Origin of the sequence: Streptosporangium sp. NBC_01755 (genome assembly GCF_035917995.1) — a bacterium.
Classification (GTDB): Bacteria; Actinomycetota; Actinomycetes; order Streptosporangiales; family Streptosporangiaceae; genus Streptosporangium.
In genome coordinates this window covers 5,229,745-5,345,087 of record NZ_CP109131.1, presented here as the reverse complement: position 1 = coordinate 5,345,087, position 115,343 = coordinate 5,229,745, and the positions used below count along the sequence as shown (strand labels likewise).

Sequence of the window (115,343 nt, the reverse complement as noted above, 5' to 3'; positions counted from 1 at the left end):
GGTGATCAACGTGCCGTACCCGGTGTCGGCGGTCATGAAGGCGAGTACCCCGAAGCCGGACGCCATCACGGCGAGGCCGACGGCGACCAGCACCCGGTTGCTGACCTTCTGTCCCAGCCCGGCGCCGACCCCGTTGAACAGCGCGGCGGCCACGGCGTACGGCAGCAGCGCGAGACCGGCCTGCATGGGACCGTAGCCCAGCACGAACTGCAGGTACTGGGTGAGCATCAGCAGCAGCGCGCCCGTGCCGAACGACATCAGCACGATCGAGAACGAGGCGCCGCTGAAGTTCCGGTCGCGAAACAGCTCCAGCGGGAGCATCGGGTGGTCCGACCTGAGCTCCCAGATCACGAACGCCCCCAGCGCGACCACCGCCACACCCGCGGCGGCCAGCGACTCCGCCGAACTCCAGCCCGCCGTCGGCGCGGAGATGACCACGTAGACCAGTGCGCTCATGCCGACCGTGGACAGCACCACGCCGACCGGGTCGAGCCGCCTGGCCGGACCGCGTGACTCGGGCATCAGCAGCACCGCCGCGATGACGGCGACGATCGCGACGGGCACGTTGAGCAGGAAGATCGATCCCCACCAGTAGTGTTCCAGCAGGAAACCGCCCAACGTGGGACCGGCGATCACACCGACCATGGCCACCGCGCTCCACGCGGCGATCGCCTTACGGCGCTCCTCCTCGTCGAAGACGGTGATCAGGATCGACAGGGTGCTCGGCATCAGGATGGAGCCGCCGACGCCCATCAGCGCGCGGGCGCCGATCAGGTGCCAGGGTTCGGTGACCAGCACGGCGACCAGCGAGGCGCCGCCGAACAGCACCAGGCCGATGATCAGGAAACGCTTACGGCCGTAACGGTCCGACAGGCTGCCCGAGGTGAGCAGTAGCCCGGCGAAGACCAGGACGTAGGCGTCGATGATCCACTGAATGTCCGCGGGAGTGGCTCCCAGGTCGACCATCAGGGCCGGGATGGCCAGGTTCAGGACCGTGTTGTCCACCACCAGGACCAGCAGGCTCAGACAGAGCACTCCGAGGATCCACCAGCGCCTCGGATCGCGTTCGACTCGTACAGCGTTCGATTTCACTCGCACACTGTACGACAAGCTCGTACGGCGTACTACCAGATTTATGCTTGAAGCGTGAAACAGCACTTCAGCTCCGTCTGGACACGCGAGCCGCGCACCACCAAGAGCCCGGGGCTCGGCCGCGCCCAGATCGTGCGAGAGGCGATGGCACTGCTCGACAGCGAAGGGCTGGACGCGCTGAGCATGCGCCGCCTGGGCGCCAGGCTCGGCTCGGGGGCCACCAGCATCTACTGGCACGTGGCCAACAAGGACGAACTGCTGGAACTGGTCCTCGACGAGGTCTACGGCGAGCTCACGGTCCTGGACGTCCAGGAGACCACCTGGCGCAACTCCGCGGCCTCCTTCGCCTACAGCATGCGCCAGATACTCTTCACGCACCCCTGGGTGATCAACCTCATCGGGACCGTCCCCGGCATCGGCCCCAACGCGATACTGCTGATGACCCGGCTGGTCGCCACCTTCGACCACGCCGGCTTCCGCGGCCTCGACCAGGACTACGCGGCCTCGACGCTCATGGCCTACGTGGCCGGGGTCACCACGCCCGAGCTCTCCTGGCGGACCATGATGGAACGGACGGGCCTCGACTCCAACGAGCTGAACTCGGCACTCCAGCCGGCGGTGGAGAAGGCCGCGGCCGGCCACCCCGATCTGGCCGCCCGCTACATCGAGTTCAGGAACATCGACGTCGACACCACCAGGGCACTCAACTTCGAGTTCGGCCTTACCTGCCTCCTCGACGGCCTGGAGGCCCGGCTGAACCGCGCGGCCCAGGCTCCGGCGCCGACCCGCGAAGACGGTGTCGCGGGCCCGTTGTCGTAAGGACACGGACGGGAGGTAAGCAGCATGTAAATGGGGGGCCATACGTACTTACAATCTGATCAGATACTCTCTGTGGGTGCTCCCTACTGTCGCCGACGTCCTCGCCCTGGACACCGTCCGCCGGGGCAATCCACAGGTCGTAGCGGGGGCCGACCGGTTGGACAGCCGGGTGCGCTGGGTGCACGTGGGCGAGGTCACCGATATCGCCCACCTGCTACGCGGGGGCGAACTCGTGCTCACCACCGGTATAGCCCTCCCTGACGACCCCGGCAAGCTCGCCAACTATGTCGCCGAACTGGCCGCCGTGGGCGCGTCAGGGCTGATCGTGGAGCTGGGCCGCAAGTTCATCGGGGAGTTACCCCATGCCGTGATCAACGCCGCCGAGGTGCACGGCCTGCCCCTGGTGACCCTGGCCATGGAGACGCCGTTCGTGCAGATCACCGAGTCGGTGCACGCCCGGATCATCGACATCCAGCTGGAGGAGCTCCGCGCCTCCGAGCAACTGCACGAGGTCTTCACCGAGCTGTCGGTCGAGGGCGCCTCCCCCGCCAGGGTGCTCGGCCAGGTCACCCGGCTGTCCGGGCGCCCCGCGATGCTGGAGAACCTTGCCCATCAGGTCCTGGCATGCGACACCGCCGGGCACGACACCGGCACGCTACTGGCCGGCTGGGAGACCCGCTCCCGCGCGGTGGCACCCCAGCCGCGCACCGCCTACGACGCGACCTCCGGCTGGCTGGTCACCGTGGTCGGCGCCCGGGGGCAGGACTGGGGCCGTCTGATCCTGCTCTGCGACACCGAGCCCAGCCCGCGCGACATCGTGCTCGCCGAACGCGCCGCGACCACCCTCGCCCTGGGCCGCCTGCTGGAACGCCACCAGGAGTCACTGGAACGTCAGGCACACGGCACGATCATCACCGGAATCCTGACCCACGCGTACGCGGACCCGGAGGAGGCGGCGGCCCGCGCCCGCGCGGTCGGCGTGCCGCTCACCGGTCGCAGGCTCATGAGCGTGGTGCTGCGTCTGACCGAGGCGGCGGAGAAGCCGCTGGACGGCCAGGAGCAGCTCGCCCAGCTCGCCGAGCTGGGCGACACGGCCGCCGCCGCCTGCCGCGAGGCCCGCCTTCCCGCCCTGATCGGCGCCCTGGACCAGAATCGGGTCGGTGTCCTACTCCCCCTGCCACCGCGTGTCCTCCCCGAGTCCGCGCTGACCTTGCTCGCCGACCACCTGCGCGGGGCCTTCACGACCCCCTTCGTCCTCGCCGCCGGCTCCGTGGTCGAGTCGGTCCGCGACGTGCGGCGGAGTTTCCTGGAGGCCGAGCAGGTCGCCGACGTGGCCGTCAGGCAACCTGACGGCCGCGCTTTCTACCGGCTTCCCGACCTCCGGCTGAGGGGCCTGCTCCACCTCCTGCGTGACGACGCCCGGCTGCAGACCTTCGCCGAGCGCGAGCTTGGCCCGCTGCTCGCCCACGACGCCCAGCGCGGCGGCGATCTCACCAGGATCCTCCGGGTCTACCTCAACGCGGGCCGTAACAAGGCCCTCGCCGCGCAGAGAGCGCATCTGTCACGCCCCGCCTTCTACGACCGTCTCCACAGGTTGGAACGCGTCCTCGACACCGATCTGGACGATGTCGAGTCCTGTCTCTCCCTCCATGTCGCCCTTCTGGCGCTGGAATCCTTTCGGAGAGACAATCCCCGCCCCTGAAAGGTCCCCATGCCCGAGATTCTCGTCCCCGAGCCCGCCGACCTGACCCGAATGATCACCGCTGCCGGGGCGTTCTCCGTCCCCACCGGTGACGTACAACTCTCACCCGACGAGCTGGAACCCGACCAGATCCTGGCGGGCTCCCCGCGCGTTTCGTCCATCGAGCTGTGGTCCTCGCCGGACGGCAAGCAGAGCCGGGGCATCTGGGAGATCACGCCGGGGACCGTGGGCGATGTGGAACGTGACGAGATGTTCGTGGTTCTGTCCGGCCGCGCCACGCTGGAGGTCGACGGGGGTGCCGCCCTCGAACTCGTCCCCGGCTCGGTCTGCCTGCTCGCCGAGGGGGCCAAGACCGTCTGGATCGTCCACGAGACCCTGCGCAAGGTGTATCACAGCATGGGCTGACAGGATCACGGTCGTGGGTCGTACGGAACCTTGGTTCCGTACGACCCACGGCTGTCCGCCCGTTCACCGCGGTCACCGCTTTCCGCGGCGACCGTGTGCGGTGATCTGTCTTTTCCGGGCCTACTGAACCGACTTCGTACTTGAACCAACTGTGTCTGCACTAACCGTGTCTGTCGGATGCGATGTCCATCTGAACGGGGTCATCTGCGCAGATGTGGAGATCCCAGCGGCGCGGACGCGTCAGGATCGCCCCAAGGATGACACCGAGGATCACGCTTGCGATGATCACGATGAGAATGCTCAGCCCCATGACGGCTGCCTCTCGGAAAGATGTGCCGCTTGATCTGAGGAAATGCGGCCTACTGCACCGTAGCGTCGCATTCTCGCTGTCGCAACGAAACGGCCAGGGACTAATCCTTATTGACCAGGACCGTTGACCCGGTCGGGACCGTCACGGGCAGGTGAATTCTCCTGCAGGCAACACGATCTTGCGTGAGTAGCGACACTTTCTTGGGATGTTTCGCGTGTTTCGCTCCCCTTGCCCCGTAGATCTCGGCACGATGGTGCACGAACTCTGAGACCAACGGGGAGAGATATACATGTCGCGACGTCTTGTCGCCGGATTCACGGCCCTGGCACTCACCGCCACAGCGATTCCCGCTGAGGCCGAACAGGCGAGTTCGGGGTTTCCCTCCTCCGCGTTCCCACTGGGTGTGAGCATGGCCACGGTGAAAAACCAGCAGCGTGTGGCACCGGGCATTGATCTTTTCAGCGTGAAGCACGGCAAGTCCACCCAGGGCTGGACAGTCTCCGCCCTCATGCCCAACAGCCACGACAACGGCCGCCTGGACACCGCTCAGACGGTCGCCGAGGCCGTGGAGGCGGCGGGGTTCACTCCCAGCATCCTGCGGATCATGCAGCCCGCCGCAGCGGACGCCCCGGCCGTGGAGCGATACATGGTCAGGATCGGCCTGTGGTCATTCGGCAAGCGAGCCGAGGCCGACAAGGTCGTGAAGGAACTCAAGGAGCAGGGCATCCGGGCCAAGACCGACTATCTCGGCGACGACGGCACCGAGACCACCGGCCCATGGGACATGCGCGTGCTGATGATCGACTCGAAGGTGTTCAAGGGATCCTTCAAGACAAGCGTCGGCAAGAGCGTGGCCAAGCGCGAGAGCACCGGCTCGATGTCGAAACTGACCGGCGCCATCGCCGGGGTCAACGGCGGCTTCTTCAACATCCACACCGCCAAGGCCCTTCAGGGCGACCCGGTCGGTGTCTCCGTGGTGGGCGGCAGGCTGCTCAGTGAGGCCGTGCCCGGACGCAGCGGCCTCGTCATCACCCAGGGCCGCAAGGCCCGGATCACCGAGCTGCGGACCCAGGTCACCGCGATCTCCTCAGACGGTACGAAGGCCGAGGTCAACGGCATCAACCGGGCCGCCGGAACCGACGAGCTCGTCCTCTACACCGAGGAGTTCGGCAGCAAGACGGCCACCGACGGCGGCATCGAGGTCGTCATCGACGCCCAGGGCCAGGTCGTCAAGGTCCGCCAGGCCGGCGGCATCGTCGCCCGGGGCACCTCCGTGCTCCACGGCACCGGCCTGGCGGCCGTCTGGCTCCAGGAACACGCACAGGGGACATGGATGAAGCTGGACACCAAGGTCATCGACCTGCGGACGCAGCGGGCGATACCGCTCACCCCGGATACCTACATCATGGGCGGCGGGGTCGGGCTGGTCCGGAACGGCCGGGTGCGCATCACCGCGGCGGCCGACGGACATGCCTCGATCAACATGATGCTCCGGCGCCACCCACGCACGATGGTAGGTGTCAACAAGTCGGGCGGGCTGATCCTGGCCACAGTCGACGGACGCAACCCGGGTATCTCCGTGGGGGCCTCGATGGTGGAGGCTGCCCAGCTGATGCGGTGGCTGGGCGCCAAGCAGGCCATCAACTTCGATGGCGGCGGCTCCAGCGTGATGGTCGTCGGCCACAAGCCCGTCAACCGGCCCTCGGACGGCGCGGAGCGGACCGTGGGCGACGCTCTCTTCATCACGCCCTGACAGCCAATGGTTCAACGGAGAAGCCCCGGTCCTTGTCGGCCGGGGCTTCTCTCACTTCTCGGTTCTTGATTCTCAAGCGAGCCCCTCCTTTTCGGGGCTTCCCCTGGAAAACATGAAGGCCCCCACCACGAATGGTGGGGGCCCTCACATGAAAAATTGTCCGGCGGCGACCTACTCTCCCACACCGTCCCCGGTGCAGTACCATCGGCGCTGAAGAGCTTAACTTCCGGGTTCGGAATGTAACCGGGTGTTTCCCCTTCGCCATAACCGCCGTAACTCTATGAAACACACAAACACTGTTTGCTGTTTCAGAATTGCATAGTGGACGCGGGCAAGACCTTGATCTGGCGCTGCTCCGGACCCGGCGAAGGGACAGAGCGCTGCACAGATCAAGCATGTTGCTTTGTGGTCAAGTCCTCGGCCTATTAGTACTGGTCAGCTCCACACATTACTGCGCTTCCACTTCCAGCCTATCAACCCGGTCGTCTACCGGGAGCCTTACCCCCTCACAGGGTGGGAGACCTCATCTCAAGGCGAGCTTCCCGCTTAGATGCTTTCAGCGGTTATCCCTTCCGAACGTAGCCAACCAGCCGTGCTCCTGGCGGAACAACTGGCACACCAGAGGTTCGTCCGTCCCGGTCCTCTCGTACTAGGGACAGCTCCTTTCAAGTCTCCTGCGCGCGCAGCGGATAGGGACCGAACTGTCTCGCGACGTTCTAAACCCAGCTCGCGTGCCGCTTTAATGGGCGAACAGCCCAACCCTTGGGACCTACTCCAGCCCCAGGATGCGACGAGCCGACATCGAGGTGCCAAACCATCCCGTCGATATGGACTCTTGGGGAAGATCAGCCTGTTATCCCCGGGGTACCTTTTAGCCGTTGAGCGACGGCGCTTCCACATGCCACCGCCGGATCACTAGTCCCAGCTTTCGCTCCTGCTCGACCCGTCGGTCTCACAGTCAAGCTCCCTTGTGCACTTACACTCGACACCTGATTGCCAACCAGGCTGAGGGAACCTTTGGGCGCCTCCGTTACTCTTTAGGAGGCAACCGCCCCAGTTAAACTACCCACCAGACACTGTCCCTGATCCGGATCACGGACCGAAGTTAGACGTTCAAAACGACCAGAGTGGTATTTCACCAATGACTCCACCACCACTAGCGTGATAGCTTCACCGTCTCCCACCTATCCTACACAAGACGTTCCAAACGCCAATGTCAAGCTATAGTGAAGGTCCCGGGGTCTTTCCGTCCTGCTGCGCGTAACGAGCATCTTTACTCGTAGTGCAATTTCGCCGGGTCTGCGGTTGAGACAGCGGGGAAGTCGTTACGCCATTCGTGCAGGTCGGAACTTACCCGACAAGGAATTTCGCTACCTTAGGATGGTTATAGTTACCACCGCCGTTTACTGGCGCTTAAGTTCTCAGCTTCGCCACACACGTGCGACTAACCGGTCCCCTTAACGTTCCAGCACCGGGCAGGCGTCAGTCCGTATACATCGTCTTACGACTTCGCACGGACCTGTGTTTTTAGTAAACAGTCGCTTCCCCCTGGCCTCTGCGACCCCCACCAGCTCAGAGTGCAAGACTCATCACCAGCGAAGGCCCCCCTTCTCCCGAAGTTACGGGGGCAATTTGCCGAGTTCCTTAACCACAGTTCACCCGATCGCCTTAGTATTCTCTACCTGACCACCTGAGTCGGTTTAGGGTACGGGCCGCCACGACACTCACTAGAGGCTTTTCTCGGCAGCATAGGATCACCCACTTCGCCACAATCGGCTCGGCATCACATCTCAGGATACATGGACCGCGGATTTACCTACGATCCTCCCTACATGCTTACCCCAGGACTACCATCGCCTGGGCTGGGCTACCTTCCTGCGTCACCCCATCGCTTACCTACTACCAATTCAGGCCAGGCGTTCACCCTCACCCCAAACCCGAAGGCTCGGAGGGGTTAAGGACCCTTAGTATCACTGGATTCAGTATTGGCGCATCGTAGCGGGTACGGGAATATCAACCCGTTGTCCATCGACTACGCCTGTCGGCCTCGCCTTAGGTCCCGACTTACCCTGGGCGGATTAGCCTGCCCCAGGAACCCTTGGTCATCCGGCGCAGAAGTTTCTCACTTCTGATTCGCTACTCATGCCTGCATTCTCACTCGCACAGCCTCCACAGCTGGATCACTCCGCTGCTTCACCGGCCGCACGACGCTCCCCTACCCATCCACACACCTAAACCACAAAGGCTCGGATACATGTGTGAATGCCACGACTTCGGCGGTGTACTTGAGCCCCGCTACATTGTCGGCGCAGAATCACTTGACCAGTGAGCTATTACGCACTCTTTCAAGGATGGCTGCTTCTAAGCCAACCTCCTGGTTGTCACTGCGACTCCACATCCTTTCCCACTTAGCACACGCTTAGGGGCCTTAGTCGGTGGTCTGGGCTGTTTCCCTCTCGACTACGGAGCTTATCCCCCGCAGTCTCACTGCTGCGCTCTCACTTACCGGCATTCGGAGTTTGGCTGACGTCAGTAACCTTGTCGGGCCCATTAGCCATCCAGTGCTCTACCTCCGGCAAGAAACACGCAACGCTGCACCTAAATGCATTTCGGGGAGAACCAGCTATCACGGAGTTTGATTGGCCTTTCACCCCTAAACACAGGTCATCCCCCAGGTTTTCAACCCTGGTGGGTTCGGTCCTCCACGCGGTCTTACCCGCGCTTCAACCTGCCCATGCCTAGATCACTCCGCTTCGGGTCTACAGCATGCGACTCAAACGCCCTATTCAGACTCGCTTTCGCTACGGCTCCCCCACACGGGTTAACCTCGCCACACACCATAACTCGCAGGCTCATTCTTCAAAAGGCACGCAGTCACATCACAAACACTCCGAAGAATGTTTACGCTCCTACGGCTTGTAGGCACACGGTTTCAGGTACTATTTCACGACCCCTCACCGGGGCGCTTTTCACCTTTCCCTCACGGTACTTGTTCACTATCGGTCATCAGGGAGTATTTAGGCTTACCAGGTGGTCCTGGCAGATTCACACAGGATTTCTCGGGCCCCGTGCTACTTGGGATCCCCTCCAACAGTCCAACCGATTTCGCCTACCCGACTCTCACGGTCTACGGCGCCACTTCCCAGAAGCTTCGGCTATCGAAAGGATTTCTTACTGTCCGGAGGAACGGCAGCCCCTCCCAGAGGGTCCCACAACCCCGTAAACGCAACGCCTGCCGGCTATCACACGCCTACGGTTTAGCCTGATCCGCTTTCGCTCACCACTACTCACGGAATCACTATTTGTTTTCTCTTCCTACGGGTACTGAGATGTTTCACTTCCCCGCGTTACCACCAACCGCCCTATACATTCAGGCGGAGGCAACACCACATGACTGGTGCTAGGTTTCCCCATTCGGACATCCCCGGATCAAAGTCTGGTTGGCGACTCCCCGGGGCTTAACGCAGCCTCCCACGTCCTTCATCGGCTCCTGATGCCAAGGCATCCACCGTGTGCCCTAAAAAACTTGGCCACAAAGATGCTCGCGTCCACTATGCAAATCTCAAACAACAAACAGCGACCAGACCAGACCCGCCACCAACACCCACCGGGTCGCACCCACGGTGCGCCACGAACGAGCCGGTATGACAGATGATCGGTCCCGCATGAGGCCCAAACAGACAGCAAGCCCGCCGCAAGCGGGCCCACCTCAAAGTCCGTTTCCTCAGGACCCAACAGTGTGTTCACCCCAGCGAAACCCCGCAACCGCCGTTCCCACTCCCCGGCTCCGAAGAACCAAGGCGGTACTAACCGATCAGCGATCCCGCCGAACCGAATAGCCAGCGCTCCACTAATGAGCGCGCCGTGTGCAGAACGTACGCCTGCAGACACGACCTGAACCACGACCACCCGAAGACGACCGCAGCCGATGCTCCTTAGAAAGGAGGTGATCCAGCCGCACCTTCCGGTACGGCTACCTTGTTACGACTTCGTCCCAATCGCCAGCCCCACCTTCGACCGCTCCCCCCAGACAAGCTGGTTGGGCCACGGGCTTCGGGTGTTGCCGACTTTCGTGACGTGACGGGCGGTGTGTACAAGGCCCGGGAACGTATTCACCGCAGCGTTGCTGATCTGCGATTACTAGCGACTCCGACTTCATGGGGTCGAGTTGCAGACCCCAATCCGAACTGAGACCGGCTTTTAGGGATTCGCTCCACCTCACGGTATCGCAACCCTCTGTACCGGCCATTGTAGCATGTTTGCAGCCCAAGACATAAGGGGCATGATGACTTGACGTCATCCCCACCTTCCTCCGAGTTGACCCCGGCAGTCTCCAATGAGTCCCCACCACCCCCGAAGGAGCGTGCTGGCAACATTGAACAAGGGTTGCGCTCGTTGCGGGACTTAACCCAACATCTCACGACACGAGCTGACGACAGCCATGCACCACCTGTCACCCAGTCCGAAGAGGCACCCATCTCTGAGTGTTTCCGGGCGATGTCAAGCCTTGGTAAGGTTCTTCGCGTTGCGTCGAATTAAGCAACATGCTCCGCCGCTTGTGCGGGCCCCCGTCAATTCCTTTGAGTTTTAGCCTTGCGGCCGTACTCCCCAGGCGGGGCGCTTAATGCGTTAGCTACGGCGCGGAAACCGTGGAAGGTCCCCACACCTAGCGCCCAACGTTTACAGCGTGGACTACCAGGGTATCTAATCCTGTTCGCTCCCCACGCTTTCGCTCCTCAGCGTCAGGTAAGGCCCAGAGAACCGCCTTCGCCACCGGTGTTCCTCCTGATATCTGCGCATTTCACCGCTACACCAGGAATTCCGTTCTCCCCTACCTACCTCTAGCCAGCCCGTATCGAATGCAGACCTGGAGTTAAGCCCCAAGCTTTCACACCCGACGTGACAAGCCACCTACGAGCTCTTTACGCCCAATAATTCCGGACAACGCTTGCGCCCTACGTATTACCGCGGCTGCTGGCACGTAGTTAGCCGGCGCTTCTTCTGCAGGTACACGTCAACTTCGTCCCTGCTGAAAGAGGTTTACAACCCGAAGGCCGTCATCCCCCACGCGGCGTCGCTGCGTCAGGCTTTCGCCCATTGCGCAATATTCCCCACTGCTGCCTCCCGTAGGAGTCTGGGCCGTGTCTCAGTCCCAGTGTGGCCGGTCGCCCTCTCAGGCCGGCTACCCGTCGTCGCCTTGGTAGGCCGTTACCCCACCAACAAGCTGATAGGCCGCGAGTCCATCCCCAACCGAAAAACTTTCCACACCCACCCGATGCCGGGAGGTGTCGTATCCGGTATTAGACCCAGTTTCCCGGGCTTATCCCAGAGTCAGGGGCAGGTTACTCACGTGTTACTCACCCGTTCGCCGCTCGAGTACCCCGAAGGGCCTTTCCGCTCGACTTGCATGTGTTAAGCACGCCGCCAGCGTTCGTCCTGAGCCAGGATCAAACTCTCCAAACAATGTCTGAACAGTTGCTCCCGGCTGAAAGCACCCATCTCACATGATGGATGTTCAACCAAAGGAATCCGTCCTCCCACCCCAAAGGGCAGGTCGGACAGGGTTGTGCTTCATGCACTGGCTTTTAACACACTGTTGAGTTCTCAAGAAACGGACGCGTACACCGTCGTCCGCGGACCCGCCTTCGCGGTGTCCCAGACTTCAGGGCGTTCCATTCCGTGTCACCATCTTATCGGATCTGCCGGGCTTGTGTCAAATTGCCGGTTTTCCGACCATCGACCCCAACCCGCCGAATCCGCTAGGATTGCGACCACCCTGTTTCCAGGGCAACCCCTCTAACTTACTCCAACATCCGCTTGTTGTCCAATCGGATGCCGTCGTGACGCACGCGTCCCAACGAAGGGAGATGATCAGAAGGAGGGTCCCGAGGCTCTGGCGATCTCCGCCAACCCCCTCGGGCCTGTGAACTCTATGTACGCCACCGGGTCCCGTCAAATCGAAGCGTGCCCTATGCGGACGTGTTTTCCGCCCGTTGGGTAGAGACTCGATATGACGGACCAGAGAGTGTTGCCCAGGGCACTCGTCGTGCTTCTCTGCACCGCAGGTGCCGTGGTCACCCTCGCGGGCATCAAGGAAATCGACTCGATCGTCGGACCGACGCTGCTGGCCCTGGTCCTGGTGCTGGCGGTCTCCCCGGTCAGAACCCGGCTCCACAAGCACGGTGCTCCTGGGTGGGTACTAGTCGCCGTCCCCCTGGTGATCGTGCTGCTGGTACTCCTGGGCATGGTGGCGATCCTGACCGTGGCGATCGCACAGACGGCGGTCCTCGTGCCCACCTACGACAAACAGTTCAACCAGCTCGTTCACGAGGCCCAGCAGCTGGCGGCCAGGCTCGGCATCGGCACACAGCAGATAAACGAGGCGATCAGTTCCTTCTACCCCGGAAAGATCATCGCGTTTGCACAGGAAGTCCTCAGCGGGCTGGTGGGGGCGTTCTCCAGCTTCGTTCTGATCGTCGTCCTGCTCCTGGCCATGTGCCTGGACGCGCAGGCGTTCTCCCGGATTCTCGCCATGGGGGCGGCGCACAGGCCCCTACTCGTCAATGCGCTTCATCACTTCAGCCGTGAGGTCCGCCGTTATCTTCTGGTCTCGACGGGGTTCGGGCTGATCTGTTCCGTGCTGGACGTGGCCGCGCTCTGGATTCTCGACGTACCGCTCCCCCTCCTCTGGGGCGTGCTGGCACTGATCACCAACTACGTTCCCAACATCGGCTTCGTGCTGGGACTGCTGCCGCCCGCCCTGCTCGGCCTCCTGTCAGGCGGGCTCGAAACCATGATCTTCGTGATCATCGCCTACATATTGATCAACTTCGTGGTGCAGTCGCTGATACAGCCCAAGTACCTCGGCGACGCCGTCGGCCTGTCCACGACTCTGACCTTCATCTCGCTCATCCTGTGGACGTTCCTGCTCGGCCCGCTGGGCGCGCTGCTGGCCATCCCGCTCAGCCTGCTGGCCCGCGCGCTGCTGATCGACAGCGATCCCGACGGCGAGTGGGCCGCCGCTCTCATCTCCGGGAACGTCCCCGAGGACGAGCAGCCGGCGGTAGGGCAGGACCAGGAAAAGCCCTCAGACCAGCGGGATCAGGAAAAACCCTCGGACAAGCAGGATCAGGGAAAGCCCTCGGACAAGGACGGGAGAGGATCTCCTCCGCCGTAGCCTGAGGCCATGTATCGCGAGTGGGCCCCGGACTCCCGCATCGCCGCGCGGGTGGCCTGCGTGTGGATCAATGAGGCGACCACCGTCATGGCCACGGGCACGACCCAGCTGGTCGTACCCGACGGCTGTGTGGATCTGATCTGGGGTCCGGGGGGAGCACAGGTCGCGGGTCCCGACACCGGCCCGAAAACCGTCCGGATGTCGCCAGGCGACCGCTACATCGGGATCCGGTTCAGGCCGGGCGCGGCGGGCGGGGTGTTCGGCGTGCCGCTCGACAGCCTGCGTGACCTGCGGGTACCGCTGTCCGAGCTGGAACCGCTCAGGGAACTGTCCGAGCTGGCCCCTTGCACGGGGCGTCCGTCGGAGCCGGTCGCCGCCGTCGTACAACGGGCTCTGGCCGTACGACTGCGCGCGGCGTCCAGACCCGATCCCGCCGCGTCGGCGATCGCCGCGGCACTGCTGGCGGGGCGGAGTGTCAGGGAGGTGGCCTGGGATCTGGGGCTCGGTGAGCGGCAGCTTCTGCGCCGGTCCCTGCGGGCTTTCGGGTACGGCCCGAAGACGCTGCAGCGGGTGGTCAGGTTCCAGCGGGCACTGCGGCTGGCCAGGCGCGGCGTCGCGGCGGCCGAGGTCGCCGTGGCCAGCGGGTACGCCGACCAGGCCCATATGGCGAACGAGGTGCGGCGGCTGGCTGGGATGCCCTTGGGCCGGCTGATCGGACGGTCGGACGACGGGTACTAGGGGGATTCAGACGATCTCCATCGCCACCGCTCCGCCACTCACCCGGCTCCGGCCGTCAGCCGAGGCGATCGAGACCTTCAGTGTGCTGGGCCGCCCCATGGCCACTCCCTGGATGACCGTGAACTCCGAGGAGCCGGAGCCGATGGTGCGCAGGTAGCCACCGAAGGCGGCGGCCGCGGCCCCGGTGGCCGGGTCCTCCACGACGCCCCCGACAGGGAACGGGTTGCGGGTGTGGAACCGCTCGTCGTTCTCCTGCCAGAACAGGTTCACCGTCGTCCAGTCCTCGCGGATCATCAACGCCTTCAGCCGCTCGTAGTATCCGACCTCGGCGGCGACGGCGAGCATCTCCTGGTCGGAGAGCCCGGCCGCGTCGAGGACGATCCCGGCGGGGTTTCCCCCCTCGGGATCATGAGTGAAGGCCGTGTAGCGCAGGATTTCCACAGTGTTCGTCACACCTACCTACCCTAACCGCCTAACCCATCACAGTGGTGACAGGTTAGGCGGAGGCCGGAACGGGCTTCAGGGATGGTGGTTCCTCGGGAGCGTCAGGCGCTTTGAAGACGCGGCGCGCCCATGGCAGCGCGAGCACCAGGATCGGCAGGAGCACGATGGAGCCCTGGGACCAGAAGACATGCAGGCTCCGCCAGGTGGCGGAGTCGAACTGGGTCATGTAGAGGTAACCGAACGCCGCCCAGAAGGACACCCCGATGATGGCCGGCCAGGCAAAACGGGTCGGACGGGCGACCAGGAACGGCATGAACCACAGGAGGTACTGCGCGCCGAGCCTGGGAGTGGCGACCATGAAGGCGATCAGCAGCGCCGTGGTGAGGTCGACCGGGTCGGCGCGGCGCCACAGGAAGGCGGTCACCAGCAGGGTGACGTAGACCAGACGGGTGCCGAAGGTGGCGATCGCCTGGTTCAGATCGTTGACGCCGTGCATGAGGATGGCGCTGTAACCCCACTGGCCGACGATCGGGCGAACGTCCTGGATCACCCGAATGACCTCGGGGATCTGGCTCAGCGAGGTGCCGGCGAAGATCGGCAGGGTGACCAGGAAGAAGATCGGCGCGATGCCGGTGGCCACGAACGCCACGACGCGGGCGCGGAAGGTGGGCAGCAGCAGGAGCATGCCGGGGATGAGCCAGATCGGCCAGCTCTTGGCGCAGAGCGCCAGGCCCATCAGCAGCCCCGCGAACAGGGCACGACGCAGGGACTGCCGGTCGCCGGGGCGCGGGGTGAGCGCCCTCCGGACCACGCCGGTGGAACCGGTGGCGTGCCGTACGGCACCGGGCAGGCCGCGGAACGCGACGCTGCCCCGCACCAGCGCGACCACGTCGGTCCGGATACCGGGCCGGTCGGGGTCGCCGGGCCCCCGGGCGACGACGAAGGCGGCGACGCCGAAGACCAGGGCGACCGGCTCGACCTGGCCGTGCACAGAGGCGACCAGGATGGCCAGCGGGTTGCAGGCGTACTGGAAGGCGCGCAACGACGCCTTGGAGCCTCCGGCGAGCTTGCCGACCAGCGGGATCAGCGCGATGTCGGCGACCACGGTGACCAGGCGCCCGCCGATCTCCCAGGGGATGCCCAGCCAGAGCAGGAAGCCATAGACGTAGGGGATGGTCGGCAAGAAGTGCCAGCCGCCGTTGCTCCCCAGGACGGGATCCTCACGGTTCAGGACCGCCTCGCCGGCGGGTTTGAAGCTGTTCACGAAGTCGACCGGCTGCCAGGTGTCCATCGCCGAGGTGGTCATGATGAGCACCCTGAAGACGATTCCGACCCCCAGCACGGCCAGCAGTGAGGGCCGCCAGCCCTTCCACTGTGCGACCAGGGCGAGCACGACACCTGTGACGAGGATGAACCCCGTGAGAATTGCGTAGTCCATGACGGCCCCTAGCCTGCCGGACCCCACCCCCAACCAGCCACCCAGTCCCCAAAACGAGACCTCTCTGCCAGTTTTGGCGACCCTGGGGATCCAGGCCGTCACGACGAGCGACCACCGCGCGTCGCGAACCACTCCAGGCTTGAGAGGGTGTACCCGCCCCGTGAGACCGGACCCCCTGAGACCGACCCATGAGACCGGACCCCCCGAGACCGACCCATGAGACCGCCCCGTGAGACCTGCGGACGCGGAGGGGGAAACCTCGCCGGTGAACGAGGTGGACAGCTGGGTGTAGGACGACGGCGAGGACCCCCAGGTGCTGGGGTCGGTCCCGCCGGTTCCGGTCGCGCCGAGGAAGACGTAGCCGCCCCTGACCCAGGCCGACAGGGTGTAGGCCGAGGACGGTCTGACGCTGACCGTCTGCTGGCATCGGGCGGTGTCGTTCCCTGCCGGGGTGGCCTGTAGCGCTTTGGTCCCGCCGTGTACGGGCGAGGAGACGGTCGTCACGCCCGAGGAGGACGAGCAGGTCCAGCCGCTCAGCCCGTCCTCGAAGCCCGGGTTCGTCGCGATGTTGGCCGCGTGGGCCGGTGTCGTGGCGAGCATCGTCCCGCCGAGCGCCGGCACGGCGGCCACGGCGAGTTTCCTGAGGTGCATCCGATTACCCCGCAAGGATTTCCAGGAGGGTGTCGTGGGGGGTACGACCCGCGCCCCGGGTGGGGTACGGGCCGTACGGATCGCACGGCTTAGAAGCCGGCGGTGACGCGGGTGAAGTCCCAGTCGGACTGAGCGATGCCGCTGCAGTTGGAGACCACGCCGCCACCGGGCAGGGTCGGTCGCGGTTGACCGCCCAGTAGGCGAGGCGGGTCAGGCCCTTGGACTTGGCCCAGTCTCGGATCTGGGTCCAGGCCGCCACCGTGGTCAGCTCCTGCTGGTCGGACAGACCGTTCATGCCGGAGATGCCCATCCGGGCGTACGCCTGCGCGTCGGTCCAGCCGTTGGCCGCCTTCAGCGCGTTCTTCAGGCCCTCGGAGGCGTTGACGGTGTCGGTGTAGATGTTGGAGGCGCCGAAGTCGAACGGACAGGGAGATCGAGGAGTTGGTGGTGCCGGTGACCGACGGGGTACCGGGCGCGCCCGGGGTGCCGGGGTTGGTGCCGCCGCCGCAGGCCGCGCCGTTGAGCGTGCAGTTGGACGGGGTGGCGCCGCCGGGGCTGCCGTTGAAGCCGAAGCTCGCGGTTGCGCCGGGCGCCAGGGTGCCGTTCCAGCCGACGTTGGTGAAGGTGAAGCGCTGCCCGCTCCGGCTCATCGACGCGTCCCAGAAGGAACCGATGTTGGCCCCGGCGGGCAGGTCGAAGGCGACCGACCAGCCGTTGATCGTGGTGGTGCCACCATTGGTGATCGTGTACTTGCCCTCGAAACCGGCCCCCCAGTCGGAGACCTTGGTGAAGACAGCGGTGGGGGATGCGGCCTGGGCGGGTAGTGCGACCGTCATCGCCAGGACGCGGGCCGCCAGGGCGACGAGAGAACGAGCGATGGCGCGTAATTTCACGTTAACCTCATGCGTTCTGTGGGGGGGTGTGACCGTACGGCCCGCGCCACGCGGGGAGGTGCGCGGGCGCGAACGTGGGTGCGTGCCGTACGGCGAGATGGGCGCGGTCCCGCCGTGCTGAGGCCGTTCCGTTGATCAGCGTGGGACGCCGGGGAGCGCCGGGCTCACCGAGTCGTGGGTGCCACTGCCGTCGCACGCGCCGGGCATCGCCGACCGGCGGATGGGACCACGGCGACGGCGGCGCCGAGAGCGGTCGGGGCGGGAGCGCCAAGCATGGCCGGGACGGGAGCACCGGGCATGGCCGGGACGAGAACGCCAAGCATGGCCGGGACGGGAGCACCGGGCGCGGGCAGGGCGCGGCGGGGGTTTGCAACCGCAGTCAGGACGAGGAGGGGAAAGGTGCGCCGCATGATCGCTCCCATGGACGTGGAACCTGGGGGGCGAGGCGTCCGGACGGTCGGACCTTCGGTTGCGACGGCTCACGCCGCCGAGTTTTCGCAGCTCATGATCTGGTCACAGGGGGCGCACGAGCCAAGGGCACCCCCATTCGACACTTCTTTTAGGAAAGTTTCCTAAGAGTTGTCGTGATCGTAGCCTTGACATGGTCCTGCCACAAGACCCAAAAACATCGGCCGCCGCCCTATCGGGCAGGAACGGTCCAAAGCGCGCACAGGGCACGCGACGGAACACTCGGCGATCACCCCGGCAGCCGTTCCCCGGCACGGCTTCGGCGTCCGGCACGGCTTCGGCGTCCGGTACGGCGAGATGACCCCATCCGCTGACCATCGGACCTGCGGAATGGTAAGGAATCTCCTGGCGGTACGGTAGCGATGCATCCCATAACGCCCCCTGGAGCACCACCATGTTCTTCGGCATCACCGACATCTGGACCTATGTGGTCGGCGCCTTCTTCATCATCCTGCTGCCCGGCCCGAACTCGCTGTACGTACTCACCACCGCCGCCCAGCGTGGGATACGCCAGGGGTACCGAGGGGTCATGGGGGTGTTCCTCGGCGACACCGTCCTGATGGTGCTCGCCGCGGCGGGGGTCGCGTCGTTGCTGAAGTCGACGCCGATCCTGTTCAACGTCGTCAAGTACGCCGGGGCGGGTTACCTGGCGTGGATCGGGTTCCAGATGCTGCGGGGGGCCTGGCGTTCACGGCGCTCCCCCGAGAGCGCGCGGGCGATGCCCCCGGAATCGGAGCGGACCGCGGAGAGCCCCTTCCGCAAGGCCCTGGTGATCAGCCTGATGAACCCGAAGGCGATCCTGTTCTTCGTCTCGTTCTTCATCCAGTTCGTGGACCCCGCCTACGGCACCCCCGCGCTGTCGTTCCTGATCCTGGGCGGGATCTGCCAGCTGTTCAGCGTGCTCTACCTGTCTGCACTGATCTTCGGCGGGACGTTCCTGGCCGGCCAGTTCCGGTCCCGCCGCGGCATGTCGACGGCACTGCGGACGGGCGTGGGCGCGCTCTTCATCGGCTTCGGCGTGAGGCTGGCTACCGCGACCCTTGGTTGACCTTGATCGCGACGCTGACGAGTGAGAGGAACAGCTCGGCGTCGGCCCGGCCCTCGATGGTCATGGCCACCCACCCGGCGTCGGCGCCGGGGGTGACCCGGTGGCAGTCGGTGAGCACCCGGGCCCACCGGTCGATCACGTCGGTGGTGAGGAGCAACTCCGCGGTGTGATCGCCGGACATCCTGACGATCTCCCTGCCTCCGGACCGGAATCCCAGCCCCCTGCGGGTGCGTTTCAGCGCCAGGTCGGGCCAGCCGATGAGCTGGGCCGCCACATTCGCAACGCCCTCGGTGGAACGGCGGGACGCGCGCGTGCTGAGCACTGCCATGCTCTCATCGTCGCGGACCGGAGCCGATCGGGAAAGCTTCCGTTTCTCAACCGTTACCGGAAAAGTGATCCTCTTCATTAATTGTAATAATTCACACTTCCTTCATACCCGATTGAGCTGGTAAAAGGCGGTTTTCACGAGAAGGTGGGCCTCGCTCAGATACGGTGAGCAGCCGGTGAACAGCCGGAGACGGCAATCTCCGCGATCGCCCTCGACATTCCCGGCATGCGTACGTCGTGCCGGGGTAGGCGCGAACGTCCAGCGCCCACCACCGCACCAGCCGTGGAGCGTCATGAGCCATCAGCCCATCGTCCTCCCCCGCCTCGCCGCTCTGGCCAGACAGGCGGCGCCGAGGCTGCTGGAGGGCGTCGTCGCCCCCCTGGCCGTCTTCTACGCCGCGCTGGCCGTCCTCGGCCTGCGGGGTGCGCTGGTCGCCGCGGTCACCTGGGTGTACGCGGGAGTGGGGTGGCGGCTGGTCCGGCGGATTCCCGTGCCCGGGACGATGATCCTCGCCGTCATCGCGATCACCGTCCGGGCGCTGCTCGGGTTCTGGACCGGGAGCGCGGTGCTCTACTTCCTCCAGCCCGAACTGGGGACGATCTGCATCAGCATGGTCTTCCTCGCCTCGGTCCGGCTCAACCGCCCACTGGTGCAGCGGCTGACCCTCGACTACATCCACCTGCCGTCGGCTGTGCTGAAACACGAGCGGGTCCGCCGGTTCTTCGCCCGCATCACTTTGCTGTGGGCCTTCGTGCTGCTGGCCAACTCCGCGGTGAGCATCTGGCTCCTGCTCCACGAGCTCCACGAGTCGATCGGCACCTACCTGCTGGTCCGTACCTCGGCCGTGGCCGTGATCAGCGGCCTGGCCGTGGCCTTCTCGCTGTACGCCTTCCGCCGGGTGCTACGCCGCCTGCACTACGATCCCCTCGCCGTCCCGCCCGCCTAGGAACGCGCCGTCCCGGCAGCGGTCCCCCGACGAAAGTCGGAGATGAGGGGGGCCATTCGGATGATGTGACCGGCTCCGCCCGGTTCCTAGGGTCGATGTGACGGATTTCGTGGTGATCTCAGGGACATGACCGGAGACCTCGGGGGTTCTCCCGGATACCCGGGGATCACCGGGGTGTCAGCGTTCCGTGCGAGACATCCCCGCCCCCGACTGGAGCCCGGCGTGACACAGGCAATCCTTGACACTCTGCACGATGCGATGGCATCTCCCTGGATCTATCTGGCACTGTTCGCGCTGGCGTTACTCGACGGGTTCTTCCCCGTGGTGCCGGCGGAGACATCCGTGATCACCGCCGGGGTGTTCGCCGCCGCCACCGGCGCGCCCGACCTGCCGCTGGTCATCGCGGTGGCCGCGCTGGGCGCGTTCGCGGGCGACCACATCTCGTACGCCATCGGGCGCGGCGCCGGCAACCGGCTGCGCAACGGCAGGCGCAGCCGCAAGACGTTCGCCTGGGCGGAGCGGGCACTGGCGGAGCGGGGCGGCCTGATCCTCGTGGTGGCCCGCTACATTCCGGGTGGCCGGACCGCCTGCACCCTCACCATGGGCGCGGTCGCCTACCCTCGGCGCTCGTTCGCCCTCTTCGACGCGGTGGCCGCGCTGTCCTGGGCGCTCTACTCGGGACTGATCGGCTACGTGGGCGGCGTGGCCTTCGAGAACGACCCGTTCAAGGGCCTGCTGCTCGGTCTGGGAATCGCCGTGACGATCACCGCCGTGGTCGAGGCCGTCCGCTACCTGCGCCGGCATCGAGTCCCGGCGGAGCCGCAGGCGAGCCTGGTCACCTCCGGTGACTGACGGCGGACCGGGACGGCGAGGCTCGACCGGCGCGCGATGGTCACGCTCATGCGGCCGTCGGGGGTGTAGCAGAGCAGCCCCACCGCGTCGGTGCCGATGGGGTGCGAAACCCTGCCCACGGCGCTGACGATCCGCCACTCGACCAGGCGCCAGGCACCCACGAGATCCATGCCCGCGAAACTACGAAAAGAGAATCCGGCTAGGGGCGTCTCCGAACCTTGACCGGGCTTTTCCGGGCCGGAACGTCTGTTCCCCGCTGCGGGTTTCCCGGTCAACGTTCGGTATGGGGCCACTAGCAACAGCCCCGATGCGAATCCCGGGGAATTCCCTGCGAAGTCAGGGTAAACCCCGATGGCTCCGGTGTCTCCTTCCACGGGACGCTTCCAGTGTTCATCGCGAGACCCTAACCGGACGCCTCCCAGAGGCGATCCGGTCATCTCGCCGTGGCTTCATCTGGTTGGGAGGAGTGCGCATGACTGTGCTGGCGGCCGGCCTGGCGTTGCTGGGGTCACTGTTCTTCGCACTCGGCGCCGCGCTGCAGCAGTTCGAGGCGGCGAGCACGTCCCGTGCCGTGCTGAGGCAGCTTGTCCGACGCCCCAGATGGCTGCTCGGCGGCCTGGCCATCGCGGCGGGCACGGCCCTGCACGTCGTCGCGCTGAAGTACGGCCCGCTCACCGTGGTCCAGCCGATGGGCGTGGCCAGCCTCCTGTTCGCCCTGCCCTGTGCCGCCGCCCTGCAACGTCGCAGACCCCGGCCGGGCGAGCTGGCCTCCGCGGCGGTGATCGCGATCGGGCTGATCGGCCTGGTGCTGGTCGTGCCCGACCACGGCGGCGACCCACACCTTGGCAGCGGGGCGGCGGCGGCCCTGCTCGCGGGGGCGGCCGCCGCCGCCCTGGCGCTGTGGGCCGCGTCCAGATACGCCTCACCCGCCGCGAGAGCCTGCCTGCTCGCCATGGGCGCGGGCGTGCTGTACGGCGCGACCGCCACGCTCACCCGTGTCCTGGTCGACGGCGACGGGGAGTTCTGGTTCCTGCTCGCCGTCCCGATACCCGCCCTGATCGCACTGGCCCTGCTCCAGCGCGCCTACGCCGTCGGCCACTTCGGCGTCGCCTTCGCCGCCCTCCAGGTGTCCGACCCCCTCACCGCCGTCGTCTTCGGCGCCCTCCTGCTCGGTGAACCACTGCCGACCGGCGTGGCGGCGGTGCTCACCGCACTGGCGGCGGCGGCGCTCACCGCCGCCGGAACCGTCTCACTGGCCCGTACCACCCCGATGTCCCCATCGCACGACGCGATAGCACGATGAACGGAGTCTTGATGGCCATGCCGTCCGCCACCGCCCTGCCGATCCCCGCGCGGGCCCCCGCCATCCTTCCCACCCGGCCTCGCCGGGTGCTGATCGCCACCGACACCTACCCACCGGACGTGAACGGCGCCGCCTACTTCACCCACCGGCTGGCCCGGGGCCTGGCCGAGCGGGACAACGAGGTCCACGTGGTGTGCGCCTCGGATTTCGGGCCGGCCAGGACCGAGCAGGTGGAGGGGGTGACCGTGCACCGGCTGCGCTCGGCGCCGACGCTGGTCCACCCGACCATGCGGCTCGCGGTGCCGACCCGGCTGGACCGGCTCATCAGCGAGATCTCCCCTGACGTGGTCCACACGCAGGGGCACTTCATCGTCGGCCGCGCGGCGATCTCCGCCTCCCGGCGTGCCGGCATCCCCGTCGTGGCGACCAACCATTTCATGCCGGACAATCTCTTCCAGTTCGCGCACATCCCCGAACGGCTCCGCACCAAAGCGGGCGCGCTGGCCTGGAAGGACTTCAACCGGGTCTTCTCCCGGGCGGACCATGTCACCACGCCCACCGGCATCGCGGCGGGACTGCTCACCGCGAAGGGCTTCGGCCCGCCGGTGGAGCCCGTCTCCTGCGGCATCGACCTGGCGAGGTTCCAGCCGCGTGCCGAGCCGAAGGCGTGGGCGCGCGGGGCTTTCGGCCTGCCCGATCGGGACACGATCCTGTTCGTCGGCCGGTTGGACGAGGAGAAGCGGCTGGACGAGCTCATCCGCGCCCTGCCGCACGTGCTCAACGGCGCCGACGCGCAGATCGCACTGGTCGGTACCGGTGGGCAGCAGGCCTCGCTCGCCAGGCTGGCCGACCGGATCGGGGTCGGCGACCGGGTGACCTTCCTCGGGTTCGTACCGGACGAGGCTCTGCCCCAGGCGTACGCCGCCGCCGACGTCTTCGCCATGCCGGGCGTCGCGGAGCTGCAGAGCATCGCCACGCTGGAGGCCATGGCCACCGGCCTGCCGGTCGTCGCCGCCGATGCGATGGCCCTGCCGCACCTGGTACGGCCCGGCGAGAACGGCGGCCTGTTCTCACCGGGCGATGTCCAGGAGCTGGCACGGCACCTGACCACGCTGCTCGCCTCCCCCGGACTGCGCGCCTCGATGGGCGCCGCGAGCCGTGCCATCGCGCTGACCCACGACCACCATGCCTCCCTGGCCAGGTTCGAGGCGATCTACCGGGAGGCGGCGCGGTGACCCCTCGAAACGAACTCCGGGGCGGGGCGCCGGGAGCCTGGGCGACGAACTCCGCGGTGATCTACCAGGACATGGCGCGGTGAACTCCGGGGCTGAGCACCGGAGGCGATCCAATGAACTCCGAGACGATTTATCGGGAGGCGGGGCGATGAACTCCACAGCGACTCACCGTGAGGCGGCGCGATGAACGAGAACCCGTCGTCCCGGCTGCCGGGCGTGGCCGGTCCGTTGCTCGCCCTGGCCGCGATGGGCTACGCGCACATGGTCTCGGCAGGCGCGGTGAACCCGACGAAGAGCCTGGTCAGCGAGTACGCACTGCGCGGCGACAGCGCCTGGGTGATGGCCGGCGGCACGATCGCCCTGGCCATGGGCTGCCTCTGGGTCGCCTACCTGCTGGCCCGGGTGGACCCGGTGCGCGGCGCCGCGGCGCGCGCACTGTTCGTCGCCTCGGCACTGGGACTCCTGCTCACCGCCACGTTCCCCACCGACGCGGCGCCCGGTGTCACCTCGATCGGCGGGGAGATCCACCGCTGGTCGGCTGCCGTGGTCTTCACCGCGCTCCCCTGCGCGGGGTGGATGCTCGGCCGCCGGTCCGGGAGCCGGGCACTGGCGGGGGCCGCTGTCGCCTCCGTGGTGCTGCTGGCCTGGTTCCTGGCCGCCCACCCGGGCTCGCTGATCTCGGATCTGATCGGCGGCCCCGACCACTACGGCCTGGCGCAGCGCCTGCTGCTGCTCGCCGAGATGACGCTGGTCTTCCTCGCCGCCCTGCGATCAGGACACCGGGAGGGCGACGGCGTGACCGGTCGCCTCGACCACCGGAAGCCGGGGAACGACCGGGGTGTGACGGTTCCCATCCAGCCCGGCCCGGACGATGCCAGGCGCCCTCACCAGCCGATAGGCCTCGGCTGACGACAAATCCCCTCCCTCCGATCGCTCACGAGCGAGCAAATGAGACGTGTCGCACGTACCCGGCAAGGTCTTACCTACGCTAACGTAGGTTACGGTTGCGTAGTCTTTGAGGGAGAGGCCTGATGCGAAAGTTCAGTGAGACCGAGCTGCTGCTCGAGCTTGAGCCCGTCGTCGCGGGGGAGCTGGACCGGCACCACAAGGTGGCCAAGGAGTGGTTCCCGCACGAGTACGTGCCCTGGTCGGAAGGCCGGAACTACGACGGCCTCTTCGACGGGGACGCCTGGGACGAGTCAGACACCAAGATCCCCGAAGAGGCTCGCGTCTCCCTCATCGTCAACCTGCTGACCGAGGACAACCTCCCCAGCTACCACCATGAGATCGCCACGACCCTGGGCCGCGACGCGGCATGGGGCACCTGGGTCCACCGCTGGACCGCCGAGGAGGGCCGCCACGGCACCGCCATCCGCGACTACCTGACGGTCACCCGCGCGGTCGACCCGGTCGCGCTGGAGCGGGCCCGGATGGTGCACATGAGCGAGGGCTTCAGCAACTCCTACGAGGGCGTGCTCGCCTCGGTCGCCTACGTCTCCTTCCAGGAACTGGCCACCCGCATCTCGCACCGCAACACCGGCAAGGCCTCCGAGGACCCGAACTGCGAGCGCCTGCTCGCCAGGATCGCCGCCGACGAGAACCTGCACATGCTCTTCTACCGGAACCTGCTCAACGCGGCCTTCCAGCTCGCCCCGGACCAGACCATGCGCGCCGTGACCGACGTCGTCACCACCTTCCAGATGCCCGGCACCGGCATCGATGGCTTCACCCGCAAGGCCATGACCATCGCCAACGCCGGAATCTACGACCTGCGCCTGCACATGGACGACGTCCTGCAGCCGGTCCTGCGCCAGTGGGACGTCTTCAACATGAAGGAGTTCGGCCCCGAGGGTGAGAAGGCCCGCGAGGAGCTCTCCGAATTCCTCGACCGCCTGGAGACCACCGCCTCCCGCTTCGTCGAGCGCCGCGAGGCCCGCCGCGCCCGCCAGGCCGCCGGCCTCTGACACCGTCCCGCCCAGAGGGACCGCCACGCGGCGGTCCCTCTCCCCCACTGTGCTCCGCGTCAGAGTCGCAGCCGCCAGAGCGCACTGACCGGCAACGCCTTCAACCTGGGACCGAAACTCAGGGACTGATCGCCGGTGTAGAGGACGACCCCCGCCGCGAACGCGTCGCCCGTCTGGCGTTCCAGCAGACGAAGGCCGCGAAAATCGCCACTCCTGACCGTGGCGCTCGCCTTGACCTCGACACCGGCGACGCGTCCGTCGGCTGTCTCAAGCACAGCGTCGACCTCCACCTGGTCCTTGGTGCGGTAATGAAAGAGCCGGACTTCTTCTTCCGCCCAACTGAGCTGCCGCGCCAACTCCATCAGGACGAAGCCCTCCAGGAGCGGTCCGAAGAGATCCCCCCCGGATGCCAGCCTGTTCTCGTCCAGCCCGAGAAGATACGTGGCGATCCCCGAGTCGGCACACGCGACTTTCGGAGTCCCGATCGTTCTGGTCGCCAGGCTGCTCGACCACGCGGGAACCCGCTTGATGAGGAAGATCTCTTCACAGAGATCCAAATATCGTTGTGCCGTTTTGGCCGAGACACTCAGGTCTGAAGCCAGATTCGCTGTTACCAGCAACTGCCCTGTCCGGGCCGCCACGAGCTGGAGCAGCCGACGTAGATCGACAGGATTTGAGATATCGGACAGATCCCGGATGTCTCGCTCGATCAACGTATTGACGTATGAAGCGAGAAAACGGCGTCTGCGCCGGGGGTCGGGGCGAGCGACCGCCTCAGGAAACCCGCCTCTAGCGATGCGCAGGGCCAAGGCGCGCCGGCTTTCACCGGGCAGGCGCGGAAGCGGGCCGTCCGCCAGATGAAAGACAGAATCCACGAAATCGTCTGCTCCGCCATCGATCTCTCCCTGTGAGAAGGGCCAGAGTTCGATCGTCTCCATCTGCCCGGGCAGTGCGTCGGGGAGAGATTTCAAACCGAGCACCCTCGCCGACCCGGTCAGCAGGAACCGGCCCGGGCGGGAGTCGGTATCCACCTGATACTTGATGGAGCTCAGAAGTTCCGGCGCGTGCTGCATCTCGTCGATGACGAGCAGACCTGAATGCTCTACGAATGTGTTCGGATCTTCCTGCGCGGCGGTGAGGTTCTCCGGGCGGTCCAGGCTCCGAGTGAACGAACTCTCCCTAGAGCCCGCGATGAGAGCGGCCAGCGTGCTCTTTCCCGACTGCCGCGCTCCGTTGATCAGCACTACTCGGGTGTCGGCGAGCGCCTCACGAACCAGGCGCTCGGCATTACGACTGACCACCCTTCCGAGTGGCGTGACCAGCTCAGACATGCTCCAATCGTGCCACCATGATGACTGATCAGACGAGCATTTCATGTCCGATCAGCCGCATGATCCGCGTCCCATTGAACACACAAGTCACATCCGATCAGCCACACAACCAACGCCCCACCAAACGCACAAGTCACATCCGATCAGCCACACAACTCACATTCCATTGAACACACAAGTCACATCCGATCAGCCACACAATCCACGTCCTGCTGAACGCACAAGTCGTGTCCATTTGGACGTGTTTTCCCTAGCGTGAGGACAGGGGCGATCGCCGTCCATCCCAGACCCTCGCAGCAGGTGGAGAGCCCATGCCGTAGCAGCTTGGGTTTGCCCTGTTTCGTGGTGACACGCCGATTAAGGTCCTACCTTGGCCGGCGCGATCGCTTCAGACTCTGCGGGTGGCTGAACGGGTTCACGTACGTGAGATCGATGACGATGAAGGCAACCGGCTGCTGCGGATCGTACGGTGGGCCGGCCGGGCGGCGACTGGAGATGGTGATCGCGCCGGCCTGGCAGGCGGCGTCGGCGGTGTCGGGTGGGGTGCTGCCGGCGCCGGGCCAGCCTTAGCGTACTGATGATCAAAGGTCAACGTTACGCAGAACGCGCCTGTCACTGCAGGTCATAGGCATGATCGCGTGTCACGTCGAGCTTTCAGGTTCAGCAATCCTCTGCCAACAACCCCTAAAAGATCTTGGCTCACAGGCCTTGACTACAGCCCCGTAGCGGACAAACACTCTTCCCAAGAGTTTCAGATCTGCCGATGTGCCGGATTCGGGCAACCGAAATAACGGCCAGGAGGTCTTGGCATGGGTACGAGTCACACCAATGACTACTTACGGGTTCCCGGCTCGTCCGAGACGGTGCTGCTCTCCCCCCAGTGAGCAGCAAATCATTTTCACTCTCGTTTCTCACGAAGATTAGATTCGCCTGCGCTTTTAAATGCAGCGCAGCGCGTGTTGCGATGGTCGCCCCCTGGCTTTTTCCCCGCTGCCCATAGGAGCCGACGTCCAACAACAACACCCCTCACCACAGGAGATGCGCAAAGATGAGCTCTCAGAGCGAGTTGAACTCAAATGACGCCCTACTCAACAGCGGAGCAGTCCGCCGCCGCCTCCTGACCGGCGTCGGCGCTGCGGGAGTAGCCGCTGTCGCCAGCCAACTCGTCACCCCCGACGCGTCGGCAGCCGCGGCGTCGTCGTCCAGACGCACCGATCTCTTCTACTACTGGAAGTCCCAGCAACGTTCCCTCGGCTACTCCCAGGGCGTCCAGGTGGACAACACTCTGTGGCTATCGGGTACGGCGGCCCTCGACACGGATTTCAACCCTGTATCCCCCGGCGACCTGGCCGCTCAGATGCAATTCATCTACCAGCGCATCAAGGAGAGCCTGGCCAAATACTCCCTCGATTTTCGCCATGTCGTGCGCGAGAACATGTACGTAACCGATACATCCGCCTTGATCAACGCCTTGCCGTATCGCAAGAGCATCTACGCTAACGGGCCGTTCCCGACCTCGACGACAATCCAGGTGAGCCAGCTACTTCTTCCCGGACTCATGATTGAGATCGAGGTGACCGCTTGCCGGGCACTGCCTTGAAGCCCGGCACGAACCCGAACTACTGAGCCGATCATAAGTTCTGGGACTTTTGAGAAGATCGGAAGGCGCGTCGGCCCTGCTGGAGTGGCAGGCGGACCACCTGGACCTCCGGAAAATCTCAATATTTGTAGGGTCGGGGGCTGGCGCGGTGGCTTCTCCTGGCGGGAGGGCCTGGGGCCTTCCTTCCGTCGGTTTCCCGGACGGGTGTGCCACCCCAGTGGCCGTGACCAGGTTCTTCGCTCCGTTTCCAACCCCCGCCACCTCGATCCGTGCATGCGGTTCTCCCGCACACGGCTCACCGACGTCGTTCACCGCCGGCATTCGGCCTTTCCCGCCAGGGCTTGCCCGCCCTGGGCGCGACGACGATTCCATACAGGCTGATCAAGCCGAGATCGCTGAGCGAGCGTTTCAGCACGCCCCGGCCGTAGCTCCGGCTGCGCCGGTGTTTTCGGCTGAGGAACAGCGCCAGGCGCATCCAGGCGAACTCTCTGATCTTGCTAAAGCGCCGGGCAGAATGCCCGTACCGGAAATAGCCAGCCCATCCCCGCAGGAACAGGTTGACCTCCTTGGTGATCGCTTCGGTGCGAAGCAGCAGCCTGCGGCCGTCCGTGAGGTCACGGATCCGGTCGCGGGCGTGTTGCATCGCCCTGTCTGAGGGCCAGCGAGCGAGGAAAACGAACGGCCGTTTCCCGTTGAACCCGCGTGAGCGCACCAGCCGGTGGTGAAAGCCCAGGAAGTCCAGGCCTTCCCCACCGACCTCCAGGTGCACGATGCGGGTCTTGGCGGCCTTCGGCTCCAAACCGAGTGCCGCCAGCAGCTCCGTCAGGCGGGCCAGGGCCCGCTCGGCTTGACCGCGGGACCAGCACATCACGATCGCGTCGTCGGCATAGCGGGCCAGCACGCCGTCCGCCTCGTCCCACGCCCGATCCAATCGGTGCAGGTAGACGTTACAGAGGACGGGTGAAACCACGCCGCCTTGTGGCGTGCCGGTGACCTCTCGCCGGATCTGTCCGTCCTCCATCACCCCGGCGCGCAGAATCACCCGCAGGAGCTTCAGGAGCGACTGATCGCAGACGCGTTCCTCGATCGCACGCATCAACTCATCGTGCGGAATCGCCGAAAAGCAGTTGGCGATGTCCGTCTCGACCACCCACCGGCGGCCCCGCGCCTGCTCCTCAATGAGCACTTGCAGAGCATCGTGTGCTGAGCGCTTCGGGCGAAACCCGAATGAGCAATCAGCCATGTCCGCCTCGAAGACCGGTTCGAACACGATCTTCACAGCGGCCTGCACGATCCGATCCCGAACAGCGGGAATCGACAACGGCCGGTACTCGTCCTTCAGCCCAGGCTTGGGGATCATCACCCGGCGCGCGGGCAATGGCCGATACCGGCCCTGCCGAAGTTCCGCGGCCAACTCCTCAAGAAGCCGGACGATCCCGTACTCCTCGATGTCGGCCAGCGTGGTCGCGTCGATGCCCGGTGCGCCGTTGTTGCTGCGCACCATGACCCACCCGCGCTCCAGAACGTCTCTGCGATAGACCTTGTCCATGAGCGCGTGGAACCGACGTCCGGGATCGGCCTTGGCCGCCCGGTAGAGCACATGCTGCAAGGCGCGGACCGGATCACGCGGAACACGCGGCCCCACGGCGGCGGGAATAGCCAAAACGGCACTCACCGAGCCCCTCCTCCACCTCAATATGCATCGACGAAGTAGCGGCCCTTCCCTCACCGCCGGTTATGTTGTCCGGTCGGCTCAAGCAGTACTACGGCCGCCTCCGACGCCCACCCGGCCAGCAATCCACTTCCCGGCGTTGACCGGTTATAGGACGCCACGCTCCGGTAACACCTTCCGCAGGTCACCGGGCCGGGGAGGGCCTCCCCAGTTCCCGCCGTCACTATCGATACGTTCCGCGCCCCATACGCCGGGGAGTTCTTCGCGGCTGCAATTTCCAGGCTCTTCGCCGCTTCCATGGCCTTCACCCCGATCACGAGGGGCTCGGCTCTCCCTTGTCCCGTCCGAAGACGGCTGAGTAACGACGCCGCAGGCTTCGCGTCATGCTACGGACCGCATCGTCGCTCCCCCTTAAGGGCTTTTGACGCTGGGCTTCGACCCCGCCCGTTTCCAGACGAAGCCGCCAGCCTGCTACCGGGCCTCCTGGCAGCTACCCGGACCGGACTTTCACCGGCAAGCGACGACGAGCTTACGAACATGCAGATCAGCCGCTATGTCACGGCTTCACCTCCAGTTCTACTGGGCGCACATGATCGCCTCAGTAGGCATGCCTCAGGCGGCTGGAGCCAGTTCGCGAGGCTGTGAGCGTTGGGTGGCGGGCCTCAGGGTTCGGAGGAAGATCAGGATGAGCACGGCCGCCAGGCCGGTGGTGATCGGCGGGACCAGGAAGGCCAGGGCCTCGCCGAAGCGGTCCACGAGCTGACCGGCCACGGCGGCGCCGGTCGCGATGCCCAGTCCGATCGCACCGGTGAGCCAGGTGAACGCCTCGGTCCTGACCTCGCTGGGCACCAGGGCCTCGACCAGCGTGTAGCCGGTGATCACGGCGGGGGCGATGACGAACCCGGCCAGAGCGGCTCCGCCATACAGCATGGGGATGGAAGTGGCGAGCGTCAGGACGGCCGTGGCTGCGGAGAGCAGTCCGACGCCCGCCACGAGACGGATCGGGGCAACCGCCCGCCAGCGGACGACGCCGTAGAGGATGCCGCCGACGAAGCTGGCCCCCGAGAAGGTCGCGTAGATCGGCCCTGCCGCTCCGGCCTGGCCGAGTGCGGCGGTGTAGGAGGTGACGCCGACCTGGAGACTACCGAAGACGGTGCCGATGGCGATGAAGGCACCCGCGAGCACGGCCACCCCCCGCAGCCGGAGCACTCCGCGCTGGGCACGGACCCGGACCGGCATCGGCTCGGGAGCGCCCTTGCCGACCAGGGCGAACAGCAACGTCCCGGTCACGATCATGACCAGCGCCAGCAGCAACGCCCAGACCGGTGAGAACCCGGTCGAGATGGCCACCAGCAGCACCGGGGCGAGGGTGAAGGTCAGCTCATCGGTGATGGACTCCAGGGCGAAGGCCGCATCGAGCCTGCCGGAGCCGCCGAGCATGTGCGCCCAGCGGGCCCGGACCATCGAACCGATCTGCGGCACCGAGGCACCGACCAGTGCCGCGACGACCACCAGCGCCAGGGCCGGAGCATGGGTGGAGGCGAGCAGGAGCAGCGTGCCCAGCGCGGCGGCATGCAGGCCGACCTGCGGGAACAGCACCTTCGCCTGACCGTACCTGTCGGCCAGCCGCCCGGTCTGCGGACCGGCCAGCGCCGCCGCCACTGCGGCGGCGGCAGCGGCGACACCCGCCACGCCGTACGAGCCGGTGGACCACTGCACGAGCAGCAGGATGCCGAGCTGGAGCATCGCGTACGGCAGGCGCGCGAGGAACGCGGGAACGAGGAAGCGCCACGCTCCGGGGGAGCCGAGCACGGCAAGGTACGACTTCAACAGATCTCCGTCCAACATCCAGACGGAAACCCCGCCCGGCTCGGGAGCCCACCGGGGGTGGTGGGCTTCGACCGGGGTGATACCGCTTTCGCGGCCGCCGAGCGGTCATTGCATGCGTCCTGTGGAACGCAACAATCACCTAGCCTATGCCACGGACCGGCCCTCCTCCTGCGCACCCCGGCCAGATGAGCGCGGACATCGAGCGCACCAGCGACATGCGGAGACTCCTCGCGCTCCTCGCGGCGCAGACCGGAGGGCTACTCAACCTCAGTCGGCTCGGGTCCGAACTGAGCATCTCCACACCTACTGTCCGCAACTACGTGGAGATCGGGGTAAGGAGCCGTTTCAACCGGGGTGCCAGCGGACGTTCGACCGCGATGTTGATGGCGTAGGCCGCCAGACACATCAGCACCAGCATCCCGACCAGCAGCACATGCCGCTGCACGATGTCACCGAGCCGGTCGAAGATAATGAAGCCGACGTGCGCGTGGATCAGGTACAGCGGGTAGGTCAGGGCTCCGGCGATGGCGAACCAGGGGCGGCCGAGCCGCTGGGTGACGCGGAGCGAGACGAGGAACATCACGATGAAGATCGCGACGATGACGGCCACCACGACGGCACTCTCGATCTCGGTGTGGTAGCGGGTGCCCACCTTGCCGGCGAACTCGATGCCCCGGTAGACGGCGTTGCCGAAGGAGATCAGGACGATCGCGCTGAGCTGCCAGGACGGGCCGAACCGGTAGACCATGCACAAGGCCATACCCGCGATGAAGTAGTGCGAGAACTGCGACTGCACCACCAGGTCGGCCAGTGAGTGGACCGAGGCGGGAAGCAACCCGCTCTGCAGCAGGAAGGTCAGCGCCAGCCAGCCCCACAGCACCCCGATGACCCGGCCTCGGGTGATGCCGATCCAGGCGAGCACGAAGATGAGCGCGTAGAACCTGATCTCGGCCCACAGCGTCCAGTAGACGACGTCGACGTTGGGGATGTCGGGCAACGAGTTGAACATCGTCAGGTTGGCGAGGTACTGCACGAGCGTGACGGGGTACTTGCCCATACCCAGCGTGACCGAGACCAGCGCGGTGATCGTGACCGCGACCCAGAAGGCCGGATAGAGCCGGACGATCCGCGAGACCAGGAAGGCTCCCGGCCGACGATCCCAGGCACTGAGCAGCACGACAAAACCGCTGATCATGAAGAACATGTCCACGCCCAGGTAACCGAACCTGGCGATCTCACCCGCGACGGGGAATTCGACCTTGCTCATGCCACCCGCGTACGCGGAGAAGACGTAGTGGTACACCACCACCGAGACGGCCGCGGTGATACGGAGTGCGTCGATTTCGTAGAGCCGGTCACGCCGCGGGGTGCGCTGCCGCCCGGTCTCCGAAACCGGTCCGGAGGAACTGTCACTCTCCACAGCCGCGCTTCGAAAGGGGGAATGATCCACTTTACCTCGGTCGCTAAACGTTAACTCCCCGTACAGGTAATCGAAGGGCAATCCCGGACCCGACACCGCCTGGACAGTTCCCCCACGCCTACCGATATCAATGAAACACTTTGCCATATCCGCCAGGGATGCGCCGACAATCGGCAGGTTTCAAGGATTTAGTCACCATTAATGGCAATTATCGGGTAGGCACAAAACTCGGAACCAGATCATTGTTCGAGGGCGCTACGATCCCTGCCCCGCATGCCGGTTGATCATTCTCAATATTCGGATATCCGTTATATGTAGGTGGAAGGACCGAAACAAACCGAAAGGTTATGGTCCATCCGGTGAACCGGCCGGGCCTCGATGCCCTCCCGCACAAGCCTGCTGTTCGACTTCATGGCCACCGACATCACAGGTGGGTCCGATTCTGTCGGTCCCGCCTGCCACTCTTTCGCCAATCGATTTCTCGCCGTCAGGCAACACAAGGAGGTGTTCGCGGTGAGCACGAGTCTTTCGGCACGTCTTCTGGACGCGCTCGGCGATGACAGGAAGCACACGGCGCTGGTGGTGCAGGCCAGGTATCAGCCGGTCGGCGGTGCGGGCAACATCGTGATGCCCCCCACCTTCCCCGTCGACAAAAACGAGAAGGACCAGACGAAGAAGTACATTGTCGCCGATCGCCTCCTCGACGGTGAGCAGGTGGGCACCGTGACGATCGACCAGGAGCAGTCCCAGTCCAACCGGCTGGAAGAGGCCATGCGCGATGCCCGCGACGCGGGCCGGCTCACCCTGCCGATGTTCGAGCTGCGGACGAAGACGTCCCGGGGCGAGATACGGCTGACCTCGCTCGACTTCCCGCACCGCTACGCCGACGCCTACCTGCGCGACAGCACGATCGGGGGGATCCGCTTCGACCAGAGCCCGGTCGGCGAGCGGCTTCGCGCCGTCAGCGTGACCGACGTCCGGCCACTTTACGAGCGGGAGCCCCTGTCTCTGGTGCTCGGCGCGTGGGACTCCCACCGCAAGGGCCGGTGGCCCAAGTTCGCCCGGCTGTACACCGCGACCATGTACGGCGTAGCCCCTCACTTCGGCGCGCGACGCGGCGGACGGCTCGACCCACAGAACCTCACCGGCTCGGTCGACGACAAGACCAAGGCGGAGAACCAGTGGAAGTTCGTCGCCGACGGCCAGAAGGCCAAGGGCGGCAAGCTGAGCGAGATCGGGCACGGCAACATCGCACCCAACCCCGTTCCCGGTGGAGCCACCGTCAGGGAGATCCGCCGGATGGCGAGCATCTCCTTCGCGGGCCTTGAACGCCTCCGCTTCGGAGACGCCCCGGCCGAAGCCGCCACGGCCAGCCGCGCGACGCTCGCCGCCCTCGCCCTCGTCGGCGACCGGCTGGCGTTCGGGCGCCCCTCCGCCTGGCTGCGCTCAGGCTGCGACCTGGCGAAGGCGTCCGAGACGGTCGGCCTGGAGCTGCCCGGCGGTAGCTTGGACGAGATCGAAGTGTCGGTACGAGAGGCGTTGGACGCCTACCACGAGCTACGCGAAGAGGCCGCCCGGCTGGGTGTGCCGATGGCCGACGACATCATCGAGGTCACCCCGATCCCCTCGCTCCAGCAGGCGATCGAGTTCGCTTTCGCCCACTCCGTCGACGAGGAGTAGGCAGCGGTGGCACTCACTCTCACGGTGCGGCTGCGCCACGGCCGCTACGACGCAGGGGACACCCAGCCCAGCCGGGCCGAATGGCCCCCTCATCCCGCCCGGCTGTTCTGCGCCCTGGCCGCCTCGGCGGTGGAGGCGGGCGACTGGCACGCCCTGCGCTGGTTGGAACGTGCCGGAGCCCCGGTGGTGCGCGCGGCCATGCACAACGTACGGCCGGGCAGGACCGACTCCTACGTGGTGACGAACCAGAGGGAGCAGAAACCCGGCAGCCAGTCCTGGCCTGGCCGCACGAACGGGGCTCGCAGCCGCGCCTTCGTCACCCCGGCCTGCGACCGGTTCGCCGTGATCTGGCCAGGCGCCGACCCCGATCCCGGAGTGCTGGCCACGCTCAGCGCGCTGGCCCGGCGGGTGCCGTACGTCGGCCGCTCGACCAGCCAGGCCGAGGTGAGCGTGACCGGCTCCCTGCCCGAGGACGAACCGGCGTGGTCGGAGCTGGCTCCGGTCACGCTCGGCACCCCCGGCGCGATCGAGCTGCGTGTGCCCTACGCCGGATACACGGACGCGCTCCAGAACGCCTACGACCGTGGCGGGAGGGCGTGGGAGGCCGCGCGGGCGCTGCCGTACTCACCGGTCGTGGCGACGCCGGAACCTGTCCCGACACACCTGTCCCCATGGGACGACCTCATCATCTGGGGATTCGAACGACCCAGCGCCCGCATCAACGGCGACCAGGTCGCCCGGCTCACGCTCGCCCTGCGCAAAGCCGTCATCTCCCGGGTCACCGACCCGGTTCCCGCCCAGGTGAGCGGGCACGGGGCGGACGACAGGACGCACGTCGCCTTCCTCGCGCTTCCCGACGTCGACCAACAGCACTCCGACGGCCACCTGCTGGGAGTGGCACTGGCGCTGCCCCGCCACATGCCCGCCGAGGACTGGACCCAACTGGCCAAGGCCGTCATGGCCGATCCGCTGACCAGACTCACTCCCTGGTCCGGCGAACCGGTACGGCTCAGCCAGGGCCAGAACCTGCGCACCCTGCGTCGCGGCCGATGGACCGGCCGCCAGGCGGGGACCCGCACCTGGGTCACGGCCACCCCGATGATGACCGACAGCTTCGCCCGCCCCGGCCGCTCGTACGAGCAGATGGTCGCCAAGTCGCTGCGCCGGGCCGGTTTCCCCGATGTCACCGAGGTCGAGATCTCGACGGCCCCGCTGACCGGCGGCGCGATCTGGCGGCCTCGCCCCGGCTCTCTCCCACCCAACCGGCCGAAGAAACCCATCGTGCACGCCCGGGTCACCTTCGACCGGCCGGTCGTGGGGCCGGTGATCGCAGGTTCCATGCGCTACCTCGGACTCGGCCTCTTTGTCCCCGAGGAGGGCTCTGGATGAGCGACCTCACCAACCGGCCGGTCGCGAAACCGGAGATCGCAGGCTCCATGCGCCACCTCGGACTTTTCCTCCCCAAGGAGGGCTCAGCATGAGTGAGCTCACCGTCACGGACTTTCCCGCCTTCTACCAAGAGGTTCACGGGTACGAGCCCTTCCCTTGGCAGACCGCGCTGCTCGACCGGGTGGTCCAGGAAGGGTGGCCAGAGCTGATCGACGTCCCCACCGGCCTGGGGAAGACCTCCGTGATCGACGTCGCCGTCTTCGCGGCGGCCCTCGGCAGGGCTGAGGCGCGAGCCGGAGTCGCCAGGCGGATCTTCCTCGTGGTCGACCGCCGGCTGATCGTCGACGAGGCGTACCGGCACGCCGAGAAGATCGCCGAAGCCCTACGCACCCCCGAAGACGACAGCCGCGCGGCCGAGGTCGCCACCGCCCTCCGGGTGGACGGCGACACCGCCGACAGACCGGTGGAGGTCACCCGGATGCGCGGCGGGGTCAACTGGTCATGGCGATGGATCGAGCGGCCTGACCGGCACGCCATCGTCGTCGGAACCGTCGACCAGGTGGGCAGCCGGTTCTTCTTCCGCGGCTACGGCGTCGGAAAGCACCTGCGCCCGATCGACGCGGCCCTGGCGGGTACCGACAGCCTGATCGTGGTGGACGAGGCCCACCTCTCCGAGGCGTTCCTGGCCAGTGTGCGCAGGGCCACGGCCTGCGACGAGACACCGGCCCCGATCCGTCCGACCGTGGTGAGCATGTCCGCCAGCCCTGAGTCCGGCACCGCCGACGTGCACCGCATCACCGACGTGGACGAGAACCACCGTGAGGCGTCCAGGAGGCTGAGGGCGGCCAAAGAGCTCCACCTGGTGGACGTACCGACCACCAAGGCCAACACGGCGAAGGCGATGTCTGGCGCCCTCGCCCACTGGGCGCGGGAGCTCCAGCGAGAGCATCCGGTCGTCGGGGTCGTCGTCAACACTGTGGCGCGGGCACGGGCCGTGTTCGAGCTTCTCCGCACTGACTCCGCGAGCCGCTGCGTGCTGTTGACCGGCAAGATCCGCCCGACAGACCGCGACTACCTGCTGGCCGAACACTACGAGCGGATCAGGGCGGGCCGGGATCGCACGTCCGCCGAGCCGATGTTCGTGGTGGCGACCCAGACAATCGAGGTCGGCGCGAACATCGACCTGGACGCGCTGGTGACCGAGTCCGCCTCGCTACCCGCGCTCATCCAGCGCCTCGGCCGGCTGAACCGCCTCGGCGACCAGCGGACCGTGGCCCCGGCGGTCGTGCTGCACGGCTCGGCGGACTCGGACGGCGTCTACGACACGGCACGCCCGGCGACCTGGGCCTGGCTGCGCGAACGCATCCCTCCGCTCCCCCACTCGCCGAAGGTTCGGCTCCCGGCGGAGCCGGGCATGGACGCCTCCCCCTCGGCGCTGCGCACACTGGTCCGCGCCCTGCCCCCCGGCCAGTGGGCCACACTCCGCGAACCCCGCCCCTACGTTCCCTCCCTGAGCCGAGCCCACCTGGACGTCTGGACACGCACCTCACCGATCCCGCTGAACGACATCCCCCTGCCTCCCTACCTGCACGGCCTCAACCGGGGAACGCCACAGGTGACGGTCCTCTGGCGCGACCTCCCCGACGACGACACGCTGTGGCCCGACCTCGTCGGCCTGATGCCACCGACCTCCACCGAGAGCATCGAACTGCCCCTTCGCGCCGTCCAACGCTGGCTCAACGGCGAGGCAGGCGGCGACGACATCAGCGATCTGGAGGCCGAGCACCTCCCAGACATCCCCGTACCGCCCGGCGGCAGGACCGTGCTCCGCTACCGCTCACGGGACAACTCCGAGGTGATCGCGGCCGACCGGATCCATCCTTCCGACACCATCGTCGTTCCCGCCTCCCACGGAGGCTGCGACCGCTACGGCTGGCACCCCGGCAGCCGCGAGCCCACCATCGACATCGCCGACCTCGCGCAATCCGCCGTCCGGAGAGGGGCGACGATCCGCGTCGGCCCGACCCTGGTCCGCGCCCTGGAGACCTACGCCCCCGACCTCGTCTCCGAGGTCGCGGCCTGGGTCGAGCGCCTGAACGCCGACTACCGTGATAATCCCTCTCTGGGGCAGGTCAGGTCGCTCCGCTCCGCGCTGGGCGACCCCGTACCGGGCCGCGACGAGCTGCCGCATCTGGCGGTGCTCAGACGGCTCACCGGCGGTTCCCGTGCCCGGCTGATCGAGCACCTCGACACCGGCACCCTGCTGCTCTCCTCCGGCACCGCCGCCTTCCGCGAGGACAGCACCGCTGCGGGCTCCTCCGTCTCCACCGGGAAGCTCTCCCTGGCCGTCCACCAGCGGGAGGTGGCGGAGAAGGCCGAGGAGTTCGCCCGCAACCTAGGCATGGAGCCGGAGACGATCCGGGCCGTCGGACTGGCCGCCCTCTGGCACGACGAGGGCAAACGCGACCCGCGCTTCCAGGTCATGTTGTGCGGCGGCGACCGCTGGGCGGCTGCGGCCAACGACGAGCCGCTCGCCAAGTCGGGCATGAACCCCGGCGACCGCGCCGCCTTCCGGCAGGCCCGCCGCCGAGCGTCCTACCCGGCGGACATGCGGCACGAGGCGCTCTCCACCCAAATCGCGACGGTCCTCCTGACCGAGGTGCCCGACGTTGACCACGACCTGGTCCTGCACCTCATCGCCAGCCACCATGGACGGAGCCGCCCGCTACTCCCCCCAGTCATCGACCCCGACCCGACCACCAAAATCGAGCGGAACGGTCAGCCGATCGAGGTCGACACCTCCCAATCGGTCGACTGGGCATCACCCGCCCGGTTCGAACGACTCAACCGATGCTACGGCCGCTGGGGACTCGCCCGCCTGGAAGCCGTCGTCCGGCTCGCCGACATCTGGTGCTCGGCCCGGAGCGAGGAGCGCACATGACAGCTCTCAGCACTGAGCCAATGGTCCGGTTCTCCGACGTCTCGCGCTCAACCCAAAACGAGGAGCGCACATGACCACCTTCAGTATCGAACTACCGGCCCTTGATGGACGGACCCCCCTCGGTTTCCTCGCCGCCCTCGGCTTGCTCCGCGTCTGCGCCGACGTCTGCCGCATGCCGACGGCGCTCTCCTTCTCCGACTCCACCGCCTGCGCGATCCTGCACAGCCCGTGCGAGACGGCCGAGGAGATAGCGGAGGCCCTGCGCGGCGTCATCGAGTCGATCCCCGAGTCCGCCATCCTCCCCGACGGCGGAGCCGGTTTTCCTCCGCCGTCGGGGGTGGGAAAGGACCCACTGCGTCGCTCCCGCGAGGAGTTCCACCAGCTGGCGACGAATCACCCCGAGGCAGCGGAGACCTGGTTGCCGTCCCTGGTCACTGACCTGGCCTTGGACAAACAGGAACGCTGCGCCATCACACTGTTCACCGCTCCCAGCGGTAAGCAGACGTTACAGACCTTCTTCGCGAAACCCCTGGAGGCGGTCCGGGGCAGGCCGGAGCGGCTCCTGGAGGCCCTGGTCGGCTGGCGACGGGTCGAGGGGGTCACCGGCGAATACCTCGACCACCGGGTGCTGCGCAGCAACAGCGACGACCCCGAAGGCCGCGCAGGCCGGGAGAGCGGTGTCCCCGGAGCCACCTGGCTGGCCACCATGGCACTTCCCCTCCTCCGCATCACCGGCGACGGCCAGCGCGTCCGCACCACCCTCTGGCACCGGAGACGCTCCGGCCCCGTCATGCTGTGGCCCCTCTGGCGCCCCGCCCTCAACACCCTCGCCGTGAGGTGCCTCCTAGAACATCCCGTCTTCGCCCCCGTTGACCACGTCCCCACCGTAAGCTCCACCCATTGGCCGGCCCTCGGGGTCATCAACGTTTACGGCGCGGAGAGGCAACGCATCCCCGGCCGCACCTTCGACGGCGTCCTGTCCCCTCTCCCCGTGAAGCTCCTCTAGTCCTTGGCCATCCACACAATCCGCCACTTGAAAAACACAACAGCGCGTGCCCTCTCCCTGCCGGAGCGCCTTACCCCCGCCCGTCCACCCCGGGTCGCGGTTAGGAACCCCAAGCATGCCCACTTTCCCCGGGGGGTTCCGAAGTCCAAGCGAGCACTCCAGACCCTAAAGCAGACATTTCTTCAATCCGCTTCAGTCACTATTTGTGATAGTCCCAGCTCAGAAACCGCTCCACCCCGGTCTCCAGGACCGGTCTCATTGCGGCCGTCCCCGGCCGGGCTCGACCTCGCCGCGAGGATGGCTCCACCCCGGTCTCCAGGACCGGTCTCATTGCGGCGCAAGACTCCCGCCGACCCCCAGGAGGACCGTTGAACGCTCCACCCCGGTCTCCAGGACCGGTCTCATTGCGGCCTGACCTTCTGGAACAACTCCACGGGCAACACCAAGCTCCACCCCGGTCTCCAGGACCGGTCTCATTGCGGCCGATGGCCCCCGCGATCCAGGCCGTCCGCGACACCGGCTCCACCCCGGTCTCCAGGACCGGTCTCATTGCGGCGTCGTCTCGGTCCTCATCGATCATCTGGAATCGCCGCCGCTCCACCCCGGTCTCCAGGACCGGTCTCATTGCGGCTCCGGAGATGAGCCAGTAGCCCGCCCTGGTGGGGTCGCTCCACCCCGGTCTCCAGGACCGGTCTCATTGCGGCATGGGGCGCCAGGCGCGTACTCACGTGCTGGCGATCGCTCCACCCCGGTCTCCAGGACCGGTCTCATTGCGGCTATGGATGTACCGGGCGATCAGACCGACACCGAAGCTCCACCCCGGTCTCCAGGACCGGTCTCATTGCGGCTGCTGGGACATCGTCATTCGGGAAACCTGATCCGTGCTCCACCCCGGTCTCCAGGACCGGTCTCATTGCGGCAACCACCTCGTGCGGCTCGACCTCCAGGTCGATACCGCGCTCCACCCCGGTCTCCAGGACCGGTCTCATTGCGGCTCCTTCAGAACGGGTGGAGGACGCACGCCATCATCGAGCTCCACCCCGGTCTCCAGGACCGGTCTCATTGCGGCATGCAGTCCTGGCGCATCTCCTCTTCAGTCATCTTGTCGCTCCACCCCGGTCTCCAGGACCGGTCTCATTGCGGCGTTTATGGGCGGCCGGTGCTCGACCGGCCGCCCCGGGCTCCACCCCGGTCTCCAGGACCGGTCTCATTGCGGCATGTCCTGCCGGTAGAGCCACGTCAGGAACGGCTCGAGCTCCACCCCGGTCTCCAGGACCGGTCTCATTGCGGCACCTACCCCGGCTGGGGGATCGCCTGCCTGGCGTCAAAGCTCCACCCCGGTCTCCAGGACCGGTCTCATTGCGGCGATGTTGACGGTGACGCCCGCAGGCCCGGCCGCGGGGCTCCACCCCGGTCTCCAGGACCGGTCTCATTGCGGCACGAAGCACGGCGGTGCGTCCGCCAAGGAGTACCAGCCGCTCCACCCCGGTCTCCAGGACCGGTCTCATTGCGGCGTTGCAGTCGGCGCAGCGCAGGTACAGATAGCCGTCGCGCTCCACCCCGGTCTCCAGGACCGGTCTCATTGCGGCGAGGAGATTCAGCGGTACTGGAGAGAACGACGACGGCTCCACCCCGGTCTCCAGGACCGGTCTCATTGCGGCACGGTGGGCACCGGGAAGGATCATGCGGGTCTCGCCGGCTCCACCCCGGTCTCCAGGACCGGTCTCATTGCGGCAGGAACCAGGACCGGCCAGCGTCCCAGTGCCCCGCCAGCTCCACCCCGGTCTCCAGGACCGGTCTCATTGCGGCCGTAGCCCGCGAGAACGGTGGTGATAAGCCAGACGGGCTCCACCCCGGTCTCCAGGACCGGTCTCATTGCGGCAACTCCCAGGCCAACTTCATCAGGTAAGCGAGCTGCGTTCCACTCCGGTCTCAGGACCGGTCCCATTGTGGGGTACCCCGTCGGCCTGAGACAACGGCGCCGCCATGTTCCACATCAGTCTCGCTGTGTGTAGACAACTCCGAATCGTCAGAGCAAGTCTGTAAGGGCGCCGCTCTTGATGTTTGCGACGAAGGCGTCCCATGCGGAGGGGGTAAGCGTCAGCACTGGGCCGTCGGGATCCTTGGAGTCACGGATCAAGAGGAGATGCTCAGCACCTGTCGCGTGCTCGGAGGTTGCCCGGGTACCTTCGGCGAGCCCGACTTCTACGCAGTTCTGACCAGCACCGCTGAGAGAACTTTTCTGCCATGTGACGTGGGATAGGTCCAGCTCAGACATTCCGCATACCTTCCGTAACGATCAGCTAGGTCGAACAGCCGCCTTTGCGATGAAATCTCGGGAGTCATCGGGGTCCAACGCTTTGGCACGCAGGTGGTCGAATGCCACCGTATAACGATAAACATCCGCCTCACGTTCTACATAGAGGCTGTCTGTCAGATTCTCCAGAAACACCACGTCTGGATCCGCAGGTTCAGGAAATTCGAGAATCTCGAATGCGCCGCTCGTGCCCGAGTGCGCTCCGGCCGTGAACGGCAGCACCTGGATCGTGACGTTGGGCAGCTCTGCCAGCTCAAGAAGGCGTTTGAGCTGCGCTCGCATCACCGTAGATCCGCCAATCGTGCGACAGACGGCGGCTTCGTCGAGGATGGTCCAGAGTCGAAGAGGATTCGTTTGGGTGAGAAGTGACTGCCTGGCCATACGGACTTCAATGCGCCGTTCGACTTCACCAGGGGGCGCGAGGATCAAACCGGCGCGGATGACGGCCCTGGCGTAGTCCTCGGTCTGGACAAGGCCAGGAAGAAGCACAGTGCCGAAGCTGCGCATCGAAGTTGTCTCGGCTTCGAGGCTGATGTAGGAGGTGTAGTCGCTGGATAGATCGCTGTATGCCTGCCACCACCCCCGCTTACGCGCGTCGCGGGCGAGCTTGAGCAGCTCTTCACGCCTGGAGCCGTCTACCCGATAGAGATCAAGGAGGCTCCCGACGTCCTTGGGCACGACGCCTACTCGGGAGGTCTCGATCCGTGAGATCTTGGTAGCAGACCAGCCAATTTGCTCGCCGACCTCCTCCATGGTCAGTTGAGCGCGTTCGCGTAGACGACGCAGTTCTGCGGCCAAGCGACGCCTGCGCACGGTGGGACTCCCTGTTTGCCGCATGTTCAGCCTCCCTTGAGCTGAGCCCACAGTAGCGACTCACTGACACAGAGTTCCGGCGCTTCCAAGAAAGCGAATTTGCTCATTTGGCAGCGCGCTCATCGTCATCGATGCATGCTCCATGTGTGCGAGACGTGACGCTCCGCACATGACAGTGGCTTCGGTAAGTGCTCAGCAGATGTGAAGTCCACGAAGGGCAGACGATCAGATGAAGGTGCATGATCCTCAAGGGTGGGGTGGGCGGCTTGTGGAGCTGGCCTGGGAGCTGAGTGAGCTGGGGGTCGACTCCGTGGTCCGGCTCTCGCCCGACCGGCCGCCGAGCATGGAGATCCTCCTAGCGCCGGGGCAACGCGGGTCCACGGCCGGGCGGCAGCGGGGCCGCGCTCCGGTCTTCGCCTGTAGCCGGACCCGAGATCGGAAGCGATACCGCAGCCGGAGTCGGGGCCGGAATCGGAACGGGAGTCGGGACGCCCGGACCGGGGCGCAGGCTCGGGAGCGTCTCGGGCGGATCGCACGGAGGCCACGATGAGCACGCCTGGGCTGCTCGGGCAGGTTGAGCTTCCCGCGCAGGTCGCCGCCGTCCCGCAGGCTCGCCGCTACGTCCGCGACCTGCTCGACGGTGTGGGCCACCCGCACGCCGACGACGCGCTGCTCCTGCTCACCGAGCTGGTCACCAACTCGGTGCGTCACTCCGACTCAGGCCGTACCCCCGACGGCCGGATCACCGTCGCCATAGCTCATCACAATGGAACGCTCCATATCGACGTCATCGACGCCGGATCCACCACCGGACAGCGACCCCGAGTCTGCCCGGACACCGACCTCGACAGCGGCGGCGGACGCGATGTGGATCGCGCTGCTGTATGGACTCCTGCGATAGCGACGGGAGGTGGTCTGCGCGCCACCTCACCCACGATGCCCGCCGAGGATGATCTTCCGCATCCCGATCTCATTCAGGTAGCCCCATCCCGGTCTTCAGGACCGGTCTCATTGCGGCGGAGCAGGGCGCAGGCTCGGGAGCGTCTCGGGCGGATTCACTCCACTCCGGTCTTCAGGACCGGTCTCATTGCGGCCGTGCCGAAGAACTCGTCGGCCTCTTGGCGCATGAGTTCATGGTTCACGCGCGGGAGCCGACGGTGGCGGGCGACCAACTCCTCCGCGGTCAGGCGCCGTCGGCGAGGCAGTGGCCGGAGCTCGGCGGCCTCGGTGTCGTCGCGAGTGATCGTGTCCCGGGGGCCTGGGTCGACACCCCCGTACGGCGCGGGACGGGACGGTATCTCGGCATCCCCGCCGTCAGGTCCCCCGGAACGCCCCTGTCGGGTCACGTACGCGCCGTGCGGATCCGGGAGTACGCGGGCGGCTGCCGGGGCACCGCGTCCAGGTCGTGCCGGGCGAACGGCAGAGCCCAGCGGCCGAAGACGACCTTCCCCCTGGCCGGTGACCGGTAGTGGCCCCACTCGTCGGTGCAGACGCCGACGAGCAGCAGGCCCCGGCCGCTCTCATCGTCCTCTCCGGCCTCGGCGAGCCGGGGTTCGCCGTCGCAACTGTCCCAGACCTCCGCGAACAGGCCCACGGTGGTGAGGCGGAGGCGCAGCACGATCGGGTACGGTTCGTCGGCCTGCGAGCAGGCGCAGGCGGCCAGGGGATGCGGGCAGGCGTAGCCGTCCGGGGCATGCGGGACGGCGGTGGCCTTGATGGCGTTGGTGGTCATCTCCGAGACGACCAGGACGCAGACATCGGAAAGCTCCCGCAGACCCCACCTGCGCAGCTGCGTGCGGGTGAAGTCGCGGGCCTGGGAGGCCGCGGCCGGCTGCGCCGCCAGTCGCAGCTCGGCCGCGTCCAGGGACAGGTCATCGGGGGCGCCCAGATCAGGGTGAAACGGTGAGTACATCGGTCCCGGCCGTTCGACGGGGAGCACGGTCATGAGATGGCTCCAGAGAGGTTCAACGGAGATTCGGTCACGCGTCCCCGGCGCAGATAGGGACGCCCCGCCCGAGCTGTGAGATCACGCGAATCCAACGGCTCCGGCGTTGTCTCAACCCTCCTGCGCGGAGCGTGCCGGAAACAGGCGACGAGACCACGTCTGTTCGTCACTGTCGGAGCTCAAGTCACTCCGTACAGCGAGGGCGTTGCAAGGATCGGCGATCTGGCCGCTGATTTCTGCACTCTGCCGTCACCGAACGTGATCGACCAGTAACGTTCGGCCCGAAGAATCGCCACCGGAGGACCCGCCGGGAGGGGCCGAGCCGATGCCACGTGCACCGCGCAGCGTCAAGCAGCAGATGGACATCTTCAGCGCTGAGCTCCGTGAGCGTGGTTGCACGTGGGCCGAGGTCGCAGCTGAATTCCAGCGGCGTTGGCACCTGAACTCCCGCCAGGGCTTCCGGGAGGCGCATCGACTCACACAAGCCAAGGTCTGCCATCTATGGAACGAGTACTGGCCGAACGAGCCACTGACGACCCGCAAGCTCGGGTCGTGGGAGGCCTGGCCCGGCCCCACCGGCAACGAGCCGCCGATCGCCGGTCTGAACCGGCTGGCCCGTATCTATCAATGCCGCACCGCCGACCTGGTCGACGGTGAAGACCACCGCGATGCCGACGAGCACAACGCCCCGGCCACCCGACTCCGGGGGCGGGAACTGGTGGCCGCGGGAGCCGCGGGCAGCCTCTGCCGCGAGGATATCCAGGGGGTGCTGGCGGCCCTGCCCGCCGGACCCGCGCCCGCCGGACCCGCGCCGGTCGGGACGAGCCGCGAGGAGGAGTACGACGCCCTCGTACGGGCTCTCGCCCAGTGGGCGGCGTCCATGAATCGGCGCGACGTGCTGGCCCTGGTCAGGGCCGCGGCGGCCGCGGCGGCGGCCTCTCCGCTGCTGGACCGGCTGAACGACGACGAGCTCGACCGGCTCGCCCTGATCGCCGCCGAGCCGTCCCGGGTGGACGAGGCGACGGTCGACCACATCGACGCGGTGTTGCACCACTGCATGCGCCAGGAGGACCGCCTCGGCCCCCAGTCGGTGCTGGGGACCGTGCTGGCCCAGCAGCACCTGGTGCGGTCGCTGATCCCGGCCGCGTCGACGGACGAGGTGCGCGAGCGGTTGCTGTACCTGCTGGCCAACATCTGCCGGTTCACCGCCTGGGTACTGTTCAATCTCAACGACTTCAACGGGGCGAACTACTACTACGAGCAGGCCAAGTCTGCCGCGCACCGGGCCGACAACGACGCGATGAACAGCTTCGTCCTGGCCAACTGGTCGCAGCTGGCCACCTGGCAGGGCGATCCCCGCCAGGGTGTCGAGCACGCTCTGGGCGCGCTGGCCTGGGGGCAGCGGGCCGGTAGCAAACTGCTGGTGTCGTACGCGTGTGACGTGGGTGCTCGCGCCTACTCGGCGGTGTTGCGCCGCTCGGCCAAGACCGATCGTCACAAGGACCACGCCCGGTGCATGAGGAGCCTGGACCAGGCCCTTCGCGAGCTCGGCCACGCGGGTGAGGGGGATGTGGGGAGCAAGCTGCTCTACTTCTACGGCGACGGGCAGCATCTGTCGACCAAGACCAAGTGTCTGCTGGACATGGGCGATGCCCAGACCGCGGTCGAGATGGCCGCCCGGTCCCTGACCCAGATCGACCCGGCGTTCGTCCGTAACCTGGCGTTCAGCCGCCTGGACCTGGCGCGCGGGTACCTGCGGCTGCGCGCCATCGACGAGGCGTGCGAACAGATCGGCGAGGCCGCCCGCCTCACCTGCCGGAACACCTCGCCGCGGCTGGCTCGCTCGGTGGTGGAGGTCCGCGAGACGCTGAATCCGTGGGCGAGGACCCGCCAGGTCGCCGCCCTGGACGAGAAGCTGCACGCCCTCCAGCTCATCGCCTGACGAATCGCCCGACGAATCGGCTGTCCAATCGGCCGACGAGTCGCCTGTCCAATCAGCTGCCGAATCGGCTGACGAGTTGGCTGACGAGTCGCCTGACGAACCGGCTCACCGGCGGCGTGCCGTGGGTACCTTCTCCAGCACCAGGATGTCGAAGACCGGGGCGGGGATCGGCGGGTCCAGCAGTTTGTGGGACACCTTCCGCCATCCCCACCGCCGGTAGATCGCCTGGGTCCGTGCGGCCCTGGGCTGTACCGACAGTGTCGCCCGCTCGGCACCGGATCCGGCGATCAGCTCGTCGTGGATCCGGTGCCCGATCCCGATGCCGCGCCAGCCGGGCAGCACGCCGTAGTCGATGACGGCGAACGTCCTGGTCCCGGTCTCGGTCGTGAACTCCTCGTCGACCGGTTCGGCCAGCCCGGTCCACCAGCGGGCGTCGGCGGGCAGCAGGTATCCGTACCCGAACCCGACGAACTCGGGGCCGGATCGCGCGGTGGTCAGCCGGAATCCGGGCCGGCCGACCAGCTCGGGAAAGTAGCAACGCTGGTTGGCGAACTCCGCGTCGTTCCCGCTGAAGGGCGGCAGTGAGAACACCGCCTGATAGAGGTCGCAGATCGTCCCGGACAGCGCGAGCGACTCCCTGCGGCCGCGCGTCTCTATGATCATGTTTTCGGTGGGGGCCATGCCCGCCTCCTCGCCTCCTTCGAACCGCCTTCCCTTGGGGCGGTTTCTTACCCGTGGACGGGCGGGGCAGCCGCCCCGGTTCCCGTGCCGAGGGCGAGGCGTCGGGTCAGCCTTTCGTGACGTCGGTCAGCGATACGGAGAGGTCGGCGAGCCGGTCGGGGCTGACTGTCGCACCGCTGCGGATCAGATCCTGTGCCGGTGCGATGCCCTCGTCCCACTGGTTGACGTGCATGCCCGCCACGACGCGCCCCTCGGCGAGCCAGAAGGCGTGGAAGGCCCCCGCCTCCAGGTCCCCGCGGATGACCACGGAGTCGTATCCGCCGGGCGCGAGCCAGCCGGAGAACTCCATGCCGACGTCGTACTGGTCGGTAAAGAAGTAGGGCGGCCGGTCGTGGACGACCTGCCGGCCGAGCATGGCCTTACCCGCGGTCAGCCCCCCGTTCAGCGCGTTGGCCCAGTGCTCGACGCGGATGCGGGTGCCGTACAGGGGGTTGAACGCGTTCGCCACGTCACCGGCGGCGTAGACGTCGGGGTCGTCGGTGCGGAGGGACTCGTCGACGACGATCCCGTTCTCCACCGTCAGGCCGGCCCGCTCGGCGAGTTCGGTGTTGGGGCTCACGCCGACACCGACGATCACCACGTCGGCCGCGACCTCCTCCCCGTCGTCGGTGGCGACCGCGTGGACGCGTCCGGAGCCCAGCAGCCCGGTCACCTCGCGGCCGAGCCGCAGGTCGACGCCGTGCCGCCGGTGCACGTCGGCGAAGAAGGCCCCCAGTTCGGGGCCGAGTGCGGCGTGCAACGGCACCGCCCTCGGCTCGACGATCGTCACCTCGCAGCCGTACTCCCTGGCGGCCGCGGCGGTCTCCAGCCCGATCCAGCCCGCGCCCACGACGGCCACCCTGCCTCCACCGCGGATCGCCTCACGCAACCGTTCCGAGTCGTCGAGGCTGCGGAGGTAGTGCACGCCGTCCAGGTCGGCGCCGGGCACGGTGAGGCGGCGCGGTGAGGCGCCGGGAGCGAGGAGCAGCCGGTCGTACCGGATACGCCGCCCGTCGTGGAGTTCCACCTGGTGCGCGGCCCGGTCGAGGTCCGTCACGCGGCGTCCGAGCAGCGGTTCCACCGAGTTGTCGGCGTACCAGCCCTCGTCGTGGACGTAGACCTTGGCCTTCTCCTCCTTGCCGAGCAGGTAGCCCTTCGAGAGTGGGGGGCGCTCGTACGGCAGCTCGGTCTCGGCTCCGATCAGCGTGATCCGGCCCGAGAAGCCCTCCTGGCGCAGGGACTCCGCCGCCTTGGCCCCGGCCAGACCTGCTCCGACGATGACGAACGTCTGCTCGGTAGTCATGTTCCCCTTCCTATCCGATTCCCGCGCCGGTTCCAACGATCGCGAGAAGCCCGGTTCCCGTGCGTCGGGACGGAGGGGCGGGGGTCGACGGCCGACCGGCCTCGGGCGGGGCATCGGAATGGCGGGCGCCGGGGGGACCCTCCGGGGAAACGCACAACCGGTTCCCGGCCCTGGTACGGGATTGAGCACGCTTGTCGGAACACGTCCCCAAAACGGACGGTAAATCAGCGAAAGAAGCGCGGCCGGGACACGATCCACTTACTCTCGGGAATTCACAAGAAAGGCACGCGAGCTGACTGCCGGAAAAACACGCCGGTCCTCCATAATCCCTTTCGTGCATGTCACACTGGGTTCCCTTGTGACCGGGCCAGGTATGCGGAATCACAGGCGGCGAGGTCGCGCAAGGCTTCCAGTCGATTACCCGAGGAAATTTTCGTTTACCCTGCCGGAAACCAGATTCCGCACTCCAGGAAAGGGAGGCCTATATATTTCCTACGCCATCAAGCTCGCACCGTGGACGGGAATGCCTATGCCCCGGCCCGCGGCGCGCCGTTTTGATAAGGAGCATGCCGCATGCCATTGAAGCGACGATTCGCCCGAGCCACGGTCAGCTGCGCGTTCGCGGCGGCCGCCGTCCTGAGCCTCGGAGCCTTCTCACCCGTCCCGCCGACCTCCCCGGGCGTCCCGCCGGCCTCCCCTGGCGGCTCGCCGACCTCCCCGGGCGTCCCGCCGACCGCTCTGGGCGGCTCGCCGACCTCCATGATCCAGCGGGTCGACCCGCCCCCCAGGCCCACGGCACGCGCCCTGACCACCGACGAGATTCGTAGGAGGGGGCTGGACAAGTACATCGACATGTCCCGCCAACAGGAAACCCCTCCCCGGATCGTCGACACCAACCAGGGCAAGTTCGCCAGCGGCATCCTGTCGCCCGCCAGGCAGTTCTCCAACACCTCCAGTAATTTCACGTCGGGCTGCTGGTATCTGACCACCACGTACGGGGCCCCCGGTCGCAACGGGGCCGCTTATCACACGTGGTGCGGCAACGGCGCCCAGGTCACGTACACCTCGGCGAGCTGCACGGGGAGCACCAACCTTCCCAGCTACATGTACGAGGGCTGCCAGAACATCCAGGCGTACGGGGTCGGCTGGAACGTCTGGGACGTCACGGACGGATGGCGTTTCTGCACCTCCTACAATCCCTACACGGGCGTGTGCTCCTCCCGGGCATACCCGTGGCAGAAGAACCGCTACGGGGCGAACGGCCAGGTCTGGCTCCTCGGATGGGGCGGCTAGGGACCGACTCCCGAACTCGCGTTTCGCGGCGGCGCCGGCCTCACCAGGCCGGCGCCGCCGCCGTGTCATCTCCCGGCTTCCCCCGCATCCCCGGCATCCCCGGCATCCCCGGTTTCCCGGCATCCCCGGCGTGCCGGTGACGGACCCGGCGCGCGAACCCCGAGCTCCTTGAGCGTCGGCGGGACGGGCATGACGAGTCCTGGCCTGGCGGACGCGACAGATAATTCATCACTTGTTGATTTATTGGCCTCTCCGGCCTAATGTTGCAGCACGCATCAGACGCAGCGACGCAGGGAGCGGCCCGATGGACGGCATGGAGCGTGACCGGCCAGCCGACGACATCCCACCCACGACGCCTCCGGCACGGCCCCCGCTGCCTCGGGGAGACGTGCCCCCACCCCTCATCCTGAAATTTGAGGACATCGGGGCGGAGATGTTGCCGCTGGTCGGTGGCAAGGCGGCCAATCTCGGCGTGCTGACCAGCGCCGGGCTCCCCGTTCCCCCGGGCCTGTGCGTCACCACCGAGGCCTACCGCAGGGTCACCGAACGGACCGCCCTGAAGGACGTGCTCGCCGCGCTCGCCACCACGCCCGCCGGGGACATCCCCGCCCTGAACGCATTGGCCGCGAAGGCCCGCGGGATCGTGCTCGCCGCGCCGGTCCCCGACGACATCGCGGACACGGTGAGGGGCGGCGCGAACGGCCCCGTCGCGGTCCGCTCCTCCGCGACCGCCGAGGACCTGCCGCACGCCAGCTTCGCCGGACAGCAGGACACCTACCTCAACATGATCGGCGCCGACGCCGTGCTGGACGCGGTCCGGCGGTGCTGGGCCTCGCTCTGGACCGACCGGGCCGTCGCCTACCGGGCCGCGAACGGTATCGGCCACGGTGCGGTGCGCCTGGCGGTGGTCATCCAGAAGATGGTCCAGTCCGAGACGGCCGGGGTGATGTTCACCGCCAACCCGGTCACCGGGCGGCGGCACGAGGCGGTGATCGACGCCAGTCCCGGTCTCGGCGAGGCGGTGGTCTCCGGCGCGGTCAACCCCGACCACTTCGTGGTCGACACCGCCACCGGCCGGATCACCGAGCGCCGCCTGGGAGACAAGCTGGTGGCCGTACGGTCACTGGCGGGCGGCGGCGTCGAGCACGTCGAGACCCCCGCGGACCCCGTGGAGAGCGCCTGCATCACCGACGCGCAACTGGGGGCGTTGGCCGAGCTCGGCGACCGGGTCGAACGGCACTACCGGACACCTCAGGACATCGAGTGGGCGATCGACGCCGCCGGAGTCCTCTGGCTGACCCAGGCGCGCCCCATAACCACCCTCTACCCGATCCCCCACCACGCGGAGTCGTCCGGAGGTCCCGTGCCCGGCGACACCCGGATCTACTTCTGTTTCAGCCTGGCCCAGGGGCTGTACCGGCCGATCACCCCCATGGGCATGTCGGCCTTCAGGCTGCTGTCGTCATCGGTGTTCGAGATGCTGGGGACGCCGGTGGCCGACCGGCTGGCCGGCGCCCCGCCCGTCACCGAGGCGGGCGGTCGGCTGTTCTTCGACGTCACCGGCCTCATCCGCAGCCGGGTGGGCCGGGTGGCCTTCCCGAAGGTGCTCGACGTGATGGAGGCCAGGTCCGCGAAGGTGCTGCGCGGACTGTTCGACGACCCCCGGTTCGGCGTCATCCAGCCCTCGCTCCGGCCGCCCCTGCGCCGGGCGGTCAGGATCGCGGCCCGCTTCCACATCCCGCGGCGCGCCGTGCGGGCCCTGCGCGCCCCCGCCTCGGCGCACCGGGACGTGGAGCTGCTCCGGGAGCGTCTGCGGGGGCGGCTCCCGGCACCGCGGGGCGCCACCCCGGCCGAGCGTCTCGACCATGTCGAGCGGATGCTGGGCGGCCAGATCTTCCCGCTGCTGCCGACCATCGCCCCGGCCGCCGCCGCCGGGTTCGCGATGCTCGGCCTGGCCGCCCTGGTGCTGGGCGACCGGGTCAGGCCCGATGAGCTGGAGACGGTGCTGCGCGGGCTCCCGCACAACGTGACCACCGAGATGGACCTGGCACTGTGGCGGCTGGCCACCCGCGTCCGCGAGGACGGCGAGGCCGCCTCCCTGCTGCTGGGCGCCCCCGCCACCGAGCTGGCCGAGCGCTTCCACGCGGGAACACTGCCCGGCGTGCTGGGAAGTGGTCTGGCGGACTTCCTCTCCGTCTACGGCGTCAGGGCGGTCGCCGAGATCGACCTCGGGCTGCCACGCTGGTCAGAGGATCCGACCCACATCATCGGCGTCCTCGCCAACTACCTGCGGCTGGAGGATCCCGCCCTGGCCCCCGACGCGCTGTTCGCCAGGGGTGCCGCCGAGGCCACGCTCATGATCAAGACCTTGGGCGGGCGCGCCGGAGGACTGCGTGGGCGCCTCGTCCGATTCGCGCTCGGCCGGACCCGCGCGCTGGCGGGCCTACGCGAGATGCCCAAGTACGTCATGGTGACCGCCCTGGCCGCGATGCGGGCCGAGCTGCTGGCCGTCGGTGCCGAGCTGGCCTCCCGGGGCCTGCTGTCCCGCGCCGACGACGTCTTCTTCCTGACCTTCCGCGAGGCCAGGGCGGCCCTCACCGCCCCCTCCTCACGGGAGGCCGGCGCGCCCACGGCCGACGGTGACAGGCCGACGCCCGCCCCCGCCCCGGCGGAGGCCGGCGCGCACCCGTCCGAGGTGGCCGTACGACCCGCACTGGGAGATCTCGTGGCGCGGCGACGTGCGGAGGCCGCCCGCGAGCTGCGCCGCAGGCACGTCCCCCGCGTCCTGCTGTCGGACGGCACCGAACCGGAGGCCATCGCCGTACGGGCACCGGTGGACGGCGCGCTGACCGGCACCCCGGCTTCGGCGGGCACCGTCACCGGCCGCGCCAGGGTCGTCCTCGACCCGGTCGGCGCGCACCTGGAACCCGGGGAGATCCTGGTCTGCCCCTCCACCGACCCCGGCTGGACCCCGCTGTTCCTAACCGCCGGCGGCCTGGTGATGGAGATGGGCGGCGCCAATTCCCACGGCGCCGTGGTGGCCCGCGAGTACGGCATCCCGGCCGTCGTGGGCGTGAGCGGGGCGGCCGAGCACATCGTCACCGGCCAGGAGATCACCGTCGACGGCGCCTCCGGCGTCGTCACCACCTGACCGGCGGCTCAGGGCCCCTGCCGGATGAGAGGGGGAGCCGGGCCTGGATTCCGCGCCACCAGATGGAATGATCGTGAGAAGCCGTGGCATTCTCGCGGCCGGCGGGGACGAAGAAGATCACATGTGGTGCACGACGTCACCGACACCGATCTGGTGCTTCAGCGACTGCACGGGCCGACGATGCTTGAGGCGTTGCGGCGGCGGCCCCGGCGGACGACGGCGTACGGCCGGCTGCTCGGCGAGCTTCACCACACGTTGCACGCGGTCACCGCGCCCGACTGGCTCCCGCGCCGGTTCGCCGGCGAATCGGATCACCGGGTGTTGCACCTGGATCTCCACCCGGCCAACGTCATCCTCACCGACCGCGGACCGAGTGTCATCGACTGGTGCAACGCCGCCGCCGGGGATCCCGCGGCGGATGTGGCTCAGACCCTGGTGCTGGTGGGGAGCAGTGACGTGCCGGGGTTCGTCGCCCGGCTTCGCAGGCGTGCCCTCCTGCGGGCGTTCCGGCGTGAATGCCGTATCGATCCGGCATCGCGCACCGCCGAGGTCATCACGGCGCGCCTGGCGGACCCGAACATCACCGCGACCGAGGCGGCGCGACTACACGACCTGTGCCACAGCACCTCGGCCGTCAAGCGGGGTACGGCGTGGCGGTGACGCCCTCGCGGCCGGGCCGGCGGCGCCGCGGCACCCGACCGATCGTCCGGTCGCTCGAATCCCGTACGACCAACTCCGGTTCGAAGACAACCTGGCGGTGCTGGTGGCTGCTGTCCTCGGTCACCTCCTCGATGAGCAGCTCCGCCGCGGTCCGGCCGAGTAACTGCCGGGGCCGGCGGACCGAGGTGAGCGGCACCGCGGCGGCGGCCGCGAAGTCGATGTCGTCGTAGCCGACGATCGCGAACTCCTTCGGAATCCGCACCCCCGGCGGGTCCTGGTCCTCAACGAGCCGACCCGTGGCGTCGACATCGGCGCCAAGGCCGAGATCCACGCGCTCGTCAACGAACTCACCGCTGCCGGTGCGGCGGTCCTCATGGTGAGCAGTGACCTGCCGGAGCTGCTCGGCGCGAGCGATCGGATCGTCGCGACGCCGACTGATCCACCCCCTGAGGAGCAATCATGAAACGCACCACCATATCCACATTGGCCATCGCAGGCGTGCTCACCCTCGGCCTGAGCGCGTGTTCGGACTCCACCACAGCCGAGGGCGGCAAGCCGTGGCCGGCAGGCTTCGGCAACGATCACGCCGCCGACCGGGCCGCCGACCGGGCCGACGCCCTGGTGAGCCGCGAGGAGCGATCGTGAGGGCGAGATCCGCCGCTTCGGCAACCGTTACCACCTCTACGGCACCAGCTACGGCTGCGGCTACGAGTGGCAGCGTCCCGGCGCGCCGTTCTGCGGTTTCCGGTCCTACAGCTCCACGGACCTGGTGCACTGGAACGACGAGGGTGTGGGGCATCACTGGGCGCTCGGGGCCGGGAACCGGGTAGCCGAGCTGAAGGCGGTCGCGGAGCTGCTCGACATCGAGTTCCGCGAGCTGCGGGTATGAGACCGGAGGGGGGCCTCGACCGGGCGCCTGCGGGGGGAGCATGATGGCCTGATGTCGTACGCTGACGCGTTTGCCCGCAGTATCACCGACCCGGAGGACTTCTGGGCGGAGGCCGCCGAGGCGGTCGCCTGGAGCAGGCCCCCGCGCGAGGTGCTGGACGCCGGGGCTCCGCCCTTCTACCGGTGGTTCCCCGACGGGGAGCTGAACACCTGCCACAACGCGCTGGACCGGCACGTCGAGGCGGGCCACGGCGACCGTCTCGCGCTGATCCACGACAGCCCGGTGACCGGTACCGGCAGGCGCTACACGTACGCCGAGCTGCGTGACGAGGTCGCCAGGTTCGCCGGGGTGCTGCGCCACCTCGGGGTGGAGCAGGGCGACCGGGTGGTGGTCTACATGCCGATGGTGCCGGAGGCGGTGATCGCCATGCTGGCCTGCGCGCGGCTGGGGGCCGTGCACTCGGTGGTGTTCGGCGGATTCGCGCCCAAGGAGCTGGCGGTCAGGATCGACGACGCGCGCCCCAAGGTGGTCGTGTCGGCCTCCTGCGGGATCGAGCCCACCCGCGTGGTGCCGTACAAGCCGATGCTCGACGCCGCGCTCGACCTGGCCGGGCACCGGCCCGCGCACTGTGTGATCCTCCAGCGCGAGCAGGCTCCGGCGGAGCTGGTGCCCGGGCGGGACGTCGACTGGGCGAGCGCTACGGCCGAACCCGCCGAGTGCGTGCCGGTGAAGGCGACCGACCCGCTCTACATCCTCTACACCAGCGGCACCACCGGGCTGCCGAAGGGCGTCGTACGCGACAACGGCGGGCACGCGGCGGCGCTGCTGTGGAGCATGGCCAACGTCTACGACATCGCCCCCGGCGAGGTGTTCTGGGCGGCGTCCGACGTCGGCTGGGTGGTCGGGCACTCCTACATCGTGTACGGGCCGCTGCTGCGGGGCGCCACGACGGTGCTGTACGAGGGCAAGCCGGTCGGCACCCCCGACGCGGGCGCGTTCTGGCGGGTGATCGCCGAACATCGGGTGAACGCGCTGTTCACCGCGCCGACCGCGTTCCGCGCCATCAGGAAGACCGACCCGGAGGCGGCCCTGCTGCGCGACCATGACATCTCGTCGCTGCGGACGCTGTTCCTCGCCGGGGAGCGCCTGGACCCCGACACCTACCACTGGGCCGTGGAGAAGCTCGGCATCCCGGTCATCGACAACTGGTGGCAGACCGAGACCGGCTGGCCCGTCGCGGCCAACCTGCGCGGCCTGGAACCCATGCCGGTCAAGCCGGGCTCCCCCACCGTGCCCGTCCCCGGCTACGACGTGCGCGTGCTGCGGGCCTCGGGCGCCGAATGCGCCCCCGGCGAGGAGGGGGCGATCTGCATCCGGCTCCCGCTCCCGCCCGGCACCCTCCCCACGCTCTGGCAGGACGACGAGCGCTATGTGAAGTCCTACCTGTCGGCCTTCCCCGGCTACTACCTGACCGGCGACGGCGGCTACCTCGATGAGGACGGCTACCTCTTCGTGATGGGCCGCACCGACGACGTGATCAACGTGGCCGGGCACCGGCTGTCGACGGGGTCCATGGAGGCGGTGCTGGCCGCGCACCCGGCGGTGGCCGAGTGCGCGGTGATCGGGGTCGCCGACGAGCTGAAGGGGCAGGTCCCGCGCGGCTTCGTGGTGCTGAAGAGCGGGGCTTCGGTCGATCCCGAGACCCTGCGGGCCGAACTGGTCCTGGCCGTCCGCGAGCAGGTGGGCGCGGTGGCGGCGCTGAGACAGGTGGACGTGGTCCCGGCGCTGCCGAAGACCAGGTCGGGGAAGATCCTGCGCAAGACCATGCGCGGCATCGCCGAGGGCATCGACGAGCCCGTCCCCTCGACCATCGAGGACGCGACGGTGCTGGACGTGCTGCGCCCCATCGTCGGGCGCGGCGCCACCACCCGGGACGACCGGGACGCCGACCCCCTCCGCTCGGGCTCCGGCGACGGCTGATAGGCCGGCCCCGGCCGGGCCGCCGGGATCAGTCGCCGGAGACGATGCGGGCGTGAAGCAGCGCGGCGGCCGCCGGGTCCCAGCCGAACGCCTCCCGCCCGGCCAGCCATGCCGCCGCACCCGCGCCGTCACCCGCCAGGACCGCCGTGGCCCCCAGCTTCTCCCGTACGGCGGAGCCGACAGGTCCCTCGCCGGTCAGCACGCTTCCGGCCAGCACGATCGGGCTCGTCTCGCCCGCCGGGCGGACCTCGGCCACCGTCTCGCAGAGCAGCCTGGCAGCGGTGGAGGCGATCTCCAGGGCGGCGGGGTCGCCCTCGTCCGCCGCCCGGCTGACGAGCGGGGCGAGCCTGGCCAGCTCCAGCGTGGGCCGCGACTGTGCGCGGACCACCAGCCTGATCGCCGGCGCCCGTGTCTCCTCCGTCGCCTCCTCCGCCGTCCCCCCGGCCTTCCCCTGCGGGAGCGGCTCGCCCTCCAGCAGGGCACCGATGACGAGGCGGGTCAGCGTCCCGCCCGCGTCGCCCCGGCTGAGGGCGCGGGCGGCGGCGCGGGCCGCCTGTCTGCCCAGCCAGAACCCCGAACCCCGATCGCCCAGGAGCCAGCCGAGCCCGTCGGCGATCATCACGGGCTCGCGATCCTCGATCCTGGCGGCGATCGCCCCGGTCCCGGCGATGAGCACGGTGCCGCGTGGCTCCGCCGTACCGGCGGCGAAGGCGATGCCCAGGTCGCCGGTGAGCCGGGGCCGGGCGCGCAGGCCGGCCGAGGCCCACATGGGGTCGAACACCAGCCGGTCCAGCGCCCCGGCGCCCGCCATCCCGATGACCGCCCCCGCCACCAGGCTCGGGTCGACTCCGCGCAGGGCCTGCCGCAGAGCCAGGCCGATGTTGGCGACGGCGACGGCATTGCCGTGTGCCGCGGGGTTCCCGCCCCCGGCCGTGCCGTATCCGGCCCGCCGACCGCCGGAGTCGATCAGGAGCGCGCGTGAGGACGTCCCGCCGATGTCCAGGCCGAGGACGTACATCGCGTTCAGAGGTGCTCCCCGAAGAACTTGGCGACCGCCTCGACCGCCCGGGTGACGTGCGGCTCGGTGTCGTAGAGGTCGATGTGGAGCCTGGTGTCCAGCCAGACGAGCCTCTTGGGATCGTCCATCCGCCGGTACGCCTCCTCCGCTCCCTCCGGGGAGCAGAGGCGGTCGACCACGCCGTGCACGATCAGCCCCGGCTTGGGCGACAGGAAGTCGGCGCCCGTCATGTTGTCCAGGGTGATCAGCTCGCGGAGGGAGGCCCTGGTCACCGCGTTGCTCCAGTGCGCCGAGGCACCTCGGGAGGTGCCGTAGTAGGCGAACGGCTCGTCGCCCGGCATCGCCGCCTCCCCCTCCCCCGCCACCGCGGGCAGGTACTCCACCTCACCACCCAGGTCCTGGCGCTCCAGCACCCGCGTGAAGGAGGCCAGCGCCTCCTGGTACCCGGAGGGCGACATCCCGGCGCGTACTCCGTAGGGGTTGCTGTACGCCCCCGCGATGCCCGCGAACGCCTTCACCCGGGGGTCGAAGGCGGCGAACCTGAGCGCGTAGCCTCCGCCGAGGCAGATCCCGACCGCGCCGATCCTGGCGCCGTCCACCTCCGGCCGGACTCGCAGCAGCGAGACCGCGGCCCGCAGGTCCTCCAGCTTTCCCTGCGCGTCCTCGTGGTTGCGTGGCTCGCCACCCGACTCGCCCCAGTTGCGGTGATCGAAGGCCAGCGTCACATATCCCGCTCCGGCCAGCCTGGACGCGTACAGGCCGGTGACCTGGTCCCGGGTGCCGGTGAACGGGCCGGTGAGGACCAGGGCGGGATGCGGGCCCGGCGCCGCCGGGATCCGCAGGTCGCCGGCGAGGGTGACCCCGCCGACGGTGAACTTCACCTTTTCGGACATGCTTCAAGTCTGTACGTCCCGCACGGCGGAAGCCAGAGGTTCCGTCGGCCGGCCCCGTCACGGCCCCGTCACGGCCCCGGCCGGCGGGGCTCCATCGGCCATTCCCCGCCCTGGCCGGCGGCGGTTCCGTCGGCCATCCCCGTCCCCGGCCGGTGTGGGCAGGGGACGGGGACGTCCCCTAGGAGTCGAACCCGAGGCCCATCCGGTCCAGGGTGCGCAGCCAGAGGTTGCGGCGGCCCTCGTGCAGGTCGGCCTGGGCGATCGACCAGCGGGTCATCTGGATCCCGACCGAGCGGACCGGCTCGGGCGGGAACGGGACGGGCTTCTCCTTGACCATCCGCAGCTCGGTCCGCTCGGTCCGCTCGCCGCTGAGCAGGTCGAGCATGACGTTCGCTCCGAACCGGGTCGCGCCGACGCCCATACCGGTGTATCCGGCGGCGTAGGCCACGCGCCCGCCGTGCGACCGGCCGTAGAAGGCGCTGAACCGGCTGCAGGTGTCGATGACCCCGCCCCACCTGTGGGTGAAGCGCAGCCCGGACAGCTGGGGGAAGGTGGTGGAGAAGTGTTCGGCCAGCTTGACGAAGGTCTCGTCGCGCTGCTCGTACTCGGGCTTGATCATGCCGCCGTTGTAGTAGACCGCGTCGTAGCCGCCCCAGAGGATCCGGTTGTCCTCGGTCAGCCGGTAGTAGTGGAACTGGTTGGCCGCGTCCCCCACCCCCTGCCGGTTGTGCCAGCCCACCGAGGCCAGCTGGTCGGCGGAGAGCGGCTCGGTCATCAGCGCGTAGTCGTAGACCGGCACGAGGAAGTGCTTCAGCCGCCGCAGCAGCGGCTGGAACACCCCCGTGCCGAGCGCGACGTTGCGCGCCCTGACCATGCCGTTCGGGGTGAGCAGGTCCAGGCTCGTCGGAGTGTCCTTCATGGTGCGTACCGGCGTGCGCTCGTAGATGCGCACGCCCACCGAGAGGCAGGCCGTTCTGAGCCCCCAGGCCAGCCGGGCGGGGTCGAGCATGGCGCAGCCGTCACGCTCCCAGTGGCCACCGATGTAGGTGGGCGAGTTCACCTCCGCCCGGACCTCTTCCGCGTCGAGGACGTCGAAGCGGGTGCCCAGCTCGCGGGCGATGTCGAGGCTCCGGTTCATCTCCTCCAGCTGCCACGGCTCGGCGGCCACGTGCAGCTCGCCGGTGCGCTCGTAACCGCAGTCGATGCCGTACCTGGCGATGGCCTCGCCGAGCTCGTCGAGGTTGTCGACGCCGAGGCGTTCGAGCGTGGAGATCTCCTCGGGCCAGCGCTCCAGCCCGTTGGCGAGGCCGTGGGTGAGCGTGGCCATCGCGAAGCCACCGTTGCGTCCGGAGGCGGCCCAGCCGATCCTCCGTCCCTCAAGCAGGACGACGTCGAGCGACGGGTCGCGTTCCTTGGCCATCAGGGCGGTCCAGAGCCCGGAGAATCCTCCGCCGACCACTGCCAGGTCGGCGCTCGTTTCACCGAAGAGCCGCGCCAGCGGCTCGGGTTTCGCCGCACTGTCGAGCCAGTACGGCTTGCGCTCCGCATCAGCAAGAGCCTTCAGCGGATCCACAAATCTCACTTCCCTACGTGAGTCAGATTATCTTTGTGTGTATCGCGTGGTCGTGAAGATCACGCGCGGGTTCCCCCCGCCTGATTCCGATCTCGCCTCCCTGTTCTGTGCCGTGGATGTCGTGCGGTGGATGTCCTTGCCGGCATCCGGATACACCGAAGCCCCGCGCCACCCGGTGAGGGCACGGGGCTTGACGGCGGCTAGGTGCGGCGGCGCGCGTTGACCGTGTTGACCACGGCGATGGCGACGCCTACTGCGAATATAAGCGTCCCGAGGATGTTGACCTGAGGCGGCACCCCGATACGGGTGGCACCCCAGATCCACAGCGGGAACGTCTGGGTGGCACCGCTGGTGAACTGGGTGATCACGAAGTCGTCGATGGAGAGCGCGAAGGCCAGCAGCGCGCCGGAGACGACGCCGGGCAGGATCATCGGGAAGGTGATCCGCCAGAACGTCGTCCAGGTGGACGCGCCCAGGTCGCGTGCCGCCTCCTCGATCGACCGATCGAGCCCGATCACCCGGGCGCGCACGGTGATCGCCACGAAGGAGAGCGAGAACAGCACGTGCGCGATGACCACCGTCGCGAAGCCGGTCTGCACACCGGCGCTGATGAACAGCGAGAGCAGCGAGGCGCCCATGACGAGCTCGGGTGAGGCGATCGCGGCGAACATCACCAGGTTGGTCGCGCCCTGCCCGCGGAAGCGGTAGCGGCCCAGGGCCAGGCCCATGAGCGTGCCGATCAGCGTCGTGATCACCGTGGCGAGCACGGCGATCTTGAGTGAGTTGAGCACTGCCGTGACCAGCTCGGGATACTCGTCCAGGCGGCCCCACCACTTGAGGGTGAAGCCCTGCCAGGTCACGTTCGACTTGCTCTGGGTGTCGTTGAAGCCGAACACGATCATGACGGCGATCGGCAGGAACAGCCAGGCGATGATCAGCCAGACGTAGACCCGGAGCAGCCGGTCACCCAGCCGCCTCGTGTTCAGCGGGGACCTCCGCCCGGCGGGCGCAGGGGCGTCCATCCCGTTCACGACATCGGGTGCGCCGGTGCTCACGGTCGCTCACCGTTCCTGGTCCGGCGGAGGGTGTCAGGGCTCATCGGGCCGCCGCCTCCAGGACGTTCTCGGTGCCGAGCGCCTTGGCGTAGGCGAAGATGCCGATCAGCATCGCCGCCATCAGCGTGAACGACAGCGCGGCGGCGGTCGGGTAGTCGTTGTTGACCAGATACTCGGTCTGGATGATGTTGCCGATCATCGTGTTCTCCGGACCGCCGAGGATGCCCGCGTTGACGTAGTCCGCGGTCATCGGGACGAACGTCATCAGCACTCCGGCGAACACGCCGGGCAGTGAGAGCGGCAGCACGATCTTGGTGAACGCCTCGTGTCTGGCCGCGTACAGGTCCTGGGCGGCCTCGACCACCTTGGGGTCCACCCGCTCCAGTGCGACGTAGATCGGCAGGATCATGAACGGCAGGTAGTTGTAGATCAGGCCGCCGATCACCGCGAACGTCGTCTGCAGCACGTGGAAGTCGTCGGGCAGCAGCCCCGCCGATTTCAGTGGCCCCAGCAGCATGCCGTCGTCGGCGAGCAGGAACCGCCACGACACGGTGCGCAGCACGAACGAGACGAAGAACGGCAGCAGCACCAGCAGCAGGTAGGTGGACTTGCGGTTGCCGCCCTTGAAGGCGATCCAGTAGGCCATCGGATAGGCCAGCGCGATGGAGACGACGGTCGCGACCAGACCGTACCCGGCCGAGCGCAGGAACTGGGTCTGGTACTGCGCCAGGGCGTCGCCGTACACCGAGAAGTTGAACGTCTGGACGAACCCGTTGACCACGTCGCCCTCCTGGGTGGAGACCGAGGCCATGAAGACCATCGGCACCACCAGGAAGATCGCCAGCCAGAGTCCGCCGGGCAGGATGAGCAGGTAGGGGGCGAGGCGCTTCACCGGCCGCTTGCCCCTTCCCGTCTGGTTCGCTCTCTCATCGGCCTAGCCCTGCGTGATCGGTTGGAAGATGTCCTCGAAGATCTTCTCCTCCGCCGGGCTCAGCTTCTTGTACGACCGCAGCTTGGCCATGTCCGCCTCCGAGGGGAAGATCATCGGGCTCTCGGCGATCTGCTCCAGCGCCGCCTTCTCCTTGCCCGTGGCCTTGGCGGCGTCGGCGAGGACCAGGTCCTTGGCGGAGGAGACCGGCGTGATGTAGTTGATGGACTCGACCAGCATCGTGGCGATCTTCGGCTGGTAGACGTAGTCCATGTAGGTCAGCGCGTCGACCGGGTTCTGCGAGGTCTTCGGGATGCACAGGTTGTCCGTCCAGATCGTGCCGCCCTCCTCGGGCACCACGAACCTCAGGTCCTTGCCCTCGGCGACCTGCTGGAAGATGTCGCCCGACCAGGCCATGGTGATCCAGATGTCTCCCCTGGCGAGGGCGTCGACGTAGTCGTTCTCGTAGTACTTGCGCACCAGACCCGCATCGCGCTGCTGCTTGAGCTTCTCCCCCGCCTTCTTCCAGTCGGCCTCGGTCGAGGTGTCGGGGTCGATGCCCAGGGCGAACATGCCGAAGTTGGCGACCTCCTGGGTGTCGAGCATCATGCCGACCTTGCCCTTGTACCTGGGGTCCCAGAGGTCGGCGATGCTCTTGACCTCGTCCACGTACTTGGGGTTGTAGGCGATGCCGGTCAGGCCGCCCGCCCACGGGATCGTGTGGGCGTTGTTCGGGTCCCAGGTGGGGTTCTTGGACACGGAGCTGGCGTTGGCGGCGAAGTTCGGCAGCTTGGCGTGGTCGAGCGGGACGAGGTAGCCCAGCGCGATGGCCTTGGACAGCTGCAGGCCGTTGGTCAGCACCATCAGGTCGTAGCCGATGTCGTTGTTGGCGGCGAGCAGCGGCTGGATCTTGCCGAAGAACGTGGGGATGTCCTGGATGGCCTCCGTGTAGGTCACCTTGATGCCGGTGTCGGCCTCGAACATCTCCAGGGACGGGTATCGCTTGCCGTCCTTGTCGATGTAGAGCGGCCAGTTGGCGAAGCGCAGCGTGCCGTTCTTCTTCTTGGAGCCCCAGTATTCGGCGACGGCGTCCTTCTGGGGCGCCTCCACCTTCTTGCCCTGCACGCCGCAGGCGGTGAGGGCGAGAGCGGCGGCCGACATCCCACCCAGGCGGAGGGCGTCACGGCGGGTGACGGAGCGGCTCTGCGTCATGCCACGCAGGAAGGCGGGGTTCGTGCGGGGATCCATAGCGTGCTCAACTTCCGATCGCATACGAGTGGTGCGGCTGCCACGACAGCCACACGGCGTCGCCACGCTCCGCCGTACTCGTGCTGTCGAGTGCGTTCTGCTGGAAGACGGTCACCTCTGCCCCCTGGGCCAGGCTGACCGTGTAGGAGTTGTAGAGCCCCAGGTAGACCACCTCTGAGACGACGCCTCGTACGACGCTGAGGTCTCCGGTGGGCTCCTCGGTGGAAATACCGATCTTCTCCGGGCGCACCGTGATCGCGATCGGTTCCCCGGCCGTGAACGATCCGCCCTCGGCGAGCACCTGGTCCTCCTCGCCCAGCTTAAGCACCGCGAAACCGGATTGGAGACGGTCGACGGTGCCGTTGAGCAGGTTGGACGTGCCGATGAACCCGGCCACGAAGGCGGTCGCGGGCCGCTCGTAGATCTCTCTTGGGGTGCCGAGCTGCTCGACCATGCCGTCGTTCATGACCGCGATGCGGTCACTCATGGTGAGCGCCTCGCTCTGGTCGTGGGTGACGTACACGAAGGTGATGCCGACCTCGCGCTGGATGCGCTTGAGCTCGATCTGCATGGCCTGGCGGAGCTTGAGGTCGAGGGCACCGAGCGGCTCGTCCAGCAGGAGCGCGCGGGGGTTATTGACCAGGGCCCTGGCCAGGGCGACCCGCTGCTGCTGGCCTCCGGACATCTCACGAGGACGGCGCTTCTCGCGCCCGGTGAGGTCGACGATCTCCAGGATCTCGCCGACGCGGCGCTTGATCTCGGCCTCGGCGACCTTCTTGCGCCGCAGGCCGAAGGCCACGTTCTCCCAGACGTTCATGTGCGGGAAGAGGGCGTACGACTGGAAGACCATGTTGACGTCGCGCTTGTTGGGGGGGACGTCGGTGACGTCCTGGCCGTGCAGCCGCACGTTACCCCGCGACGGATCCTCGAACCCGGCGATCATGCGCATGGTGGTGGTCTTGCCGCAGCCCGAGGGGCCGAGGAGGGAGAAGAACTCCCCCTCGGCGATCGTCAGGGTGACGCCCCTGACCGCCTGGACGACCTCTCCGTGGGAGACATACTCCTTGACGACCCCGTCGAGTTCGATCGCGGGCACTTGGGGCGAGCGGGCGGCGGCCGCCTCCGCGCCCACCTGGATTTTGGTCATGCCAGGCTTATCCCTCTGTTCGCGGCTATTCGCCGATGTAGTGCATGACGTGCTTGACGCGAAGGTAGTCGTGCAAGCCAAAAACGGACAAATCCTTACCATAACCGGAGTGCTTGAAGCCTCCGTGTGGCATTTCTGAGACGAATGGGATGTGAGTGTTTACCCACACCACACCAAAATCAAGACGATTCGATACCCGCATCGCCCGACCGTGGTCGGAGGTCCACACCGAACCCGACAGGCCGTACTTGACGCCGTTGGCCTTGGCCACCGCGTCCGCCTCGTCGGAGAAGGCCTGGACCGTGATGACCGGCCCGAACACCTCGTTCTGCACCATCTCGTCGTCCTGCCTAAGGCCGTCGACGACCGTGGGGGCGAAGAAGTAGCCCCGCTCGCCGACCCGGTTCCCGCCGGTCAGGACCTTGGCGTGACCGGGAACCCGGTCGATGAAGCCGGTGACACGGGTCAGCTGGTCGGCGTTGTTGAGCGGGCCGTACAGGGCCTCCGTGTCGGAGAGGTCACCCGTCACGGTGCTCGCCACCGCCTCGGTGAGCGCGGCCGTGAACTCGTCGTGGACGTCCTCGTGGACCAGCACGCGGCAGGCCGCGGTGCAGTCCTGGCCGGCGTTGTACAGGCCCGCGGTGGCGATGGACTCGGCGGCGGCCTTGAGGTCCTTGACATCGTCGAACACGATGACGGGCGCCTTGCCGCCCAGCTCCAGGTGGACCCGCTTGAGGTCCTCGGCTGCGCTCCTGGCCACCGCCATACCGGCACCGACGGAACCGGTGATCGCGACCATCGACGCGGTCGGGTGGCCGACGACCAGCGCGCCGGTCTCCCGGTCGCCGACGACGACGTTGAAGACGCCCTTCGGCAGGACCTCGCCGAGGATCTCGGCCAGCTTGACCGTGGAGACGGGGGTGGTGTCGGAGGGCTTGAGCACGACGGTGTTACCCGCGGCGAGCGCCGGGGCGATCTTCCAGACCGCCATCATCATCGGGTAGTTCCACGGCGTGACCTGACCCACCACACCGATCGGCTCGTGCCTGATGACCGAGGTGTGCTCGGCGAGGAACTCACCGGAGGTCGGGCCCTCCAGCGTGCGTGCGGCGCCCGCGAAGAAGCGGAAGTGATCGGCCGCGACCGGGGTCTCGTCCTCGGCCATGCGGGCGCGCGGCTTGCCGGTGTTGAGGCACTCGGCCTCGTTCAGCTCCTCGGCCCGCGCCTCGATCGCGTCGGCCACCTTGAGGAGCAGATTGGCACGCTCGCCCGGGGTGGCCCGGCCCCACGACTCGAATGCGGCGGCAGCGGCGGCGTAGGCCGCGTCGACGTCCTCCTGGCCGGAGACGGGGGCGCTAAGGTAGGCCTCTCCGGTGCAGGGGTCGATGACGTCGGAGAACCTGCCGCTCCTGGCCTCCACGAGCTCGCCGTTGACGTAGTTTCTCAGGCGGGGGAGCTCAGGGGTATCAACCGGGGTGGTCACCGTCGGCCTCCTATGGATCGGGGCTGAGTTGTCGCGACTCTTACAGAGCAAGAACCGTACGACAAGGGATTTCGTTGTTAAGATACCAAATTGCTACGAAATCGCTTGACAGGCAGCCCGAAACTGACAACATGTCACATCGGACCCGCAACATGACGGAAACAGCCCCGCAACATGACGCCAGGGAGCGCGGATGACGACGCCGCCCAAGGTACGCCGCGACAACGACGCCAGGCCAGGACCCGTCGTCCTCGACGAGATCTCCAAGCAGATCATCGAACAACTGCAGGGAGACGGACGCAAGCCGTACGCCGCCATCGGCAAGGCCGTGGGGTTGTCCGAGGCCGCGGTACGCCAGCGGGTCCAGCGCCTGATCGACGCGGGGGTCATGCAGATCGTCGCGGTCACCGACCCGCTGACCCTGGGCTTCTCCCGCCAGGCCATGATCGGCATCAAGTGCGAGGGTGATCTGGAGATCGTGGCCGACGAACTGTCGGCCATAAAGGAGATCGACTACGTGGTGCTGACCGCCGGGTCGCTCGACATCATGGTCGAGGTCGTCTGCGAGAGCGACCAGCACCTCCTGGAGATCCTTGGCAAGATCCGGGCCACCCCCACGGTCCGTGCCACCGAGACCTTCGTCTACCTCAAGCTTCACAAGCAGACCTACTCCTGGGGCACCCGCTGACAACTCAACGGCCGGGATGGGCCTCCAGGACGCCCGCCAGGTCGGCGAGGAACCCGTCGACCTCGCTGACCGCGTAGCCCGGCCTCAGCATCACCGTGGCGAACCTCACTCCGCGCACGTCATCGGGGGTGAGGGGCCGGTCGATGGTGCCGCGCAGGGTGGCCGCGACCCGGTTGAGGAAGGCGTCGACCTGGTCCTCGTTGTAGCCCATACCGAGCCGCCCGGGCCTGAAGGCGACCCGCTCGACCCGGGCGGCGTGCTCCTCGGCCTCGTCGGCGCCGAGCGGCTCCGGTGACCCACCGGCCACCGGCTCCCGGTCAACCGCGCCGGGATACCGGGTCTCGATCGCGCCGAGCGGCTCCGATGACCCACCGGCCACCGGCTCCCGGTCAACCGCGCCGGGATACCGGGTCTCGATCGCGCCGAGCGGCTCCGATGACCCACCGGCCACCGGCTCCCGGTCAACCGCGCCGGGATACCGGGTCTCGATCGCGCCGAGCGGCTCCGATGACCCACCGGCCACCGGCTCCCGGTCAACCGCGCCGGGATACCGGGTCTCGATCGCCACGATGAAGGCCTCCAGCGCGAAGTCGACGGCGATCTCGTGGTAGCCGCCGGGCTTCGCGCGGAAACGGGCGTCGCGGATCTCGTCCGCGGTGATCGGCTCCCCCTCCGGGGCGCCCCTGCCGAGGGTGCCCTCGATCCGGCGGACCAGCAGATCCACCTGATCGGGGTCATATCCCGTACGTACCCCGAGAACCCGTGGAAAGTGGTTCAACCCCGCGTCCTTTCGCCTCTCGCCCATTGGCCTTTCAGCCGACGACCTCCATTCTGCTGGGAATTACCGGCTAAAAGCGACCTCCCAGAGGGCGCTCACCGGCATGGCGCGCATGCGGTCGCCGAACGGGAGCGTCTGTGCGCCCGTGTAGAGGACGATTCCCACCGCGAAATCGTCGCCGAGCCGATTCGCGAGGTGCCGCAGTCCCTTGAAGTCGTCCGGTCGCACCGTCGACGACGCCTTCACCTCTATCCCGACCACGCGCCCCTGGCGATTCTCCAGGACGACGTCGACCTCCACCTTGTCCTTGGTCCGGTAGTGGAACAGCTCCACGCGTTCGTCGGACCATGTGAGCTGGCGAGCCAACTCCATGAGGACGAAGCCCTCCAGGAGCGGGCCGAAGGCGCCCTCGGGACGCACCAGACTCCTGGAATCCGCCCCCAGGAGGTTCGCCGCGATCCCAGAATCGACGAATGCCATCTTGGGCGTTCCGGTCGAACGGCTGCCGAGGTTGCGTGACCAGGCGGGGATCCGCTTGATCAGAAAGACCTCTTCCAGCAGGCCAAGGTAACGCTGGACCGTGCTCGCGGAAAGCCCGATCCCGTTGCTCAAGGACCCGGGAACCAGTAACTGGCCCGACCTGGCGGCCAGTAGCCGGATCAGAGCCCGCATCTCCGAGGTCCGCTCGATCTCCGCCAGCTGACTCACGTCACGCGCGATGAGATCCGCGACGTACGAGTCGAGGAATCGCTCCCGTCTGCGGATGTTGGGACGTGAGACCGCCTCGGGAAACCCACCCCGGACCAGCCGTTCTGCGTACTCGGCACGGCTGACCCCGGAAGTATGGTGAAGATTTTCAGGCTCGGCGAAGATGGCGTCCACGAATCCGTCGGCCGTGCCGTCGATCTCGCCCTGCGAGAAGGGCCACAGCTCGATGGTCTCCATCCGGCCAGGCAACGCGTCGGGAAGCCCCCGGAGCCCAAGCACGCGTGCCGATCCGGTCAGCAGATATCGGCCCGGCCTCGGATCGGTGTCCACCTGTTCCTTGATGGCGAGCAGCAGCTCGGGGGCTCGCTGGATCTCGTCGATGACCATGAGTTCGGGGAATTCCACGAAACCAGCGGGATCGATGAGCGCGGTCTGGTGACAGGATAGCCGCTGGGTTGCTGACAGAATGGTCGCTACTTTGATAGCAGATTGGTCGCCGACTTGCTGACAGGCTGGTCGCCGGTGACGCGGCAGGATCGCCGTCGATGGAGTGGTGCGGTAGTCGCCGCTTTGTGGGATGCCGGTCGATGTGGGGGTGGTCGCGACGAGGGGAACGGGTGGGAATCCGGACGAGCCATGCCGGGCCGGTTGGCGATGCGGAAGGAGTGTGGGGCGGCCGGGGAGCGCCGCCCGGCCAGGAGGGGCCGGGCGGCGGTCGGCGCCTCAGCGGGCGCAGCCGTAAGGAAAAGGGGAGGTTACTCGGCGGCGGCGAGTTGGCCGCAGGCGCCGTCGATCTCGCGGCCGCGGGTGTCACGGACCGTCACCGGCACGCCGTGGAACTCCAGGCGCCGGACGAAGGCCCGCTCGTCCGCCGGCCGGGAGGCGGTCCACTTGGAACCCGGGGTCGGATTGAGCGGGATCAGGTTGACGTGCACGAGCTTGTTCTTGATCAGCTTGCCGAGCAGGTCGGCCCGCCACTCCTGATCGTTGATGTCCTTGATCAGCGCGTACTCGATGGAGACGCGGCGCTTGGTTCTGGCCGCGTAGTCCCAGGCCGCGTCGAGCACCTCGGCGACCTTCCACCGGGTGTTGATCGGCACCAGGGTATCGCGGAGCTCGTCGTCGGGAGCGTGCAGCGAGAGCGCCAGCGTCACCGGAAGCCCCTCCCCGGCGAGCTTGCCGATCGCCGGGACCAGACCGACCGTGGAGACGGTGATGCCCCGGGCGGAGATACCCAGGCCGTCTGGAGCGGGCTCGACCATACGGCGGACGGCGCCGACCACGGCCTTGTAGTTGGCCAGCGGCTCGCCCATGCCCATGAAGACCACGTTGCCGACCCGCCCGGGGCCGCCGGGAACCTCGCCGGCCGCCAGCGCCCGCGCCCCGGCGACGACCTGCTCGACGATCTCGGCGGTGGTCATGTTGCGGGTCAGGCCCGCCTGGCCGGTGGCACAGAACGGGCAGTTCATGCCACAGCCCGCCTGCGAGGACACGCACATGGTCGTGCGGTCGGTGTAGCGCATGAGGACCGACTCGACCAGCGCGCCGTCGAAGAGCCGCCACAGCGTCTTACGGGTGGTGCCGGCGTCGGTGGTCATCTCCCGGACGGAGGTCAGCAGGCTGGGGAAGAGCGCGGCGGCGAACTTCTCCCTGGCCGCGGCCGGAAGGTCGGTCATCAGCGCGGGATCGCCGTTGAGCTTCTCGAAGTAGTGCCGGGACAGCTGGTCCGCGCGGAACGGCTTCTCGCCCAGCTCGGCGACCGCCGCCCGGCGCTCGGCCATGGTCAGGTCGGCCAGGTGGCGGGCGGGCTTGGCCCGGCGCGGCGCCACGAAGGTGAGCTGGCCGGGTACGGGAGTCCCGGACGGGCTGGCAGTCGACACGTCCAATGCCTTCTCTCGACGGTTACGCGAATACTCGAAGCGGTGCCCGACCGTAATCTAGAGTCCGGAGGTATGGCGACAAACCGCCCCACGGGAGAACAGGGAGACGGCGTCGAGGTCGTACTCACCGACGTCAATCCCTACGGGAGCCGCACCCTGGTGGTCGAACGCGACGAGACTTCCTCGGTAGCTTACCTGTGCGGGTCGCGAGGAAAGGTGCACGGAGCCGTCTGGCTGGCCAATCATGGCCCCGCCCCTGAGAGACTCGACCCGGACCGGCTGAACTCCGCACTGCCGCCGATCTCCCCCCGGGCGAACACCCGGCACCCTGACGGCAGAGGCCCCCTGGGCACGCTGCGGGCGCTGTGGTTCGAAGAGGGCGACGGCGTCGCCCTGTACGAGAACGACGAGCTGCTGGCGGTCATTCCCGGGTGGGCGGACATGAGCAGGGGAATGCCCGGCTACTCTCGTGACGCGTTGGGCGAGTCCCCGTTCGCCTGGTCACTGCGGGAGGCCCACGACACACTGGCCGCACGGATCGCCAAGGCCCGCGCCTACTGGGAGTGGCGCGGCGGCGACGGCGCCTGGGCATCGTTCCAGCAGTTCGTGATGGGCCACCTGGACCGCAGGGTCGGCACCGCGGGCCGGTTCTGGGACGCCGGAGGCGAGCGGATGCCCACGGTGGGCATCACCGAACGACCACCGGAGCGGGGCAGGGAGCACACGATCCTTTCCACCGTCGGGATGAGCTGCCAGCGGATGCCCACCGTCGAGCAGTACATCGACCGGCCCGACGCCTACGCCCGGGTGGAGCTCGCCGTCGCCTCATCCGGCGACGCCCGCGACGCGGCCCGGCTGTTCCTGTGGCTGGGACAGTACCCGTGGCACTCGGTCACCTGGCTGGGCCACGGCCACACCGCCAGGTGGTACCACCGGCCGGAGACCTTCCCGCTCGGCTCCGCCTACGGCGGGGTCATGATGCTGACCGGGATGCCCGGGCTGCCCGACCTGTCAGGCTTCTCCTTCGGCGGGGACTCCGTCCAGTGGCTCTGGCTCATCCCGATCACCCCGGACGAGCTACACCTGGCCTCGGCCGAGGGCTACCGGGCGGTGCTTCCGCGCCTGTCGGCCACCCGGCTCACCGAGGCGGGATGAGCCTCTTCACACCAGCAGGGTGAGTAGCACCCAGACCGGAATCAGCGTGACGACGAGGGAGTCGAGGCGGTCCATCATGCCGCCGTGGCCGGGGAGCACACTGCTCATGTCCTTGACGCCGAGGTCGCGCTTGATCACCGACTCGACCAGGTCACCGAGCGTGGCGAAGACCACCACGACCGCGCCGAGGAGAACACCCTTCCAGATGTCGTCCTTCAGCAGCCACGCCACCAGCCAGCCGCCCACGGCCATGCAGGCCAGCGCCGACCCGGCGAAGCCCTCCCAGGTCTTCTTCGGGCTGATCGTCGGGGACATCTTGTGCTTACCGAGGGATATTCCGGCGAAATATCCACCGATGTCACTCGCAACCGTGGTGGCGATGAAGACGACCACCAGGTCCGCACCCTTGATCGGGTGAGCGAGAAGCAGCGCCACGAACCCGGCGAGCAAGGAGGGGTAGACGACGACCAGGATGGTCGCGGTGATGTCACGGACGTAGTTCTCGGTGCCCAGAAGCATCCGCCAGACCATCAGCACGAGCACGGTCATCGCGAAGACGCCGACCAGCCAGGCGGCCCCGCCCCAGTAGGCGCCGGTCAGCATGGCGGCCGTGCCGACCAGAACCGGGATCAACGGAATCCTGATGTCCCTGGTCTCGAACGACCGGACCAGCTCCGTCACTCCGACACCCACCGCCGCGATCACCACGACAAGGAAGAGCTCCTTTACGTAGTAGAGGGAGGCGATGACCGACACCGCCAGGGCGAGACCTACCGCCACCGCAGCAGGAAGATTCCGGCCGGTACGGCTACTGCCCGCCGCAGGTTCCACAGGGGGTCCTACTTTCATACATACACAAAATCCTTGTCCCGCACGGAGTGCCCGCGCGGGACAAGGATCATGGCTCAAACCTCAAGCAGCTCGGATTCCTTGTGCTTGAGCAGCTCGTCAATCTTGGCGACATGCTTCTGGGTGAGGTCGTCGAGCTCCTTCTCCGCCCGGCGCACCTCGTCCTCACCGGCCTCGCCATCCTTAATCATCTTGTCCAGGGTCTCCTTGGCATTACGACGAATGTTACGGATGGAGACCTTGGACTGCTCCGCCTTGTTCCTGGCGACCTTGATGTACTCCTTGCGGCGTTCCTCCGACAACTCGGGGAAGGCCACCCGGATCACCGCCCCGTCGTTACCAGGGTTCACACCGAGGTCCGAGTTGCGGATCGCCTTCTCGATCGCGGCCATCGAGCTCTTGTCGAAAGGCTGGATGATGACCATGCGCGCCTCGGGCACGTGGAACGAGGCAAGCTGCTGAATGGGGGTGGGCGTCCCGTAGTACTCAGCGCTGATCTTGTTGAACATCGACGGGGTGACCCGACCTGTGCGGATGCCGGCGAAGTCTTCCTTCGCCACCGACACGGCCTTGTCCATCTTTTCCTCGGCTTCGAGGAGAGTTTCGTCGATCACAGCGGCTCCCTGTCTTCTCGGTCACTCACCATCCTCGCTCACTTCGCGGGACGCTCCTACCTCGCGTACCACTCCGCTCGCTACGTCGGGCTCGCTCCCTGTCTTCTGGTCGCTCTCCGCTCCTCGCTCACTTCGCGGGACGCTCCTACCTCGCGTACCACTCCGCTCGCTACGTCGGGCTCGCTCCCTAATGTGCCGGACTTACCAGCGTGCCGATCTTCTCACCGCGCACGGCCCGCAGGATGTTGCCCTCCCCCATGAGGTCGAAGACCACGATGGGAAGGTTGTTGTCCATGCACAGACTGATGGCGGTGGCGTCCATGACCCCCAGCCCCCGGGTCAGCACCTCACCATATTCGAGGTGGTCGAACCGGACGGCATCGGGACTCTTTCGCGGGTCGGCGTCGTAGACGCCGTCCACCTGGGTGCCCTTGAGCAGAGCCTCGGCGCCGATCTCCAGCGCTCGCTGCGCGGCGCAGGTGTCGGTGGAGAAGAACGGCGAGCCGAGCCCCGCCCCGAAGATGACCACGCGGCCCTTCTCCAAGTGGCGGATAGCGCGGCGGGGCAGGAACGGTTCGGCGACCTGCTGCATGGTGATGGCCGTCTGGACGCGGGTGTCGATACCCCGCTTCTCCAGGAAGTCCTGGAGGGCCAGGCAGTTGATGACCGTGCCGAGCATGCCCATGTAGTCGGCCCTCGCCCGGTCCATCCCGCGCTCGGAGAGGGCGGCACCCCGGAACATGTTGCCGCCGCCCACGACGACCGAGACCTGGACGCCACCTCGGACGGCCTCGGCGATCGAGTCCGCGAGGTGACCCACGACGGCCGGGTCGATGCCCAGCGGCTCGCCGCCGGCGAACGCCTCACCGGACAGCTTCAACATCACCCGCTTCCAGCGAAGCGGATCCGAGTACGAAGAAACCGCCGACGTGGCGGGTCCTGGATTCTCCTGCACGGCGGCGGCCTCCTCGTTTGGTGCTCTACGTGAAGAGCGGGTGTCTGGAATTAGGCCTGGCCGACCTTGAAGCGGACGAAGGCCTGGACCTTGACACCATTCTCGTCCGCGAACTTCGCGACGGACTTCTTGTTGTCCTTGACGAAGGACTGCTCAAGAAGGGTGAAGTCCTTGTACCAGCCGTTGACGCGACCATCGACGATCTTGCCGATGGCGGCCTCGGGCTTGCCCTCCTCGCGGGTCATCTCCTCGAAGAGCGCGCGCTCCTTCTCGATGACGTCGGCCGGGACCTCGGCGGGGCTGAGGTACTTCGGCGCCATCGCGGCGGCGTGCTGCGCGATGTCCTTGGCGACGTCGGCGTTCGGGGTGTCGAGCTGCACGAGCACGCCGACCGCAGGGGGAAGCTGGGGGTCGGTCTTGTGCATGTAGGAGCCGATGAAACCGCCCTCGAGCACGGCGAACCTGCGGATCTCGATCTTCTCGCCGAGCGCGGCGTTGGCCTCGTCGAGGTGCGTCTTGACGCTCTTGCCGTCGAGCTCGGAGTCGAGCAGCGAGGGCACGTCGGTCGGCCTGGAAGCCAGGATGTGCTTGACCACCTGGGCCGCGAGCTCCTGGAAACGCTCACCCTTGGCGACGAAGTCGGTCTCGCAGTTGAGCTCCAGCAGCGCGGCCGCGGAGTCGCCGTCCTGCTCCAGGGCGACCAGGCCGTTGGAGGCGGTACGAGCCTCACGCTTGCCGACGTCCTTGGCGCCCTTGAGGCGGAGGAGCTCGACCGCGCGGTCAAAGTCGCCCTCGGACTCCTCAAGAGCCTTCTTGCAGTCCATCATGCCGGCGGCGGTCAGCTCACGAAGCCGCTTGACGTCGGCCATGTTCACGGAAGCCATTGTCTTTTCCTCGTGGGAATCGTCGTGGATCGGGTGGGTGCCCCCAACTGAGCGACACCCACCCGGAAGGGTCTTGCGGGTCGTACGGCGGACCGTACGAGAAAGGACCTAGTCCTGCTTCTCAGCGCTCTCGGTCTCGACCTCGGCCTCGACCTCGGCGGGAGCCTCAGCAGCCGCGGCCTCGGCAGGGGCCTCCACGACCTCGACCTCGGCCTCGGCGGCCGGGGCGCTCTCGGCCTCAGCAGCGGGGGCGCTCTCGGCACTGCCGGCCAGCAGCTCCTGCTCCCACTCGGCCAGCGGCTCGGCGCCACCGGCGACGGCCGGCTTGTCGTCGCCACGGCCCGCACCGGCGCGGGCCATGAGGCCGGCGGCGACGGCGTCGGCGACGACGCGGGTCAGCAGGCCGACGGCGCGGATGGCGTCGTCGTTACCCGGGATCGGGTAGTCGACCTCGTCGGGGTCGCAGTTGGTGTCAAGGATGGCCACGACCGGGATGTGAAGCTTGCGAGCCTCGCTGATCCCGATGTGCTCCTTCTTGGTGTCGACGACCCACACGGCGCTGGGAATCCGGGACATGTCCCGGATGCCGCCGAGGGTGCGCTCAAGCTTCTCCTTCTCGCGGCGGCGCATGAGGAGCTCCTTCTTCGTGAGCCCCGAGGCGGCCACGTTGTCGAAGTCGAGCTCCTCCAGCTCCTTCAGGCGCTGGAGCCTCTTGTGCACGGTGGAGAAGTTGGTGAGCATGCCACCCAGCCAGCGCTGGTTGACGTACGGCATGCCGACGCGGGCGGCCTGCTCGGCGATGGCCTCCTGGGCCTGCTTCTTCGTGCCGATGAACATGATCGTGCCGCCGTGCGCGACGGTCTCCTTGACGAAGTCATAGGCCCTGTCGATGAAGGCCAGCGACTTCTGAAGGTCGATGATGTAGATGCCGTTGCGCTCGGTGAAGATGAAGCGCTTCATCTTCGGGTTCCAGCGACGGGTCTGGTGGCCGAAGTGCACGCCGCTTTCGAGCAGCTGTCGCATGGTGACGACGGGGGTGGACATTAATTGTCCTCCAGATCGGAGCGCCTATCTCTGGGCGCTGTTCTCGGTTGGCCGCGACAACCTGCGGCTGTCGCCCTGATGCCCCGAACCGGATCCAGCCGGGCTCTCACCCGGACCGAGGGATCTCGCTTCTTGACGGGGCATGCGAAGTCGGCCCATGACTCATGGGCCATCAAAAATTGTACCCGCAACCGAGCCTCTCCCTGACCTCCGGGCGTCAAGCACCCCCTACCCGTCACTGGGCAGGCCGTGTGGCCGGCGCCGGGCCCGAGGAAAGAGATTGACCTGCGCCTCGGCGATCCGAGCCCCTGACGGAGCGTCCGCCCGGGCCCTGACGGTGGTCTTGTAGGGGGCGAGCAACTCGTCGATCCGCTCGTTCAGCCACTTCAGCTCATCGGCGTCGACCAGCAGAACGGCACGATGAAACACCGCCGCCTCGCGCCACTCCCGGGACTCCCGCTCCATGTTCTCCAGGGCCCGTCTCACCTCGTCCGCCGCCTGGTCCCGCAGGGCCTTGATCAGGAACTCCTTGGCGCTGCGCACGTCCGGGCCGTCGTCCGGATCGGGGGTGACGCTCAGGCCCACGGAGCTGGAGCGCCACAGCCGTTCCCTGCCGTCGCCGCGCGCGGGCGCGTCCTCGACGAAGCCGTACTTGGCGAGCATGCGCAGGTGGTAGCTGGCCGCGCTCGGCGTGACCCCGACGACCTCGGCGACCTCGGTCGCGGTGCAGGGCCCCTCGGCATGGAGTCGGTTCAGGATCGCGAGCCGCGCGGGGTGGGCCAGCGCGCGCATCGCCGTGGGGTCGGTGAGGGACCTGTGCTTCCGTACCTCGGTCATGTGCAGACCGTACCCATTCCAAATATGAAGTATTGCCTTCATAACCATGAAGGGTTACCTTCACAGTTATGAAGTGTTCCCTTCACACCTTCCGGAAAGCGACATGACCTCCGCGCTCCAGCCGGTGCCGCTCAGGAGACAGCGCGACTACCGGCTCCTGCTCTCCGCCCGTGCCGTCACCGAGACCGGCGCCGAGGTCTCCCGGCTGGCGGTGCCGCTCACCGCCGCCGTCCTGCTCGGCGCCTCCCCCGCCCAGATGGGCGTGCTCACCGCCGCGACCTCGCTGCCCTACCTGCTGATCGGGCTCCAGGCGGGTGCCCTCGCCGACCGGCTGAGGCGGCACCGGCCGGTCATGGTCACCTGCGACCTGGTCTCGGCCGCCGCCATGGCCACCGTCCCGGCGGCCTGGATCACCGGGCTGCTGACCGTGCCGTGGCTGATCGCGGTGGCGTTCGTGGTCGGCACCTGCTCAGTGATCTTCAGGGCGGTCAACTTCCCGCACCTGGCCACCGTGGTCCACGAGAGCCAGCGGACCGAGGCGCTCGCGGGTTTCCAGTCGGCCTTCGCCGTGGCGAGCGTCGGTGGCCCCGGTCTCGCCGGGCTGCTCGTCCAGCTGATCACCGCGCCGTTCGCGCTCCTGGTCGACGCGGCGTCGTTCCTGCTCTCGGCGTTCCTGATCCGGCGGATTGGCGCACCGGAGACCCACACGCCTGCTCCCCCACGCGGCATGTGGACCGAGATCCGCGAGGGCCTGGGCATTGTGGCCCGGCACCCGGCGCTCCGCGCGCTCTGCGGAAGCGGGGTGACGATCAACTTCTTCGGCGGCGTGTACATGGCGCTGTTCGTGATCTACGCGCTCAACGTGCTCGACCTGCCCGGAGGCCTGGTCGGCGCGATCACCGCCTGCTTCGGCGTCGGCGGCCTGCTCGGCGCGGCCGTCGTGCCACGCCTGACCAGACGGTTCGGCGAGAACCGGGTGCTGGTCTACGCCGCCCTGCTCTTCCCCGTCGACTACACGGTCGCGGCGCTCGCCGGCGGCCCGGCGTGGCGCAGCCTCCTGTTCATGTCCGCCAGCGCGGTGACCTCCGGTGTGGCCGTAGTCGCCTTCGCCGTCTGTATGGGCGCCATCACCTTCCGCGAGACCCCCGCCGAGCTGCGCGGCCGGGTCAACGCCACGATGTCCTTCATGATCCAGGGCATCCTCACCCTCGGCGGCCTGGCCGGTGGCCTGCTCGGCGAGCTGCTGGGGCTCCGCCCGGTGCTGTGGATCTCCGCGGCCGGGGTGCTGACCACGATCGCGTGGATCGGCCTCTCCCCACTCCGCCACTCCGCCGACACTTCGACAGAACGATCCTCCGCACCTTGAACGCGATGTCCACCGCGCGTCCTCTCCACACGCGTCCCCTCCACATGTGTCCCCTCCACACGCGTCCTCTTCACACCACGAATGTGATGCCGTTCTGGTCGCAGGCCCAAGGTCCGGCGCGAGAGGCCGTTCCCAGACGGCGCGGCCGTCTCACCACCAGGCGGGCGGGTGCCCGCCGTTCCCCGGAGGTGGGCTCGGCCCCCACCTCGGCTGCCGGTTCGGCTGCCGGTTCGGCTGCCGGTTCGCGAACGCGTTCTTCGACCACGCGATTCCTGCACACCCTCGGCCGCCTATCCACAGAATCCCGTTCGGCCGGTATCCGTCTCACCACCGGCCCGCATGCTCACAGGCATGAAACCCTTCTACGCCATGGGACTGCGAGCCGTGCTGTGCTCGCTGATCCTGGCCGCTCCGGCAGCCGGCGCCCACCGCGCGACCGCCCCCGGGTCCCCCGGCGGAGAGACCGGCCGCACAGGTTCCTCCGGCGGAGAGACCGGCCACGCGGGTGCCCCCGGCGGGGCGGCTGCCCCCGGCGGGGCGGGGATGACCCGCCCGGGCCGGGCGCCCGCCCCCTCTCCGCTCTGGGGATGGCCGCTCACCGGGCGGCCACGGGTGCTCAGGGACTTCGCGCCACCGGCGCAGCCGTGGCTGGCCGGCCACAGGGGCGCCGACCTCGCCGCGTCACCCGGAGCCGAGGTGCGCGCCGCGGGAGCCGGAACGGTCGGTTACGCGGACCGGCTCGCGGATCGGGGAGTGGTGACCGTCCTCCACTCCGGTGGCCTGCGGACGACCTACCTGCCCGTTCAGCCCTCGGTGCGGCGCGGGCAGGCGGTGGCGACCGGCGAGGTGATCGGCGTCCTCCAGGACATCCCCGGGCACTGCCCCACCGCCTGCCTGCACTGGGGCCTGCTCCGCGACCGCGCCTACCTCGATCCCCTGCTCCTCCTCGGCCACGGCCAGGTCCGCCTGCTCCCCCTGTGGCCCGGTCAGAACTCCCCTCCGCGATCGCCCGCGACGGTGATCGCCAACGGATGACGATCACTAATGGGCGTGCCGACGCTCGTCCCGGGCCGGCCCGGCACCGAGGCGACCGCCTCCCCTGCGGGGGAACAGGCACACCCGGCCCGGCCCGGAAAAGGCTATCCGCCTGAAGGACGATCGGAGCGGAGGCGCCAGCCCCGGGAGACACGCTCGACATAGCCCGCGGCGGCCAGGCCGCCGAGGCAGGAGAGCACGGTCTCCAGGTCGACGCCGGCGGCGACGGCTATCGTCGCCGGGCCCACGCCGATCCGGGTGGGCATGGCCTCGACGACCTTCCTGGTCTCCGGGTCGAGCCGGTCACGGGGGAGCACCGGCCCGCGCGCCTCGGGGGCCAGGTCGGCGCCCATCGTTCCGGCAAGCTCGATCACCTCCTCGGCACCGGTGACGCAGACGGCCCTGCCCTGGCGGATCAGCCGATGGCACCCCGCCGAAGCCTCCGAGGTCACCGGGCCCGGCACCGCGGCCAGATGCCGGTTGAGCGCGATCGCGTGCCCGGCGGTGTTGAGCGCCCCGCTGCGCACCGCGGCCTCGACGACCACCGTGCTCCGTGACAGGGCCGCGATGAGGCGGTTTCTGATCAGGAACCTCGGCCGGGTCGGGTGCGCGCCCATGGGGCACTCGCTGACCAGCACCCCCTGCTCCCGAACGGCCGCGAACAACTGCTGGTGCGCGCTGGGATAGGCGACGTCGGCGCCGCAGGCGAGCACGACGACCGTCGGGGCCTCACAGGCGAGCGCACCGCGGTGGGCGGCACCGTCGATACCGTAGGCACCGCCGGAGACGACCCCCCATCCTCTCTCGCTCAGTCCCGCCCCGAGTTCCGCCGCCACATGCGCGCCGTATGGCGTGGCGGCGCGGGAACCGACGACCGCGACGGATCTGAGGCAGGAGAACCGCAGGTCGGCGTCACCGCGGAGCCAGAGCCCATGGGGCCGGGAGCCTCCCAGGTCATCCAGTTGGCTCGGCCACTCGGCGTCGCCGGGAATCACCAGCCTGGCCCCTATCCGCTCGCCCTCGGCCAGGTCGCGCTCGGGATCGGCCGTCCTCAGCCGGGCCGCCCAGGAGGCGACCGTCCGGTCGAACCTGGCCGCGAGCCGCCCGTCCCACGCGGCTCCCCTGCCGTCGCCCGCCCCTGACCCGACGTCGGGCGCGCCGGAACCTCCTCCACGTGGGTCCGAGTCCCCGCCGCATGGACCGGAGCCTCCAGCCGGGCGGCCGTGGGTATCGGCGAACCAGCGAGTGAAATCCGCGTCCGCGCCGCCCTCCCGGACCAGGGTGACGGCGGCCTGCGGTCCGCGCAGGGCGACGAGCGCGCCCAGCGCGGTGTCACCTGGTTCGGCCAGGCGCATCAGGGTGAGCCGAGCGAGCCTGTCGTTCAACGTTCTTCCCCCAGCCACAGCCCGAGGGCGGAGTTGGTCTCGTGGAGCTCCGGCCGGTCCTTGCCGGCGAGATCGGCCAGGGTCCAGGCCAATTTGAGGATCCGGTCGAGACCCCGGGCGCTCAGCAGGCCGCTGTCGAGATGCCGGAGCAGCGGCGACATCGCCGCGGGTGGCGGCCGGTATTCGGTGTGGAGGGCGCGGGCGGGCATCTCCGCGTTGCAGCGCCACGGCGTGTTCGCGAACCGCTTGGCGGCGCGCTCACGGGCGAGCAGCACCCGCTCCGCCACCACCCTGCTGGGCTCGATGAAACGGCGGTCGGCGAGGAGCTCACGCCGGGTCGACCGGAACAGGCCGACCTTGACGTCCACCCGGTCGAGCAGCGGGCCGGAGAGCCGGGCGAGGTAGCGGCGGCGGGCGGCGGGAGCGCACGCGCACGGGTCGTCGGGGGTGGAGGGCCGCGCACACGGGCACCTGTTGGCCGCCAGCACCAGGGCGAACCTGGCGGGAAAGGTCACCGCCCCCAGCGCCCTGGAGACCGTCACCCGGCCCGATTCGAGTGGCTGCCTGAGCGCGTCGAGGACCGTCGTCGAGAACTCTGGCGCCTCGTCGAGAAAGAGCACCCCTCGGTGGGCCAGTGAGACCGCACCCGGGCGGATCATCCCGCCGCCCCCACCGACGACGGACGCGACGGTCGCGGTGTGGTGTGGTGCCACGAACGGCGGGCGGACCAGCAGGGGGCGGTCCTTGGGCAGCACCCCGGCGACCGAGTGTATGGCGGTCACCTCCAGGGCCTGATCCCATTCCAGAGCCGGGAGCAGGGTCGGCAGCCGCTCGGCGAGCATGGTCTTGCCGGTGCCGGGAGGACCGAGCATCCACAGATTGTGACCACCGGCGGCGCAGACCTCCAGCGCACGGCGGGCAAGGGGTTGCCCGGCGACGTCTCCCAGGTCGGGAACGACCTCGGCACCATCCCCGGCACTGTCACCGAGATCGTTTCCGAGGCCGTCCCCGGTGCCGTGGACGACCTCGCCGGGGCGTCCCGGGGGAAGCGGGCGCGCACCCCGGTGGCCCAGCCCTCCCGCACCCTCCGGGACGCCTTCCGGCGACTCGTCGCTCCGCAGCCAGCTCACCAGCGCGCCCAGGGTGGTCGCGGGGATCACGGTCACGCCCGGCACGAGACCCGCCTCGGCGGCGTTGCGCGCGGGGACGACGACGGTGCGGGCACCTGCGGCGACGGCTGCCAGCACGGCGGGGAGAACGCCCCGCACCGGCCTCACCGAGCCGTCGAGACCCAGCTCACCCAGGAAGAACGGCTCGGCGACCCTGGCCGCGGGCACGAATCCGGCCGCCGCGAGCAGGGCCACGGCGATCGCGACGTCGAAGAGGCTTCCCCGCTTGGGGAGGCTGGCGGGAAACAGGCTGACGGTGATCCGGGTGTCGGGCCACGCGTATCGGCTGTTGACCAGGGCGGAGCGGACCCGGTCGCGGGCCTCGCTCAGCGCGGTGTCGAGCATGCCGATCAGGTGCAGACCCGCGACGCCGCTGCCGACGTCGGCCTCGACCTCGACGAGACGGCCGGTCACCCCGACCAGGGCGACGCAGCGCGTGCGTGCGACGGCCATTCACCCCACCCCCCAAGGGGAGCGAATGATCCCGGACAGGCCAGGAGACATCAGCACACCCCCCGCTCGTAGCGGATGGCGAAATCCCCGGCGAACCGCTCAAGGGCGACGACGTCGACGCGGATCGCGTCGAACCTCTCCTGGTGCTCGGCGACCCATCTGGCCACGAGCACGCGCAGGCGAGCGATCTTCGCATCGGTGACCGCCTCGTAGGCGGTGCCGTGACGGCGGCCGGAGCGGGTCTTCACCTCCACCGCGACGAGCGTGCGCCCCTCCCGGGCGACGACGTCGATCTCCCCGTCCGGGCACCGCCAGTTGCGATCCAGGATCTGCAGGTCGTGCGCGAGCAGATAGTCGACGGCGATCTGCTCGCCGTACTTGCCGAGCTCATCCTTCGCGGCCATGGAACCACCTCCGGTTCCCGACCTTCGCTCAGCTCACCCCACCTCCAAGGAGCCGAACGAGACTCTGTGGACAACCGGCCGGACACGGGGCGCGCCTGTGGACAACACCTCAGGGCCCATCCCGCGAGCCCTTCCCCACTCCGGCCCGCGGACAGTGGTCTCTCAGCTCACCAATGGTCAAAACACCGCAAAGCCTCTCAGGAGGAGAAGCCCTCCTTCGGCATCTCCAGATCGGGCTTGGCGAGCTCCTCAACGTTCACGTCCTTGAAGGTCACCACTCGGACATTCTTGACAAACCTCGCTGGCCGGTACATATCCCAGACCCAGGCGTCCTGCATCTTCACGTCGAAGAACACGTCACCGTTCTCGGCGGTCCGCACGTCGAGATCGACGGAGTTGGTGAGATAGAAGCGCCGCTCAGTCTCCACGACGTATGTGAACAGGCCGACAACGTCGCGGTACTCACGGTAAAGCTGCAGCTCCATCTCGGTTTCGTACTTTTCGAGATCCTCTGCGCTCATACCGGTCCTCCTGTTAAACGCCCACCCCGGCCCGCCCGATCAGACGGCACCGGCCCCCACTTCATTCTCACCCATCACCTCGCCCGCTCCTGACCGTGCCACCGTCGAGAACGAGAAGCGGTGGTCCGGACACGGCCCGTAGGTGCTGAGAGCCCTGCGATGATCGACGGTGCCATACCCCTTGTGCACGGCGAATCCGTACCGGGGATGGCGTTCGTGCAACGCGACCATCATCTCGTCCCGCGTCACCTTGGCCACGATCGAGGCCGCGGCGATGCAGGCCGCGACCTGATCTCCCTTCCACACCCCCAGTGACGGTACGGGCAGTCCGGGAACGGGGAACCCGTCGGTGAGCACGTAGCCGGGGTGGCATGGAAGCCGTGCCACGACCCTGCGCATTCCATCGATGTTGGATCTGTGCAGACCACGGGCGTCGATCTCACCCGGCGGGATCACCAGCACGCTCACCGCCTCCGCGGTCACCGTGATCCGCTCGTACAGCGACTCGCGGCGGGATGCCGTCAGCTGCTTGGAATCACCCAGGCCGTCGATCCGGCCGCCCAGCACCACGGCGGCGATCACCAGAGGCCCGGCACAGGCGCCCCGGCCCGCCTCGTCGACCCCCGCCACGGGACCGAGCCCGCGGCGGTCAAGAGCCCGCTCGTAGCCGTACAGCCCTAGATCGCGCCGGACCACGCTGGGTTTGGGGCGAAACGCAACCGTCATGGCACCTCGGGTGACACAGCGACCATGACCAGAGAGTACGCCCCCTCCGGTGCATTCGGTACCGCTATCCCACCTTGAGAAAGCTCTCCGGCCTCGAAAGGATCGTGGCCCTGGAGAACGGCCAGTAGATCGCCACGGCACGGCCGATGACGTCGTCCTCGGAGATCGACCCGTCCCCCTGCCGCTTCTCGTGGGCGCGCGAGTCGGCGGAGGCGGTGCGATGGTCGCCCATCACCCACAGGCGGCCCTCGGGTACGACCTTCTGGAACGCATCCCCCGAGGGGAAATCCTCGGAGTACAGGTAGGAGCCCTCTTCGAGCGGCACTCCGTTGACCGTGATCCGCCTCTTGGCGTCACAGCACTTCACCGTGTCACCACCGACCCCGATGACCCGCTTGATGGTGTCCTCGCCGTTCCAGCCCTTGAAGACCACGATGTCGCCACGCTCGGCGTCACCGTGCAGCTTGTTGACGACCACCCGGTCGTCCACCTGAAGGGTGTTCTCCATCGACTCCGACGGGATGTAGAACGACTGGAAGACGAAGACCTGCAACAGCAGCGCCACCACCACCCCGCACGCCAGCAGGAACAGCGACTCACGCAGGTTGCCGCCCTTGCCGGACTTCTTGTTCTTGTCAGCCTCGGGTTCCGCGGTCATGAGGTTCGGTCACCGCCTTGAAGCCGGCGACGACGCCACAGCACCAGCGGCACGGCGCCCACGAAGCCTGCGAGGAACGGGGTCGCCCCTCCCACCGCCGCGGCGGCTTTGAGGGCCGGCTGACCGAAGGTGTCGGGAATGGGAATGGTCGCGGCCCTGGAGAACGGCCACACCTTCACGAAGGCCCGGCCGATCACCTTGTCCACCGAGATCGTCCCACCACCGGGATCGCCCAGGTGGGAGCGGGAGTCGAGGGAGACCATCCGATGGTCGCCCATCACCCACAGGCGGCCCTCGGGGACCTTGGCCTCGAAGAACTTCTGGGACGGCACGTCACCCGGGTATAGGTAGTCCTCGTTGATGGGGACCCCGTTGACCGTCACCCGCCCCTGGGCGTCGCAGCACTTCACCGTGTCACCGCCGACGCCGATGACCCGCTTGATGTAGTCCTTCTCGCCGGGGACCAAGCCGAAGGCGGTTCCGACCCAGTGGAAGAAGCCCGCGACCGGGTTGGACGGCTCCTCAAGGTCGATCTCGGGATCCCAGGAGTCGACACCGGAGAACACCACCACGTCGCCGCGCTCGATGTCGCGGACGCGGTAGACGAGCTTGTTGACCAGGACCCGATCGTTCGTGAGGAGGGTGTTCTCCATCGACTCCGAAGGGATGTAGAACGCCTGGATCACGAAGGTCTTGATTATGAGGGCGAGCACCACAGCCACGACGATCAGGACAGGCAGCTCCTTCCAGAAGGAGCCCTTCTTCTTGTCCTTGTCGCCCTCGGCGTTCTTCTGAGTGTCTTCGGCGACCACGTCCACCTCGTCCTCGACAGGTCGACGCGAGACTGCGCCGTACTCCCGGTCTTCGCTAGTCATCGCTGACGAGCCTAGATGATGGGCGGTACCAAGTGGTCGAGTGACGGGGTACCGCATAGCCATGCGTATTGCCATAGGAGGTCAAACCTCCTCACATGCGACTGGCCCGCTCCCCGGAAAGGGCGCGGGCCAGTGCGGCGACTACCGAACGCCTAGCGGGCGTCGCGCTTCTCGCGAATACGGGCGGCCTTGCCGCGCAGGTCACGCATGTAGTAGAGCTTGGCCCGGCGGACATCGCCACGGGTCACGAGGACGATCTTCTCGATGACCGGGCTGTGCACCGGGAAGGTGCGCTCGACGCCGACGCTGTAGCTGACCTTGCGGACCGTGAAGGTCTCGCGGGCGCCACCGCCCTGGCGGCGAAGAACGAAGCCCTTGAAGACCTGGACACGGGACCTGCTGCCCTCAATGACCCGAACGTGGACCTCGAGCGTGTCACCGGGCCGGAAGTTCGGGATGTCGGTGCGGAGCGCGGACTTCTCGAGCTCGCTGATCAGCGTGTGCATGGCAGTGGTACCTCATTTTTAAACGCACACGGAGGTCCATCCGGCCGCGACGGAGCGGCGTCGTGATGGACACGCGTGCTGACGTGGACTGTGTCTCGGAGCCGGAACCGTCTACCCGGCGGCGCATGCGCCGCGCTGAGACCGGCCTGGAGGCCGGAAGGCAGTCGGCGGCAACGCTTCAGTCTGCCATATTTTCCCGACCGATCGGAAATCAGCCGGTCAGAGCGGCCGGGCCTGCCCCCTGTCAGCGCCGTATCGGCCCCACATCGGCCTCACATCGGCCCCACATCGGCCTCACATCGGCCCCACATCGGCCCCATGTCGGCCCCGTGTCGGCCCCACCGGTCAGGGGACGGAAACGATCAGGGGGCCGGGTTCGCGGGGCCGGTCCCCGGCAGGTCGAGCTCGGACAGGAGCTGCCTGTCGTGCTTGTCCAGGCTCTGTGGGTCGAGCGCCGCCAGCAGTTCGGGCCGGTTCCTCGCGGTACGGCGCAGCGCCTGGTCTCGCCGCCACCGAGCGATCTTTCCGTGATGCCCGGAGAGCAGGATCTCCGGCACCTCGTGCCCCCGCCACTCGGGCGGTTTGGTGTAGACGGGGCCCTCTAGGAGGTTCTCCATCGCGCCGGGCGCGAAGGAGTCGTCCACGACCGAGTGGACGTTGCCGAGCACGCCCGGCAGCAGCCGCCCGATGGCCTCGATCATCACCAGCACGGCCACCTCGCCCCCGGCGAGCACGTAGTCGCCGATGCTGACCTCGTCCACGCGCACGCGCGCGCCGTACTCGGCCATCACTCTGGAGTCGATGCCCTCGTAGCGGGCCGGGGTGAACAGCAGCCAGGGCTCGGCGGCGTACTCCATCGCCAGCCTCTGGGTGAAGGGCACACCGCTGGGGGTCGGCACGATCATCCGCGGCAGTGCCGCGGGGTCCGCGGAGAGGACCTCGTCGAGGGCCTCCCCCCAGGGTCCGGGCTTCATGACCATGCCGGGGCCGCCCCCGTAGGGTGTGTCGTCCACGGTGCGGTGCACGTCGTGGGCGTGGTCACGGAGCTGGTGGAGATGTACGTCGAGGATGCCGCGCTCGCGGGCCTTGCCGATGAGGGAGACGTCGAGGGGGGCGAAGTACTCGGGGAAGATCGAGATGACGTCGACGCGCATGTCAGACGATCTCGTCCGGATCGAGCAGTCCCGCCGGGGCGTCCACGACGAGGATGCCCTCCTCAAGGTCGATCACCGGGACCAGCGCCTTGACGAACGGCACGTAGACCTCGGCCTTTCCACGCCGTACGACGAGCAGGTCCTGGCCGTGGTGGAGCACGTCGGACACCTCGCCCACCCGCTCGCCGTCGGGCTTGACCACGGCGAGGCCGATGAGCTGGTGGTCGTAGAACTCGTCGGGGTCGTCGGACGGCGGGATGTCCGCCGAGTCGATGACGAGCATGGTGCCGCGGAGCTCCTCGGCGCGGTCGCGATCACTCACGCCCTCGAACCTGACCAGCAGGATCCCCGAATGCCAGCGGCAGGACTCGACGACCAGGGGGCCGGTCGACGCGGGGTCGGTGGCCAGTGCGGTGCCCGGGGCGAAGCGCCTGTCAGGCTCGTCGGTGCGCACCTCCACGGACACGTCTCCGCGGAGTCCGTGTGGGCGGCCGATCCGCCCTACGACGAGCTGCACGCCCGCCTCCTCACATAGTGGTGCCGGTAGAAAGCAGACGGGCCACCCACGCTGGGCGGGTGGCCCGTTCGCTCGATTGGACGCGTCCGCCGGCTAGCGGGCCTCGTTCAGGTCGATCAGATCGACCCGGACGTACTTGCCGTCGCCGAGGGCGTTCACGACCGTGCGAAGCGCCTTGGCCGTACGGCCACCGCGGCCGATGACCTTACCGAGGTCCTCGGGGTGCACCCGGACCTCAAGCACACGCCCGCTGCGGATGCGGCGAGCGTGAACCTGGACATCGTCGGGGTATTCGACAATGCCCTTCACCAGGTGCTCGAGGGCCTCCTCAAGCACCTCAGGCCTCGCCTTCCGGCTTCTCCTCGGCGGCCGCGGTGGGCTCAGCCGGGGTCTCGGCGGGGGCCTCTTCAGCCTTGGGAGCCGCCTTGCGGGGCGACTTCTTCGGCGTGGTGGCGGCTTCCAGAGACAGTGCCTCCTTGGCCGCGGCCTCGTAGACGGCGTGGCGGTCGGCCTTGGGCTCGGCGACCAGGAGCGGAGCCGGGGCCGACTCGCCCTTGAACTTCTGCCAGTCGCCGGTGAGCTTGAGAAGCTTGAGGACGGGCTCGGTCGGCTGTGCGCCGACACCCAGCCAGTAGGCCGCCCGCTCGGAGTCGACCTCGATGCGCGAGGGGTTCTCCTTCGGGTGGTAGAGGCCGATCTCCTCGATCGCCCGGCCGTCACGCTTGGTGCGGCTGTCGGCGATGACGATGCGGTACTGCGGGTTGCGGATCATGCCGAGCCGCTTGAGCTTGATCTTGACTGCCACTGGTGTGGTCTCTCCTGCATTAGAGCGTGGGTGAGCGGCGTCTCATCGAGTGGGGCACGAGGAGAGGACCGATCGAGGGACAGGCATGGCACGCGGGAGTGAGAGGGCAACCACGTGTCACGATGTTCCAACATGTCATTGTGCCAGACGTGCGGGGGTGCCCGGCCAATCAACGACCATCCCCTGCGGCGGCCGGAGGGCAAATCTCGGTAATCCACGTGTGTCCGGACCCCTGGTGAGTCCGGCCTGCTGCGCTAAATGGCCGCCGTGGCAACCACCCTCAGATCTCTGCTGCTGACCGCGACCGGATCCATCACCGTGCTGGGAGCGGTGCTGACCATCAGGGCGACCCCTGCCGGTCAGGCCGACGCGCCTCCGGCGTCCTCCTCGTCTCCTGCCGGAACCCCGGAAACCGGCCACGGCGGCGCCCCCCGGCCCTCTCACGTCCCGCGAGGAACGTCCGTGCCACCTGGAATGCCCGTGCCACCTGGAACGTCCGTGCCGCCCGGGGCTCTACTCCTGCCCGGGGCTCCGGCACAGCCGGGAGCGCCCGCCCCGCCGGGGACGACCTCACGGCTCGGAGCCCCCCTCCTGCCCGAGGCACCGATCCTGCCGGGAGGCGCCCAGGCGCCGGAGATCCCCGCACTCCCGGGAACACCCGCGTGGCCCGCGTACCCGCCGTACGGTCCGTCGGCCGGGATGCCGTGGTGGGAGCCCTATTTCGGACGCACCCCGAGCAGTTCGAGCGCGGCCACGAGGATGAACCCCACGACGATGACCACCCAGATCCATCTGGCACGCCTGTGGAAGGAGCCGTCGCTCATTTCTGACCGGGGAGCTTGAACTTCGAGGGGTCGAAGCCCGGCGGCAGCTCCAGGCCAGGAGGCGGCTGCTGCCTGGAACCGAGCTTGCCGAGGAGGCCGTTCCCGGCCGGGGTCGCGGGTTCGCCGGTCTCGGCGGGGGCGGCCTTGCCGAGCGCCGCCTTGCGCGGGTCACCGCTGACCCTGCGCCCCTTGGCCGCCTTCTTCTGCGCGGCCTTGGCTCCCTTGCGACCGCCGGGCATGCCGGGGATGCCCATGCCGCCGGCCATCCGCTTCATCATCTTCTGAGCGTCGAAGAAGCGGGTGACCAGGCCGCTCACCTCGGTCACCGTCACGCCGGAGCCCTTCGCGATACGGGAGCGGCGTGAGCCGTCGATCATCTTCGGGTTGTGGCGCTCGGCGGGGGTCATGGAGCGGATGATGGCGGCGATGCGGTCGAGGTCGCGGTCGTCCACCTGGTTGAGCTGATCACGCATCTGTCCCATGCCGGGCATCATGCCGAGCAGGTTCTTGATGGGGCCCATCTTCTGGACCATCATCATCTGCTCGAGGAAGTCCTCCAGCGTGAAACCCTCGCCCGAGGTGAGCTTGCTCGCCATCTTGGCGGTCTCGGCCTCGTCGAAGGTCTTCTGGGCCTGCTCGATCAGGGTGAGGATGTCACCCATGTCGAGGATGCGGGAGGCCATCCGGTCCGGGTGGAAGGCGTCGAAGTCCTCGAGCTTCTCACCGGTGGACGCGAACATGATCGGCCTGCCGGTGATGTGGCGGACCGACAGTGCGGCGCCACCGCGGGCGTCGCCGTCGAGCTTGGTCAGCACGACACCGTCGAAACCGACGCCCTCCATGAATGCCTGGGCCGTGGTCACGGCGTCCTGGCCGATCATCGCGTCGACGACGAAGAGGACCTCGTCGGGCGAGACCGCGTCACGGATGTCGGCCGCCTGCCTCATCAGCTCCTGGTCGATGCCCAGGCGGCCCGCGGTGTCGATGATGACGATGTCGTGCTGCTGCCGCTTGGCGTGGTCGATCGACTGGCGGGCCACCGCGACCGGGTCGCCGACGCCGTTTCCCGGCTCGGGCGCGTAGACCGCGACGCCCGCACGCTCGGCCACGACCGAGAGCTGCTGTACCGCGTTGGGCCGCTGAAGGTCGGCGGCGACCAGCAGCGGCGTGTGGTTCTGCTCACGCAGCCAGCGGGCGAGCTTGCCGGCCAGGGTCGTCTTGCCCGCGCCCTGCAGGCCCGCGAGCATGATGACGGTCGGCGGGTTCTTGGCATGGCGAAGCCGCCGGGTCTCTCCGCCGAGGATCCCGATGAGCTCGTCATTGACGATCTTGACGACCTGCTGCGCCGGGTTCAGCGCCTGGGAGACCTCGGCACCTCGTGCGCGCTCCTTGACCTGAGCGACGAATGCCTTGACCACGGGCAGCGCGACGTCGGCCTCGAGAAGCGCGATGCGGATCTCGCGGCAGGTCGCGTCGATGTCGGCCTCGGAGAGCCGACCCTTGGATCGAAGGGAGGAGAAGACCGATGTCAGCCGGTCGGAAAGCGTCTCGAACACGTGATTGGCCAGCCTCTGCGCTACAGGTCTGCGACTCGACCTCCCAGCCTATCCGCTGGGAGGTGCGACTGACGCCCTCCCGCGGTCAGCGGCCCCAGCCGGGAAGGGCCATCCGCACGGTGAGCGCGTGCTCCACGAGCGTGATGAGCGTGGTCTTCACCGCGTCGCGCGAGCGGGCGTCGGTCCTGGAGATGGGGATGTGCGGCGCCAGCGTCAGCGCCTCGCGTACCTCCTCCTCACCGTGCAGGTAGTTACCGTCCCACCCGTTGACCGCGACGACGAAGGGGAGCTTGGCCTCCTCGAAGTAGTCGATCGCCGGGAAGCTGTCGGCCAGCCTCCGGGTGTCGACGAGCACGACCGCGCCGATCGCACCGCGGACCAGGTCGTCCCACATGAACCAGAACCGGTGCTGGCCGGGCGTGCCGAACAGGTACAGGATCAGGTCGCGGTCCAGCGAGACACGGCCGAAGTCCATCGCGACCGTGGTGGTGGTCTTGTTCGGTGTGAGGTCGAGATCGTCGATCCCGGCGCTGGCGTCGGTCATCACCGCCTCCGTGGTCAGCGGCAGGATCTCCGACACCGCCCCCACGAACGTGGTCTTACCGACACCGAATCCCCCCGCGACAACGATTTTCGTCGATGTCAGGCCGCCGCCGCGGCTAGAGCCTGCGAAGTCCACTGAGCACCCTTTCCAGCAGGTTGAGATCCGGCTTGCCCGCGTCCAGCTGAGGCTGATGCAGCTGGACCAGACCCTCGGCGGCCATGTCGGCGACGAGGATCCGGGTCACGCCGAGCGGGATGCGGAGCATCGCGGAGATCTCAGCGACCGAACGCACTTGCCGGCACAGGGCACTTATCGCCTGATACTCCGGAGTGCGGGTGGATAAATCGTGATGTATAGAGGTCGCCGAGGAGACCAGAGCCTCCAGGGCGAGTTGGATCCGAGGGGCGGTACGCCCCCCGGTCACTGCATACGGGCGGACGAGGGAGCTCTGCTCCGACGGCGCCGGCTGCATGAGATGCGAAGGACCACCCTGTTGCCGGTGGGGGTCGTCCATCGATTGGTAGGGAAACCCGCCGTGCGGGTCACCCTCACCGGTCCAGCCGCGGCCTGCCACGGCAGCCTCCTAGCGTCATCGCCGTCACCGTGAGTGGGAAGACTGCAGTTCCGCACGGACGGCCGGGGTCAGCACCTGACCTGCCCGCTCGACGAGCATCGTCATCTGGTAGGCCACCAGTCCCATGTCACAGTCGGCGGCGGCCAGCACCGCCAGACAGGAACCGTCACTGATGGACATGATGAGGAGCAGCCCTCGTTGCATCTCCACCACGGTCTGGGTGACCGCGCCGCCTTCGAAAACCCGCGAGGCGCCCTGGGTCAGGCTGATCAGGCCGGCCGCGACCGCGGCCAGCTGGTCCGCCCTGTCCCTGGGAAATCCGTCGGAATACGCCAACGGCAGACCGTCCGCCGACACGACGACCGTGTGCGCCACACCTGGGACGTTGTTCACAAAGTCAGTGATCAGCCAATTGACCCCCCGGGCGGCCTGGCTCATTTCGCGCACGTGTCATCCTCCTTGGCGACCATGATGAGCTCGCTCACCGGTCCTCCTTGTTTCCTTCAACGTCCCGGCCGAAGTCGGGATACGGCCGTCCGTCTCCGGCTTCGCCCCTGGCTGCCGCGCGGCCCTGCCGTACTCCCTGCTGGAAGCTCGCCAACCTGTTGCGCACCGCCTCCGGGGAGACAGTCGGCCGGAGCACGGGAGCTTGGGGAGCCGCGCTCAGGTCGGGCGCGGCCGTACCGGGCACCAGGTTCGCCTTGGGCACCCGCTTGGGCAGCCCGGAACCGGTGATCCCGCCACGTGTGGGCTCACTGGCGGCCTTGGCCGCCTGCCAGCCCACATCGGCAGGCGACGACCAGCCGTTCCCCTGCGCGGGGGCGACCGGTTGTGAGAGCTGGACGGTCTCCTGAACGGCCTGGACCGGCTGAACCGGTTCGACCTCCTGGCCCCGTTCCTCGACGGCCGGGACCGGCTCGACCTTCTTGAACCAGTCGGACTCGACGGCCGCGAAGATCGGCAGAAACTCCTCCTTCGCCTCTTCCATCGGCGAGGAGTCGGGGATCACCGGCAGCGGGCCGGTGTTGTCCGCCGGGTCGAACGGACGCCGCCCGAACAGGCCGGAGTCGCCGGTGGACGGCCATCCTCCGGAGTCTCCGCCGCGGAGCGAGGAGTCCGACCAGGCGTCGGGGCCGCCGTCCCTGCTCTGCCCGCCGGGCCAGACGGGGGCGTCACCGCGCGCGGGCGCGCTCGGTGCCCCGGACCACATTCCCGCGTCGCCGCGGGGCGAATTGCCCTGGCCTTGCCGCCACGCGGTGGGGTCGGGCGGGGGGGCGTCCGGCCAGCCGTGACCGGGAGTGGTGCCCGGCGGCGGAAGCTGTCCCGGCCACGGGGTGTCGACGGGCGCCTGCCCGAACTGGCCGCCTCCGAAGGGAAACTGCGAGGCCTCGAAGGAGTTGAACTGCTGCCCCATGTCGAAGGAGGAGAACGAGTTCTGGTGAGCGGCCTCGAACGAGGCGAAGGACGGCATCGGGGGGGCGTCGGGGCTTGCCAGCACGGGCGGGCGGTCCATGGACACCATGGAGTTGGCCCAGTCGCCGCTCTGCGTCATGGCACCGGGAGGGCCTCCCGGGCGGGCGGTGACGGCGAGCAGGTTCTCCGGGAGCAGGACCATGGCGGTCAGGCCGCCGTTGTCCTGCTGCCTGAGCTGGACTCGGATGCCGTGCCGCAGGGCAAGACGGCCGACCACGAACAGGCCCATCCGGCGGGAGACCGATACGTCCACCACCGGCGGGTTGGCCAGTCGCCAGTTGGCCTGGGCGAGTTCCTCGGCGGTCATGCCGATGCCGATGTCGGTCACCGAGACCATCACGCCACCACCGTCGATGCGGTTGCTGGAGACGATGACCTTGGTCTCCCGGGGGGAGAAGGAGATCGCGTTCTCCACGAGCTCCGCGATCAGGTGGACGATGTCGTTGACGGAGGTGCCGACCACGGCCACGCCCGCGGACAGTTGCAGGTCCACCCGCTCGTAGTTCTCGACCTCCGACAGCGAGGCGCGGACCACGTCGATGAGCGGGACCGGCTGGCTCCACCGGCGGGCGGGCTCCTGGCCGGCGAGGACCAGGAGGTTCTCCGAGTTGCGGCGCATACGGGTGGCGAGGTGATCGAGGCGGAAGAGGCTGCCGAGCCGGCCCTCGTCCTGCTCGCCCTGCTCCAGGCTCTCGATGAGGGAGAGCTGGCGCTCCACCAGTGTCTGGCTGCGCCGGGAGAGGTTGACGAACATCGAGTTGACGTTGCTCCGCAGCGTGGCCTCCTGGCCCGCCAGTCGCACGGCCTCGCGGTGAACCTCGTCGAAGGCCCGGGCCACCTCACCGATCTCGTCGTCGGAGGCGACACCGATCGGGGTGATGTCGGTGGTCGAGACCTCGCCGCTCTCGCGCATGCTCTGGACGGTCTCGGGCAGACGCTGACCGGCGATGGAAAGCGCCTCGGTGCGGAGCCTGCGCAGCGGCCTGACCAGCGACCGCGCCATGATCGCGGTGATGACCAGGACGAGGATGAGCAGTAGCGCGCTCAGCCCGGCGGCGATCAGCGCTCCGCGCTGCTCGGACTCCTGCAGGACCCGGCTCTGCGTGATGAGGGTGTCGGCGACCCCCTTCTCCACCGTGCGCATGCGGTCGACGATGTCACTGGAGGCGTCGAACCAGGTCGTCTGGTCACCGAGTCCGGTCCTGGAGACGTCGACGTTCCTCAGCGGCTGGCCGTTGAGGGCCAGGAAGATGGCGCGGGCGCGCAGTGCCGCCGCACGGTCCTTCTTCTGGCTGCTGACCGTGTCGTCGTAGAGCTGGCGCTGGGCGACCGAGGCCTCGGAGCGGAAGGTCGCGAGCTCGCCGTCGAGCTGCGCCCGGGCGGCCAGCATGGCGTTGAGGCCTTCCGCGCTGAACCCCCTGACGGCGAGGGCGACGGCGAGGTTCGCCCGCTCCCTGGACATCTGTTCCTTGGCCCTGGCCAGCGCGGCGAACGCGGCCGCGCTGGAGGTGATCTCCTGGTCCGCGCCGCCCTGAATGATCTCGTCGTGCAGGGCCAGCAGGTCCGCGATGGTACGGGAGTACGCGGCGATCGTGGGCTGGGCCGGTAGCTGAGTGGCCGTCACCGCGTCACGCAGGCTCTTGAGCTCGTCGATGCGGCTGCGGATCTGCGTGAGCTCGGTCCTGCTCCGGGTGCTGAACGTCTCCACGACGCCGTTGTCATTGATGACGCCGTCGATGCTGGTGCGCAGCTCGCGGGCGACACCGTCGACGCTCTCGTACTGCTTGCGCAGGTTCGACTTGCCAGTGCTCAGTCTGCCCTGTGCCACGTACCGGCCCGACAGGTCCCGCTCGACCTGTAGCTCGTCGACCAGGTGGCTGAGGCCCGCGGTGAGTTCGGCGGTGGTGCGCACGCGCTCGTACTCGGCGGCGCTGCTGATCGAGGTGGTGACCCGCAGGCCGCCCAGCACGATGGCGGCGGCCGTGGGGATGACGATGAGCGCGATCAGTCGCGATCTCACCCGCCAGTTCTTGAGCGCGAGCTTGCCTCCGTTCCTCGCGGACCTTTCGGAGTCAGGACCGTCCGGGTCCGAGCTCGGGCCGCGCTGCGGCCGCCTCCCCTGGTTGTCGAATCCCCGGGCAGGTGCCGGCCCGGATTCGCGTTCGCTGGGGATTGACGCTGTCCTCACTGGCCTCCGCTGCCTCTCCTCGGATCGTCTGCTTGGAGGGGATCGCGTCACGCAATGATGTGCAGGTGACGCCGACGCATCCATGGGGTAGGGGTTATTGGAGCACAGCCGGAAGAGTTCGGCCAACAGCACATAACTCACATTTCCGCCCGAACGGGCACATGGCATCCGTAACCGGGCGATGACTCTCCGCCTCATAGCCACAAACTTCCACAAAATTGCGGATCAGGTTTATTGACATCTTTGACTACGCCCGCTATGCGGATCTATCTGTTGATTGTTACGGGTGTGACAACTGGGTGGCGTGTGACTTCTTTGTGGCTTAGGGGCGAAAGGGGCGAAAGGGGTGGTACTTGTAATTTGACTGATCTACTCCGCTACTCTGATCCGCGGTCGGCAAACCCCCCTTGACCAACATGCCTCCCGGGACCACCTCCATGTCGCCCGATGAGTTACCGCGAGCTCCGGCAGGGGCGGTCAAATGCAGCTAATGCAGCTAAAAGGAGACCCATGAGGTTCACACTTGCGAGCCGGGCCGTCATTGCAGGAGTCGCCGCCGCCCTGGTGCTGAGCGCCTGCGGAGGTTCCGACAAACCCGCTGACACCGCCGCGAACGCGGGTGGTCTGGAGAAGACCCAGATCAAGATCGGCGCGCTGCCGATCCCCGACTCGGCCGCGCTCTACATCGCCAAGGACAAGGGCTACTTCAAGGCCGAGGGGCTCACCGTCAACATCGAGCCGGTGGTCGGCGGTGCTCAGGCCCAGCAGGCCCTCGTCGGCGGCTCCCTGGACGCCACCCAGACGAACTACGTGTCGGCCTTCCTGGCCGTCGCGGCCGGCAACAAGATGCAGATCATCTCAGACCTCTACCAGGCCAGCCCGAACTCGTTCAACATCATGGTTCCCAAGGACTCATCGATCAAGACGCCCGCCGACCTCAAGGGCAAGAAGATCGCGGTCAACAGCCTCAAGAACATCGGCACCCTGGCGGTGACCACGGTGCTCAAGACGCACGGCCTCACCGAGAACGACGTGCAGTTCCTGGAGTTCCCCTTCCCCGAGATGGGTGCCCAGCTGGCCAACAAGGTCGTCGACGCGGCCTGGATGACGGAGCCGGCCCTGACCGCGGTGCAGAAGAACCTCGGCGCCCAGAAGCTCGCCGACACGATGGTCGACTCCACCGCCGACTTCCCCATCGCCGGCGTGATCGTGATGGAGAGCTTCGCCACCGAGAACCCCAAGACCGTCGCCGCCTTCCAGCGTGCGATCGCCAAGGCCCAGCAGATCGCCGCCACCGACCGCAAGGCCGTCGAGCAGATCCTGCCGACCTACACCAAGATCGACGCCGCGACCGCCGCCGTCATCACCCTCGGCTCCTTCCCCACCAGCCTTGACGAGACCCGCCTGCAGCGGGTCGCCGACCTGATGGTCGAGCAGGGCTACCTGAAGAGCCCGATCCAGGCCAAGACCATCCTTCCTGGAAACCTCGGGTGACACGGCGTAACCCGCTCGACAGCAGGCTGCTCTGCGGCGCCCTCGGCACCGCAGGGCTGTTCTGCGTCATGGAGGTCGCGGGCCGGGCCGGGCTGATCAGCTCGCTCTCGTTCCCGCTGGCCTCCACGGTGCTCGGTCGAGCAGCCACGCTCGTGACGGACGGGGAGTTCCTCTCCGACGTCGCCTCGACCCTCGGCGCCTGGGCCTTTGGATTACTGATCACGGTCGCGCTCGCCGTACCAGCCGGGTTCCTGCTCGGCAGCCTGCCCCGCGTGGAGGGCGCGCTCCGGCCGATCCTTGAGTTCCTGCGCCCGATCCCGTCGATCGCGCTGATCCCGCTGGCGCTCGCCGTGTTCTCCGACAGGTTCGACATGAAGGTCACCCTGATCGTCTACGCGGCGACCTGGCCCGTTCTGATCAACACGATGTACGGCCTCAAGGACGTCGACCCGCTCGCCAAGGAGACCCTCCGCAGCTTCGGGTTCGGGAAGTCCGCGGTGCTGTGGCGCGTCTCCCTGCCGAGCACGGCGCCCTTCATCGCCACCGGCGTCCGGCTGGCGTCGGCGATCGCGCTCATTGTGGCGATCAGCGCGGAACTGCTCGGCGGCGGCGCCCAGGGCATCGGCAGTTACGTCCTGGAGAGCGGCGGCAGCGTGGACGCGGTGGAGTACATCATCGCCGCCGCCATCTGGACCGGGATCATCGGCGTGGTCACCAACAGCCTGTTCGTGCTCGCGGAACGGCGGGTCTTCCGCTGGCACACCGCCCGTACGGAGGTGGCCTGATGAACGGCCTGCTGCGCGGCGCGGTCCGGCTGTGGCCGGTGCCCGTCGTTCTGGTGCTGTGGGAGCTTCTCACCCGCGGCATCGAGATGCTGAGCTTCCCGCCGCCGTCGCAGATCGCGACCAGCATGTACACGATGTGGCTGACCGGCCCCGCGGAGCGGCTCTGGCTGACCGACGCGGCGCTGACGAACATCCCCGTGAGCGTCGGCCGGCTGCTGGCCGGATGGGTGCTGGCCGGGGTCGTCGGGATCGTCCTCGGGGTCGCCCTGGGCCGCTCCCCCCTGCTCTTCCGCTTCGTCGACCCCCTGATCCAGTTCGCCCGCGCCATCCCGCCGCCCATGCTGCTGGCGTTCTTCATGGCACTGTTCTCCATCGGCCCCCGGATGCAGATCAGCTTCATCGCGTTCGGCATCGTCTGGCCGATCCTGATCAACGCCTCCGAGGGGGCGCGCCAGGTCGACCGCCAGCACCTGGACACCGCCAGGGTCTTCGGGCTGTCGGGCGGTGAGCGACTGTTCCGGATCATCCTGCCCTCGGCCATGCCGAAGATCTTCGCCGGACTCCGGGTCAGCCTGTCACTGGCACTGATCCTCATGGTGCTCTCCGAACTCGTCGGCAGCGTCGACGGGATCGGCTTCCAGCTTCTGGACGCCCAGAGGTCGTACGACTTCCCCGGCGTGTGGGGAACCATCGTGGTCCTCGGTGTCCTGGGATACGTGTTCAACTCGGCGTTCCTGGCGACCGAACGACGTGTCCTGTCCTGGCACCGCTCCGCCAAGCAGACGACCTGAGGACCTGCTGTGCTTGAGATCACGAATCTGTCCCACACCTACGGCAGCGGGCCGACCGCCCACAACGCGCTGGGCGGCATCGACCTGAAGGTCGCCCAGGGTGAGCTGGTGTGCATCGTCGGCCCCTCCGGGTGCGGCAAGTCCACACTGCTGCGCTCCATCGCGGGGCTGCTCCGGCCCAGCGTCGGCCAGGTCACGCTCAACGGCGCCCACGTCGAGCAGACCCCCGACAACCTGGCCGTTGTCTTCCAGGACTACAGCCGCTCCCTGTTCCCCTGGATGTCGGTGGCCGACAACGTCTCGCTCCCGCTGCGCCGCAGGGGACTGGACAAGCGGCAGCGCGGGCAGGCCGCGCTGGAGGCGCTGGAGGAGGTCGGCCTGCACGGCGCCGCGGCCAAGTACCCGTGGCAACTGTCGGGGGGCATGCAGCAGAGGGTGTCCATCGCCCGCGCCCTGGCCTACCGACCGGCCCTGCTGCTGATGGACGAGCCCTTCGGCTCCGTGGACGCCCAGACCCGCGAGGACCTGGAAGACCTGACCCTGCGGGTCCGCAACCTGCACAACATGACCATCGTGCTGATCACCCACGACATCGACGAGAGCGTCTACGTCGGTGACCGCGTCGTGGTCCTGTCCAAGGCCCCGGCCGGGATCGTCGGTGACCTGCGCGTGGACCTGCCGGGACCGCGCGACCAGATCACCACCCGCGAGCATCCCGACTTCGTGCACCTGCGCGCCGAGGTCGGCCGCCTGGTGCGCGGCATGCGGAGCCCGTCGGCCTCGACCCCCTGACACCCGACCCCTGAGAACACCCGCCGGAATCCACGCCCCCCGCCCGGGCCGCGGGTCCCGCGCACGCTTGCCGGGGCGTACCCGGTCCCCCCCTCAGGACCGCACGCCGCAGAGAGAGGATTTTCATGAGCGACCCACAGGCACCCGTCTGGGATGCGATCGGTGGCGTCTCCCGTTTCGCCGCCCTGGCCACGATGGCCGAGCTGGGCTGCGCCGACCAGCTGCGAGACGGCGCCCTGAGCGTTGACGAGCTCGCACTGCGCTGTGGCGCCGACCCGTCCGGGCTCGGCAGGGTGCTCCGCCAGCTCGCCGCCATGGGCATGGTCGCGACCGCGGCGCCCGACACCTACGAGCTGACCGAGGCGGGTGCCACCCTCCGCGCCGACGTGCCCGGCTCGCTCCGCTCCGCCGTACGGATGATCGCCGAGGACGGCTTCTGGTACGGCATGGGCAAGCTCCCGCAGACCGTGCGCACCGGCAGGTCGGGCTTCGTCGAGCGGCACGGGCACTTCTACGGCTACCTGAAGGCCACCCCCGGGGCCGGCGCGCTGTTCGACGACTACATGGTGGTCAGGGCCCAGCCGTTCGCGGACGCCGTGGCCTCCCGCTATGACTTCTCCGGCGTGCGGACCCTGGTGGACGTGGCCGGCGGCAAGGGGCACATCCTGGCCGCGGTCCTGAAGGAACACTCAGATCTCAGCGGTGTGCTGTTCGACCAGGAACAGGTCGTCAGCGGGGCCAGGGAGTTCTTCGCCGAGGCCGGCCTTGAAGACCGGTGCGAATTCGTGGACGGCGACTTCTTCGCCTCGGTACCCGCCGGGGCGGACGCCTACCTGCTGAGCAGCGTGATCCACAACTGGTCCGACGAGGACTCCGTACGGATCCTGCGCAACGTCAGGGAGGCCATCTCCGACGACGGCCGTGTGCTCCTGGTGGAGGCCGTGGTGCCGGACGACGACAGGCCGCACATCAGCAAGGACGTCGACATGCGAATGCTCGCCCTTTTCGGCGAGGGCATGGAACGCAGCACCTCCGAGTACGCCGAACTCCTGGGCAAGTCCGGTTTCCGGCTCAGCCGGCAGGTTGAACTGCCCGGTGGCGCCTCAATCGTGGAGGCCCTGCCGATTTAGGGCCGATTCAGGGGCCGACTCAGCCCGATACAGGCCTGATGCGGGGCTCGATACAGGCCCGATGCGGAGCCCGACTCAGGGCCCGATACAGGCCCGATGCGGGGCCCGCGAAAAAGCGGCGGCCGGTGACGTGAGGTTCACGTCACCGGCCGCCGCTTTTCCAACCACTTTTCGCACAGAAAGGAAACGACCACCGTGAGATCGGTGGTCACCTGCTCAATCGGCACGGCAGGCGACCGGTACATCTGCCCGGAGGACGGACGCCCTGGAGGGAACGGCACGCGATGCGGGGGCGGACACCGGAACGGGGTTGGGAGCGGGTGGGGGCGGGAAAGACGTGGGCCTCGCCCCCTCGGGGCGAGGCCCACGTCAGGAGGTCAGACCCTGAGCGTGAGAACGTGCTCGACCAAGGTGATCAGGGTCGACTTCACGGCGTCACGGGACCGGGCGTCGGTCCGGACGATGGGGATGTGCGGGGAGATCGTCAGAGCCTCCCGCACCTCCTCCTCACCGTGGACGTGCGATCCGCCGAACCCGTTGAGGGCCACGACGAACGGCAGTCCTGCCTCCTCGAAGTAGTCGACCGCCGGGAAGCTGTCGGCCAGCCTCCGGGTGTCGACGAGCACGACCGCGCCGATCGCACCTTTCACGAGGTCGTCCCACATGAACCAGAACCGGTGCTGACCAGGCGTACCGAACAGGTACAGGATCAGGTCACGGTCCAGCGAGACCCGGCCGAAGTCCATGGCGACCGTGGTGGTGCGCTTTGTCGGGATGTGCGAGAGGTCATCGACGTCCGCACTGGCCTCTGTCATCACCGCTTCCGTGGTCAGCGGCATGATCTCGGAGACCGCGCCGACGAAGGTCGTCTTGCCGACACCGAACCCGCCGGCGACGACGATCTTCGTCGACGTCATCCCGGCGTCAGAGCCTGCGAAGCCCACTGAGCACCCTTTCAAGCAAATTGAGATTCGGCTTACCCGCATCCAGCGACGGCTGGTGGATCTGCACCAGGCCCTCGGCCGCCATGTCCGCGATCAGTACCCGGGTCACGCCGAGTGGCATGCGTAACAGGGCGGAGAGCTCGGCAACCGAGCGCACCTGCCGGGACAGCGAAATGATCGCCTGATATTCCGTGGAGAGCGTGGTGGGATCCACTCCCGCCAACGTCGCCGAGGAGACCAGCGCCTCGAGAGCGAGCTGCATCCGAGGGGCGGTCCTGCCCCCGGTCACAGCGTACGGGCGAATCAAACGGTCTCGCCCGCTCTTGGCCTTGGGCGTGTTCGGGGGTTCCTCCCCGGGCCCACGCCAACCTGGTGCCTCCATATCACCCCCCTATCGCTGAACCGACTGCAGTTCGGCCCGTAGCGCAGGCGTAAGCGCCTGACCGGCACGCTCTGCGAGCAGTGTCATCTGGTAGGCCACGAGGCCCATGTCGCAGTCCGGCGAGGCCAGTACGGCCAGCGCGGAACCATCACTGATCGACATGGTCAGCAGGAGACCCCGCTGCATCTCGATCACCGTCTGTGCCACAGGGCCGCCCTCGAAGACTCGTGAGGCACCCTGGGTGAGGCTGATCAGACCGGCCGTGATCGCGGCGAGCTGATCCGCTCGATCTTTGGGAAACCCCTGGGAGTAGGCGAGCGGGAGCCCATCCGCGGAGACGATCACCGCGTGTGCCACTCCGGGCATCTCCTTGACGAACTCGGTGATCAGCCAGTTGAAGCCACGGGCGGCCTGGCTGAGTTGGTTGTTCACTGCTGGTTCTCTCCCTCGACGGCCTTGGCGCGTTCGCTCATCTCAGCGCGCCCCTGCCGTACGCCTTGCTGGAAACTGGACAGGCGGCTGCGCACCCGATCCGCCGATATCGGCGGCATCGAGAGGGGCTGCGCAGCCGGTGCCGCCGAAGCGGCTCCGGGAACGAGGTTCGCCTTGGGCACCCGCTTCGGCAGGCCCGATCCGGTCACGCCGCCCTCCATGGGCTTCTTGGCGGCCTCGGCGGCTGCCCAGCCCTGATCTGAGGGGGTGCTCCACGGCTGCCTCTCGGCCGCCGGCATGACCGGCTTGATCGGCTGCGGCTGCGGCTGCGGCTGCGGCATGGAATCCGAGACCTTCGGGAAGTTCTGGGTCTCCAGCCCCTGCGGCCCCCGCCTGACCCGTGGCTCCAGCGGCCGAGGCCTGGTCTCGGCGACAGGCTCGGGATCGGGATCGAGATCGGCCCCCTGCTCCTGCTCGGGTGCGACGGACGCGCTGCTGCGGAACCAGTCGGACCCCACCGCCTCGAAGATCGGAAGGAACTCCTCCGGCTCCGGTTCCGTCGGCGACACCTCGACCACGGGAAGGGCCTGGGTGTTCTCCACCGGCTCCAGCCGCTGCGGCGTCCACAGCTCGGACGAGGAGGTCTCGGACCATGCCGAGGGGAACGACGGCGCCGGGGTCGGCGTCAGCGGCGACGACCACAGGTCCTCCACCGCGGAGGCGGGCACCACCGGCCCCGACCAGAGGTCTCCGGACATCGGCGCCGGCACCTGGGGCGGCTGGGGTGGCGCCTGGGCGGGCTGCCCGAGGCCGGCCTGCGGTCGGCCACCGGGCCCGGCACCGGTCCCGAACGGGTCCAGGTTCGGAACGGAGCCGAACGGGTCGGGGTTGACGGAGGAGAACGAGTTCGCGGGATCACCGAAGAAACCGGGCGGCATGCCGCCCTGTCCGGCCATCGCCATCTCGGGCATCACCGTGCCCTGGGCCACCACCTGCGCCGGCAGGAGCACGACGGCGCTCAGGCCACCGGTCTCGGGGCGCCGGAGCTGGACCCTGATCCCGTGGCGCGTGGCCAGCCGGCCGACCACGAAAAGGCCCATCCGGCGGGAGACCGACAGGTCCACCGCGGGGGGCTCGGCCAGCCGCCGGTTGGCCTCGGCCAGTTCCTCGTCGCTCATGCCGATGCCCGCGTCGGTGACCGCCAGGATGACGGCGCCCATCTCGTTGCCGTTGCTGGTCACCGTGATCTTGGTGTCCTGCGGCGAGAAGAAGATCGCGTTCTCGACGAGCTCCGCGACCAGGTGGACGATGTCGTTGACGGCGTGGCCGATGATCGAGATGCCCGACTCGACCCGGAGGTTCACCCGCTCGTAGTTCTCGACCTCCGACAGCGAGGCGCGGACCACGTCGCTGAGCGGAACAGGCTCACTCCACCGGCGGCTCTGCTCCTGACCGGCGAGGACCAGGAGGTTCTCGGAGTTCCGGCGCATGCGGGTGGCCAGGTGGTCCAGCTTGAAGAGGCTGCCCAGCCGGCCCTCGTCCTGCTCGCCCTGCTCCAGGTCGTCGATGAGGTCGATCTGGCGTTCCACGAGCGACTGGGTGCGCCGGGAGAGGTTGACGAACATCGCGTTGATGTTGCTTCGCAGCCGGGCCTCGTCACCCGCCAGCCGGATGGCCTCGCGGTGAACCTCGTCGAAGGCCCTGGCCACTTCCCCGATCTCGTCGCGGGAGGCCACCCCGATGGAGGGCACCTCGATGTTCGGAGCGTGGTCTCCGGACTCCCGCAGCGCCCGGACGGTCTCGGGCAGCCGGCTGTCGGCCACCTCAAGCGCCTCGCTGCGCAGCTTGCGCAGCGGCCGGACGAGCGTGCCGGCCACCCAGGCGGTGATGAGCAGGATCAGGACCAGCAGGACCAGGATCGAGGCACCGGAGATCGCGGCGCTGCGCTGTTCCGCGGCCTCCATCTCCTGGCTGCGGGCCACCACCGCGGCCGACAGGCCGCGCTCGACGGTCCGCATGTTGTCCACGATCGCGGAGGAGGCGGTGTACCAGGTGTCGGCGCTCCTGAGCCAGCCGGTACCGATCCGCTCCAGCGGCTTGTTCTCCCGAATGAAGGACATGACGAGGGCGCGCATGGAGTCGGCCTGGTCGATCTTGGGGCCGTTGACCACATCGCGGAACTTCTTGACGTCGGCGGCCGAGGCGGTCGCGCGGAAGGCGTTCTCCTCGCTCTGCTGGCTCCGGTACGCGCCCAGCAGGTCGGCGGGGTCGTCGAAGTCGAACTTGCGGTCCAGGAAGCTGACGAGGAGGGTGCCCCGCTGCCTGGCGACCTGTTCCTTGGCCCGGCTCAGCGCGCCCAGCGCGAGCGCGTCACCGATGAGGCGCTCGTCGCCGCCACTGCGCCCCAGGTCGTCGTGGAGGGTGATGAAGTCGGCGATCATCCGGGAGTACATGCCGAGGGCCGCCCGGGGCAGCACGCTGCCGTCGGTCATCAGTCTGCGCAGGCCGGGGAGACCGTCGAGCCAGCCGCGGATCTGGGTGACCTCGGTACGGACACGGGCCGCCTGCGACTCGTCGAGGGCTTCCACGGCGGCCAGCGTCTGCTTGCTGCTCCGGTCGACCACCCCACGCTGTTCCCTGACCTTGGTGAGCCGGGTGCGGTTGGCACCGGCGACGTACCAGGCGGTGAGGTCGCGCTCCTCGGCCATCTCGTGGGAGAGCGTGCCGAGCGACTCGACCAGTGAGGCGACCTCGGTCATCCGGCGGTACTCACCGGCCGTGGAGAGGGCGGTGGTCAACTGGAGGCCGGTGAGCAGGATGGCCGCGGCGGTCGGGAGCAGGATCAGCGCGACCAGACGTGGACGCACACGCCAGTTCGCCGGCAGGAGTCGACTGCCCCCTGACGCGCGGTGGCTTCGGCGGTCTTGTGTCATCACTGGCCTACGTAACCCCTCGCCGAATTCGGAAGCGGCGAAAGCAATTTGAGCACATCCTTTATGTCACTTCGAATGGAGTAAAAGCCGATAAATCCCCAAAAAAAGGACATACGGCTACAAAGCTGTCAGGCCGGTCTGAAGGAATCCCTCACCTCCGGAGCCTGGTGCTTGATCATCAGGTGGCGGGTCACAGAGTATTCCCCAACCGCCTCCTGACTCATGTCCTTGCCGAAGCCACTCCCCTTGACCCCGCCGTGCGGTGCCTCAGAGGCGATGGGCAGATGGTCGTTCACCCAGGTCACGCCCACATCGAGCCGATGCGACACGCGCAGCGCCCTGGCCACGTCCGCAGACCAGACCGACGAGGCCAGCCCGTAGACGGTGTCGTTGGCCAGCCGCACCGCCTCGTCCTCTCCGTCGAAGGGCAGGGCGACCAGCACCGGGCCGAAGAGTTCACCCTGAACGATCTCACTGTCCTGGGTCGCACCGGAAATCAGCGTCGGCGGGTAGTAAAATCCGGGCCCTTCGAGCGGGGCGCCGCCGCAGAGCACGGAGGCACCCGCGGCGACGGATCGCTCCACGAAGCCGTGCACACGGTCGCGGTGCCCCGCGGAGATCAGCGGGCCGATGTCGGTGGCCGGGTCCCAGGGGTCGCCCACCCTGATCCGCGCCAGCGTCGCGTGGAGCGCCTCGACCGCCTCGTCGTACACCTCCCGGGAGATGTAGACACGGGTCGCGGCCGTGCAGTCCTGGCCGGTGTTGTAGGTGGCGCCCATCGCGACGCCCCTGGCCATCTCGGACAGGTCGGCGTCCCCGAAGACCAGCGCCGGAGCCTTGCCGCCGAGCTCCAGATGAACCCGCTTCAGGGAGCCCGTGGCACCGCGCATGACCGCGCGGCCGGTCGCGGTGGAGCCCGTGACGCTCACCATGTCGACGCCCGGGTCGGTGACGAGGGCCTCGCCCACCTCGGCGCCGCCCAGCACCACCTGGAGCAGGCCGTCGGGCGCGCCCGCGCGGGCGAACAGCTCGGCCATCCGCAGCGTGGTGCCGGGCGTCTGCGGGGCGGGCTTGATGACCACCGCGTTCCCCGCGGCGAGCGCGGGGCCGATCTTCCACACCGCCATGACCAGGGGAAAGTTCCACGGGGCGATCGATCCGACGACGCCGACCGGGCGGCGCACGAGCACCGAGGTGTAGCCGGAGCTGAGCACCCCCGCACCGGTGCCGTCCAGCGAACGGGCCGCCCCGGCGAAGAAGCGGAGGTTGTCCGCCGCGAACGGCAACTCGCCGTCGCGGAAGACCGGCGCGGGCTTGCCGCTCTCGGCGACCTCCAGCCGGGTGAGCTCCTCGGCGTCGGCCTCGACGAGATCGGCGAAACGCAGCAGCACCCTGGCCCGCTCGGCCGGGGTCGCGGCGCTCCATTCCTGGAACGCCACGCGGGCCCGCCGCACGGCGGCGGCCACCTCCTCGACAGGGGTGTCGGCCGGCTCCCCCAGGAGCTCGCCGGTCGCCGGATTGATCAACTTGCCCATGGAACTTCCCTCATCGTGGTGGTGCGGAGAGCCGTCAGGCGCCGGCCCGCTCGATCAGGTCGGCCGCCCTGCGCAGGCCGTCCCGTCCGCGGATCTCCTCGCCCGCGGCTGCCAGGCGCTCGCGGAGCGCGCCGTCGCCCAGGAGTCTGTCCAGCGCGCCGGTCAGCTCCTCGGCGGAGAAGGCGTAGGTGGACAGGCGCACACCGTAGCCGAGTTCGTGGACGCGCTGCGCGTTGTCGTACTGGTCCCAGAACAGGGGCAGCAGGATCATCGGCTTGCCGAAGTGCAGCGCCTCGGTGGTGGTGTTGTTGCCGCCGTGCGTGATGACCAGGTCCGCCAGAGGAATGATCTTGGTCTGCGGGACGAACTCGGCGCCCCACATGTTGGCGGCCAGCTTGATCTCCTCGTGCAGCGGACCCATGGAGACGATGAAACGGTACGGGGTGGTGGCCAGCACGTCGATGACCCGCTGCATGAGCGAGACGTCGGCCGAGCCGAGCGAGCCCAGCGAGAAGTAGACCAGCGGGCCGTCCTGCCCGGCCAGCGACGCGGGGAGCTCGAAACCGCCCTCCGTCTCACGCACCGAGGAGTCCAGGCGGTGCCAGGAGTCGCCCAGCGGCCGGGCGTCGACGTAGTCGGCGATCTCGGGGAAGACGTAGAGGTTGAGGTCACCCTCGTGGATGAAGTCCAGGTCCGGCAGCGGGTCGGCGCCCTGCTCGACGACCCACTCGTTGAAGGCGGTCCAGATCTCACGGTGGGTGCGGTCGTGCTCGGCGTTGAAGGCGGCCCACTGCGACCGGTCGTCGGCGGGCAGCCCGGAGAAGACCGGGGCGACGCCCTCGCCGCGCACCTCCAGCGGGTTGCAGGAGACGATCCGGACGAACGGCTTGCCCGCCGTCAGCAGCGCGGGGAAGGTGATGACGTTGTCCTCGACGATGACGTCCGGCTGGACGCGCTCGATAATCCCCTTCAACTGAGGCTCGCAGTACTTGACGCCGTCGATAAGCGCGTCCCAGATCGGCTTGGTGACCGTCTCCAGTTGCTCCAGGGTCGACTTCCGGTATTCCGGGGCGGTGTCCCTGATGAAGTCCTTCCAGAACTGCCCGGCGTCCTGCTCCTCTTCGGCCGGCGGTGCGAGATCGACCAGGTCCTCCTCGAATCCGAGGGCCGCCAATTTCCCCTTCCAGGAGGCCTCAGCTGCGAAAACAACTCTATGTCCGCGCTTACGAAGAATGTCACCGATGCCGATACAGTTGTTCGTCGGCCCGTAGGCACTCTCCGGCATGAACAGGATCGTGAGAGACATCACGCCTCCTTGCGTCTAGAGGTTGCGGCTTTTGAAGAATGGTGAAATTCTCGGCTAGCAAAAATGCGGGAAAACGGTCACTACGGCCCCCGGCACAGAGCATGATTTTCAACGAGCGGGGGAATATGACGCGCAAGGGACGGGCGGACCGGCGCCTGGATCTCATCGCGGCCGCGCATCGGGCGATCATCCGGCACGGCACCGATGGGGTGCACCTCAACCATGTCGCCGAGGAGGCCGGGCTCACCTCCGGCGCCGTCCTGTACCACTACCCGCGCCTCAGCGAGTTGCTGGTCGACGCCCACCATGCCGGGATGGAGCGCTTCTACGAGCAGCGACTCAAGCGGATCAAGGGCACGCGCGACCCCGCGGAGAAGCTCGTCGTGACCATCCGCTCGGGACTGCCGCACGGCCCGGACGACCCGGACGTCCGGCTGCTCAACGAGCTCGGCGGCGCCGCGCCCCGCAACAGGATGTACGCGCTCCTGCTGACCACCCTCTACGACCGCCAGGTCTCGCTCTACCAGAGCATCCTGGACACCGGGGCCGCGCTGGAGACCTTCACGCTCTCCGGCGACTCCCTGCTCATCGCCCGCAACCTGGTCGCGCTCGAAGATGCGTACGGCTATCGCATAACGGCCCGCCACCCGATGATCGGCCCGCAGGAGGCGGCGGAACTCATCCTCGACTACGCCAGGACCGCGACGAACAACCCGCTCGACTCGTCTCATTGAGGGATCAGCACTCCGTCCCCCTCCGCCCAGCCGAGCGTCACCTCGGAGCCCGCCTGGACCTGGGTGGCCCCCTGGGTGGCCACCAGCACGGGCTCCGGACGCCCGCTCACCTGTACCGACACGTGCGAGACGCCGCCGTAGAAGCTCACGTCGACGACCTCTCCGCTCAGCACGCCCTCGTCGCCCAGCCTGAGCCGCTCCGGCCGTACGGCGAGCAGCGCGGGCGTGCCGTCGGGCAGGCCCGACGTGCCGGGAAGGATGCCGAGCCCCTCGCTGGCCAGGCCGACCGAGCAGGCCCTGCCCGCGAAGATGTTGTTGGCCCCCACGAAACCGGCGACGAACGGCGTGCGCGGACGCTCGTACAGCTCCACCGGGGCGTCCACCTGCTCGACCCCGCCGGCGTTGAAGACCGCGATCCTGTCGGCCAGCGACATGGCCTCCTCCTGGTCGTGAGTGACCACGACGAAGGTGATGCCGACCTCGTTCTGCAGCCGTTTGAGCTCCAGCTGCATCTCCGCGCGCACCTTCTTGTCCAGCGCGGACAGCGGCTCGTCCAGCAGCAGCAGGCGTGGCCGCTTGACGATCGCGCGGGCGAGCGCGACCCGCTGCCGCTGGCCGCCGGAGAGCTGATGCGGCCTGCGCCCGGCCATCGCCGCCAGCCCGACCTTCTCCAGGACCTCGTCGACCCTTTTGCGGATCTCCGCCCTGCCCAGCCTCTCCCGCTCCAGGCCGTACGCGACGTTCCTGGCCACGGTCATGTGCGGGAAGAGCGCGTACGACTGGAACATCAGGTTGACCGGGCGGCGGTGGGCCGCCTGGCCGAGCAGGTCGTCGCCGTCGAGCGTGACGGTGCCCTCGTCTGGCGACTCGAAGCCGGCCAGGATCCGCAGGAGTGTCGTCTTACCGCAGCCGCTGGGGCCGAGCAACGCGAAGAACTCGCCCTGCCGGATCTCCAGGGAGACGTCCGACAGCGCCGTGACGTCACCGAACCGGCGGCTGACACCCGTGATCTTCAGCATTAGGACAGCGACTCCGTCAGTCGGGTCATCCGCTGGGTCACGATCACCGCGGTGAAGCTCACGAGCAGCAGCAGCGTGGCCAGAGCGTTGATCTCGGGGGTGACCCCGAAGCGGACCATTGAGTAGATGACGATGGGCAGGGTCGGCGTGGTTGGCGCCGCCGTGAAGAACGCGATGACGAACTCGTCGATCGAGAGGGTGAACGCGAGCAGCGCGCCGGCACCGATGCCCGGTGCCAGCTGCGGCAGGGTGATCCGGACGAACGTCGTGAACGGCGTCGCCCCCAGATCCCTGGACGCCTCCTCCAGGGAGGTGTCGGCGTGGGTGAGCCGGGTGCGGACCACCGCGGCCACGAACGCCATGCCGAACACCGTGTGGGCCAGCAGCACCGAGTGCAGCCCGAGGGTCGACTTGATCGTGGCGTAGAACACCAGCAGGCCGATGCCCAGCACCAGGTCGGGAAGGACGGCCGGCAGCACGCCGAGCGCGTCGAGCACCCGCGACCTGGTGTGGCGGGCCAGGCCCACGGCCAGCAGGGTGCCGAGCACCGTGGCCAGCGCCGTGGAGCCCACCGCGACGATCAGCGTGTTGACCAGGCCCTCGCGGATGCCGGCGTTCCCGGCGAGCACGCCGTACCACTCCAGGCTGAAACCCTCGTAGACGTAAGGGGACTCGCCGGCGTTGAAGGACATCGCGACGAGCACGACGATCGGCGTGTAGAGGAAGACGTAGGTCGCCCAGAAGGGGACGTACAGCAGTCGGGGTCTACGCACGTCGGGCACTCCATGCCTGCAGGAGCAGCAGGACGATCAGCACGGCGAGCAGCGCCAGTGCGAGGGTGGACCCGAACGGCCAGTCGCGCGCCTTGAGGAACTGGTCCCTGATCAGGTTGCCGACCATGATGGAACGGCCACCGCCGAGCAGCTCGGGGATGATGAAGTTGCCGAAGCTCGGTACGAACACGAACAGGCAACCGGTGAACACGCCCGGCAGGGTCAGCGGCAGCGTCACCGAGGCGAACGTGCGGACGGGCCCGGCTCCGAGGTTGGCCGACGCCTCACGGAGCTGCGGGTCCAGCTTCTCGATCGCCGCGTACAGCGGCAGGACCATCAGCGGCAGGTACGAGTACACCAGGCCGGTGACGATGGTGCCCTGGTTGTAGAGCAGCTCCAGCGGCTTGTCGATCAGCCCCAGGTCCATCAGGGTGCTGTTGACCAGCCCGGGACCGCTCAGCAGGACGATCCAGGCGTAGATGCGCACCAGGAAGTTGGTCCAGAACGGCAGCACGACCGCGACCAGCGCGATCGTCTTCCACTTCCGCGGGAGCTGGGCGATCAGGTAGGCCGTCGGGTAGCCGACCAGCAGGGCGATCAGCGTGGCGATCGCGGCCAGTTTCAGCGAGCCGATCACCACGTCGAGATAGAGGGGGTCGAGCAGGCGGGTGAAGTTCTCCCCCGTCAGCTCGTAGACCACCCCGCCGAACCGTCCCCGGCGAAACACCGTGAAGCCGATGAGCAGCGCCAGCGGGATGAGCAGCAGGACGATCAGGTACGTCAGTCCGGGCCCCAGAAAGACGAGCCTTCCCAGGGCACGCGATCGGCGCGCCCGTGATCGCACGGACGCGCCGGAGGTGGTGGAGCGTGTCACTGCTGGGCCGCGACCTCGGTCGCGAGCTTGGTGAACTTCAGTGAGTCCTCGCCCAGGTCGATGATCGACTCACCCTTGAGCAGGTCGGACGGGCTCATCTGCAGCGGGGCGTTGGCAGCCTTGAGCTCGGGGTTCATCGCGTCCATGGCGGCCTTGTTCGGGACCTTGTAGAGGATGTTCTCCGCGGCCCAGCCGTGCACCTTCGGGTCCAGGATGTAGTTGATGAAGGCGTGTGCCGCCTCCTTGTTCTTGGAGGACTTCAGCACGACCATGGTGTCCACCCACAGGTCGCTGCCCTCCTTCGGCACCGCGAACTTGATGTTCTCCTCGGTGGTCGGGCACCAGCCGTCCCACGCCTCGACCATCACGGCCTCGCCGCTCTTGAGCTTGTCGCCGAAGGTGGTGTCGTCATAGCCGAGCAGCTTCGGCTTGGCCTCCAGCAGCTTCGCCTTGACCTTGGCGATCTCCTCGTCGTTCTTGGTGTTGACCGAGTAGCCGAGCGCCTTGATGGCGGGCAGGGCCAGCCAGCGCTCGGTGGTCATCATGGTGACCTTCTTCACCGCCTCGGCGGGCGGGTCGAGAAGGTCGTTCCAGCTGGTCGGAGCGGTCTTCATCAGGTCGGTCCGGTAGCAGATGCCGGTGGTGCCCCAGGTGTAGGGAACCGAGAAGACATTGCCCTTGTCGTAGGAGAGCTCCTTGGCCTCGGGATAGAGGTTCGCGAGGTTCGGGATGAGCTCGGGGTGGAGCGGCTCCAGCAGGCCGGCCTCGTTGAGGGCCTGGGCGTACTGACCGGAGACGAAGGCAACGTCGAGCCCGGTGTCGGCGCCACCGGTGAGCTTCGCCATGATCGCTTCGTTGGTGTCGTGCAGGGTGACCTTGAGGTCGGTCTTGAGCTTGTCCTTGACCTCGGCGGCCAGTTCCTTGGGGGTGTAGCCGTCCCAGACGGAGATGGTGAGGCTCTGCTTGGACAGATCGGCGTTGGGGTTGAGCTGCGCAGACGAGGCGCTGGCGGCGGGTGCGGCGGTGTCCGCGCCCCCTCCTCCACATGCGGAGACTGCGAGCGCGAGGCCGGCGGTCAAAGCGACGGCCGGGAGACTACGGGTATACCGAGTGCGGGACACGGCCGCTACTCCTTCGAAATTCAGCGTAAGTGGGGTAGACCGGCCGTAGGGGACACGGCAGACCAAACCAGGAGTGTTGCAGTCAACATTATCTTGAGCAAGACTTCCCACGACATCATCCCTGGAAAGTTGGGTCCGCTTGTTAAATCCAGCTTCAATCTGGAACCGGCTCGACACGGTTCCCCGAGCCGGCGACGGCCGGAGCAGCGCGCTCCTCAGCGCTCTGACCAGCACGGATACCTCCCCCTTCAGCGTGCGCCGGTTCCATCCGCTTCCCGACCCGGCTGTCCCGGTTTTCTCAACCGACACTCAATTGTCATTGATCGACAGGGGTGCCCGGACGGGTGAGCGAGGGTTCGACGTCGACCAGACCAACCACTCGGTGGTCGTCGGCGAGAGGGTGGTTGTCAAATGGCTCACCCCGCCCGTACCGCTCCCGGCGCCCGCGCCCGACGTGTTCGCGCACCTGACATCGGTCGGCTTCACCGCGACCGCCACGCCCTACGCGTCCCTCTCCCGGCGCGCGGACGACGGCTCCGAGACGCTGCTCGCCCTCGTCACCGCCTACCTCCCCGAAGCGAGGGACGGCTGGGAGTGGTGCGTGGACGAGGCCGTCTCCTTCGGGACCTCCTTCGCCGCCGACCTGGGCGTCCTCTCGGCCGACCTGCACGCGGCGATGGCGACCCCGTCGACGACCTTCCCCGACCCGGTACGGACGGCGGAGGGCCCGTGGTCACTCCGGGCCGGCGAGGCGCTGGAGGAGGCGCTGGCACTGACCGACGGCGAGGACGGCGAGTGGCTCGCGGCCCACGCCGGCGCACTCCGCGCCGAACTGGCACCGCCGGCCGCCACGGGCGCCACCCCGCTGATCCGCATCCACGGCGACCTGCACGTCGGCCAGATGCTCCGCTGGCGGGACGGGTACGCGGTGATCGACTTCGACGGCAACCCGACCGTCGCGGACGCCAACCCCTTCCAGCCCGCCGCCCGCGACCTCGCCCAGCTCACCACGAGCCTCGAACACGTCGGTCAGGTCGCGGTCAGGCGCCGCGACGCCGACCCCGCGATGATCGCCGAGTGGGCCGTCGCGGCCCGCGCCACCCTGGAGTCGGCCTACCTGGGACGCCTGGCCGAGTTGGGGCACGCCACCCTTTTGGACCGTTCCCTGCTGCGCCCTTTCGAGATCGAGCAGGAGTGCCGCGAGCTGGTATACGCCGCCCGGCACCTTCCCCGCTGGCGCTACGCCCCGATGGGCGTGCTGCGGTCGCGCTACCGATGACCGTTGGAACCGATGAAGGAGAGCACGTGATTCCCGAGCTGTACCTCGCCGATCTGGAGGCCAAGCCGGCCGCGCTGACCGGCCTGGCAAGCGCGCTGGAGGCCGACGACCCGTATCCCGGAATTCCCTCCGGGATACGGCGGGTGGTCTTCCTCGGCATGGGCAGCTCCCGGTACGCCGCCCGGGTGGCCGCGCTGCGCCTGCGGGCGGCCGGAGTGGACGCGGTGGCCGAGTACGCCTCCGCCGCCCTGACCTACCCGCCGAGCCCGGACACCCTGGTGGTCGCCATCTCCGCCACCGGTGGCAGCAGGGAGACCCTCGACGCCCTCGCCCGCCACCGTGGCCGGTCCTTCGTCGTCGCGCTGACCAACGTGCCGGGCTCGCCGGTCACCGAGGGCGCCGACCTGGTGGCCTTGATGCTGGCCGGCGAGGAGCGCGGTGGCGTGGCCTGCCGGACCTTCCAGCACACCCTCGCCCTGCTCCTGGCACTCGGAAACCGCCTCACCGCCTCCGGCGGGGATGTGCCCGCGCTACTCCGCCGTACAGCCGAGGCCACCGCCGATCTGCTGGAGCGCCGCGGCGAGTGGCTGGAACCGGCGGCGGCACTGCTCGACGGCCCGCACGGCGTCTACACGATCGCCCCCGCCGAGCACCTGTCCTCCGCCGAGCAGTCGGCCCTGATGTTCCGGGAGGGACCACGCAGGGCCGCCGACGCGTGCGAGACCGGTGACTGGGCCCATGTGGACGTCTACCTCACCAAGACCCTCGACTACCGCGCCATCCTGTTCCCCGGCTCCCGCTACGACGAGCAGGCCATGGAGTGGATTCGGCAGCGCGGCTCCACGGTCCTGACCGTCGGCGGCGACCTTCCCGGCGCCAAGGCCTCCATCCGCTACCGCCACGACGACGATCCCGACGTGGCGCTCCTGACCGAGACCCTGGTGGCCGAGCTCGTCGCCGCCCGGTGGTGGCTCGCCCCGAGCTGACCCGCCGTCCCCGGCGGGCCCCGCGACCGGCCCCGACCGGCCCCGACCGGCCTCAGATCTGGTCGAGGCCGCTGAGGACGCGTTCGAGAATGTCGGGACCGGGGCCCGCCGCGTC

At 68.1% G+C, this 115,343-nt stretch carries 99 protein-coding genes, 3 rRNA genes, 1 pseudogene and 1 CRISPR repeat array (2 of these 104 only partly in view); of the genes and pseudogenes, 39 read left to right on the top strand and 64 right to left on the bottom strand.

What is annotated here, in order from left to right; genetic code table 11:
• Nucleotides 1-1,092: the 5' portion of an MFS transporter gene (locus tag OG884_RS25420; protein ID WP_326636902.1), read on the bottom strand. The gene continues 420 nt to the left of window position 1, outside the view; only the first 1,092 of its 1,512 coding nucleotides appear in the window; its start codon is at nt 1,090-1,092; the stop codon falls past the left edge of the window.
• Between the two features lie 54 nt (nt 1,093-1,146).
• Between OG884_RS25420 and OG884_RS25415 the strand changes: the two genes are divergently transcribed.
• The 4 genes from OG884_RS25415 to OG884_RS25400 all read left to right on the top strand — a co-directional run bounded on the left by OG884_RS25415 (nt 1,147) and on the right by OG884_RS25400 (nt 6,081).
• Nucleotides 1,147-1,911: a TetR/AcrR family transcriptional regulator gene (locus OG884_RS25415; protein WP_326636900.1), complete on the top strand. Its 765-nt coding sequence runs from the start codon at nt 1,147-1,149 to the stop codon at nt 1,909-1,911.
• Nucleotides 1,912-1,987: 76 nt separating this feature from the next.
• The gene (locus tag OG884_RS25410; protein ID WP_326636898.1) at nt 1,988-3,613 is read left to right on the top strand and encodes a PucR family transcriptional regulator; all 1,626 of its coding nucleotides are present in this window, start codon (nt 1,988-1,990) and stop codon (nt 3,611-3,613) included.
• A 9-nt stretch (nt 3,614-3,622) separates the two neighbouring features.
• Nucleotides 3,623-4,018 (top strand): cupin domain-containing protein, encoded by a 396-nt coding sequence (locus tag OG884_RS25405; protein WP_326636896.1) that lies wholly within the window; start codon nt 3,623-3,625, stop codon nt 4,016-4,018.
• A 599-nt stretch (nt 4,019-4,617) separates the two neighbouring features.
• Nucleotides 4,618-6,081, top strand: a complete 1,464-nt coding sequence (locus tag OG884_RS25400) for a phosphodiester glycosidase family protein (RefSeq protein WP_326636894.1) — start codon at nt 4,618-4,620, stop codon at nt 6,079-6,081.
• A 158-nt stretch (nt 6,082-6,239) separates the two neighbouring features.
• On the opposite strand, the gene rrf is transcribed toward OG884_RS25400, so the two are convergent.
• The 3 genes from rrf to OG884_RS25385 all read right to left on the bottom strand — a co-directional run bounded on the left by rrf (nt 6,240) and on the right by OG884_RS25385 (nt 11,544).
• A 5S ribosomal RNA gene (rrf, locus tag OG884_RS25395) occupies nt 6,240-6,356 on the bottom strand.
• Nucleotides 6,357-6,486: 130 nt separating this feature from the next.
• Nucleotides 6,487-9,613, bottom strand: a 23S ribosomal RNA gene (locus tag OG884_RS25390).
• A 407-nt stretch (nt 9,614-10,020) separates the two neighbouring features.
• Nucleotides 10,021-11,544, bottom strand: a 16S ribosomal RNA gene (locus OG884_RS25385).
• The 16S, 23S and 5S rRNA genes sit together here, the layout of an rRNA operon.
• A 547-nt stretch (nt 11,545-12,091) precedes the next feature.
• On the opposite strand from OG884_RS25385, the gene OG884_RS25380 reads away from it, so the two are divergent.
• Nucleotides 12,092-13,258 (top strand): AI-2E family transporter, encoded by a 1,167-nt coding sequence (locus tag OG884_RS25380; protein ID WP_326636892.1) that lies wholly within the window; start codon nt 12,092-12,094, stop codon nt 13,256-13,258.
• A gap of 9 nt (nt 13,259-13,267) precedes the next feature.
• On the top strand, nt 13,268-13,996 hold the full coding sequence (locus OG884_RS25375; RefSeq protein WP_326636890.1) for a DUF6597 domain-containing transcriptional factor: 729 nt from the start codon (nt 13,268-13,270) through the stop codon (nt 13,994-13,996).
• A 6-nt stretch (nt 13,997-14,002) separates the two neighbouring features.
• Here the strand turns inward: OG884_RS25375 and OG884_RS25370 are convergent, their stop codons facing one another.
• The 3 genes from OG884_RS25370 to OG884_RS25360 all read right to left on the bottom strand — a co-directional run bounded on the left by OG884_RS25370 (nt 14,003) and on the right by OG884_RS25360 (nt 17,422).
• Entirely contained in the window at nt 14,003-14,449 is a 447-nt protein-coding gene (locus OG884_RS25370; RefSeq protein WP_326636888.1) for a PhzF family phenazine biosynthesis protein, read from the bottom strand.
• A 43-nt stretch (nt 14,450-14,492) separates the two neighbouring features.
• Nucleotides 14,493-16,508, bottom strand: a complete 2,016-nt coding sequence (locus OG884_RS25365) for a carbohydrate binding domain-containing protein (RefSeq protein ID WP_326636886.1) — start codon at nt 16,506-16,508, stop codon at nt 14,493-14,495.
• A 110-nt stretch (nt 16,509-16,618) separates the two neighbouring features.
• A complete protein-coding gene (locus OG884_RS25360) occupies nt 16,619-17,422 on the bottom strand; it encodes a cellulose binding domain-containing protein (protein ID WP_326636884.1) in 804 nt (267 codons plus the stop codon).
• Between the two features lie 862 nt (nt 17,423-18,284).
• Here OG884_RS25360 and leuE point away from each other — a divergent pair.
• Nucleotides 18,285-18,938 carry a leucine efflux protein LeuE gene (gene leuE, locus OG884_RS25355; protein WP_326636882.1) on the top strand — a complete coding sequence of 218 codons (654 nt, stop codon included), beginning with the start codon at nt 18,285-18,287 and terminating at the stop codon, nt 18,936-18,938.
• Here leuE and OG884_RS25350 read toward each other — a convergent pair.
• Nucleotides 18,919-19,266 carry a luciferase domain-containing protein gene (locus OG884_RS25350; RefSeq protein ID WP_326636880.1) on the bottom strand — a complete coding sequence of 116 codons (348 nt, stop codon included), beginning with the start codon at nt 19,264-19,266 and terminating at the stop codon, nt 18,919-18,921. The genes leuE and OG884_RS25350 overlap by 20 nt on opposite strands.
• Nucleotides 19,267-19,558: 292 nt before the next feature.
• Here OG884_RS25350 and OG884_RS25345 point away from each other — a divergent pair, with 292 nt between their 5' ends.
• Nucleotides 19,559-20,212: a VC0807 family protein gene (locus OG884_RS25345; RefSeq protein ID WP_326636878.1), complete on the top strand. Its 654-nt coding sequence runs from the start codon at nt 19,559-19,561 to the stop codon at nt 20,210-20,212.
• 222 nt (nt 20,213-20,434) lie between these two features.
• Nucleotides 20,435-21,064 carry a DedA family protein gene (locus OG884_RS25340; RefSeq protein WP_326636876.1) on the top strand — a complete coding sequence of 210 codons (630 nt, stop codon included), beginning with the start codon at nt 20,435-20,437 and terminating at the stop codon, nt 21,062-21,064.
• On the opposite strand, the gene OG884_RS25335 is transcribed toward OG884_RS25340, so the two are convergent.
• Nucleotides 21,001-21,234: a lipocalin-like domain-containing protein gene (locus OG884_RS25335; protein WP_326636875.1), complete on the bottom strand. Its 234-nt coding sequence runs from the start codon at nt 21,232-21,234 to the stop codon at nt 21,001-21,003. The two genes, OG884_RS25340 and OG884_RS25335, sit on opposite strands and share 64 nt — an antisense overlap.
• A gap of 302 nt (nt 21,235-21,536) precedes the next feature.
• On the opposite strand from OG884_RS25335, the gene OG884_RS25330 reads away from it, so the two are divergent.
• From OG884_RS25330 to OG884_RS25315, 4 genes are all read left to right on the top strand, one after another.
• Nucleotides 21,537-22,367 (top strand): DMT family transporter, encoded by an 831-nt coding sequence (locus OG884_RS25330; RefSeq protein ID WP_326636873.1) that lies wholly within the window; start codon nt 21,537-21,539, stop codon nt 22,365-22,367.
• Nucleotides 22,368-22,378: 11 nt separating this feature from the next.
• Nucleotides 22,379-23,602: a glycosyltransferase gene (locus OG884_RS25325; protein WP_442811524.1), complete on the top strand. Its 1,224-nt coding sequence runs from the start codon at nt 22,379-22,381 to the stop codon at nt 23,600-23,602.
• A 183-nt stretch (nt 23,603-23,785) separates the two neighbouring features.
• Nucleotides 23,786-24,511 (top strand): DUF998 domain-containing protein, encoded by a 726-nt coding sequence (locus OG884_RS25320; protein WP_326636871.1) that lies wholly within the window; start codon nt 23,786-23,788, stop codon nt 24,509-24,511.
• 122 nt (nt 24,512-24,633) lie between these two features.
• Nucleotides 24,634-25,566 (top strand): acyl-ACP desaturase, encoded by a 933-nt coding sequence (locus tag OG884_RS25315; RefSeq protein WP_326636869.1) that lies wholly within the window; start codon nt 24,634-24,636, stop codon nt 25,564-25,566.
• Between the two features lie 59 nt (nt 25,567-25,625).
• On the opposite strand, the gene OG884_RS25310 is transcribed toward OG884_RS25315, so the two are convergent.
• Nucleotides 25,626-26,897, bottom strand: a complete 1,272-nt coding sequence (locus OG884_RS25310) for an ATP-binding protein (RefSeq protein ID WP_326636868.1) — start codon at nt 26,895-26,897, stop codon at nt 25,626-25,628.
• 432 nt (nt 26,898-27,329) lie between these two features.
• Here OG884_RS25310 and OG884_RS25305 point away from each other — a divergent pair, with 432 nt between their 5' ends.
• Both OG884_RS25305 and OG884_RS25300 read left to right on the top strand, forming a co-directional pair.
• Nucleotides 27,330-27,467: a hypothetical protein gene (locus OG884_RS25305; protein ID WP_326636866.1), complete on the top strand. Its 138-nt coding sequence runs from the start codon at nt 27,330-27,332 to the stop codon at nt 27,465-27,467.
• A gap of 478 nt (nt 27,468-27,945) precedes the next feature.
• Nucleotides 27,946-28,497, top strand: coding sequence for a RidA family protein (locus OG884_RS25300; protein ID WP_326636865.1), 552 nt, complete (start codon nt 27,946-27,948; stop codon nt 28,495-28,497).
• Between the two features lie 295 nt (nt 28,498-28,792).
• Here OG884_RS25300 and ltrA read toward each other — a convergent pair whose 3' ends face one another.
• Both ltrA and OG884_RS25290 read right to left on the bottom strand, forming a co-directional pair.
• Nucleotides 28,793-30,172 (bottom strand): group II intron reverse transcriptase/maturase, encoded by a 1,380-nt coding sequence (ltrA, locus tag OG884_RS25295; RefSeq protein ID WP_326636118.1) that lies wholly within the window; start codon nt 30,170-30,172, stop codon nt 28,793-28,795.
• A gap of 609 nt (nt 30,173-30,781) precedes the next feature.
• Entirely contained in the window at nt 30,782-31,999 is a 1,218-nt protein-coding gene (locus OG884_RS25290; RefSeq protein ID WP_326636863.1) for an MFS transporter, read from the bottom strand.
• A gap of 146 nt (nt 32,000-32,145) precedes the next feature.
• Between OG884_RS25290 and OG884_RS37625 the strand changes: the two genes are divergently transcribed.
• The gene (locus OG884_RS37625; protein WP_442811523.1) at nt 32,146-32,391 is read left to right on the top strand and encodes a DUF4143 domain-containing protein; all 246 of its coding nucleotides are present in this window, start codon (nt 32,146-32,148) and stop codon (nt 32,389-32,391) included.
• Here OG884_RS37625 and OG884_RS25285 read toward each other — a convergent pair.
• Nucleotides 32,316-33,419, bottom strand: a complete 1,104-nt coding sequence (locus OG884_RS25285; protein WP_326636861.1) for an acyltransferase family protein — start codon at nt 33,417-33,419, stop codon at nt 32,316-32,318. The genes OG884_RS37625 and OG884_RS25285 overlap by 76 nt on opposite strands.
• 513 nt (nt 33,420-33,932) lie before the next feature.
• Here OG884_RS25285 and cas7g point away from each other — a divergent pair.
• The 4 genes from cas7g (at nt 33,933) to OG884_RS25265 (ending at nt 40,435) form a co-directional block, all read left to right on the top strand.
• The gene (gene cas7g, locus OG884_RS25280) at nt 33,933-35,099 is read left to right on the top strand and encodes a type I-G CRISPR-associated RAMP protein Csb1/Cas7g (RefSeq protein ID WP_326636859.1); all 1,167 of its coding nucleotides are present in this window, start codon (nt 33,933-33,935) and stop codon (nt 35,097-35,099) included.
• Between the two features lie 6 nt (nt 35,100-35,105).
• Nucleotides 35,106-36,488 (top strand): type I-G CRISPR-associated protein Csb2, encoded by a 1,383-nt coding sequence (gene csb2, locus OG884_RS25275; RefSeq protein ID WP_326636857.1) that lies wholly within the window; start codon nt 35,106-35,108, stop codon nt 36,486-36,488.
• 88 nt (nt 36,489-36,576) lie between these two features.
• Nucleotides 36,577-39,429, top strand: a complete 2,853-nt coding sequence (gene cas3g / locus OG884_RS25270; RefSeq protein ID WP_326636856.1) for a type I-G CRISPR-associated helicase/endonuclease Cas3g — start codon at nt 36,577-36,579, stop codon at nt 39,427-39,429.
• 70 nt (nt 39,430-39,499) lie between these two features.
• On the top strand, nt 39,500-40,435 hold the full coding sequence (locus tag OG884_RS25265) for a type I-G CRISPR-associated protein, Cas3-extension family (protein WP_326636854.1): 936 nt from the start codon (nt 39,500-39,502) through the stop codon (nt 40,433-40,435).
• Nucleotides 40,436-40,663: 228 nt separating this feature from the next.
• A CRISPR array of direct repeats spans nt 40,664-42,317; the repeat unit is 37 nt; unit sequence GCTCCACCCCGGTCTCCAGGACCGGTCTCATTGCGGC.
• Nucleotides 42,318-42,464: 147 nt separating this feature from the next.
• Here OG884_RS25265 and OG884_RS25260 read toward each other — a convergent pair.
• Together OG884_RS25260 and OG884_RS25255 are read right to left on the bottom strand one after the other, a co-directional pair.
• Nucleotides 42,465-42,713 (bottom strand): DUF397 domain-containing protein, encoded by a 249-nt coding sequence (locus tag OG884_RS25260; RefSeq protein WP_326636853.1) that lies wholly within the window; start codon nt 42,711-42,713, stop codon nt 42,465-42,467.
• Nucleotides 42,714-42,734: 21 nt separating this feature from the next.
• Nucleotides 42,735-43,565, bottom strand: a complete 831-nt coding sequence (locus OG884_RS25255; RefSeq protein ID WP_326636851.1) for a helix-turn-helix domain-containing protein — start codon at nt 43,563-43,565, stop codon at nt 42,735-42,737.
• A gap of 546 nt (nt 43,566-44,111) precedes the next feature.
• On the opposite strand from OG884_RS25255, the pseudogene OG884_RS37620 reads away from it, so the two are divergent.
• Nucleotides 44,112-44,375: pseudogene (locus OG884_RS37620) on the top strand (ATP-binding protein); the annotation flags it as partial.
• 532 nt (nt 44,376-44,907) lie between these two features.
• On the opposite strand, the gene OG884_RS25250 reads toward OG884_RS37620, so the two are convergent.
• Nucleotides 44,908-45,510: an ATP-binding protein gene (locus tag OG884_RS25250; protein WP_326636849.1), complete on the bottom strand. Its 603-nt coding sequence runs from the start codon at nt 45,508-45,510 to the stop codon at nt 44,908-44,910.
• A gap of 325 nt (nt 45,511-45,835) precedes the next feature.
• Here OG884_RS25250 and OG884_RS25245 point away from each other — a divergent pair, with 325 nt between their 5' ends.
• Nucleotides 45,836-47,452, top strand: coding sequence for a hypothetical protein (locus tag OG884_RS25245; RefSeq protein ID WP_326636848.1), 1,617 nt, complete (start codon nt 45,836-45,838; stop codon nt 47,450-47,452).
• A gap of 105 nt (nt 47,453-47,557) precedes the next feature.
• On the opposite strand, the gene OG884_RS25240 is transcribed toward OG884_RS25245, so the two are convergent.
• Together OG884_RS25240 and OG884_RS25235 are read right to left on the bottom strand one after the other, a co-directional pair.
• On the bottom strand, nt 47,558-48,133 hold the full coding sequence (locus OG884_RS25240; protein ID WP_326636846.1) for a GNAT family N-acetyltransferase: 576 nt from the start codon (nt 48,131-48,133) through the stop codon (nt 47,558-47,560).
• A 106-nt stretch (nt 48,134-48,239) separates the two neighbouring features.
• Entirely contained in the window at nt 48,240-49,475 is a 1,236-nt protein-coding gene (locus OG884_RS25235; RefSeq protein ID WP_326636844.1) for an NAD(P)/FAD-dependent oxidoreductase, read from the bottom strand.
• A gap of 573 nt (nt 49,476-50,048) precedes the next feature.
• Here OG884_RS25235 and OG884_RS25230 point away from each other — a divergent pair.
• The 3 genes from OG884_RS25230 (at nt 50,049) to OG884_RS25220 (ending at nt 54,579) form a co-directional block, all read left to right on the top strand.
• Nucleotides 50,049-50,768 carry a hypothetical protein gene (locus OG884_RS25230; protein ID WP_326636842.1) on the top strand — a complete coding sequence of 240 codons (720 nt, stop codon included), beginning with the start codon at nt 50,049-50,051 and terminating at the stop codon, nt 50,766-50,768.
• A gap of 304 nt (nt 50,769-51,072) precedes the next feature.
• The gene (locus tag OG884_RS25225; RefSeq protein WP_326636840.1) at nt 51,073-53,919 is read left to right on the top strand and encodes a PEP/pyruvate-binding domain-containing protein; all 2,847 of its coding nucleotides are present in this window, start codon (nt 51,073-51,075) and stop codon (nt 53,917-53,919) included.
• Nucleotides 53,920-54,042: 123 nt separating this feature from the next.
• Entirely contained in the window at nt 54,043-54,579 is a 537-nt protein-coding gene (locus tag OG884_RS25220; protein WP_326636837.1) for a phosphotransferase, read from the top strand.
• On the opposite strand, the gene OG884_RS37615 is transcribed toward OG884_RS25220, so the two are convergent.
• Nucleotides 54,554-55,036, bottom strand: coding sequence for a substrate-binding domain-containing protein (locus tag OG884_RS37615; RefSeq protein WP_442811522.1), 483 nt, complete (start codon nt 55,034-55,036; stop codon nt 54,554-54,556). The two genes, OG884_RS25220 and OG884_RS37615, sit on opposite strands and share 26 nt — an antisense overlap.
• Before the next feature lie 2 nt (nt 55,037-55,038).
• On the opposite strand from OG884_RS37615, the gene OG884_RS25205 reads away from it, so the two are divergent.
• Together OG884_RS25205 and OG884_RS25200 are read left to right on the top strand one after the other, a co-directional pair.
• Nucleotides 55,039-55,224 carry a hypothetical protein gene (locus tag OG884_RS25205; RefSeq protein ID WP_326636835.1) on the top strand — a complete coding sequence of 62 codons (186 nt, stop codon included), beginning with the start codon at nt 55,039-55,041 and terminating at the stop codon, nt 55,222-55,224.
• 295 nt (nt 55,225-55,519) lie between these two features.
• Nucleotides 55,520-57,448, top strand: a complete 1,929-nt coding sequence (locus OG884_RS25200) for a propionyl-CoA synthetase (protein WP_326636834.1) — start codon at nt 55,520-55,522, stop codon at nt 57,446-57,448.
• A gap of 28 nt (nt 57,449-57,476) precedes the next feature.
• On the opposite strand, the gene OG884_RS25195 is transcribed toward OG884_RS25200, so the two are convergent.
• The 8 genes from OG884_RS25195 to OG884_RS25160 all read right to left on the bottom strand — a co-directional run bounded on the left by OG884_RS25195 (nt 57,477) and on the right by OG884_RS25160 (nt 66,793).
• Nucleotides 57,477-58,466: an N-acetylglucosamine kinase gene (locus tag OG884_RS25195; protein WP_326636832.1), complete on the bottom strand. Its 990-nt coding sequence runs from the start codon at nt 58,464-58,466 to the stop codon at nt 57,477-57,479.
• Nucleotides 58,467-58,471: 5 nt separating this feature from the next.
• Nucleotides 58,472-59,359 (bottom strand): alpha/beta hydrolase, encoded by an 888-nt coding sequence (locus tag OG884_RS25190; RefSeq protein WP_326636830.1) that lies wholly within the window; start codon nt 59,357-59,359, stop codon nt 58,472-58,474.
• Nucleotides 59,360-59,537: 178 nt separating this feature from the next.
• Nucleotides 59,538-60,932 carry an NAD(P)/FAD-dependent oxidoreductase gene (locus OG884_RS25185; protein WP_326646989.1) on the bottom strand — a complete coding sequence of 465 codons (1,395 nt, stop codon included), beginning with the start codon at nt 60,930-60,932 and terminating at the stop codon, nt 59,538-59,540.
• Nucleotides 60,933-61,132: 200 nt separating this feature from the next.
• A complete protein-coding gene (locus OG884_RS25180) occupies nt 61,133-61,954 on the bottom strand; it encodes an ABC transporter permease (protein WP_442811743.1) in 822 nt (273 codons plus the stop codon).
• A gap of 73 nt (nt 61,955-62,027) precedes the next feature.
• The gene (locus tag OG884_RS25175) at nt 62,028-62,879 is read right to left on the bottom strand and encodes an ABC transporter permease (protein WP_326636826.1); all 852 of its coding nucleotides are present in this window, start codon (nt 62,877-62,879) and stop codon (nt 62,028-62,030) included.
• Nucleotides 62,880-62,921: 42 nt separating this feature from the next.
• Nucleotides 62,922-64,163, bottom strand: coding sequence for a polyamine ABC transporter substrate-binding protein (locus tag OG884_RS25170; RefSeq protein WP_326636825.1), 1,242 nt, complete (start codon nt 64,161-64,163; stop codon nt 62,922-62,924).
• 7 nt (nt 64,164-64,170) lie between these two features.
• Entirely contained in the window at nt 64,171-65,310 is a 1,140-nt protein-coding gene (locus OG884_RS25165) for an ABC transporter ATP-binding protein (protein ID WP_326636824.1), read from the bottom strand.
• Between the two features lie 25 nt (nt 65,311-65,335).
• Complete coding sequence (locus tag OG884_RS25160; RefSeq protein ID WP_326636823.1) at nt 65,336-66,793, bottom strand: gamma-aminobutyraldehyde dehydrogenase; 1,458 nt, start codon at nt 66,791-66,793, stop codon at nt 65,336-65,338.
• Between the two features lie 193 nt (nt 66,794-66,986).
• Here OG884_RS25160 and OG884_RS25155 point away from each other — a divergent pair, with 193 nt between their 5' ends.
• On the top strand, nt 66,987-67,481 hold the full coding sequence (locus tag OG884_RS25155; RefSeq protein WP_326636821.1) for an Lrp/AsnC family transcriptional regulator: 495 nt from the start codon (nt 66,987-66,989) through the stop codon (nt 67,479-67,481).
• A 4-nt stretch (nt 67,482-67,485) separates the two neighbouring features.
• On the opposite strand, the gene OG884_RS25150 is transcribed toward OG884_RS25155, so the two are convergent.
• The 3 genes from OG884_RS25150 to rlmN form a co-directional block, all read right to left on the bottom strand.
• Nucleotides 67,486-68,259: a DivIVA domain-containing protein gene (locus OG884_RS25150; RefSeq protein ID WP_326636819.1), complete on the bottom strand. Its 774-nt coding sequence runs from the start codon at nt 68,257-68,259 to the stop codon at nt 67,486-67,488.
• A 63-nt stretch (nt 68,260-68,322) separates the two neighbouring features.
• Nucleotides 68,323-69,372 (bottom strand): ATP-binding protein, encoded by a 1,050-nt coding sequence (locus tag OG884_RS25145; protein WP_326636818.1) that lies wholly within the window; start codon nt 69,370-69,372, stop codon nt 68,323-68,325.
• A gap of 350 nt (nt 69,373-69,722) precedes the next feature.
• Nucleotides 69,723-70,847, bottom strand: a complete 1,125-nt coding sequence (gene rlmN / locus OG884_RS25140; protein WP_326636815.1) for a 23S rRNA (adenine(2503)-C(2))-methyltransferase RlmN — start codon at nt 70,845-70,847, stop codon at nt 69,723-69,725.
• A gap of 72 nt (nt 70,848-70,919) precedes the next feature.
• Here rlmN and OG884_RS25135 point away from each other — a divergent pair, with 72 nt between their 5' ends.
• Nucleotides 70,920-72,002 (top strand): suppressor of fused domain protein, encoded by a 1,083-nt coding sequence (locus OG884_RS25135; protein ID WP_326636813.1) that lies wholly within the window; start codon nt 70,920-70,922, stop codon nt 72,000-72,002.
• A 6-nt stretch (nt 72,003-72,008) separates the two neighbouring features.
• On the opposite strand, the gene OG884_RS25130 is transcribed toward OG884_RS25135, so the two are convergent.
• The 6 genes from OG884_RS25130 to OG884_RS25105 all read right to left on the bottom strand — a co-directional run bounded on the left by OG884_RS25130 (nt 72,009) and on the right by OG884_RS25105 (nt 77,185).
• Nucleotides 72,009-72,782 carry a phosphatidate cytidylyltransferase gene (locus OG884_RS25130; protein ID WP_326636812.1) on the bottom strand — a complete coding sequence of 258 codons (774 nt, stop codon included), beginning with the start codon at nt 72,780-72,782 and terminating at the stop codon, nt 72,009-72,011.
• A 125-nt stretch (nt 72,783-72,907) separates the two neighbouring features.
• Nucleotides 72,908-73,465, bottom strand: coding sequence for a ribosome recycling factor (gene frr / locus OG884_RS25125; RefSeq protein WP_326636811.1), 558 nt, complete (start codon nt 73,463-73,465; stop codon nt 72,908-72,910).
• Between the two features lie 187 nt (nt 73,466-73,652).
• Complete coding sequence (gene pyrH, locus OG884_RS25120; protein ID WP_326636809.1) at nt 73,653-74,348, bottom strand: UMP kinase; 696 nt, start codon at nt 74,346-74,348, stop codon at nt 73,653-73,655.
• A 122-nt stretch (nt 74,349-74,470) separates the two neighbouring features.
• Nucleotides 74,471-75,304, bottom strand: coding sequence for a translation elongation factor Ts (tsf, locus tag OG884_RS25115; RefSeq protein ID WP_326636806.1), 834 nt, complete (start codon nt 75,302-75,304; stop codon nt 74,471-74,473).
• A 108-nt stretch (nt 75,305-75,412) separates the two neighbouring features.
• Nucleotides 75,413-76,348, bottom strand: coding sequence for a 30S ribosomal protein S2 (rpsB, locus tag OG884_RS25110; protein ID WP_326636804.1), 936 nt, complete (start codon nt 76,346-76,348; stop codon nt 75,413-75,415).
• Nucleotides 76,349-76,576: 228 nt separating this feature from the next.
• Entirely contained in the window at nt 76,577-77,185 is a 609-nt protein-coding gene (locus OG884_RS25105; RefSeq protein WP_326636802.1) for an ArsR/SmtB family transcription factor, read from the bottom strand.
• Nucleotides 77,186-77,288: 103 nt separating this feature from the next.
• Between OG884_RS25105 and OG884_RS25100 the strand changes: the two genes are divergently transcribed.
• Together OG884_RS25100 and OG884_RS25095 are read left to right on the top strand one after the other, a co-directional pair.
• Nucleotides 77,289-78,551: an MFS transporter gene (locus OG884_RS25100; RefSeq protein WP_326636800.1), complete on the top strand. Its 1,263-nt coding sequence runs from the start codon at nt 77,289-77,291 to the stop codon at nt 78,549-78,551.
• 351 nt (nt 78,552-78,902) lie between these two features.
• On the top strand, nt 78,903-79,586 hold the full coding sequence (locus OG884_RS25095) for a murein hydrolase activator EnvC family protein (protein ID WP_326636798.1): 684 nt from the start codon (nt 78,903-78,905) through the stop codon (nt 79,584-79,586).
• A 104-nt stretch (nt 79,587-79,690) separates the two neighbouring features.
• Here the strand turns inward: OG884_RS25095 and dprA are convergent, their stop codons facing one another.
• The 17 genes from dprA to OG884_RS25010 form a co-directional block, all read right to left on the bottom strand.
• On the bottom strand, nt 79,691-80,971 hold the full coding sequence (dprA, locus tag OG884_RS25090) for a DNA-processing protein DprA (RefSeq protein WP_326636796.1): 1,281 nt from the start codon (nt 80,969-80,971) through the stop codon (nt 79,691-79,693).
• Complete coding sequence (locus OG884_RS25085) at nt 80,968-82,593, bottom strand: YifB family Mg chelatase-like AAA ATPase (protein WP_326636794.1); 1,626 nt, start codon at nt 82,591-82,593, stop codon at nt 80,968-80,970. The genes dprA and OG884_RS25085 overlap by 4 nt, the downstream gene beginning before the upstream one ends.
• A gap of 50 nt (nt 82,594-82,643) precedes the next feature.
• On the bottom strand, nt 82,644-82,997 hold the full coding sequence (locus OG884_RS25080; RefSeq protein WP_326636792.1) for a YraN family protein: 354 nt from the start codon (nt 82,995-82,997) through the stop codon (nt 82,644-82,646).
• A 197-nt stretch (nt 82,998-83,194) separates the two neighbouring features.
• Complete coding sequence (locus tag OG884_RS25075) at nt 83,195-83,518, bottom strand: DUF2469 domain-containing protein (RefSeq protein WP_030511723.1); 324 nt, start codon at nt 83,516-83,518, stop codon at nt 83,195-83,197.
• Between the two features lie 39 nt (nt 83,519-83,557).
• Entirely contained in the window at nt 83,558-84,244 is a 687-nt protein-coding gene (locus tag OG884_RS25070; protein ID WP_326636777.1) for a ribonuclease HII, read from the bottom strand.
• Nucleotides 84,245-84,308: 64 nt separating this feature from the next.
• A complete protein-coding gene (lepB, locus tag OG884_RS25065) occupies nt 84,309-84,902 on the bottom strand; it encodes a signal peptidase I (protein WP_326636776.1) in 594 nt (197 codons plus the stop codon).
• Entirely contained in the window at nt 84,899-85,777 is an 879-nt protein-coding gene (gene lepB / locus OG884_RS25060; protein WP_326636774.1) for a signal peptidase I, read from the bottom strand. Before lepB (OG884_RS25060) ends, lepB (OG884_RS25065) begins: the two co-directional genes overlap by 4 nt.
• Nucleotides 85,778-85,929: 152 nt before the next feature.
• On the bottom strand, nt 85,930-86,283 hold the full coding sequence (rplS, locus tag OG884_RS25055) for a 50S ribosomal protein L19 (protein ID WP_326636772.1): 354 nt from the start codon (nt 86,281-86,283) through the stop codon (nt 85,930-85,932).
• Between the two features lie 362 nt (nt 86,284-86,645).
• Nucleotides 86,646-87,437 (bottom strand): tRNA (guanosine(37)-N1)-methyltransferase TrmD, encoded by a 792-nt coding sequence (gene trmD / locus OG884_RS25050; RefSeq protein WP_326636770.1) that lies wholly within the window; start codon nt 87,435-87,437, stop codon nt 86,646-86,648.
• Between the two features lies 1 nt (nt 87,438).
• On the bottom strand, nt 87,439-87,954 hold the full coding sequence (gene rimM, locus OG884_RS25045; protein WP_326636768.1) for a ribosome maturation factor RimM: 516 nt from the start codon (nt 87,952-87,954) through the stop codon (nt 87,439-87,441).
• 93 nt (nt 87,955-88,047) lie between these two features.
• A complete protein-coding gene (locus OG884_RS25040; protein WP_326636766.1) occupies nt 88,048-88,290 on the bottom strand; it encodes an RNA-binding protein in 243 nt (80 codons plus the stop codon).
• A gap of 1 nt (nt 88,291) precedes the next feature.
• Nucleotides 88,292-88,759: a 30S ribosomal protein S16 gene (rpsP, locus tag OG884_RS25035; protein WP_326636764.1), complete on the bottom strand. Its 468-nt coding sequence runs from the start codon at nt 88,757-88,759 to the stop codon at nt 88,292-88,294.
• 820 nt (nt 88,760-89,579) lie between these two features.
• Nucleotides 89,580-91,139, bottom strand: a complete 1,560-nt coding sequence (gene ffh, locus OG884_RS25030) for a signal recognition particle protein (protein ID WP_326636762.1) — start codon at nt 91,137-91,139, stop codon at nt 89,580-89,582.
• 85 nt (nt 91,140-91,224) lie between these two features.
• Nucleotides 91,225-91,785, bottom strand: coding sequence for a GTP-binding protein (locus tag OG884_RS25025; RefSeq protein WP_326646988.1), 561 nt, complete (start codon nt 91,783-91,785; stop codon nt 91,225-91,227).
• Nucleotides 91,786-91,798: 13 nt separating this feature from the next.
• Nucleotides 91,799-92,257, bottom strand: a complete 459-nt coding sequence (locus OG884_RS25020; RefSeq protein WP_442811521.1) for a DUF742 domain-containing protein — start codon at nt 92,255-92,257, stop codon at nt 91,799-91,801.
• Between the two features lie 24 nt (nt 92,258-92,281).
• Complete coding sequence (locus OG884_RS25015) at nt 92,282-92,695, bottom strand: roadblock/LC7 domain-containing protein (protein WP_326646986.1); 414 nt, start codon at nt 92,693-92,695, stop codon at nt 92,282-92,284.
• A gap of 43 nt (nt 92,696-92,738) precedes the next feature.
• The gene (locus tag OG884_RS25010; RefSeq protein ID WP_326636759.1) at nt 92,739-95,750 is read right to left on the bottom strand and encodes a sensor histidine kinase; all 3,012 of its coding nucleotides are present in this window, start codon (nt 95,748-95,750) and stop codon (nt 92,739-92,741) included.
• Between the two features lie 678 nt (nt 95,751-96,428).
• On the opposite strand from OG884_RS25010, the gene OG884_RS25005 reads away from it, so the two are divergent.
• The 5 genes from OG884_RS25005 to OG884_RS24985 all read left to right on the top strand — a co-directional run bounded on the left by OG884_RS25005 (nt 96,429) and on the right by OG884_RS24985 (nt 100,910).
• A complete protein-coding gene (locus tag OG884_RS25005) occupies nt 96,429-97,412 on the top strand; it encodes an ABC transporter substrate-binding protein (protein ID WP_326636757.1) in 984 nt (327 codons plus the stop codon).
• Nucleotides 97,409-98,197, top strand: coding sequence for an ABC transporter permease (locus OG884_RS25000; RefSeq protein ID WP_326636755.1), 789 nt, complete (start codon nt 97,409-97,411; stop codon nt 98,195-98,197). Before OG884_RS25005 ends, OG884_RS25000 begins: the two co-directional genes overlap by 4 nt.
• Complete coding sequence (locus tag OG884_RS24995) at nt 98,197-98,988, top strand: ABC transporter permease (protein WP_326636753.1); 792 nt, start codon at nt 98,197-98,199, stop codon at nt 98,986-98,988. Before OG884_RS25000 ends, OG884_RS24995 begins: the two co-directional genes overlap by 1 nt.
• A 9-nt stretch (nt 98,989-98,997) precedes the next feature.
• Entirely contained in the window at nt 98,998-99,780 is a 783-nt protein-coding gene (locus OG884_RS24990) for an ABC transporter ATP-binding protein (RefSeq protein WP_326636751.1), read from the top strand.
• A 125-nt stretch (nt 99,781-99,905) separates the two neighbouring features.
• Nucleotides 99,906-100,910: a methyltransferase gene (locus OG884_RS24985; RefSeq protein WP_326636749.1), complete on the top strand. Its 1,005-nt coding sequence runs from the start codon at nt 99,906-99,908 to the stop codon at nt 100,908-100,910.
• 377 nt (nt 100,911-101,287) lie between these two features.
• Here the strand turns inward: OG884_RS24985 and OG884_RS24980 are convergent, their stop codons facing one another.
• The 6 genes from OG884_RS24980 to OG884_RS24955 form a co-directional block, all read right to left on the bottom strand.
• On the bottom strand, nt 101,288-101,827 hold the full coding sequence (locus tag OG884_RS24980; protein ID WP_326636747.1) for a GTP-binding protein: 540 nt from the start codon (nt 101,825-101,827) through the stop codon (nt 101,288-101,290).
• Between the two features lie 7 nt (nt 101,828-101,834).
• The gene (locus OG884_RS24975; protein WP_442811519.1) at nt 101,835-102,236 is read right to left on the bottom strand and encodes a DUF742 domain-containing protein; all 402 of its coding nucleotides are present in this window, start codon (nt 102,234-102,236) and stop codon (nt 101,835-101,837) included.
• Between the two features lie 9 nt (nt 102,237-102,245).
• Nucleotides 102,246-102,668 carry a roadblock/LC7 domain-containing protein gene (locus tag OG884_RS24970; protein ID WP_030906232.1) on the bottom strand — a complete coding sequence of 141 codons (423 nt, stop codon included), beginning with the start codon at nt 102,666-102,668 and terminating at the stop codon, nt 102,246-102,248.
• Nucleotides 102,665-105,535, bottom strand: coding sequence for a sensor histidine kinase (locus OG884_RS24965; protein ID WP_326636744.1), 2,871 nt, complete (start codon nt 105,533-105,535; stop codon nt 102,665-102,667). Before OG884_RS24965 ends, OG884_RS24970 begins: the two co-directional genes overlap by 4 nt.
• A gap of 194 nt (nt 105,536-105,729) precedes the next feature.
• Entirely contained in the window at nt 105,730-107,136 is a 1,407-nt protein-coding gene (locus tag OG884_RS24960) for an aminobutyraldehyde dehydrogenase (protein ID WP_326636742.1), read from the bottom strand.
• Nucleotides 107,137-107,170: 34 nt separating this feature from the next.
• Entirely contained in the window at nt 107,171-108,310 is a 1,140-nt protein-coding gene (locus tag OG884_RS24955; RefSeq protein ID WP_326636740.1) for a glycosyltransferase, read from the bottom strand.
• A gap of 257 nt (nt 108,311-108,567) precedes the next feature.
• Here OG884_RS24955 and OG884_RS24950 point away from each other — a divergent pair, with 257 nt between their 5' ends.
• Nucleotides 108,568-109,176, top strand: a complete 609-nt coding sequence (locus OG884_RS24950) for a TetR/AcrR family transcriptional regulator (protein ID WP_326636738.1) — start codon at nt 108,568-108,570, stop codon at nt 109,174-109,176.
• On the opposite strand, the gene OG884_RS24945 is transcribed toward OG884_RS24950, so the two are convergent.
• The 4 genes from OG884_RS24945 to OG884_RS24930 are packed head-to-tail and all read right to left on the bottom strand — an operon-like array spanning nt 109,170 to nt 112,921.
• Nucleotides 109,170-110,195 (bottom strand): ABC transporter ATP-binding protein, encoded by a 1,026-nt coding sequence (locus tag OG884_RS24945; RefSeq protein WP_326636736.1) that lies wholly within the window; start codon nt 110,193-110,195, stop codon nt 109,170-109,172. The genes OG884_RS24950 and OG884_RS24945 overlap by 7 nt on opposite strands.
• Nucleotides 110,195-110,968: an ABC transporter permease gene (locus OG884_RS24940; protein WP_326636735.1), complete on the bottom strand. Its 774-nt coding sequence runs from the start codon at nt 110,966-110,968 to the stop codon at nt 110,195-110,197. Before OG884_RS24940 ends, OG884_RS24945 begins: the two co-directional genes overlap by 1 nt.
• Nucleotides 110,961-111,842: an ABC transporter permease gene (locus tag OG884_RS24935; protein ID WP_326636733.1), complete on the bottom strand. Its 882-nt coding sequence runs from the start codon at nt 111,840-111,842 to the stop codon at nt 110,961-110,963. Before OG884_RS24935 ends, OG884_RS24940 begins: the two co-directional genes overlap by 8 nt.
• Nucleotides 111,839-112,921: a polyamine ABC transporter substrate-binding protein gene (locus tag OG884_RS24930; RefSeq protein WP_326636731.1), complete on the bottom strand. Its 1,083-nt coding sequence runs from the start codon at nt 112,919-112,921 to the stop codon at nt 111,839-111,841. Before OG884_RS24930 ends, OG884_RS24935 begins: the two co-directional genes overlap by 4 nt.
• Before the next feature lie 355 nt (nt 112,922-113,276).
• Here OG884_RS24930 and OG884_RS24925 point away from each other — a divergent pair, with 355 nt between their 5' ends.
• Nucleotides 113,277-114,242, top strand: a complete 966-nt coding sequence (locus OG884_RS24925; protein ID WP_326636729.1) for a hypothetical protein — start codon at nt 113,277-113,279, stop codon at nt 114,240-114,242.
• Nucleotides 114,243-114,268: 26 nt separating this feature from the next.
• On the top strand, nt 114,269-115,228 hold the full coding sequence (locus OG884_RS24920; RefSeq protein ID WP_326636727.1) for an SIS domain-containing protein: 960 nt from the start codon (nt 114,269-114,271) through the stop codon (nt 115,226-115,228).
• Between the two features lie 52 nt (nt 115,229-115,280).
• On the opposite strand, the gene OG884_RS24915 is transcribed toward OG884_RS24920, so the two are convergent.
• Nucleotides 115,281-115,343, bottom strand: the final stretch of a protein-coding gene (locus tag OG884_RS24915; RefSeq protein ID WP_326636725.1) for a DUF742 domain-containing protein. 348 nt of this gene lie beyond the right edge of the window; the window shows 63 of its 411 coding nt (coding positions 349-411); its start codon lies off the right edge, out of view — the gene reads right to left on this strand; it ends in the stop codon at nt 115,281-115,283.

What these genes read in the sequence shown, in the direction of transcription:
- OG884_RS25250 (WP_326636849.1), bottom strand. Translation starts at nt 45,510, where the DNA reads ATGACCGTGCTCCCCGTCGAACGGCCGGGACCGATGTACTCACCGTTT.
- OG884_RS25165 (WP_326636824.1), bottom strand. Translation starts at nt 65,310, where the DNA reads ATGACCAAAATCCAGGTGGGCGCGGAGGCGGCCGCCGCCCGCTCGCCC.
- OG884_RS25180 (WP_442811743.1), bottom strand. Translation starts at nt 61,954, where the DNA reads ATGGACGCCCCTGCGCCCGCCGGGCGGAGGTCCCCGCTGAACACGAGG.
- OG884_RS25350 (WP_326636880.1), bottom strand. Translation starts at nt 19,266, where the DNA reads ATGGCAGTGCTCAGCACGCGCGCGTCCCGCCGTTCCACCGAGGGCGTT.
- tsf (WP_326636806.1), bottom strand. Translation starts at nt 75,304, where the DNA reads ATGGCTTCCGTGAACATGGCCGACGTCAAGCGGCTTCGTGAGCTGACC.
- OG884_RS25230 (WP_326636842.1), top strand. Translation starts at nt 50,049, where the DNA reads ATGCCATTGAAGCGACGATTCGCCCGAGCCACGGTCAGCTGCGCGTTC.
- OG884_RS25075 (WP_030511723.1), bottom strand. Translation starts at nt 83,518, where the DNA reads ATGAGCGCAGAGGATCTCGAAAAGTACGAAACCGAGATGGAGCTGCAG.
- OG884_RS24985 (WP_326636749.1), top strand. Translation starts at nt 99,906, where the DNA reads ATGAGCGACCCACAGGCACCCGTCTGGGATGCGATCGGTGGCGTCTCC.
- OG884_RS24995 (WP_326636753.1), top strand. Translation starts at nt 98,197, where the DNA reads ATGAACGGCCTGCTGCGCGGCGCGGTCCGGCTGTGGCCGGTGCCCGTC.
- OG884_RS25135 (WP_326636813.1), top strand. Translation starts at nt 70,920, where the DNA reads ATGGCGACAAACCGCCCCACGGGAGAACAGGGAGACGGCGTCGAGGTC.
- OG884_RS25380 (WP_326636892.1), top strand. Translation starts at nt 12,092, where the DNA reads ATGACGGACCAGAGAGTGTTGCCCAGGGCACTCGTCGTGCTTCTCTGC.
- OG884_RS25205 (WP_326636835.1), top strand. Translation starts at nt 55,039, where the DNA reads ATGAAACGCACCACCATATCCACATTGGCCATCGCAGGCGTGCTCACC.
- OG884_RS24945 (WP_326636736.1), bottom strand. Translation starts at nt 110,195, where the DNA reads ATGCTGAAGATCACGGGTGTCAGCCGCCGGTTCGGTGACGTCACGGCG.
- OG884_RS25300 (WP_326636865.1), top strand. Translation starts at nt 27,946, where the DNA reads ATGAGCTCTCAGAGCGAGTTGAACTCAAATGACGCCCTACTCAACAGC.
- OG884_RS24950 (WP_326636738.1), top strand. Translation starts at nt 108,568, where the DNA reads ATGACGCGCAAGGGACGGGCGGACCGGCGCCTGGATCTCATCGCGGCC.
- OG884_RS25015 (WP_326646986.1), bottom strand. Translation starts at nt 92,695, where the DNA reads ATGAGCCAGGCCGCCCGGGGGGTCAATTGGCTGATCACTGACTTTGTG.
- OG884_RS37625 (WP_442811523.1), top strand. Translation starts at nt 32,146, where the DNA reads ATGCCACGGACCGGCCCTCCTCCTGCGCACCCCGGCCAGATGAGCGCG.
- OG884_RS25100 (WP_326636800.1), top strand. Translation starts at nt 77,289, where the DNA reads ATGACCTCCGCGCTCCAGCCGGTGCCGCTCAGGAGACAGCGCGACTAC.
- OG884_RS25170 (WP_326636825.1), bottom strand. Translation starts at nt 64,163, where the DNA reads ATGGATCCCCGCACGAACCCCGCCTTCCTGCGTGGCATGACGCAGAGC.
- OG884_RS25260 (WP_326636853.1), bottom strand. Translation starts at nt 42,713, where the DNA reads ATGTCTGAGCTGGACCTATCCCACGTCACATGGCAGAAAAGTTCTCTC.
- OG884_RS25310 (WP_326636868.1), bottom strand. Translation starts at nt 26,897, where the DNA reads ATGTCTGAGCTGGTCACGCCACTCGGAAGGGTGGTCAGTCGTAATGCC.
- trmD (WP_326636770.1), bottom strand. Translation starts at nt 87,437, where the DNA reads ATGCGCGTCGACGTCATCTCGATCTTCCCCGAGTACTTCGCCCCCCTC.
- OG884_RS25200 (WP_326636834.1), top strand. Translation starts at nt 55,520, where the DNA reads ATGTCGTACGCTGACGCGTTTGCCCGCAGTATCACCGACCCGGAGGAC.
- OG884_RS25265 (WP_326636854.1), top strand. Translation starts at nt 39,500, where the DNA reads ATGACCACCTTCAGTATCGAACTACCGGCCCTTGATGGACGGACCCCC.
- OG884_RS25325 (WP_442811524.1), top strand. Translation starts at nt 22,379, where the DNA reads ATGGCCATGCCGTCCGCCACCGCCCTGCCGATCCCCGCGCGGGCCCCC.
- OG884_RS25005 (WP_326636757.1), top strand. Translation starts at nt 96,429, where the DNA reads ATGAGGTTCACACTTGCGAGCCGGGCCGTCATTGCAGGAGTCGCCGCC.
- OG884_RS25155 (WP_326636821.1), top strand. Translation starts at nt 66,987, where the DNA reads ATGACGACGCCGCCCAAGGTACGCCGCGACAACGACGCCAGGCCAGGA.
- pyrH (WP_326636809.1), bottom strand. Translation starts at nt 74,348, where the DNA reads ATGTTGAAGCTGTCCGGTGAGGCGTTCGCCGGCGGCGAGCCGCTGGGC.
- OG884_RS25320 (WP_326636871.1), top strand. Translation starts at nt 23,786, where the DNA reads ATGAACGAGAACCCGTCGTCCCGGCTGCCGGGCGTGGCCGGTCCGTTG.
- OG884_RS25315 (WP_326636869.1), top strand. Translation starts at nt 24,634, where the DNA reads ATGCGAAAGTTCAGTGAGACCGAGCTGCTGCTCGAGCTTGAGCCCGTC.
- OG884_RS24980 (WP_326636747.1), bottom strand. Translation starts at nt 101,827, where the DNA reads ATGACGTCGACGAAGATCGTCGTCGCCGGCGGGTTCGGTGTCGGCAAG.
- OG884_RS25190 (WP_326636830.1), bottom strand. Translation starts at nt 59,359, where the DNA reads ATGTCCGAAAAGGTGAAGTTCACCGTCGGCGGGGTCACCCTCGCCGGC.
- OG884_RS25240 (WP_326636846.1), bottom strand. Translation starts at nt 48,133, where the DNA reads ATGGCCCCCACCGAAAACATGATCATAGAGACGCGCGGCCGCAGGGAG.
- OG884_RS25085 (WP_326636794.1), bottom strand. Translation starts at nt 82,593, where the DNA reads ATGGCCGTCGCACGCACGCGCTGCGTCGCCCTGGTCGGGGTGACCGGC.
- lepB (WP_326636776.1), bottom strand. Translation starts at nt 84,902, where the DNA reads ATGACCGCGGAACCCGAGGCTGACAAGAACAAGAAGTCCGGCAAGGGC.
- OG884_RS25345 (WP_326636878.1), top strand. Translation starts at nt 19,559, where the DNA reads ATGAGCCATCAGCCCATCGTCCTCCCCCGCCTCGCCGCTCTGGCCAGA.
- OG884_RS25195 (WP_326636832.1), bottom strand. Translation starts at nt 58,466, where the DNA reads ATGTACGTCCTCGGCCTGGACATCGGCGGGACGTCCTCACGCGCGCTC.
- leuE (WP_326636882.1), top strand. Translation starts at nt 18,285, where the DNA reads ATGTTCTTCGGCATCACCGACATCTGGACCTATGTGGTCGGCGCCTTC.
- OG884_RS25405 (WP_326636896.1), top strand. Translation starts at nt 3,623, where the DNA reads ATGCCCGAGATTCTCGTCCCCGAGCCCGCCGACCTGACCCGAATGATC.
- OG884_RS24975 (WP_442811519.1), bottom strand. Translation starts at nt 102,236, where the DNA reads ATGGAGGCACCAGGTTGGCGTGGGCCCGGGGAGGAACCCCCGAACACG.
- rpsB (WP_326636804.1), bottom strand. Translation starts at nt 76,348, where the DNA reads ATGTCCACCCCCGTCGTCACCATGCGACAGCTGCTCGAAAGCGGCGTG.
- rplS (WP_326636772.1), bottom strand. Translation starts at nt 86,283, where the DNA reads ATGCACACGCTGATCAGCGAGCTCGAGAAGTCCGCGCTCCGCACCGAC.
- OG884_RS25225 (WP_326636840.1), top strand. Translation starts at nt 51,073, where the DNA reads ATGGACGGCATGGAGCGTGACCGGCCAGCCGACGACATCCCACCCACG.
- OG884_RS25245 (WP_326636848.1), top strand. Translation starts at nt 45,836, where the DNA reads ATGCCACGTGCACCGCGCAGCGTCAAGCAGCAGATGGACATCTTCAGC.
- OG884_RS24960 (WP_326636742.1), bottom strand. Translation starts at nt 107,136, where the DNA reads ATGGGCAAGTTGATCAATCCGGCGACCGGCGAGCTCCTGGGGGAGCCG.
- OG884_RS25335 (WP_326636875.1), bottom strand. Translation starts at nt 21,234, where the DNA reads ATGGATCTCGTGGGTGCCTGGCGCCTGGTCGAGTGGCGGATCGTCAGC.
- OG884_RS25070 (WP_326636777.1), bottom strand. Translation starts at nt 84,244, where the DNA reads ATGACGGTTGCGTTTCGCCCCAAACCCAGCGTGGTCCGGCGCGATCTA.
- OG884_RS25235 (WP_326636844.1), bottom strand. Translation starts at nt 49,475, where the DNA reads ATGACTACCGAGCAGACGTTCGTCATCGTCGGAGCAGGTCTGGCCGGG.
- lepB (WP_326636774.1), bottom strand. Translation starts at nt 85,777, where the DNA reads ATGACTAGCGAAGACCGGGAGTACGGCGCAGTCTCGCGTCGACCTGTC.
- OG884_RS25080 (WP_326636792.1), bottom strand. Translation starts at nt 82,997, where the DNA reads ATGGCCGCGAAGGATGAGCTCGGCAAGTACGGCGAGCAGATCGCCGTC.
- OG884_RS25095 (WP_326636798.1), top strand. Translation starts at nt 78,903, where the DNA reads ATGAAACCCTTCTACGCCATGGGACTGCGAGCCGTGCTGTGCTCGCTG.
- OG884_RS25375 (WP_326636890.1), top strand. Translation starts at nt 13,268, where the DNA reads ATGTATCGCGAGTGGGCCCCGGACTCCCGCATCGCCGCGCGGGTGGCC.
- OG884_RS25105 (WP_326636802.1), bottom strand. Translation starts at nt 77,185, where the DNA reads ATGACCGAGGTACGGAAGCACAGGTCCCTCACCGACCCCACGGCGATG.
- OG884_RS25400 (WP_326636894.1), top strand. Translation starts at nt 4,618, where the DNA reads ATGTCGCGACGTCTTGTCGCCGGATTCACGGCCCTGGCACTCACCGCC.
- OG884_RS25330 (WP_326636873.1), top strand. Translation starts at nt 21,537, where the DNA reads ATGACTGTGCTGGCGGCCGGCCTGGCGTTGCTGGGGTCACTGTTCTTC.
- OG884_RS25305 (WP_326636866.1), top strand. Translation starts at nt 27,330, where the DNA reads ATGACGATGAAGGCAACCGGCTGCTGCGGATCGTACGGTGGGCCGGCC.
- cas3g (WP_326636856.1), top strand. Translation starts at nt 36,577, where the DNA reads ATGAGTGAGCTCACCGTCACGGACTTTCCCGCCTTCTACCAAGAGGTT.